Below are 112,804 nucleotides of genomic sequence, written 5' to 3'. Positions count from 1 at the left end.
CCCGAACTGACGAGATCGCCGGCGGTGCACTTCTCGTGACGACACGCCGGGCAGTGGCACGAGAAGCGCACACTCACCGGGATGTTCGGGTCGACGGTGGCTACCTGGCACGATCGCCTATCACCGATTCTCGGAGTTCGATCCGAGAATCGGCACCACCAGGACGTCCGTGGTGGCATGTCGCAGCACGTGCCGGGCGACGCTGCCGAGCACTGCGTACTCGAGCGGAACGCTCCCGGTCCCGACGACGATCAGCTCGGCGATCCTCGATGCCGATCTCCGGGATCATCGAGGCGGCGTCGTCGGCCCCGTGCAGTCGCATGAGCTGTTCGCCCATCACCACGGACACGTGCACGAGAACGTGGTCGGCCTCGGGGGTCCACGCTGCGGCGGTGCGAGCGGCCGAGGTGGATGCACGAGAGGTGTCCACGGCCAGGAGGACGGTCCGGTAGGGGCCGTCGGGTGGATTCTTGACCACCAGCACGGGGGGCGCTGGTTCCGACGAGACGTTCGGCGTTGCTGCCCAGCGACATTCCGGCGAGCCGGCGGGCTCCGTGCGCGCCGATGACCAGCAGGTCGGCGTCGCGTTCACGGTCGTAGCGCCGGCGTCAGGAAGGGAGGGCGCAATCGGCGACGGAACGGATCGTCACGTTCCGCAGCCGGGTCGAAGACCCGGACCGGCAAGTCACGGGTTTCGGCGGTACGGTTTTCGAACTCGGTCTGCGCGCGGCGCGGGCCCCGGCGAATCCCGAGACGTCGGTAAGGTGGCGTCCTATCGCAGGGCGCGGATTCGACGTTGCCGACTCGGCGGACCTGACCGGTGACGGCCCGCGCACCTGGGCGATGGTTCGGACCGAGGAAAGCCGACGTCCGTCGGCAGCGGCGCGCGCCGGTTCTTCCCGGGTGGCACGCCGAGCACGCCACGTGAGCAGCAGTGCGACGGCGAGGAGCAGTTCGGCGATGTCCCCGCCGCAGTACATGAGCTCGCCGGCTCCCCGCAGCTGTTCCCCGGGAACTGGTACCTGGACGAGCAGGCCCGCGTACATCAGCTGGGAGATGGCGGCGTGGGCAGTGCTCGCGATACCGAGCACCACAAACCGCACCGGGACGTTGCCGATTGGGAAGTTCGTCGAAATGACTCAACGCCTCGTTCAGAGCGCTTTCGGAGGCGTCCCGGTCGAACCCTCGGCGATCTCCCGGCCCCGCTGCTCCGGCGAGGCATACCTCGGGGTCTGCACCCCCGACGCCGCCCAGTCCAGCAGCCGGCGCAACGCGGCCGCGTTGTAGCCGGTGTGCGCGAGCAGATGCGCCCGCGACCACCCAGCCAACGCCGTCGGCTGAGGCATAGCGGGGCTTCCGATGGAGTTTGTGATTGGGGACCGGGGACGCGGGGTAGCCACGGTATACGCCCCGCGCGCACCGACGCGTCATAGTTCCACATGCTCCCGACGCCCGACGCAGTGCGTGGCGACGACACACAGCAAGTGGGTGCGATCATGAAAATCACGAAAACCAAAACCAAAGTCGAGATTGCCGCAGCGGTCGGCGCCGGATACCTGCTGGGGCGCACACACCAGTTGAAGATGGCCGTGAAGATCGCCAGGGCGGGCGGGCGGTCCCCCAGTGGGCCTCAGGATCTGCTCGCACAGGGATCCGAGTTCCTCGCCTCGTCACCGGAGATCGCCGAACTCGGCGACTCGGTTCGGGACGAGTTACTCGACACGGCGGCCGCCACGGTCGAGGCCACCAGCGAGCACGTCGATTCGTTCCGCGACCGCCTCCGGTCGCGCGGCGCGAACGTCGTCGCCGGCGGCGGGCACCTGGTCGCAGGGGTGAAGAGGATCGGCCGTCGCGGGCACGCCCACCCGCGGGACGCCGAGGACTCCACCGTCGACGAGGAACTGGACCACGGAAAAGACGAGGACGGACAGTTCGACGCCCCGACGAGCGTCGAACCCGCCCCCCCGGGGCGGCGGGCGACCCAGGGACGATCGAGCACGGGAACAACTTCGTCTCACTCGGTCCAAGAAGAACAACAGCCGAAGCCGCGCAGACGGCGCAAACCACGGATCACGGCGCCCAGCGACTCGACGGGGGAGTCCCAGGACGAATCCGCATCGGAAGCACGACCGGACACAGCCGCACGCAGGAAGGGAACGGTCAAGGCGCCCAAGCCTCCGACGGACGTACGAGACGAGGAGATACCGCACGACGCGAATAAGGGCGAGGACGAAAAACAACCACAGCCGTCCAAGGGCCGGGCAGGTTTGCGGCGGATCACGCCCACGCGCTGGACGATGCGTAAACAGTCACCGCCGACCGAAACCACGCCGAAAGGTGGTCGGTAGCGGAAACGGGTTGTCGAGGCGAAGGATTTCAACTCGATCGGCGCAGACACCCGCTACTTGCCGGCAATGAAGGCCATCCAGTAGCTGGCCACGGCGATGTCGACGACTGACCGGAGGGCACCCGCCGGGTGGGCATCCCCGCCACCGGGACGACGTCAGGCGTGAGGTGCAGGGGTGCCTCTCTGTTTGTCAAGCCGCCCTGGCAGATTGATTGCCTGCCACTCGGAGACGAGGTCTTCCATCGGAAAGCATGATGCGCCAGACGTGATCGGAAAGGTGACGTTTGGGGCGCGCCGGGCCCGCACGCGATGACCACTGCCCACGATATCGATCACCGCCAGCTGGTCGAAGGCCGACTCACCAGCGCCAGTCCCGACCTGCTGCGCGAGCGGCTGACGATGTTCGTCCACGCCCTGAGGGGCGCCGAGGCCGACGCACTGTGCGGCGCCGGCTACGGACAACGCTCGGACGAACGCGTCAACGTCCGCAATGGTTACCGGCACCGGGACTTCGATACCCGCGTCGGCACGCTCGACGTGGCGATCCCCGAGTTGCGGCAAGGGTCCAAGTTTTCGGACTCCTCTGCGAGGTCGGCGTGTCAGGTACCCCCGACGAAGCCTCTCCCCAGCGAGGCGAACAGCCCAGAACCCTTCGTCAGGATGTCCTGACGGCCCGGAATATGAGGCGCACACTCTCCGTAGCCCTCACCGGTGGTGACGGCCCACCTCCGACGACCTCGATGCGGAAACCGCCGTCGAGATCCCCCGCATCGAGGAACGACACCCACGTGATGTTCGACGTATCGAGGATCGAATGAAGATGGGTCGCCGCCCCTGCCCTCCGTACCGGCCGACGAACCAGAGTAGCGAAGGAACCCGGGACCGCAGACCCGGCCACAGACTAGGAGCGACGGTCGGCCACATGCTCGATCGACCCCGGCGGTACTGCAGGCCAGACAACGAGCAGGGCGCATTGCGGCAGCCGGGTAAGCGCCGACGCATCAGTCGGACGGAACTTGATGCCGGGACAGCTGCCGTCGTATCGGCTGCCCCGGCTTCGGGTTGCCGACACCGACACCACTGTTATCCGCGCCGATGAACCGGGCGCATCGGTGCTGATAAGCCCGGACGCCAGCGAGTTCAGGCGCAGAGGGATCGCGCAAAGACCCACGCCCGAATCCTGGAACGTGTGGCGGGCACTGGGCACCTCGTTCTGGCCATAGGGACGAAACGCTCACACCCGCCGGCGCGTCTCGCGAGGACCCGTTTCATGCTCAGTGCGCTGTTCGTGTGAAGCGCCCCCGTCAGATGAGATGCACACCCTGCCGATATCGATCGCCGAGTTCAACTGTTCGGGTGCGGCTCGCCCGTCGTCCAGACCTTCGATGTCGGAAAGAGGACACGTCCCCTGGCCATCCGGCACCATCGCGATCGCCGCCCCAAGCGTCTGGGGCGGTTTCTCCTCATCCTGTGTGGAATCTGTCCAGTTGCCGAAGGCCGAGCCCGGCAGACAGGGACGTGGCGTCAGGTTCGGTGGACGAACGGGTTCAGCTCCAGTCGATCTGGATGTCCTCCATGGCCTCGACGTGGAATCCGAACTCATCGCTGTAGACGTCGAAGCCTTTGTTCTCCGGGTACTCCCGGTGTGGCATGACGCTCGAGGATTGCCACCACCGGCCGTGCGCGTTGTTCGCCAGCGCCGCCGCCTGTGCCTGCGATTCCTCCACGGTGAACGAGACATCGGAGTTGGCAAAGTCCAACGTGCGGGTGCGGAAGTCGTAGCCGGCGTCGGAACCGTTACGCACCCCAGGACCGGCAGGAAAGGCACCATGCCCGCGCATGATCCTGTCCGAGACTGCTCACGCGGTACCCACCACTCCCTGGGCGGCAGCCAACCAGGACTGCACCATGCGCGACGTGCCAATCCCCTCGCACCGCACGCGGTGGCCGCCCCGCGGTTGTTCGCCGCGCCGTGCGAGGACCTGGAGCATGCGCCGCCGGCCCCGGACACACTGCGCAGAGCCGGCACCGCCCACCATCCATCAGACCATGCCGCGCATCGACCACCGCAGCTCGAGGTCTGCAACCATCCCCGGCGCAGAACCTGCCCCGCCCAGCTCGCCCCCTAGCGGGAACCGGCGATCAAGCACGTGCCCGCACCACGCCCCGCGACCCGCTTCTCGTCCGCGTCCGCACTTGCGGCCCGCGGCCGCCGACTCACCGACGAGACCAACCGTGATGCAAGCGTACGCCGTTCGGGTGGATGAGCCGCCACATCGGTGGCGCGGTGCAGCTGGACTACTCCACCGGCCAGGACAAGATGTCTGCGCGTGCCGTAGGTGGCCCGGTTGAGTTGATGCCCTTTCAACCTGATCCCCAAGATCGGCGAACAGAAAATGGCGCTCTCCCCGTCGATGTCATGGAGTTCGACGAGGCCGGCAAGGTCAGCATGCACGCCTGCCGAGGCCGGGACGATCTGAAGTTCGTCTGATTTTCAGGGTCCTGTCTCGCCCGTGGGTGTTGAATCGGTAGTGGGGGTACCGGGAACAGGAGACACTCATGAAGCGCGCAGCGTTGCTCCTCGTGACATTGATGACTGCAGCTTTTGTCCTGACAGCATGCGGGTCCGACACCGAGTCACCCACCGTCACCGCATCACCGGGTGCGGGAAACGGGAGCGCCGAGGCCGTGACGATCGTCATCAAGGATTACAAGTACGAGATGCCGGGCTCGGTCGGGCCGGGCACGACGGTCACCGTTCGAAACGACGACCAGGTCGAACACAGCGTCACCGCCCGCGACGAGACCTTCGACGTCGAGGTCGAGGCCGGCGAGACAGTCACGTTCACCGCGCCGCCGGACGCGCGCACCTACGACATCTACTGCACCTACCATCCCGAAATGACCGGCCAGCTCACCGTCGCCTGACCGCGCCCGCGTCAATCGACACGGGTTTCGGAACATACGGCGCTGCTGGTCAGCTCCGAGAGCCTCATTCTCCCGAACCTGTCGGAATCCTCAAGCCACCGCGCCGCGCCTTCTCTGCTCGAGCGGAGCGATACGGGGGCGACCGGCCGATGTCTAGCCGTCGGGCGTCCGAACCCGGGACGTCGGTGCGGCAAGCTCGGCCAGGTGGTGCAGCGAGTTGGTGAGATGCTCAGGACCGAACGGTGGGAACCGGATGTACTCCCGGATGCTCTGCGGCACCGCCGACCAGTCGTAGGTGAGCGTGACCTCGGTCTCGGACGGACCAAGCGGTACCAGGTCGTAACGCCAGATCCAGCCGCCGAACTCCAGATGACCGTCGTCCTTCTCCTGCCCCGTCCGCCAGCCGATGGCGCGCGGCGGGTCGAACACATGGACCTGGTTGGCCACCTGGTAGTCACCGTTGGGATGGTTGGGGTGATACATATCCATCCGGAAGATCTGCTCCACCTCGGTCAGCGGCGCCCGGTCGGCAGCTTCCTGCACCCAGCCGGTGCCGTCGATCGCAGAATGAGTCGTCGGGTCGGCCAGCACCCCGAACACCCCCGCGGCGGGCCCGGCGACAGTCAGGGTAGCCCTCACGTTCTCTTGGTCCACGGTGTGCACGCTCCTTGTCACCTCGTCCCGGGCCTCCCGCAGGTGCGGAAAGGGACATACATGTAGACGGCATGGCGAGGCGGAATTCATCGGTCGCGTGGGCGGAACCTGCACCGGTCTTCACGAATCGGCGGCAGCAGAGTCTCCGGGCTGGGCGCGGTAGAGGGTGCGGGGGTCGGGCCGTCCGGGCGGCGATTTCCCCGGCAGTGTCGATGGTGGTCGCGGCGAGCCATCCGGACGACACCGGCGGCGAAGTCCGCCCACCAGCCGATCGAGCTCCAACCGACTCTCGTAGAGCACAAGGTCACGATGGGTGGCGGATCAGAACATCCCCGCCTAATGCCGCCGACAGCGATGACTCCGCACCCGCCGAATCGGCAGACCCTCGAATCAATCGACGCGGATCCGCGCGGCGATCGTCGTCGCGACAAGAGAGCCGGTGGCCTACACGTAGCTGACCTCGATCTCGCTGGTCCAGACACTTCCCAGAGTCCCCCTACTCTTACCAAAATTGAGGTGACCAGGTTTCGGTGACGGACGCATCACGTGAGCTCACCGGGTGTGCCGATGGAGCTGGCGGGAGCCGTGGCAGGGCTATGCGCTGTCGGGGACCGGTTCGAGGGTGACGCGGTAGCCAAGGAACTCGAGCTGGCCGATTGCTCGTGCCTTCTTGACCTCGTCGGTGGCCAGGTCCGTGGTGCCCCTGCCGGGCCTACCGTGGAGGTACACGGCTAGGGATCCGACAGGAGGCCGAGATGCGGTTGGTGACGATGGTGACCGAAGTGGCGAAGGGCCTTGGCTCGCTGGTAGGAATTCGCAACGGCACCGAAGAGTCTCGCCATGACGTCCAGGAGAAGACCCATGGCCTCGAGATCCGCCGGTATGCTCCGCGTATCGCCGCCGAGACTACGGTTTCCGGGGACGAGGAGTGCGCCCGAAGCTCAGGATTTCGCCGCCTGGCCGGCTACATCTTCGGCGCCAACGTGAGTAAGTCGAAGATTGCGATGACCGCGCCGGTATCCCAGGCAAGCGGTCCGGGCAACTCATGGGTCATCCGGTTCTACATGCCGTCGAAATGGACAATGGACACTCTGCCCGCCCCCCAGGACCAGAACGTGGAACTCGTGGAGATCCATGACGAGACGGTGGCGGCGCTGCGCTTCACCGGCGACCGCAGCCACGGGGCAGTCGCCGCGCGTACCGCCGAGCTGCTGCGCGCGCTGGAGAACACCGCGTGGATCCCGAAGGGCGAACCCGTCGCCTGGTTTTACGATCCGCCCTGGACCATCCCGTTCCTCCGCCGCAACGAGGTGGTGGTCCCTGTAGAGGCTCGCTGACCCGAGCCCGAGTTCCGGCGCTAATCGGGTTACCGGGACATACCGGGAGGCAAGCGTGCAGGTCAGCGGCCTGCGAGATGGTGACACCGCCGGAATGTCCTAGTGACACGAATCTGCTGCTGGGGACGCTGCACGGTGCCCTCCGGGCCTTGAGCGGCGTCAAACCCGCCCGATGCCCGGACCCGGTCCCCGCCGGCCCCGAACTCCCGGATACACCATCGCCGGCCAAGACGAGGTGAACGGTCTTGTTTTCGGATACCCGATGACCACCCTCGACGACCCGTTCCGTGCCGAATCCTGGAGACAGAAGAGGACCCCTCGTACCAGTCCCAGCTCTGCGGTGCAGCCAACACACCGACGTCGCCGCCGCGCGGCCAACAGTCGCTGAGCGTCCGCTGGGAAGGCGGCGCGTCCCCATATCGGGCAAAGATCAACCGGGCTGACAACCGGCCGATAGCCGACCTTCCGCGCGCGGTCGACGCCGCCGCGACGCGGACGCGTAGGTCGGCGAGCCGGGTCCTGCTGCCGGACAACGGTCCTCGGGGAACATCCGACCCCAGGCGTGAGTGCCCGCCGACAATACCCGCTCCCTCGATGGACAGGCCGCTGGTCATCAGTTCGACGATCGCCCCGCCTCCGATCCCACAGGGATATGATCAGGGCATTCGACCAACCCCGGCTATGAGTGAGGCAGCCGATGGCCGAGATCGATCCGCTGGCGACGCAGCGGGAGACCCCGCCACGCATCGTGGCCGAACTGATCGCGGCCGGGTTCGAGGACGTGCACGAAATCGGTCGCGGCGGCTTCGGCGTCGTCTACCGGTGTCGACAGCCCGCCCTCGACCGCACCGTGGCGATCAAGGTGCTGACCTCGGAGCCGGACCCCGACAACCTCGAACGCTTTCTGCGTGAGCAGCGCGCGATGGGTCGGCTGTCCGGACACCCGAATATCGTCACCGTCCACGAGGTCGGTGCCACCGCATCCGGTCAGCCGTACATCGTGATGGAGTACCACCGCCGCAACTCGCTCGAGGCCCAAATCCGGGAGCAGGGCCCCCTGCGGTGGGAGGACGCACTCGGGATAGGTGTCAAGATCGCCGGCGCGTTGGAGACCGCGCACCGAATGGGCATGCTGCACCGGGACGTGAAACCGGCGAACATCCTGCTCACCGACTACGGTGAGCCGCAGCTGACCGACTTCGGAATCGCGCGGGTCGCCGGGGCTTTCGAGACCGCCGCCGGCGCGGTAACGGGATCTCCGGCGTTCACCGCCCCGGAGGTGCTCGCCGGACAATCCCCCTCCCGCTCGGCCGACGTGTACGGGCTCGGCGCGACTCTGTTCTGTGCAATCACCGGGCACGCGGCGTACGAGCGGCGGCGCGGCGAATCGGTGGTCGCGCAGTTCCTACGGATCACCCGCGGGCCGGCGCCGGACCTGCACGGCGGCACCGGCATCCCGGATGATGTCGGCGAGGTGATCGAGCGCGCGATGGACCGGGATCCGACGTCACGCACCGGCACCGCCGCCGAATTCGGCGAGCAGTTGCGTGCGGTCGAGGAACACCACGGGCTACCGGTGGACGAGCTGCCGGTGCCCGATACCAGCGAGCCCACCGACCTCGGCACCGCGCACCCCCGCGCCACGACCGGCACCGGCCGCCGGCGGCGGACCGGATCCGGCCGGCTGACCCCACCGGTGCCTGCCACGCGGCTGCGCCCACCGATGGCGACCCGCCCGCTGGTGGTCCGCGAGCGCCTGCTGCGAGTGCTGCGTGCGGGTGGGTGGCGCACCCTGACGGCCATCACCGCCCCGCCGGGCTTCGGCAAGACCACCCTGGCCGCACAGTGGTCGCGCGAGTTGGCCGGCAACGACGTCCAGGTGGCCTGGCTGTCCGTCGACAGTGACGACAACGAGGCCGTGCGGCTTCTGGCGCATCTGGTCGAATCCCTCCGACAGGTGCGGCCGGCCCTGGCCCAGGACCTCGGCGCGGTCCTCGAGGAGTACGGCGACGACGCCACGCAGTATGTGCTCACCGCGTTGATCAACGAAATCCAGGAGTCCGAGGAGCACGTCGCCCTGATCATCGACGACTGGCACCGAGTCTCCGACTCCGCGACCATCGCTGCGATGGCGTTCCTGTTGGACAACGCCGACCCCAATCACCTGCAGGTCATCGTGACCAGCCAGGCGCGCACCGGACTGCCGCTGAGCCGCATGCGGCTCCGCGACGAGCTGATCGAGGTGGACGCGGCCACCCTGCGGTTCGACCCACCGGAGGTACGACAGCTGCTGGTCGATCTGGCCGGACTACGCCTGACCGACGACGACGTCGACGCCCTGACCCGCGCCACCGGCGGCTGGGTGGCCGCGCTGCAGCTGGCCTCGCTGCAGCTGCGCGACAGCGACGATCCGGCAGGGTTGATCCGCGGAATCACCGGCCGACACCATGTCATCGGGGAATACCTCGCCGAGAACGTCCTCGACACCATCGAACCCCGAATTCTCGAGTTCCTGCTCGCCACCTGCATCTGCGAATACGTCTCTGCAGAGCTGGCAACCGTGCTCACCGGAATGACTCGATGCCAGTCGTTGCTCGAGGAGATCGAGGACCGGGGCCTGTTCCTGCGCCGGATGGACGAGGACCGCACCTGGTTTCGCTACCACCACCTGTTCCGGGAGTTCCTGCAGCGCCGAATCGAACGCGAGACCCCCGAACGCGTGACGCAGCTGCACCGCACCGCGGCCCAATGGTTCGCCGAGCACGCGGTCATCCGCGACGCGGTGACCCACGCCCAGGCCGCGGGAGATCAGGAGATGGCCGTCGACCTGGTCGAACGGCACGGCGCGAGCCTACTCGAGCACTCCCAGGTGGCGTCCGCGATGGCGCTGCTCGACAAGCTACCCCCGGCGGTGCTCGCCACCCGCCCCCGGCTGCAACTCATGGTGGCATGGACCACCATCCTGTTGAACCGCGTTCGCCCTGCCGAGCAGGCCCTCGATGCCGTCGAATCCCTCCTCGCCGCCGACCCCTTCACCGCCGACGAGACCGAGGACCTGCGAGCCGAAGTCGGGGTGGTGCGCGCCCTCGTAGCGGCCCGGTGCGACCGCTTCGACACCATCGACGAGCTGGTCCGCCCCAGCCTGGCCCGGGCCGACTCGCTCGCGCCCTGGGTGGTGTCCGCGGCCGCGAACCTCGCCAGCATGGCCGCGATCTACCGGTTCGATTTCGACGCGACGGAGCGGCTCCAGGAGTGGGCCGCGCCCTACCACGCCCGCAACCTCGGGCCGTACGCCCACATGCACAGCTACTGCTGCCTCGGCCTCGCCGCGCACGAACGACTCGACATCTCCACCGCCGAGGAACGGTTCCGGCAAGGTCTGCGGGTAGCCCGCAGCCGAGGCGACGGGCACTCCCTCGCGGCCCGACTCGCGGCGTCACTGCTCGGCGAGCTGCTGTACGAGCAGGACCGCCTCGACGAGGCGGAACGACTCCTCGACGAGGCGTACCTGCTCGGCTACGAGGGCGGTGCCGTGGACTTCAAGGTGGCCCGGTACGCGGTCGGCGCCCGGATCAAGGCGGTGCGCGGCGATCGCGCGGCGGCTGCGCAGCGCCTGGATGCAGGCGCTCGGGCCGCGCACACGCTGACGTTGCCCCGGCTGCGGGCCCGGATCGAGGAGGAACGCGTACGGTTGCGGTTGCCCCCGACCGCCGGCATTCCCCCGCGCCCCCCGATCGCCTATCCGGAGCGGCACCGGCCGGTGCACGGGGTCGACGCGATCATCGCCCAACTCGACGAGACCGTCGCCATCTGGACACTGCTCGACGACGACACACCCGGGTCGACGGAGTTGGCCTGCACCTGGGCGCAGGAATGGGTTGACATGCTCGCAGACGCCGACCGGCCGCGGGCGCTACTGCAGGCGCGAGGGCTGCTGGTCGACAGTCTGGCCGCGGCCGGCCGCACCGACGAGGCCAAGGAGTTGCTCGCGACGATCACCGCGCAATGCGCCACGCTCGGCATCGTGCGCTACCTGCTCGACGGCGGGCCGCACCTGGTGGCGCTGCTCGCGGATCTGCGCGCGGACTGGGAGGCCGGGCGGTGGCGAGACGAGTGGCCCGCGGTGCCCGACCAATTCTGGGACGCGGTCCCCCCGACAGAACCGTGATGCCCGGCGCGGACGGGTCACCATGAACGCTGCGAGCACGGCTCCGACACTGAGCCGATCGCCCGCAGAGTCTCAGTCCTTATAGAGAAAGGCCTTATAAGGACTGATAAAGCCTGATGGATGGACCCACTCGACGCCACCTGGCGCGGCATCGACCGCTGCACCGTGCCGAGCTCCACCACCTCCGGGCCGGTCACCACCTCCATCGCCGACTGCCCGGACCGGCACGGCGTCGAGCTGATCACCATCGCCGGCGCCGGACACCAGTGGCCCGGCGCCACCGCGCACTCGGACCTGGGCGGGCCCGTCCACCCCGACCCGCCATCCCAGGACCTCGATGCCACCTCAGTGATCTGGCAGTTCTTCGCCGCCCACCCGAAATGACGCGGGCTCGGCGGGCCCGGCGCCATCAGGGGTCGTCGATGACCATGCGCAGGGCCAATCCGCCACTACCGCGGCAACAAATCGTGCCGATTCTCTTGGGCGCAGTCGGATTCGACGGAGGCAGCGCCAGTGGCGTCTGAGTTCGCCTGGCCGTTGGCAGTACCGCCTCTACAGTGATCGCGCCGCGATGTTCCTCGAGGAGGTGGCCGAACGATTCGATGTGCACTGGCGGATACCGGTGCAGACACTGGCCCGTATGGTTGCCACCGCAATAGACGGCACGATGCTTGCATGGCTCACCGACCGGGACACCGCTTTGGCTACCGAATCCCTGCAGGCGTTGGCGGAGGCAGTGCTCTGCCTGGCGGTCGAGAACAGCGATCCGGCGATGTCGTCACCTCACCCATCCAGAGGATTGTGAGGCACCCTGCGGTCCCTGAGGTTCCCCGCCTGTGGGTACTGCAGCGCACGATCGTCGAAACTGAACTGCTCGGCCAGCACGTCCATGAAGTCGATGTGGCGCGGTACTCGGCGTAGCCCTCCGCGGCGAGTTTCGGGATCAGTGTCAGGCAGGTCGTACACCTTGGCGACTTCGGCTTGGCCATTCTCCGATGAGTTTGTCCGACCCGTGGAGTCTCAACCTCTGCAAGCGGCGCGATGCAAGGACGTCCGGCTCGGCGGCGGGTCACCTTGCTCAACTGAATGAAGGGGGACTGACCGTGAACAACCTGCAGTCTGGGGTACCGCCAACGTACGACGGCCTCGCCGACCTGCTCGCCTCCGCGCCCGCCGAGACCTGGGACACCCCGTCGCTCTGCGAGAACTGGCAGGTCCGCCACGTGATCGCGCACGTAACAATGCCGGCGCGGCTCACACCCGAGCAGTTCGGAGCCGAGATGGCGGCGGCAGGCGGCGACTTCACGCTGCTGTCCAACACCGTGGCCGCCCGCGACGCCTCCCTGCCGGTCGCCGACCACCTGGCCCACCTCCGGTCGCCGCTGCTGCACCAGTGGCAGCCGCCGGGTGGCGGGGCGGCCGGTGCGCTCAGCCATGCAGTGATCCACTCCCTCGACGTCACGGTCGCGCTCGACCGGCCGACGGTTGCGCCGGTCGAGGCCGTGGTAGCCGTCCTCGACCAGCTCACCGCCGCGAACGGCGCATTGTTCGGCGTCGACCTGACCGACGTCCGGCTCGAGGCTGCCGACACCGACTGGAGCTGGGGAAGTGGCAAGGTCGTGCGGGCCGACAGCGGACGCCTGGTGGCGCTTCTGAGCGGCCGAACCCTGCCCGATGGCCGCGTCTTACGCCGCGGCTGACCCGCCCAGGCGGACGAGGACCGGCGGCGGCGATCGTCAGGCACGAAGACGGTGCCGGAGGGCGGCGTACTACCAGGTCTCGGGGGTAGCGACGACGCCCACTTCCCTTCACGAAGGCACAGCCCGGCTCTCGTCTCCGCCAGCTTGCACCTCGGCCATGCCACCCCCACCACAAACCCGACGCCTCAGGCCATGCCGTCAGCTCCAGGTGGACGCGAGGGTGTACGCCGCCCCCCACCGGCCGTCGCGGGCGGTGTAGTGGATCTCGAGCTGCAGCGGCCAGGTGCCGTGTCCGCCCCAGATGGTGGCCTCCGTCCGGGTCCGCGCGGTGAGGACCGGCGTCTCCCCGCCGAGGTCGACCGTGACCGCGACGTCCTGCATCGCGTGGTAACGCATCCGGCCGGACGCGACATCGGCCAGCCATTCTGCCTTCGACTGCTCGTACCCGGTCATGTGCGTGAGCGTGAGATCTTCATCGAGCATTTCGCCGAGCGCGACCGCGTCACCGGCGACCATCGCGTCGCGCTGCTGTTCGTAGTCGGCGCGCACCGCCGCCTCGACGTCGTTCCCCGACTTCATCAGCCGTTGTACTCCTCGCCGGTGACGTGCTCGAGCCACGTCGTGGTCGTCGCCGGGTCGTCGGCGTTGTCGAGCATCGCCAGATGCTCCATGAACGAGTCGGCGGCCGCACCGTGCCAATGCTCCTCGCCGGGCGGGCAGTAGATCGTCTGGCCGGGGTACGCCTCGATCTTTTCCCCGCCACGGGACTGCACCCACGCCACGCCCTGGGTGACGTGCAGCGTCTGGCCGCGGGTGTGGGAGTGCCAGGCGGTGCGGGCGCCGGGCGCGAACCGGACTTTCGCGACGATCATCCGCTGACCGTCCTCGCGGGGGAAGGCAATCGGGTCCAGCCACACGTCGCCGTGGAACTGTGCGGGCGGGTTCTTCGTGGTGGGGGTACGCGGGTCGATCCGCATCTTCCGTTCCCTTCGATCCGGCTCGCCCTGCGAGCGGTGATGTGACAGCCGCGGGTGCGACAGGCAGTCAGAGCAGGCCGGTGCGATGCAGCCAGGAGTCGACTGCATCGCCGGCATCGTGGACCTCCTCGCCCCGAACGGCCAGACCCTCACCGAAAATCGCTCCTCAACAAGCCTTTTCGTGATCATCCGGGACGCTCCCGAGCCCGCTCACGGCGTGGGTGGTGATCGGGTGGAACCTCGTGCCGGCGAAGTCGAGCCCCTCGGCGAAGGTCCACATGATCATCGGCGCGCTGCTGTTCCACACCGGGCTCGCCAGCAGGACAACATCGTAACCGGCGAGCGAGCGCAACCGGTTCGCGATCGCAGGACGTGCGCCCTCGCGTTGCTCACGCCGATTGAGCTCGACGGTCTGCTCATAGTCGTGCGGATGCGGATCGACCGGTTCAATGCGGTGCACGTCGCACTCGATCCGGTCCGCGACCATTCCGGCCAACACCTCGGTGTTACCGACGTCGAGATCCATGCGGCCGCCGTAGAAGTAGTTCTCCCCGGGGCGCGAGAAGTACGCCAGCAGCACCGACCTCGTACCGGCCGGCGCCACACAGCCGCGCAACACTGCTCGTCGCGCAAGGCCGGGACGGTCTTCCACGTGCATCAACTCCTCGCCGGTGCTGACAACGGTGCCGGTCAGTCGGCCAGACGGACATTGCCGAGCCGGCTGACGATCTCGGGGTCGCGGTGATCGAAGAACAAACTGGCGCCGGTGTCCATCGCGGCGATACTCGCCATCTGTTCGTCGGTGAGCTCGAAGTCGAAGACGTCGAAGTTCTCCGCCATCCGGTCGGCCCGCACCGACTTGGGGATCACCACCACGCCACGCTGAATGAGCCAGCGCAACACGACCTGGGCGACAGACTTGCCGTGCGTTGCGCCGATCTCGGTCAGCACCGGATCGGCGAACAGGTTGTTGCGACCCTCGGCGAACGGACCCCACGACTCGATCTGGACACCACGCTCACGCATCAAAGCCTGGTCGGCGGTGCGCTGGAAGACCGGATGCGTCTCGATCTGATTCACCGCCGGAGTGATCTCGTTGTGCTCGATCAGATCCACCAATCGATCCGGGTAGAAATTCGAGACCCCGATGGCCTTGACACCGCCCTCACCGAGAAGGTGCTCCATGGCGCGCCAGGAACCGTAGACGTCACCGAAGGGCTGGTGGATCAGATACAGGTCGAGGTAGTCGAGGCCGAGCCGCTGCAGCGACTTGCCGAAGGCCCGTTCGGTGTTCTGCTCGCCGGCGTCCTGGATCCACAACTTGGTAGTGACGAACAGTTCCTCCCGCGCAATGCCACTGTTTCCGATTGCGCGGCCGACGGCTTCTTCGTTCCCGTAGGCAGCTGCGGTGTCGAGGAGCCGGTAACCGGCGGCGAGGGCGTCGGTGACGGCTTGCTCGGTCTGCTCGGGCGGGATCTGGTAGACGCCGAACCCCAGGACCGGCATCACCACGCCGTTGTTGAGAGTGACGGTCTGCATCTGTCTTCCCTTCTTCGAAAATCCTGGGTCGGTACGAAACGTTCGGCCGCAGATCGTGTCCTCGGTGACCGATGCAGTCCGCGCCGCGGTGCCACCCAGGGACGACTCCGCACAGGTCCTCGGTCGAGATCACCTCGATGATCCGTTACGGACGGACCAGGACTTTGAGGGCCTCACGCTCGTCCATGGCACGGTACCCGTCAGGCACCTCATCGAGACCGATGGTGCGGTCGAAAACCTTGCCCGGCTCGATCTTTCCCTCGAGAACGTCGGGCAACAGTTCCTCGATGTAGGCGCGCACCGGGGCCGGTCCGCCGGTGAGAGTGATGTTCGGCCCGAACAGGCTGCCGAACCCGATCGGGGCCATCTCGTACTGGGGTACGCCGACACGGCTGATCACACCGCCGGGGCGGACCACGCCGAGGGCCTGCTCGTAGGCGGGCATGTGACCGACGGCTTCGAGCACCGTGTGCGTGCCGTCGCCGCCGGTGAGCTCACGCACCCGGGCAATGCCTTCCTGTCCGCGCTCGGCGACGACGTCGGTGGCACCGAACTCGAGACCGAGATCGGTGCGAGCCTTGTGTCGGCCCATGAGGATGATGCGCTCGGCGCCGAGGCGCTTGGCCGACAACACCGCCATCAGGCCCACGGCGCCGTCCCCGATCACGGTCACCGTGGTGCGCGCGTTCACGCCGGCCTTGACAGCGGCGTGGTAGCCGGTGCCGAGCACGTCGGACAGCGTCAGCAACGACGGCAGCAGCGACGAGTCCTCATCGACCGGCGCCTTGACCAGGGTGCCGTCGGCCAGGGGGACACGCACCGCCTCGGCCTGGCCGCCGCCGATGCCGTTCGCGGCCCAGAACCCGCCGTGGCGGCAGGAGGTGTGCAGGCCCTCGCGGCAGAACTCGCAGGTGCCGTCCGACCAGGCGAAGGGGGCGATGACGAAGTCACCCTTGCGCAGCGTCACCACCTCGGCGCCGACCTCCTCGACGACGCCGACGAACTCATGGCCCATCGGCGTTCCCGCCGGGGTCGCCGGCAGGTTGTGGTAGGGGTGCAGGTCCGATCCGCAGATGCACGAACGCACGATGCGCACGATTGCATCGGTGGGTTGCTGCAGCACCGGGTCCGGGATGGTCTCGATCCGGACGTCACCGGCGCCGTACATGAACGTTGCTCGCACGAAATTGCTCCAGTTCTCGTATTTCTCGGGGTCTCGCAGGGGCGCTGTACGGTCACAGCGGGAACGCATCACGTCGCCTCTGTTCTCCAGGAAACTTCGGTATGCCGATCACACGTGTCCGTCACCGCCTGCCGATCGCAACTCGCGGTTCCTCCCGGTCGTCACGACGACACGTCGGGCTCAGGCTGTGAGCTCCCGCGCTCCTCCCGCAGTGAGGTCGCAGCCCAGCTCGCGAGCAGGTCGAGCGACTCCTGCGTCGCGCTGTCGGGCTCGGCGGTGTAGACGAGCAACGTCAGCCCCGGACTCGACGTGAGGTCGAGCGCCTCGTAGGTGAGGTCGAGGTCGCCGACGACGGGGTGGTGCAAGGATTTGCGACCGGTGCGGTGGAACAGCACATTGTGGGCGGCCCATCGGGTGCGGAACTCCTGACTACGCGTCGACAGCTCACCGATCAGGGCGGTCAGCTCCCGGTCGTTGGGAGTGCGCCCGGCTTCGGCGCGCAGGACCGCCACCATGTCACTGGCGGTGCGTTCCCAGTCACCGTAGAAGTCGACCGCACGCGGATCGAGGAACGTAAACCGCGCCGTGTTCGGTCGTTTCGTCGACCCGTCGAACAGCGGCCAGTACAGGGCCCGGCCCAAGGTGTTGGTTGCCACGACGTCGGCCCGGCCGTTGCGCACCCACGCCGGCGCCATGACGACATCGAGGACGCGCCGCACCGACGGGCTGACCCGACGGGGAGCACTGCGGCGCCGGCGGGGATCCCGGCTTTCCATCGCCCGCGCCAGATCGTACAGGTGAGCCCGCTCGGCCTCGTCGAGCTGGAGAGCACCGGCGAGAGCGTCCAGGACACTGTCGGAAGCGCCGCCGAGGTCACCTCGTTCGAGCCTGGTGTAGTAGTCGACGCTCACCCCGGCGAGCATGGCGACCTCCTCGCGACGCAGGCCCGGGACGCGCCGCTTGCCGCCGAAGGCCGGAAGCCCCGCCTGCTGCGGGGTGATCCGGGCGCGACGGGTGGCCAGGAACTCTCGGATCTCACTGCGGTTGTCCACGCAAAAAGCCTAAGAACATCCGGCAGCAGGTGGGAGGCCCTACCAGTACCTGCTTCGACAGGGCCTGCCTCGCCGGCCGGGACGGTGCTGTAGTGGGTGAGGGAACAAGAGACCGCACATCGAGTCCTCGGCCGACATCAGCCCTCCGCCCACCCGCACCCCGTCACCTCGAAGAAGGCAACGTGACCGACACCGCAACGGATCCCGCTACAGCACAGCGACCTCGGCCGACCGCCATCCTCACGATTATCCTCGTCAGCTACTTCATGATCCTGCTCGACAACTCGATCATCTTTACCGGACTGCCGACGATCGGGCACGAACTGGACCTGTCCCCCACCGGCTTGTCCTGGGTCCAGGACGCCTACACGCTCGTATTCGGGGGCCTCCTGCTGCTCGGGGCCCGACTCGGCGACATCCTCGGCCGCCGACGTGTGTTCGTCGCCGGCCTGACCGTCTTCACCGTCGCATCCTTCCTCGTCGCCGCCGCTCCCACCGGCACGTTGCTCATCGCGGCCCGCGCCCTCCAAGGCGTCGGCGCCGCGATCGTCGCACCGTCGTCGCTGTCGCTGTTGGCAGCGAGTTTCCCGGAAGGCCGCGAACGTACCCGCGCCCTCGCTTGGTACGCCGCCACCGCCGGTCTCGGCGCCAGCCTCGGCCTCGTCCTCGGGGGTGCCCTCACCAGCGCCATCTCGTGGCGGGCCGGCTTCTTCGTCAACGTGCCGATCGGCATCGCGATGATCGCCCTCGCCCCGCGCTATCTTCCGCAGACGCAAGGCGCGAGCGGCCGGTTCGACGTCGTCGGTGCGCTGGCGGCGACCCTCGGCATGGGCGCACTGGTGCTCGCCGTCGTCGAATCGGCCGAGGTCGGCTGGGCCGCGACGAGCACCCTCGCGGCGCTCGGGGCGGGCGTGCTGCTGCTCGCCGTGCTCGTGTTCAACGAGTCCCGCGTGGCCCAGCCGATCATGCCGCTGCACCTGTTTGCCAGCCGTATCCGCACCGGCGCCTACCTGGCTCGGATGCTCTACCTCGGCGCGATGATCGGCTTCTTCTTCTTCACCACTCAGTTCCTGCAGGGCGTGCTCGGCTACAACGCGCTGCAGGCCGGCGTCGCCTTCCTCCCGATGACGGTCGTCAATTTCGTTGTCGCCATGACCATCCCACGCCTGGCCCGTCGTGTCGGCAACGCCTCCCTCCTCACCGTCGGGGTCCTGCTCACCCTGATCGGGATGGTCTGGCTCAGCCGGGTCGACGCCGGCAGCGTCTACCTCACGGCGATCGCCCTGCCGATGGTGCTCATCGGCGCCGGTCAGGGCCTTGCCTTCGCCCCGCTGACGGCTGCCGGGATCAGCGGAGTCCACCCCGCGGATGCCGGTGCGGCGTCCGGACTGGTCAACACGGCCCACCAGCTCGGGAGCGCCCTCGGCCTCGGCATTCTCGTCGCCGTCTCGACCACCGTGTCGACCTCCACGGACACCGTCGACGGACTGGCCGAGCACGTGTCCACCGCGCTCACCGCCGGCGCCGCACTGCTGGCCCTCGCCCTGGTCGCGACCGTGACGCTGCTCCTGCCCTCGGCGATCATCGAACGTCGCCCGGCGCGCCGGGCCCGCGATACCACTGTCCGGCGCACCCAGGAGCCCGACCGGTCGACCGCGACCCCGGCCGTCTGTACTCGCTGACGGCGCCCCGGCTCACCTGTCCATCTCTGCAACTTCGTCCTTTCCACTCGGGCGGACGGAAAGATCTCTCCCGTCTCCTCGACGAAGCAACAGACCGAACAAAGGAGAACTCGTGAACTCGTGGCAACCCCAGGACGCCCGCGCCGTCACCGCACCCGAGGAGGTGCAGGTCCTCACCCGCCGCCGCGACGGCAACCTGCGCCGCCCCACGACGATCTGGATCGTGCGCGATGGTGACCGCGTCTTCGTCCGGTCCACCAACGGACGCACCGCCGGCTGGTTCCGCGGCGCCCTGGCCACCGGCGCCGGACAGATCATCGCCCGCGGCACCGCATACGACGTCACGTTCACCGAGGCCGACGACCTCGACCTGACCCGCGTCGACGCGGCGTACCGCGCGAAGTACGGCCGGTACGCCTCGATCGTCGACCACCTCGAGGAGGACGGCCCCCGGGCCGCCACCCTCGAGGCCCACCCCGCCTGACCACCACCGCCCGAAGGAGACCGCTCATGCGCGGCACGATCATCCACGCCCCCGGCGACATCCGCTTCGAAGAGCGCCCCGACCCGACAATCCTCGCACCCACCGACGCCGTCATCCGCACCGTCGCCACCTGCGTCTGCGGCTCGGACCTGTGGCGCTACCGCGGCATCAGCGACGTGCCGAAGCCGGTGCCGATCGGACACGAGTACGTCGGCATCGTCGAAGCGGGCGGCGACGACATGCGGACCATCAGGCCGGGACAGTTCGTCGTCGGCGGGTTCCTCGCCAGTGACAACACCTGTCCGCTCTGCCGTGCCGGCGCCCACGCCAACTGCCTGAACGTCAGCGGCTACGACGGCTGCCAGTCCGAGGCGATCCGCATCCCGCACGCTGACGGCACCCTGCTGGCCACCCCCGAACTACCCGACCCGGCGATGATCCCGAGCCTGCTCGCCCTCTCGGACGTGATGTGCACCGGCTGGCACGCCGCGGTCTGCGCCGAGGTGCGCCCCGGCAGCACGGTGGTCGTCGTCGGTGACGGAGCTGTCGGGCTCTCCGGTGTCCTCGCTGCGTCCCAACTCGGCGCCGAACGCGTCATCGCGATGAGCCGCCACGCCGACCGACAGGCCATCGCCCGGGGCTTCGGTGCCACGGACGTCGTCGCCGAGCGCGGCGACGACGGTGTCGAGCGGGTGCTCGAACTGACCGGCGGCATCGGCGCGGACGCGGTCCTCGAGTGCGTCGGAACCGAGGATTCGGTTCTGCAAGCGCTGCGCTCGGCCCGGCCGGGGGCCATGGTGGGCTGGGTCGGTGTCCCCCACGTCACCGACCTACCGCAACAGCACATGTTCTGGAAGAACGTCGGGCTGCGCGGCGGACCCGCCCCGGTGCGCGCCTACCTCCCCGACCTACTCGACCGGGTCTGGAACGGACGCATCGAGCCCGGCAAGGTCTTCGACCTCACCATGCCCCTCGCGCAGGTCGCCGAGGCATATGCCGCCATGGACGAGCGGCGCGCCACCAAGGTCCTACTGCGCCCCTGACCGGATTCCGGCACCCCTGCGACCGGTCCAGCCGTGACGACACCGCCCGCGACGGTTCAGCGCGTACCGCCGCTCACATTCTCGTGTGCGCCCGTGTAGTGCATCGGGCTGTCCAGCAGATGCGCGGGCGGCAGGTTGCGGTCGGGCGTGTGCACGACGGGCGCGTCCGCCGGGATACGGCCCGATGCGCGGTCCCAGCCGGCCCGGGCCCGCGGGTGGTAGCGATAACGACGCGGAATCAGCTTCGCCCCCAATCCGATCGCGCGTCCGACGAGCCGGTGCAGTCGCTGTTCGCGTGGGGAAAAGGTGTAGCCCATGAGTTCACGCACCGGCGGGTCGTACAGCCCGATCGTGAGCCACACGAACCCGCGCGTCATCGGCGGCCGCAGCACCGTCCACACGCTCGCGGGCACCCACCGCAGGAACGGCGGCCGGTCGAGGTGCGAGAGGTCCAGCACGTCGCGGGTCGCCTTGTTGTCCTCGAGCACCTCCCGGCACATGCGGTCCCAGTAGGCGAGGAAGTCCTCCCAGCTCTCGGGGACGGGCCGCATCGACACCCCGTAGAGCCGGAACCACTGGACGTGCTCGTCGAACAGCCTGTGCTTGTCGGCGAGGGACAGCGGGCCGTCGAACCATTCGATCGAGACGACGAGGCTGTAGAAGAACGTCGCGTGCGCCCAGTAGAACGTGTCGGGGTCGAGGGCGTGGTAGCGCCGGCCCTTCTTGTCGATCCCCTTGATCGTGTCGTGGTAGCCACGCACCTGGGCGGCGGTCTCCGCGGCGCGCGGGCCGTCGAAGACGACGCCGTAGATGGGGTACAGCGACCGGTACAGGCGTTCCCAGCGCTCGTCGAAGAACTGCGAGTGCTCCTCCACGGCCGCGCCGAGGCCCGGGTGCATGTTCTGCATCGATCCGGCCCAGGGGCCGAACAACATTCCGCGCCAGCCGCCGAAGTACTTCCACGTCAGGCTGTCGGGGCCGAGCGGCACGAGCTCGCTTTGACTACGCACGTTGTCAGTTTGGGGTGTGGCCCCGGCGCATGTCAAGGACGCACGGATTTGCTCGCACCTTCGGGATCTGCCCACGGCGTGCACCGCGCAACCTCCGGAAACACGCACGAATCTGTGATGGGGCGGGTACGCGCCACCACCTCGGGGAATCAACCGTCTGTGCCCGCTTCCACAGTCCTCTCACGGCCACTCGTGCGTGTGACGGTTCGCGGGGCGCACCGGTACGCGCCGGCGGACGCGGCACGGCACCTCACCGGCCGGGTGCAGCAGCAGATCGGTGGCGAGCGCCACCGAGCCCGAAAGGGAACAGAACTCGAACTCACGCACCAGGATCGCCAGGGCTACCGCCGCCTCCAGCATCGCGAAGCGCTGACCGATACAGCCACGGGGGCCGTGACCGAACGGGAACCACGCATACTTGTGACGCTCCCTCTCGCTGTCCGGGGTGAAACGCTCCGGGTCGAACCGGAACGGCTCCGGCCACAGATCGGCACGATGGTGCACCACCCACGGCGCCAGGTTGACGTCCGCACCGGCAGGGATCCGATACCCGCACACCGCCCTCTCCTCGACGGCCCGCCGCGCCAGGTACGGCGAGGGTGGGTACATCCGCGCGGCCTCCTTGAGCACCATCGTCGTATACGTCAGCGCGTGGGCATCGGCGGCCGTCGGTGTTCCGCCGACCAGCACCTGTTCGGCTTCGTCCCGAACTCGATTCTGCACACCCGCGTCCTTGCCGAGCAGGTGGAGTGCGAACGTCAACATGGTGGCCGTCGTGTCGTGTCCGGCCAGCAGGAACACCTTGACCTGGTCGCGAATCTCAGCAGTGGACAACGCGTCACCGCCTTCCTGGGCCGCCACCAGGCGCCCGATCAGGTCGATCCCCGGCTCAGCGGCGGCGCGACGGCGCTCGATAATCGCGTCACACAGCCCGTCGAGACGGGATTCCGCGCGCGCGATTCTCCGATTCCCGGGCGTCGGCCACGCAGAGGGAAACCGAACCGCGGACACACCCCGCTGCAGGACGGCACGTCCGAGGACGGGCAACGTCGTGCGCAGCACCGGCAGCATCTGGGGCGCCTGCACGCCGAACAGGATGCGAGCGGCGACACCGAGCGTCAGCGTCGTCATCTCCGCACCGAGGTCGACGAGGCGACTCGGACAGTTGTGCCACCGGATGGCCACACGCTCGGCTCCGTCGACCATCGTCGTCACGTAGCCGTCCACGCTCTGCGGGGTGAACAGGGGCTGGATGAATCGACGCTGACGCAACCATGTCTCGTCCTGACTCGTGACCAGGCCGTTCCCGTACAGGTCGCGCATCGCGCGGTAGAACTCCGAGTCCTTCCGGTAGTTGAGGTGGTTCGGAGCGTTCAGCAGTTCCCCCACCCCGTCCGGGTGGTTGACCGTGAAGAACTCGCGGCGCCGGCCCGGCAGCCCGACGGCGTAGCGCACGACGTCGCCTCCCTCGGCGTACCCGCGCAGACCGAGTTCGAGGGGATCGCGAAGCAGCTCCCTCGTGGAGCCCAGCAGCCACGTTCCCCGGACGGTCGGTGGCTCCCGTGACGATGTGCACGGCGCGGGCGTTCGGCCCGGCTGCCGCGGTGACACTGGGCCGCGGATGCTATTGCATGACATGGCTGTCCTTGTCGTTCGGGTGGTCCGGCAGGACCGAGCAGTACTGTGACGCAGTGGTGACCGCCCCGGGCGGGGCCGAATCTCCGGACCGCATACTCAGCATCGGACGCCCGCCGCCGCGGGACGCGAGTAGCGCGCTACCCCAGTCCGGCCCTCGCGCCGAGCCGGGGTACGCATGGGGCACGAGGCGGACGTACCGGTCCCGCCGGAACGGATCCGAATGGAGTACCTCCCTACGCGTGCCGCCCCCGTACCGCGGCGCAACCCTCGATGCATGAACGAGAACTTCGAGACCTGGGACGCGATGTCGAAGGAGCTGCCGAAGCCGTACGCGGCAGCGCTGCGGATGCGGGCAGGGGCTGCCGGTGACGGACCGCTCGCCGGGTACGTGGACCCGGACGCGCCGGAGGGATCCGCGCGCATCGCCGACGCCGAACCTGATGCCCTGCGGGTGTGGCCCAACGGTGGAGCACCGCTGCTGTGGTGACCTAGAATTCGCATGTGATCAGCGCGTGGCCGCTGACCGGCCGGGGGGACGAACTGCGAATCGTCCGCACAGTGATCGCCGGGGACAGCTCCTGCGCCGGCATCGTCATCGCCGGAGCACCTGGCGTCGGCAAGACCCGGCTCGCGCGCGAGGCCCTGGAGCAGGCGCGCACCCGCCGATGCCGTACCTACTGGACGGCAGGAACGGAGTCGTCCCGAAGCGTCCCGCTGGGTGCGTTCACCGACGTCGTCACCGACTTCGGTGCCGACCCGCTCATGCGAGTTCATGACGTTCTCACCGGGCTGGTCGGTGGACCCGACCGGCCGCATCCGGTGGTCGGTGTCGACGATGCACACCTGCTCGACGACATGTCGGCATTCGTGGTCCACCGGCTCGTGCTCCACGGACTGGCGACAGTGGTTCTGACCATCCGCGCCGGCGAACGCTGGCCGGATGCGCTCGCCCGGTGCTGCAAGGATGGACCGCTGCGCAGACTCGACCTGCGTCCGCTGTCCCGGGACGACACACGCACGCTCGTCGAGACGGTGCTCGAAGCACCGATGGAGGCGTCCAGCGCCGAGCGACTCTGGGCCTGCACGCAGGGGAATGTGCTCTATCTGCGCCACCTCCTGGAAGACGAATATGCAAGCGGTCGGCTGACGCAGTCGTCGGGCGTCTGGCTGTGGCCAGGTCCGTCGGGCCTGTCACCGACACTTCTCGGTCTGGTGGAAGCGAGCATCGGCCGGCAGTCGGCGTCGGTCTGCGAGGTGCTCGACGTCCTGTCCACCTGCGAGCCCCTCGACCTCGCGGTGTTGCGAACAGTGGTCGATCCCGCCGCACTCGACGCAGCCGAAGCGAGCAGGCTCGTCGTGGTGGAGACCGACAGCCGCGCACCGACCGTACGGCTGGCTCACCCGCTGATCGGAGAGGTCCGCCGTGCCGAAGCCGGCACCCTCCGGCTTCGGACCATCCGCGGACGCGTCGCCGCCGCGCTCACCGCCACCGGCGACACCGATCCCCGGACGACCGTGCGGCGGACCCTCCTGACCATGAACTCCGACTGTCAGGCCACACCGGCAACCCTCCTCGAGGCGGCATCGGCAGCGATGCAACTGCTCGACGCGCACCTTTCCGACCAGTTCGCCCGCGCAGCCGTAGCCGCGGGGGGTGGTGCCGCGGCCCACCTGACGCGCGCCTTCACTCTCGGATTGCTCGAGCGGGGGCAGGAGGCCGATCATCTCCTCTCCGAACTGGCGAGCACGGTCCCCGACGGTGCGCTTCGATTGCGAATCGCACTCATCCGAGCGGGCAACTCGACCTGGGTCGAGCGAGCACCGTGCAAGGCCGAAGAAATTCTGACTGCCACCGGAGAGCTGGCCGCGAGCCTCGACCGGCGCAGCGCACACCGGGCACTGCGCTCGGCCGCCGCCGCGGCGGGCGGGCACTGCCGCACCGCCGTCAACCTCGCACGCGACGCTCTTCACGACGGCGGGATCGACGACTACGAGACGATAATGGCGATCTGGAGCCTCGTCATCGGTCTCGGCGACCTCGGCGACGTCGATGCCGTTTCTGACGTCGCGGCGACCGGCTACGCCCTCGCCGAGGGCTCGTTCGAGGCCGCGCACCTGCGCTTCGGACTCGGTTTGCTGGAGCTGACCGCGTATCTGCTGGCAGGACGGCTCGCCGACGCCGACGCCGTCACCCACCGCCTGTACGAACATGGCCTTGACATGCCTCACGCGGTCGGCGTCAACTTCATGCTCGGGATGTGCGAGGCCGCGCACGGCCGTCTCGCGACAGCTCAACGCCATCTCCGGGAGGCCGTTGCGCAATCCACCGGATCCGCCGACAACACCACGCCCGGCCTTCTCTCCGCCACGCTGCTCGTTGCCACACTGTCGATGTCCGGCAAGCCCAGTGAGGCCGAACGCATTCTCGCCGGAGTCGATGTCCGCATCGGACCCGGCTTCGCGATGTGGGACCCGGATATCGCCGCCGCCGAGGGATGGGTGAGGGCCGCGGCCGGCGCGCTCAGCGAGGCGATCACCACCGTGCGCAGAGCGGCCGACGTGGCCGCAGACCAGGGCCGACCCGCCCGCGAAGTGCAATGCCTGCAAATCGCCACCCAGTTCGGTGACGCGACGACGGCGCGTCGGCTACTGCAGTTGTCGGCCGTCGTCTCGGGTCCACGGGTGGCTGCCGCCGCTGCCCACGCGACCGCGCTGGCCGGACGGGACGGCGACGCACTGCTCGAAGCGTCCCGTGCGTACGAGGTGTTCGGAGATCTCGTCGCGGCTGCGGACGCCGCGGCCCACGCCGCCGCGACCTTCCGGCGGGCCGGCCGCCGCGGGCCCGCGCTGACTGCGTGTGCCGTCGCACGACGATTGGCTGATGCGTGCGAGGGAGCGAGCACCCCCGCGTTGCGGGCCTATCTGGAGCCGGTTCCGTTGACCGGACGCCAACGAGAGATCGTGGAGCTCGTGCAACGGGGCTTGTCCAATCGGGAGATCGCGGAACGACTGGTGGTTTCCGTGCGCACCGTGGAGGGTCATCTGTACCGCGCCTGCCGGAGGACCGGGGTCTGCAGCCGGGACGAGCTCGGAAAACTCCTGGGCACCCTCCCCAATCGATGACATCGATCTCCCGTTTCGGTTGTGCGTCAACGGCACTGCTCGCGCAGCAGAGCCGCGAGCTCGTGCCGGTTGCGGGTTCCGGTCTTCTTCTGTGCCCGATACAGATGACCTTCGACCGTTCGTACCGACATCGTCAGCGCTTCGGCAATCTGACGGTTCGTCAGCCCCCGCGTCACCATCGAAATGATCTCGCGCTCACGGGGTGTCAGGGGGAGGTCGCGATCCGCCGTCTCGCGGAGGGCGGGGGTGGTCAGCCCTCCGCATTCCCGGGCAAGGCGTTGCGCGCGGGCGCCCAGTGTCAACGACGACCCGCGCAGATTCGCGCGAGCGAACGCGAGGGCGGCACGCGCAGCGGCATCGGCGGCTGCAGCCGTATCCCCCATATCCTCGAATTGCGTTGCAACCGAGGATAACGCCTCTCCGTCGTGGTCGGACGCAGCGGAGGCGAACGCGGCCGCGATGCACGCGCGACGACTTGTCGTGCTCTCCGCAAGATGCGCCAGCCGCCTTCTTCCCGTCGCGTCACCTAGGTGAACTGCGACCTGTAGGCACATCACTTCCCGGGCATGTTGCCGATGCGCAGCGGCGTACTCCGCGGCCCGGAGCGCGACCGCCGCCGCTGTGCTGACCGCCCCCAGCGCCGCATGGCCCCAGGCGTGGGCGAGCAACCGCTCCGAGTCGACGAAGTCGAAGGCCGGGTGCCGGTTCTGGTCGACGCTGGAGAGCAGCGCCGTCGCCGCAGTACCGCGGCCTGCCATCGCCAGTGCCTGAGCGAGAAGTACGCCGTACCGATACATCAGGACCGGGTAGTCGAGCGACGTGAACTCTGCAAAGGCCCGATCGAGGCGTTCGAGGGCGAGTGCCAGTCGCCCTTGCCCGAGGGCGGCCATGCCCGCGATCGCCGTTCCCACCGCGCTCGTCACACCGGGGAGCCGGATACACTCGCGATAGGTGCGAGCGGCAACGGCTTCGGCTTCGGCCACCTCGCCGGCGAGGAGCAAGGCACCAACATGGAACTCGACGAGGCCGACACGCTGGTACGAGGCCTCCTGACAGGATGCCGCCAGCCTGTAGCCCTTCGATGCCGCATCCGAGGCCAGTTTCGACTCGCCCACATCCCCTGCCGCGATGACAGTTCCCCAGATCGCGCACATCGCCGACAACGCGGGCACCCGCGTCGTGTCGACATCCCGGCCGAGTTCGAGTGCGGCCAGGGGGTCACCCGCGACGGCTCTCTGCACGGCCCGAACGGCGCGCAACGACTCCACCACGGCCGGCGAGACGTCGCCGAGCGCATCGTCGAGAATCCGTTTCGACTCCTCCGGGCGCGCCAGGATCCACAGCATGTTCGTGGCCCGGAGCGTCAGCAGACGGGCGAGTCGATCGTCCGTCAGGCTTTCGAGTGGCATGGCGGCGAGCACATTCTCGGCCTCGGTTCCCCGGTTCAACAGGAGGAGGGCGTGAGCACGACAGAGGTCGGCTTCAGCCCCGCCTCCGGCGAGGGAACTCGCATGAGCCAGCCGCTCGCTGAGCGACAGATCCAGCAGTGCCATCGCGCCTCGGGCGGCGCGCAGGAACAGGTCGGGGTCGACCGGAAGATCCGATTCGGCGTGCAGGACCGCCCGCCGTACGACGTCCTCGGGTCCGGACGGCGGACGAGCCGCCAGCGCCGACACGACGCGCCCTCGCAGGCGCCGCAGTCGCGTGTCCCCGGCCCGTGCTCGCCGAACCTCTCCATACAACGGGTGAGCCATTCGCGCAGCTCTCGGCCGACTTACTGCGTCTATTCGGATCAGTCCGCGGTTCTCCGCCTCTTCCACCGCATCGATGTCGGACAGCTCCGACAGCACCGCGACGGGCAGCGGTTCCGCCACCGCGACCATGTCCAGGACTGTGCGCACCGCCTCCGGGAGCCGACGGATCTGTTCGCCGAGCAGATCCGCGATACTGTCCGAGACGGTAAATTCTTCCTGCCAGCACCATGACCCGCCGCATTCTCGCAGCCGGCCGCCGCTCACCTCCTGCGAGACGAGATGGCGCAGGTACAAGGCGTTGCCCCGCGTCAGATTCCACATTCGCGACGCCGACTTCTCTTCGACGGGACTGCCGAGCACACTGGCGAGCAGTGCGTCGGAGTCCGATCGCGACAAGGGCTGAAGGTCGAGCCGGCGCAGCATGCCGTCCTTCCACAGGGCGGTGACGGCATCGGGTGCCGGCTCTCCGGACCGCACCGTGACGATCAGCCGGGCAGTCCCCCGCAATGCCACATGGTGGATCACGAATGCCGACAGTTCGTCGAGCAGATGTGCATCGTCCACCGACAACACCTCGTCCGAACCCTCAGAGGTGGACGACTGCACGAGCTGGTCGATCAGCTGAAGCGGATTGGAGGTGGGGTGGTCACACCATCCGGCCAGGGCTCCCAGCGGCACCGTCCGCGCCGATGCCGTCCCTACCGCCGACCGCACGGAAAGACCGACCGACGACGCTCTGAGCATCAACTCGTGCGCCAGTCGGCTCTTGCCGACCCCGGCCTGGCCCGCGATGACACAACCGCGGTAACCGTCGGTGCCGTTGAGCGCCTCCTCGAGCAGACGCAATTCTTCGGTGCGTCCGATCAGCGGCCCTTCCCCCGCCATAACGGCATGGTAGGGACGTGCCTCCCGCTGTGTCCACCAGCGCTCGGCGTCCGCGAGTGCGGGCCCGATCCTCTGTGGACGGCAACGGCGAGCGGTCAGGACTCAGCCGAAGGAGAAGTGGTGGCTGCCGACGAACCGTGTCTGCGCCGGGCCGGGGATCGAGACGTCGATCGAACCGACGCTCCGGTACACGTGGTCGTCGTCCTGGCAGTCCGCGTCGACCGTGTAGTCGCCGTCGGGCACGTTGTCGAACTTCACGGTTTCGTAGTCGGCGTAGTAGATCTCGGCCACTCGCACGTCGGGGATTCCGTTGATCACCGCGTTGCAGTAGTGCGGGTAGTCCGCCTCGGGGGCGCGGTAGTAGATGAACTTGACCGTGACCGTGTGCTCCCGCACGCTCACGCTCCAGCTGCCGTACGGGTAGGGATCCACTGCCGATGCCGTGGGCGCGAGGCCCGTCATCAATGCGAGCGGCGCCGCGAGGGCGACCGCTGCGCGTCCGAGCTTCGAGCCCTTCATGGGCGTTCCTTTCGACCGTTGACCAGCCCCGACCGGTTCAATGGTCGACCCAGGTACGGGTACAGGAACTGCAAAGCGCCGCAGTCGAACACAACCCGTGATCAACATCGATCGGCTGTCATCCGGCCGTGACCCAGCGTGTCACGGAACAGTCACACCGCGTGTCCGTAACACCGACGATGCAGGGCACGCACCTCGTCGAGGAGTTCCGGTACCGGCCCCTCGACGGTCACCCCGGGCGCAACCTCCTGGATCGGCAGGGCCCGGACGGGCGCCGGCGGCACGCCCAGCTCCACCAGCCAGCCGACCAGTTGCGCCGAGGACGCCACGTACACGACGCGGCCCAGCCCCACCCATCCGTGCGCGGCCGCGCACATCGGGCAGTGCTCGCCGGACGTGAACACCGTCGCGCCGGCGCGCTCGGCCTCGCCCATGTGCGCGGCGGCCCAGCGGGCCAGTTCGAACTCGGGGTGCCGGGTCCGGTCCCCGCCCGCGACGCGATTGCGGTCCTCGGCGAGGCTCGTGCCGTCGGCCGACACCAGCACCGAGCCGAACGGCTCGTCGCCGGCGTCCAGCGCCTCCCGCGCCAGTTCCACACACCGCCGCAGGTGCGTCATCTCCGATTCGTCGATCACGAGGTCCTCCCGGTGCCGCGGTCGTCGACCGCATCATGCCACCGCGGTCGTCGACCGCATCATGTCACCACGAGCGGCCGGCGGCCGTCAGCCGGCGCAGGTGTTCTCGTCGGGCGCCCCCGCGAACCGCCGGTCCATCCAGTCCAGGCCTTCCACGGCGGCGGGGATCAGGCCGATCCCGTGACCCGCACCCGTCCCGGTGAGCACCGGCGGGATGACGTAGCGGCGATAGATGACGGATGTGCCTCCCGCGCACCACTTCCCGACCATGGTGTCGACTCCGCTCACCTGGACGAAGTCGTCGGTCGTGTTCTGCGCGACGAACGTCGGGATGGCGGGGGCGATGTTGCCGAGTTGCTGCTCGTGCACCAGCGACGCCCACGGTTCGGCGGCCAGGTGGTCGGCGATGGGCCGGCCGTCGACCGTGTACCAGGTCGTCGGGAAGAACGGATTCATCCGCGGCGCGTCGTAGATGCAGTACGTCTCGGCGCGCGCGAGGATGTCGCGTCCGGCGGGATTGAACACACTCAGCAGTTCCTCTCGCAACTGCGGATAGGCGGCGGCGAATCCGTTGACCACCCAGCCGATTCCGCCGGAGAGCAGCGAGCCGTCGCCGGCGACGGCGAGATCGGCGAGCGACGCCGGCGGTGATCCCGCGACCGCAGCGACGACGGGCAGCTCGGGCGCGTAGGTGTCCGTCAGCTCCGCGGCCGCGGCCGACGACATGCCGCCCTGCGAGTAGCCCCAGAAGCCGATGCGGGTGTCCTCGTCGATGCCGCGGTCGGTCAGCCGCAGGGCGGCACGGGCCATGTCGAGCATGGCGTGCCCCTGCGAGACGCGGTTCAGGTAGGGATGCACACCGGGCGTGCCGAGGCCCTCGTAGTCGGTCATCGCGACGGCGTAGCCCCGCGCGAGCAGCGGCACGATGTGCAGGTATTCGTACTCCTGGGCGTGGTTGGTCAACTTCGACGGCGCGCACTGGTCGCCCATGCCCTGCGTGCCCGGGCCGAGGACGATCGTCGGGCGCGGGCCGTCACCGGCCCAGGGTTGCGACGGCACGAACACCGTGCCGGTGACCGCGATCGGGCCGCCCGTGGCGTTCTCGCTGCGGTACATCACGCGGGTGACGGTGGCGTCGAGCGCCGGCGCGACGGCCGGTTCGGCGCGCAGGACGTCGCCGGGCCCGCCGCCGGGCAGCGGATCGGGCGGGAGGTAGAACTCGTCGTAGCCCGTGCCCGACGCGGACCCCGTCGGAGCGGCGGCCGCGACGGGACCTGCGACGAGAGGCACCAGCAGCATCGTCAGGGCCGCGGTGAGCAGTCGGGCGGTGCGCATCGGCATGCCGAGCATTCTGCACACGTGTGTACCGCCACGGAAGATGTTGCGCCGATATTCCTGCAACAAGTTCTATGACAGGATGGCGCCACAGTCCGATCACCGGGACGACCGATGCCGAGAGGAGCCCACCGGCGCTACGGTCCGGTCGCCGCAGTATCCGCAGGACGGAAGTAGGACGCCATGACCGTCGAAGAGCGACTGGCCCGCCTCGAAGCGCTCGAGGAGATCCGGATGCTCAAGCACCGGTACTTCCGCGCGTGCGACGCCAAGGACCCGAAGGCCATGCGCGACTGTTTCGTCGCGACGGGCGCCGACATCTATTACGGCCCGGCCCTGGGAAGCTTCGACGACGCCGACGCTCTCGTCGACGTCTACGCCCGGATCGCCCTCGAACGCGTCGACGACCGGTACATCGTGCTCGACATGCACCACGGCCTGCACCCCAGCATCGAACTCACCGGCGACGGCGCCGCCACCGGCGCCTGGACGCTGCGGTTCCGGCAGGTCGACCTGCGTGCCCGCACGGAGCGGGTGAGCGCACTCGACTACGACGACGACTATGTGGTCGAAGACGGCAGGTGGAAGATCGCCCGGTGCCACGTGCGCGTCCACTGGTCCATCGAGCGAGCCCTGACCGACGACGTGAAAGTGGTGTTCTGACATGACCGAACGCAGGGTCGCCCTCGTCACCGGCGCGAGCCGCAGCGTCGGCAAGGGCATCGCATGCGCCCTCGGCTCCGACGGCTGGACCGTCTACGTCACCGCGCGGGGCCCGGTCGGCACCGACAGCCCCCTGGACCGGACCGCCGCGGACGTCACCGAACGCGGCGGGCTCGGCATCGCGGTGCAATGCGACCACACCGACGACGAGCAGATCCGGGCACTGTTTCGGCGCATCGCCGAAGAGCAGGGCGGCCGGCTGGACCTGCTGGTGAACAACGTGTGGGCGAGCCCGCCCGGGTTCGCGGGCTTCTCCGAGCCGTTCTGGAAGCGCCCGATCAGCGATTGGGACAGTCTCGTCGACGTCGGACTGCGCGCCCACTACGTGGCCTCCGTCGACGCCGCGCAGCTGATGGTGCCGCGCGGCAGCGGGATGATCGTCAACATCTCGTCGTTCGGCACCCGCGGCTACCTGCACTCGGTGCTGTACGGCATCTCGAAGGCCGGCCTCGACAAGATGGCCGCCGACATGGCCGTCGACCTCGCCGGCACCGGCGTCACCGCCCTGTCACTGTGGCCGGGGCTGGTGAAGAACGAGGCGATGCTCGCCCGCGGCATCGACAACTTCGAGGGCTTCTCCCTCGCCAACGCCGAGACCCCGGAGTTCGTCGGCCGCGTGATCGTCGCACTGGCGAACGATCCGAAGGTGAACGAGCGCAGCGGGCACACCCTGATCACCGCCGAGACCGCCCTCGACTACGGGGTCGTCGACGTCGAAGGCAATCAACCGGATTCGCATCGGGCCGCGTTCGGCGGCGGCCCGCTGTACTGATCCGCGGCCCGGCGGCCGGCGTCCATGATGCGCGACCCGATTGTGATCACTGGTTCCCGGGTGTGGCTTCGAGGATGGTCTTCAGGCGAGCGAGGTCCTTGTTGTTCGCTCGACGCATAGCGCGGGCCAACAGCGGGGCGCCAAGTCGCGAGAATCCTGACGGTTCACCACGGTTGCGCAGCGTCATCCTTGTGGTGCCGCTCGATGTAGACCTCCACTCGTAGGTGGTTTCCATCGGGAACGGGCCTTCGGCAGTGCGCATTACGAAACGCTCGTCCGGAACCAGTTCTACGACCTCGTAGGTGTAGGTCAGACGCCGACCGAGGAACTCGGCGATGAAAACGATTCGGGAGCCAGCTTTCGCTGGTCTCGAGGACTTCCACTGCACCTCTTTGATATTTGTGTACCACGCTGTCGCGTGGTCGGGGTTCGACGAATAGTCGGCGACCTCGTTCCGTGGCCGCGCAATGGTGATCTCGGTCTCGACGTCCACTGCTGTCATGACACGACCTCCGTGTGCGGGCCCGCCCGGCGGGTTGGTTGACGGCGTCCACGCTCTGGACGCGGCCCGTCGGCCCCCCAACTGTAACTGGCGGGTGGTGCTGGGCCGTGGTAGCCGACGAAGGGTGACGGGCACCATTCGTTGATGTCTCGGCACAACTTGTCCGGTACGGGAACACCCGGACGTTCTCGGGGGGTTCCCCCAGCGTGCATCTATCCGAGGTAGGCGACCACGACGCGCAGGCACGCGGATTCCGGCAGTATGTCGAGCCCGAGATCGAGGTGCTGTTGCGGGTAGCGCTGACGCTCACCGGACCGGCGGATGCGGAGGACCTGGTGCAGGAGACCCTGGTCCGCGCCTGGCGCAGTGTCGACCGTTTCGATGGCCGCCATCCGCGGGCGTGGCTGCTGACGATCTTGAGGAACACGAACATGAACATGCATCGACGTCAGCGCCCGGACAGTGTCGACGATGTTGCCGCCTACGCCGGCGCCAGGCCCGCCTTCGGAATCGATCCGCCCAGCACCGAGGATCGCGTCCTGGAATCGATCCTGCCCGAGGATCTCGAACGGGCGGTGCAGGCACTGGACTCGAAGTTCCGGACCGTGCTGTTCCTGATCGACGTCGATCAACTGACCTACAGCGAAGCCGCCGATGTCCTCGGCGTTCCGGTGGGGACGGTGATGTCGAGGCTCAGCCGTGCACGCGACCGCGTGCGCAAGTACCTGCGACCCAACTTCGCCCCCACCACGAGAGGGAACCGATGATCAAGACTGTGCGCATGATGCTGACGTGCCACTGGTCGCGGCGTCGAATCCAGCGGTACCTGGACGCCGACCCCGCGGCGCTGCTCGACCCGAACGAGATCCGCCGGTTGGAGGCACACCTGGCCGAATGCGACAAGTGCAGTGCCGCCGCAGCCGAGTACCGACAGATCAACACCGCCCTCTCCCGGTGGGCTGCACGACGGATGGTCGACCCCACCAGCGTCACGCACATGCACCAGGTCGTCGACCGCATCGTTCGCGGTGAACTGCAGTGACCCGGGCCGGGCACACCACTGCCGGGGCCGTGCCCGCGTCGCGGTTACCCCGCGCCGCGGATCTGGTGGTAATCGGCGGAGGAACGGCAGGCATCGTCGCGGCGACAACCGCGGCCGGATTCGGCGCCAGGGTCCTGCTGATCGAACGTGACCGCACCGGCGGCGACTGTCTGTGGACCGGATGTGTGCCGTCGAAATCACTGCTCGCCGCGGCCACGGCGGCCGCGGCATCCGGTTCGACCGAGTGCTCGTCGCCGTCGGTCGCATCCCACGAACCGAGTCGATCGGACTCGACACGGCCGGTGTCACCGTCGATCGCCGCGGTTACGTCACCGTCGATGATCATCTGCGCACCTCCAACCCGAGGATCTGGGCGGCCGGTGACCTCACCGGTCACCCGCAGTTCACCCACACCGCGGGAATGCACGGCAGCATCGCCGCCGCCAACGCGATCCTGGGGCTGTGCCGCACCATCGACCGGACCGGCACGCCGCGCGTGACGGTCACCGACCCCGAGATCGCCGTCGCCGGAATCGACACGCAGACCGCCGGACGCATTCCCGGACTGCAGGTACGACCCTCGCCCACCGCCACCTCGATCGTCCGATCACCGAGGGCGCGACGCGCGGGTTCACCCGACTCGTCCTCGACCGCAAACACCACATCGTGGGGGCGACGATCGTCGGCCCGCGGGCGGGCGAGACGATCGGCGAACTGGTTCTGGCCGTCAAGCACGGCCTGCGCACACGGGACCTGGCCGGCGCCACCCACCCGTACCCGACGTACAACGACGGACCGTGGAACGCCTCGATCGCCGACGTTCGGGCCCAACTGGCCCGGCCCGCGGTCTCCCGTCCGCTCGCGGCGCTCGCCCGTGCCCGCAACCGGTGGCTTCGGATGCGGACCGGGTAGTTCCGAAAGACACCGGGTAGCTCCGAAAAACCTTGTCCGGCAGGGAAGCAGTGGCCGCGCTCAGCGGGTTTCCACACTGAGGAGGACGTCAGATTCCCTCCGATCCGAGTCCACCCACAAGGGAGCCGAGCCATGTCTTCGAACACCGCCCACATCACAACCGCACACGCCGGGACCACGACCGGATTCGGTCGTACCGTCGCGGGCGGCGCCGTCGCCGGACTGATTGCGTCGCTGGTCATGGCGATGTACGCCATGATCGCCGCCGTCACCTATCAGAACTCGGGATTCTTCACCCCGCTCTATCACATCGGATCGGTGTTCGTTGATCCGTCGACGATGATGACATCGATGCAACAGGCCATGGCCGGCTCGGACTTCTACTTCGCGTTCGGGCCCGCGGTCGTCGGTGCCGTCGTACACATGATGGTCGGGGTCATGTACGGCATCGTCTTCGCGCTCATCGCGCGGGTGGCGAAACTGCACGGAATCACCCTGATCATCGGCGGAATGATCTACGGCGTACTCGTTTTCGCGGTCAGCGCCTGGATCGGTCTCCCGCTCGCCGCCGCGATCTTCTCGAGTGGTGACCAGATCACCGACATGGCCTCGATGGTCGGATACGGCACCTTCCTCGTCGAGCACCTGATGTTCGGTGTCGCGGCGGCGCTGGTCCTGTTGCCGTCGACGCGGCGCTGACCCAGCGCTCGGGCACACGAGGACGCCATGACCACCGCCACCGCCCGCGTGGGAGACACGCTGATCGCGACCACCGACGACCCGATCGTCGTCGAAGGGAACGTCTATTTCCCCGAACACGACATCGTCGACGGGGTGCTGCGCGCGAACAAGGCCAAGAGCCTGTGCTTCTGGAAAGGCGTCGCCAGCTACTACGACGTGACCGCCGGAGGAGTCACCCTACCCAGCGCCGCCTTCACCTACCACCACCCCTCACCACTGGCACGGCGGATCAAAGGACGCATCGCCTTCTGGAACGGCGTGGACGTCAGCGCCACCGGCACCCGCACGTAGCGGCCCGTTTCCACTTCGCACCGACAGAACGAGAACGACATGAAACAGCTCACCGGCATCGGCGACCGCATCGGCCCGATCACCCTCTACGACGTCGACGGCGGGCGGGTCGAACTCGACGCGCTCCTCGACACACCGGTCGTGGTGCCCCTGGTCCGGTACTACGGCTGTATGCCCTGCAAGGCGTTCCTCCAGGAACTCGAGGACCTCCGAGAGGACTTCGAGGGCGCAGGGGTCCACGTCGCGGCCGTCGGCGGCGCCGCCGACTACCAGGCCCTTCACCTGATGGACCACGGCATCGGGTACCCGCTGCTCCTGGGCCCCGACCACACCCTGTATCAGGCGTTGGATGTGCACCGAATCCGCTGGTGGATGATGCTCAACCCACGTACCTGGTGGAAGTATCTGCCGGCAGCGCGCCGCGCCCGGCAGGGCCGCGTCACCGACCACCCCCTGCAAGCCCCCGGATTGGCGATCATCGATGCCGACCGCACGGTGCGCCTGCTTCACCGTGGTCGCACCCTCGGGGACTACCCGCCTGCGGCGCACGTCCTCGAGGAGGCTCGGCGTCTGGTCCGCAGCCGCACCTGACCCGCTCGGCCGGCCGGAGCGCATGCCGGTGCCGCGGTACCCGGCCGACGGTGTGCCGGTGAGCCGATCCGGGGTGATCGGCGAGACGCCGTGATCACCCCTGCGGGTGCGGATCTTCCGCGGTTCTCACCGGGTCCCCCGAGGACGAGATAGCCTCGGGCGACAGGGCGAGAGGGAGCGGCACCATGCACAGCGAGAAACTCCACTTCGCCGGCTCCGGCGCTACGGAACTGGCGGGCCGGCTGGACCTGCCGGAGCACACGCCGCGCGCGTTCGCACTGTTCGCGCACTGCTTCCCCTCCAGCGAGGACGTACCGGCGGCGGCGCGGATCTCGGAGGTCCTCACCGAGCACGGCATCGCCGTCCTGCGCTTCGACTTCACCGGTCTCGGCGGGTCCGGCGGGGACTGTGCCGGCACCACCTCCGGTTCCGATGCCGCCGACCTCGTGCACGCGGCAGGTTACCTGCGCGCCCACCACGCCGCTCCCAGCATCCTGATCGGCCACTCCCACTGCGGCGCGGCCGTCCTCGCGGCGAGCGAGTACGTGCCCGAGACGCGGGCCGTGATCACGATCGGCGCCCCGGCCGGGACCGAGCGGATCCCCAGGCTCGGCACCGCACTGCTGGTGATGCACTCCCCCACCGACGACACGGTCGGCATCGACAACGCCCGACAGATCTTCGATGCCGCCCGCCACCCCAAGTCCTTCCTCTCCCTCGACGGCGCCGACCACCTGCTCACCCGGCAGTCCGACGCCCGGTTCGTCGCCTCGATGCTGGCGACATGGGCGAGTAGGTACCTCGACGAGAACACTCCGGCGCAGGCGCCCACCGCGCCGGGCTCGGCCGAAGGCGTCGTCGAGGTCTCCGGGAACGGAGCCACCCGGTTCGGGCAGCGCATCACCCTGGGCCGGCACCTGATCACCGCCGATGAGCCCACACCGGTGGGCGACGACACCGGACCTTCGCCGTACGACCTGCTGCTCGCCTCCCTCGGCGCCTGTACGTCGATGACGCTGCGCATGTACGCCGACCGCAAGCAATGGCCCCTCGAGAACGTGACGGTTTCCCTGCGTCACAGCCGGATCCACGCCGCGGACTGCGCGGACTGCGAGACCCGGACCGGGCGGCTCGACAAGATCGAACGCGTGATCCACCTCGCCGGTGATCTCGACGAGCAACAGCGGCAGCGTCTGCTCGACATCGCCGACCGCTGTCCGGTGCACCGGACCCTGCACTCGGAGATCGTCGTGGACACCACCCTCGCAGCCGGTGACCCCGCCGACCAGGAGACCCGTGACGCACCGACGGCAACGACCGGGCCGGCACCGGCATGACCTCGCTGCCCATCGGCGACTACGCACTGCTCTCGGATCGGCACTCGGCCGCACTGGTGTCGTCCGACGGTTCGATCGACTGGCTGTGTATGCCCCGCTTCGACAGCCCCTCGATCTTCGCCTCGATCCTCGACGACAACGCCGGGCACTGGTCGATCCGGCCGGTCGGCGAATTCCGGGTTCAGCGCGAGTACGTCGAGGGCAGCATGGTTCTTCGCACGCTCTTCCACACCGGCGGGGGGATCCTCGAGCTGCGCGATGCCCTGATCCTCGGGGATGCGCAGGACCCCCATCGCCTGGGGGAGCATGCGCCGCACATGCTGGCCCGGACCGTCACCTGCACCCGCGGCAGCGTCAGCGCGGAGCTGCTGTTCCGGCCTCGTCCGGAGTACGGTCTCGTCGCGCCGGTGCTGACCGCCGTCGAAGGCGGGATCACGGCCGCCGGTGGGGCGAGCCGATTGACCCTGTCGAGCACGGTCCCCCTCGAGGTCTGCGGCGGCGCAGCCCGGGCCCAGTTCGACCTGCACGCCGGTGAGAGCGCGTACTTCGCTCTGCAGCACGCGGCACTCGGCGCACCCGTCCCGCCGGTGCGTCCCGGAGCCGCCGTCAGGGCAGCGGTCGACGACACGACGACCGGCTGGCAGGACTGGTCGGCGCAGCACCAGGCCTATCAGGGCCGCGCGCGCGATCTGGTCCACCACTCGGGACGGGTGCTGCAGGCATTGAGCTACCAGCCCACCGGCGCGATCGTGGCGGCAGTCACCACCTCGCTTCCCGAACAGGTCGGCGGTGCGCGCAACTGGGACTATCGCTACTCCTGGGTGCGCGACGCCAGCATGACCATGCAAGCGTTGTGGGTCGCTGCCTGTCCGGACGAGGCACACGAGTTCTTCGACTTCATGGCCACCGCCGCTGCCTGTTCCTACACCGACCACCCTCTTCAGATCATGTTCGGCATCGGCGGGGAGCACGACCTGTCGGAGCGGACCCTCCCCCACCTCTCCGGCTGGCGCGACAGCAAGCCCGTCCGGGTGGGGAACGGTGCCTGGACCCAGCCCCAGCTCGACACCTACGGCGAGTTGCTCGACGCCGCCGCCCAGCTCCGCGACCAGGTCGGCGCGCTCGACAGACCGACTCGCAACTTCCTGGTGGGCCTCGCCGACGCCGCCGCGGCCCGCTGGCGCCAACCCGACAACGGCATCTGGGAGGTCCGCGGCGAGCCGCGGCACTTCGTGCACTCCAAGGTCATGTGCTGGGTGGCCCTCGACCGTGCTGTCGCCCTGGCCGACTGGCTACACGCCGACGGCCATGTCGAGACATGGACGGCCGCTGCCCAGGAGATCCGAGATGCGGTGCTCACGCAGGGGTGGAACGAGGCCCTCGGTTCGTTCACGCAGTCCTTCGGCGCATCGAACCTCGACGCCACCGCCTTGCTGCTGCCGATCGTGGGTTTCCTTCCCCCGGACGACCCGCGGGTGCTGTCCACCATCGACGCCGTCCGCGAGCGGCTCACCGACGCACGCGGCCTGGTCCACCGCTACCACACCGGGGCGGGGGTGGACGGCCTCGAAGGCCAGGAGGGAACCTTCCTGCTGTGCACCTTCTGGCTCGCCCAGGCCCTCGCCATGGCCGGTCGCACCGACGAAGGTGCCGAGTTCTTCGAACGCGCGGTGGGCTACGTCAACGACGTGGGATTGCTCGCCGAGGAGATCGACTCCGCCACCGGGGAACAGCTGGGCAATTTCCCCCAGGCGTTCAGCCACATCGGACTGGTCAACGCCGCCTGGGCCCTGCACCAGGCAGAGCACGTCGGCACGTTCCGATGAACCGGCCGGATCGAGTGGAGGACGAGAGCTCCCGGGGTTCGCCGGCCGCGTGATCGTCGCACCGGCGAACGCGTCACGCCCGGTGACAGGCCACCTGCCCGCCACCGGGCACCTCGGTGGTCTCCGGTCGGCGTTCCCGGCACACCGGCATCACCTGCGGACAGCGGGAGCTGAACGCACACCCGGCCGGGGGATTCGCCGGGTCGGGCAGCTCGCCGTCGAGCCGGATCCGTGCGCGGTTGCGTTGCCGCGCGGGGTCCGGGACGGGCACCGCGGACAGCAGCGCCTGCGTGTACGGATGCGCGGGCTCGGTGAACAGCCGCTCCGACGGCCCCCACTCCACGATCCGGCCCAGATACATCACCGCCGTGGTGTGGGCGATGTGCCGGACCACCGCCAGGTCGTGCGCGATGAACAGATACGCGATGCCCAGCTCCGCGGACAACTCCTCGAGGAGCGCGATCACCTGGTTCTGGGTGGACACGTCGAGCGCACTGACCGCCTCGTCGGCGATCACCAGCTTCGGCTCCACGGCGATGGCCCGCGCGATGGCAATGCGCTGACGCTGGCCGCCGGAGAACTCGTACGGGTAGCGCTCGGCATGCTCGGCCCGCAGTCCCACCTGTTCGAGCAGCTGCCCGACCTTCCGGCGGCGGGCCACCGCATCGAGATCGGTGTGCACCTCGAGCGGTTCGGCGACGGCGTCCCCGACCGTGCGCGACGGATCCAGCGAGGAGTACGGGTCCTGGAACACCATCTGCATGTTGCGCCGGGCACCCCGCAGTTCCGACCGGTTCAGCGCGGTGAGGTCGACGCCGTCGAGAACCACCGAGCCGGCGGCGACGTCGACCAGCCGCAGGATGCCGCGGGCGGTGGTGGATTTTCCGGATCCGGATTCCCCGACCAGGGCGAAGGTCTCGCCGGACCGGATGTCGAAGCCGACCTCGTCCACCGCGCGGATCGTCCGCTTCTTACGTGACATCCGGCCCCGGACGGGGAACTCGACCCGCAGGCCCCGCACGCTGAGCAACGGTGCGCTCGCGTCCGATTCGACGACGTCCACAGTCATGAGGTTCCCTCCAGGATCAGATCGGTCACCCGCGCGCAGCGCGATACGCGGTCGTCGCCGGCCGGCCGCAGCGGCACGTCGACGGCGCACTCGTCGGCCCGGTGCGCGCAGCGCGGCGCGAACCGGCAGCCGCCGGGGATCGAGCCGGGCGGCGGTGGTGAGCCGGGGATGGTGTGCAGGTCCGTCCGGCCGCCGATGTCGGGCACCGATCGCAGCAGGCCCTCGGTGTACGGATGCCGGGGCGCCGCGTAGAGCGCCTCGGTGCGGGCCCGTTCGATCACCTGTCCCGCATACATCACCACCACCTCCGTGCACAGGTCGGCGACCACGCCGAGGTCGTGGGTCACGAACAGCACCCCCATGCCGAATCGTCCGGCCATCTCGCGGATCAGATCGAGCACCTGCGCCTGGATGGTGACGTCGAGTGCGGTGGTGGGTTCGTCGGCGACGAGCAGTTTCGGCTCGCACGCCAGGGCCATCGCGATCATCACCCGCTGCCGCATGCCCCCGGAGAACTCGTGCGGATACTGCCGGACCCGGCGTGCGGCATTCGGGATTCCGACGAGGTCGAGTACCTCCACGGCCCGGGCCGTGGCGTCCTTCCGGCTCACGCGGCGGTGCCGGCGCACCACCTCGGTGATCTGGTCACCGACCGTGAACACCGGGTTCAGGCTGGTCATCGGCTCCTGAAAGATCATGGCGATGTCGTTGCCGCGCACGGATTCCAGTTCCCGAGCAGGCATGGTCAGCAGGTCCCGTCCCTGGAACCGGATGCTGCCGGCGACCGTGCGGGACTGCCGGGGCGGCAGCAGCCGCAGCACCGAGGAGCACGTGACGGACTTGCCGGAGCCCGACTCCCCGACCAGCCCGACCAGTTCGCCGGCCGCGACGTCGAAGGACACGTCCTGCAGGACCGGCGTCCAGCCGGACGCGGTGGCGAATTCGACGCCGAGGCCGTCGACGCTCAGCAGTGGTTCGGTCATCGTTCGCTCCGGTTCTCGCGGCCCACCGAATCGCGGATGCCGTCACCGAGGGTGTTGCAGGCCAGCACGGCAAGGATGATGGCGACGGCGGGAATCAGGACGGGCCAGGCGGTGTAGTTCCATGCCTCGCGTCCCTCGGCGAGCATCCGCCCCCAACTCGGGTCGGGCGGCTGGACCCCGAGGCCGAGGAAGCTCAGCGAGGATTCGGCGAGCATAGCGAAGCCGCAGGCGAGACTGACCTGCACGATCAGCGGGGACAGGGTATGCGGGAGGATGTGCTTGCGCACGATCCACGCGGTCGGGGTGCCGATGCTGCGGGACGCCTCGATGAAGGTGTTCTCCCGCACCGCGATCACCGCGCCGCGCACGACGCGGAAGAACCTGGGCCCGAAGACGATTCCGATGGCGATCATCGCGTTGGTGAGATTCGGTCCCATGACGCCGACGATCGCCATCGCCAGCAGCAGCGGCGGGAAGCTGAGGAAGGCGTCGGCGATCCGGGACAGCAGCGCGTCCCAGCGGCCGCCGAGAAACCCCGCCGTCAGCGCGGGGATCACGCCGAAAGCCAGCCCCACCGACACCGAGATCGCCGCAGCCGAGACGGCGACCCGTGCGCCGTAGAGCAACCGCGACAGCGTGTCCCGGCCGAGGTTGTCCGTGCCGAGCAGATAGCCCTCGCTCAGCGGCGGCAGCCGGCGGGCCGTCAGTTCCTGCACCAGCGGATCGTGCGGCGCGATCAGCGGCGCGGCGAGACCCAGCACCGTGATCAGCGTCAGGAACACGGCCGCCGCGACGGCTGCGCGGCGGCCACGGAACCGGCGCAGGAACCGGCGGCGCGGGGATTCGACGACAACCGGGGACGCATCCTCGACGGTCTTCGTCGGCGTGATGGTTTCGCTCATGCGGCGCTCCTGGTCCGGGGGTTGAGGTAGCCGTACGAGATGTCGACGAGCAGGCTCATCACGACCGTCGCGAAGACACCGAAGATCACCACGCCCTGGATAGCGGGCAGGTCGCCGGACAGCACCGCCTGCACGGCGAAGTCCCCGAGTCCCTTGAGCCCGAACACCGACTCGATGACCGCCGTGCCGCCGAGCAGGAAAGCGATTTGCATGCCGAGCACCGTCGCGGTGGGGATGAACGCATTCTTGAGGGCGTGCTTCCACAGGACGGCACGTCGCCCGAGCCCCTTGGCCGTGGCGGTGCGGACGTAGTCCTGCTGCATCACGTCGATCATGGAACTGCGCAACTGGCGGGCGATCTCGGCCGCGGCAGCCAGTCCCAGCGCGATCGCCGGGAGCAGCAGGTGGCTGAGCCACGGCCACAGCCCCTTTGCGAGCGGTGTGTACCCGGTCGCGGGGAGTGCCTTCAACTGCAGGGAGAACACCAGCACCAGGATGAGACCGAGCACGAAGTTCGGTGTCGCGACGCCCAGCGTGGACCCCAGGCTGGTGGTCCGGTCCTGCCAGCTGCCGGGGCGGCTGCCGCCGATGATGCCGGCCGGAATGCCCACGGCCAGCGCGACCAGCACCGACACGAGGGTCAGCGACACGGTCACCGGCAGCCGGTCGACGATCATCTCGAGCACGGGGGCCTGATAGGTGAAGCTCGTCCCCAGGTCACCTCGCGCCAGACCGCCGAGGAAGTCGAGATACTGCACGACGACGGGCTGGTCGAGGCCGAGATCCACGCGCACCGCCTCGATCTGCTGCGGTGTCGCGCTCTCCCCGGCGATCCGATGGGCGGGATCGCCCGGGATCAGGAATATCAGGCCGAACGTGATGGCGGTGGCGATCAGCAGCAGCGGTAGCACCGCGAGCAGCCGTTGCCCGATCAATCGAAGCATCCTGCCGGTCCTTTACATCTCTCGAGGTATCGCTCGGGCGCTGCCGCAGCGGTCATTCGGCGGCCGTGAGGCCGATCCCTCCCCATTCGTCCAATGCGCGGTACGGCTGGTATCCGACGACCCGGTCGGTGAGGGTGGCGCCGAGGTCGGAGAAGGCCAGGGGGATCATCAGTGCCTGGTCCACGACCGTGGCGGAGACGTCGCCGATGAGCCGTCCCCGGGTCTGCTGGTCCGGTTCGGCGTTCGCGGCGGCCAGGGCCTCCGCGAAGCCGGGAGTGACGTCGTGCGACGGGTTCTGCGGCGAATCCGGGGCGAAGTAGGTGGCCAGCAGCAGCGACGGATCGGCGCGTCCGGAGAAGGTGGTGAGCACGGCGTCGAGCTCCCCCCGGTTGAAGACCGGTGACATCTCGGCCGGGCTGAGCAGGCGGATCTGCATGGTGACCCCGATCGCGTCGAGCTGCTGCTGGACGATCTGGGCGATCCGCTCGTTCTCGGGCAGGTTCATCACGCCGGCAGTGAACGTGAAGCCGTCCGGCAGGCCGGCGGCCGCGAGCGTCTCGCGGGCGGCCCGCTCCTCGTAGGCGTAGCGGTCGGCCAGTTCCGGGTTGTAGGCGAAGTAGCCCTGCGGGAAGTTCTGGCTGGCCGCCTCGCCGTGACCTTCGAGGGCGGAGTCGACAAGAGCCTGCCGGTCGATCGCGGTGCTCAGCGCCCGGCGCACGTCGACGTTGCCGAATTCGCTTCGGGTGCGGTTGAAGTGCAGGACGTAGTGGTTCAGGCTGGTCTGCACCTGCGAGTCCAGGCCCTGTGCGGCAGCGGGGTCGATCGAGAGCGGCGTGGCCATCGCGATGTCGAGTTCGCCCGACGCCATCGCGTTGATGCGGGTCTGCGGGTCGGTGACGACCTCCCACTCGAAGCGCTCGGCGGTCACCGACTCCGGATCCCAGTAGCCGTCCCAGGCCACGAAGTCGTACGACGCGCCGGGCTGGGCGTCGGCGACGGTGTACCGTCCCGCGCCGACCGGCCGCAGCACCAGGGCGGCGTCCTTCTCCGGCGTGCCGAACGCATTCGGGCTGACCATCATTCCGGGCAGATCGGACAGGGTCAGGACGAGTTGCGTGCCGGGTCCGGTCAACCGCAGCACCACCGTGGTGGGGTCGGGGGTCTCGATCGCCTCGACCGGGGCGAGCATCGTCGTGGTGATCGAGTCCGGCTCCTGGGCGCGTTCGAGGTTGGCCCGGACCGCCTGCGCGTCCAGCGGGGTGCCGTCCTGGAACTGCAGGCCCTCCCGCAGGTGGAAGGTGAGGGTGCGGCCGTCGTCGGAGAACTCCCACGACTCGGCCAGTCCCGGAATCGGGTTCGCGTCCCGGTCGCGGTGCACCAGCCGGTCGTACACCTGGGTCAGCATGATGTTGTCCTGCGCGACCCGGGTCTTGTGCGGATCGAAGGACGACGCCCCGTAGGTGGTGGCGTACCGCAGCGTCGCCTGCGGGTCGATGGTGGTCGACGCGGCGTCGGTGGTGTCCGGGGAGCCGCAGCCGGCGAGGAGCACGGCGGCCAGCGCGGCGCCCAGGGCGAGTCTCGAGCGACGATCCATGATGTTCTCCGTTCTCGCAGTGGTGGCGACGGACGCCGGGGTCGGCAGTGGTGGCGACGGACGCCGGGGTCGGCTAGGGCGCGGCGACACCGACTCCGCGCCACTCGTCGAGCACCCGGCTCGGCTCGTAACCGACGATGGTGCCGGACGTGATTGCACCCAGGTCGGCGAACGCGACGGGCAACATCGCGGCGTGATCCATCACCACCGCATTCACCTCCCCGAGCAGGGCGGCACGTTCGTCGGGATCGGTGGCCCGGTTGGCTGCTTCCATCGCCGCCCGGAAGCCAGGAATATCGTCGTGCGACGGGTTCTGCGGCGAGTCCTGCCCGTAGTACGAGGTCAGCAGCAGCGACGGTTCGGCGCGACCGGTCAGGGTGGTGAGGATGGCGTCGAGTTCGCCGCGGTTGAATGCGGGATTGAGGTCGGTCGGCGTCATCGACCGGATCTCCATCGTGATGCCCACCCGCGCCAGCTGTTCCTGCATGATCTGCGCGATGAGCTGGTTCTCCGGCAGGTTCGACGCGCCGGCGACGAACGAGAATCCGTTCGGCACACCGGCCTGTGCGAGCAGGGCCTTCGCGCGTTCGGGATCGAACGCGTACTGGCCGTCGAGGGCGGCGTTGTGCGCGAAGTACCCGGAGGGGAAGTTCTGGCTGGCGGCCTCGCCGTGTCCTTCGAGTGCGGTCTCGACGACGGCCTCCCGGTCGACGGCGTGGGCGAGCGCCTGCCGCACTTCGAGGTTCCCGAACTCGCTGCGGGTCCGGTTGAGGTTGAGCACGTAGTTGTTGAGGGTGGTCTGCACGTGCGACTCGAGACCCTGCTGCTCGGCCGGGTCGACGGACAGCGGGGTGGCGATCGCGGCGTCGAGCTGACCGGAGGCCACCGCGCTCACCCGGGTCTGCGGATCGGTCATCACGATCCACTCGAAGGCGCGGGCCTGCACCGCCTCCGGATCCCAGTAGCCGTCCCGGGCGACGAACTCGTACTGCGCACCGGGCTGTGCCTGCGCGACGGTGTAGCGGCCGGTGCCGGCGGGGGTCAGCACCAGGGCGGCGTCCTTGTCGGGGGTGCCGAACGCGTTGGGGTTGACCATCATTCCGGGCAGGTCGGAGAGGGTGAGCACGAGCTGCCCGCCCGGCCCGTCGAGCCGCAGCACCACGGTCTGCGGGTCGGGGGCCTCGACGGCGGCGACGCCGGTGAGCATGGCGGCGGTGATCGAGTCGGGCTGCATCGCCCGTTCGAGGTTGGCCACCACCGCGGCGGCGTCGAACGGGGTGCCGTCGGAGAATGTCACGGCCTGCCGCAGGCGCAGCGTCAGCGTGGATCCGTCGTCGGCGAACTCCCACGATTCGGCCAGGCCGGGAATCGGATTCGCGTCCCGATCACGGTGCACCAACCGGTCGTAGACCAGATTGAGCATGATCGAGTCGCTGGTGATCCTCGTCTTGTGCGGGTCGAACGACGACGCACCGTAGGTGGTGGCATAGCGCAACGTCGCGTTCGGGTCGACGGTCTGCGCGGCGTCCGTCGCCGCGGAACTGCCGCACCCGGCCACCGCGACGGCGACGGCGAGCACGGACAGGGCGGCCTTCATTGATCTACGAAACATCAGATTCCTCGGGGGGTTTCGGGTCGTCGAGGGGTTCACGGGGCGGCGACGCCGACGCCGCGCCACTCGTCGACGAGCAGGGTGGGTTCGTAGCCCACGACCTGATCGGTCAGGGTGGAGCCGAGCTCGAAGAACACCAACGGGATCGCGAGCGCGTTGTCGCTGACCAGATTCGACACGTCGCCGAGCTTGCCGGCACGCGCCTGCGGATCGGACTCGCGGTTGGCCGCATCCAGGGCCTCCTGGAATCCGGGGGCCGTGCTGCGGGACGGGTTCTGCGGCGAGTTTTCGCCGTACAGCGAGGAGAACAGCAGGGCGGGATCGGACCGGCCGGTGAAAGTGGTGACGACGGCGTCGGCGTCCCCGCGGTTGAACGTCGGGGAGGCTTCGGACGGCGGCATCGGCTTCAACTGCATGTCGATGCCGACCTCGGCGAGCTGTTGCTGCACGATCTGCGCCACCTGCACGTTCTCGGGCAGGTTGAGCAGGATCGCAGTGAAGGAGAACCCGTTCGGCAGTCCCGCCTGTACCAGGAGCTCCCGTGCCTTGTCGGGGTCGTACGGGTAGGCTCCGGCCAGGTCGGGCTCGTAGGCGAAGTAGTCCTTCGGGAAGTTCTGGGTCGCGGCCTCGGCGTGGCCTTCCATCGCGGTGTCGGCGATGGCCTGCCGGTCGATCGCATGCGCCAGCGCCTGGCGTACCTCGAGCTTGCCGAACTCCCCGCGCGACCGGTTGAGGTTGATGGCCATGTGGTCGAGCCGCAGCGCCGTCTCGACCCGAAGGCCCTGCTGCTCGGCGGCATCGATGGTCAGGGGCGTGGTGATGGCGGCGTCCAGGTCTCCGGAGGACACGGCGTTGAGCCGGGCCTGCGGATCGGTCATCACGGTCCACACCACGCTGTCTGCGCGAACCGCGTCGGAATCCCAGTAGCCGGGCCGCGCGGTGAACTCGTACTCGGCGCCCGGCTGCGCGCGGGTGACCGTGTAGCGGCCGGCACCGGCCGGGGTGAGCGCCAGCGCGGCGTTCTTCTCCGGAGTTCCGAATGCATCGGGGTCGACGATCATCCCGGCCAGGTCGGACAGCGCGAGGACGAGCTGTGCGCCGGGCCGGTCCAGCGCGAGCACGACGGTGCGATCGTCGGGGGTCGTGATGCCGGTGACCCCGGCGAGCATCGGTGCGGTCACCGAGTCCGGTTCGAGTGCGCGGTTCAGGTTGGCCCGGACGGCGGCCGCGTCCACGGGGGAACCGTCGGCGAAACTCACCCCCTCGCGCAGATGCAGGGTGAGGGACTCGTCCGTCAGCTCCCACGATTCGGCCAGGCCGGGGACGGGTTGCGCGTCGACGTCGCGGTGCACGAGCCGGTCGTAGACCAGGTTGAGCATCGTGGCGTCACTGGTGATCTTGGTCTTGTGCGGGTCGAACGAGGACGCGCCGAACACCGTCGCATAGCGCAGGGGGATCGCCGGGTCGGTGACGCCCGAGTTCTCGGACGCCTCGGAGCCGCACGCGGCCACCAGCACCGCGCACGTCCCGAGGGCGGCCGTCCACCGCCGGATGGAAAACCTGCCCGTTGCGACCGGCATCTCGCCCCTTCCTCGAAGCGCTCGCGCGCACAGTCGATTTCAGGACGGACGCCGATGCGCACGGCCTGTTGCCGACCGAACGTAAGGGCTTGTGACATGCCGCACATCGCCGTTCCCACTGAACGAGACCGTTAGGAATCGACGGTCAGCCGAGCCCCCCGAGCAGCACGGCGTTCACCTCCGCCGCCGGGACCATGGGCATCGTGTGGTGCGTTGCTCCCTCAACGATCACCGGCCGCAGCCGCGAGCTCGCCGCCGCGACCGCGGCCGCCACCCGCGCGCTGTCGTGGACCTTGCTGCCGGCCGCGAGAACCACCCTCGTGTCGACCCCGAGCCCGGCGAGGGCGGGACGTGCGGGCCGCTTCGGGACGACGAGCTTGGCCGTCGGGAAGTGCTCGGCACCCAGGGCGGCGAGGTTCAGCCAGTCCTCGTCGAGGGGCCGGCCGCCGGTCTCCCACTCGAGGAATCTGCGCTGGCGGTGTCCACTCGGCCGGAGCAGGAGCGGGACCGCCCGGACGAGGTACTGTGCGCGCATCCCGGCGAAGCACGAATTCGGATCGAGCAACACCATGTTCGAGATCCGCTCGGGGCGTTCGAGCGCGTAGGCGAGCGCGATCATCGCCCCGTACGAGTGGCCGACCAGCCGGAACGAGGACAGGCCGAGCGTCGCCGCGATGCCGTCGAGCCACGACAGCAGATCGTTCACGCTGCGCATCGGCTTTCCGTGCGCGAGACTCCGTCCCACGTCACCGATCGGATCCACCGCCAGGACCCGGTACCGGGCGGCGAGCGCGGCGGCGTTGGCGAACCACACCGTCGACGTCGCTCCCCCTCCGGGCAGCAGGAGGACCGGCGGCGCGTCCTCGCGGCCGCAGACGTTGATATGCGTTGTGCCGAATTCCGATTCGACCGTCACTGCGCCGACGTCTGCCGGCCACTTCGCGAGCACGGCATCGTAGGCGCGGTGGAACTGCCTCCCCGCAGTGGTGGCTGCGAAATCTGTTGTCGACGCACGCGGCATCGCCTTCCCCCCTTCGTCCGGATCAGCCGGTCGGTCCGGCCATCCCGTAGAACCGTTCGACCCGCACCGTCAGCACGAGCCGGCGGTCGGTGACCATCGCCTCCCGGAACTCGTCCCAGTCCGGGTGTTCGCCCTGCACCGCCCGGTACAGGGCGACGAGTTCCTCGACGGTGTCGTCGTGCGGGTCCTTCGCGACGGGCGAGAGTTCGGCGGTGCCCTCCGCGACCGCGTACGCCCAGCCGTCGGCGGCGCTGACGTACAGGCTCACGCGCGGGTCGCGGCGCATGTTCGCGGTCTTGGCCCGCCCGTCGGTGATGGAGACCGAGAAGGTCCGGGCGCCCGGGTCGTAGTGGTAGACGATGTTGGAGAGCTGTGGCCGCCCGTCCCGCTTCAGCGTGACGAGGGCCCCGATCTTCGTTGTAGCGAAGAGTGATTCGATACTGTCTGCGGCCGCCGTCATGGCATCACCATCTCTTTCCGTGGGACCGGTAGCGCTTGACGTACTCCACCCAGTTCCAGGTCGACAGGAACCCCTGCGCCGCCTCGTACCCCTTGGCGAACTGCGCCTCGATCTCGGACTTGTCGAGGCGGAAGTCGAGGACCCCCACGTCGGTCGAGTCGACCCGGATCGTGCGGGCGCTGACCCACGGCTGGTTGAGGTGGGCCTGGTCGCGGCCGACGAGCACGGTGGTGACGATGCCCTCGATCAGCTCCGGGGAGTCGCCGAGGGCCGAGAACGGACGCAGCAGCCGCAGCGGTGGGAGGACCTTGTCGTTGTCGGCGGGCAGGTTCGGCAGCACGGTGACGCCGAAGGTGGGCCAGCGGGGCTGCTCGGTGTCGATCCGGTCGAGCGAGTCGATCGGGAAGTTCGACAGCAGCCCGCCGTCGACCAGTGTCGACGTCAACCCGGACGTGGCGGTGAGCGTCGCGGGCCGGAAGTAGAACGGGATCGACATGGACGCGCGCACCGCGTCGGCCACCGACTGCTCGTCGGGATCGAGGCCGTAGACCGAGCGGTAGTCCCACGGCAGCCGGACCAGCAGGCCCCGCGTGATGTCCGTGACGGTGACCACCAGCCGGTACCGTCGCTCCTCGGGGATGTCGTCGTCCTCCATCCGCAGATCCCCGAAGGTGCTGACGCCCAGGTCCTTCAGCGTGTCCCGGATCCAGGCGTGCGCGTAGTCGCCCTGGTAGATCCCCGACCCCCGGAGCACCCCGAATGCGGGACCCAGCAGGGGAATCCGTTCGACGGGCCCCGGGTCCAGGAACTTGCGGTACTTGATCCCGAAGACGGCGTCGCGCATCTGCTCGCCCGTCCATCCGGCCTTCGATCCGGCCGCGACGATGGCGCCGACCACCGCCCCCGCGGACGTGCCCGACACCCGGTTGAGCCGGTATCCGGCGTCGGCCAGAGCCACGACGGCACCGGCGAGGCCGATGCCCTTCACCCCGCCGCCGGCGAGGACGAGGTCGGCGACGTCCGGGTGCGGGGCAGCGGTCATCGCACACCCCCGAGGTCGCGTCCGCCACCCGGGACGATCCGTTCGCACCCGTACATGGCCGCCTCCTCCTGCACCGCAGTGCCGCATCGACGAACTGTTCGCGGGACGGACCCACCCGGTTCCCCTGTCCCGTTCACACTATGCCGGGCACCGTGGGAACGCTGGCAGGAAATCGCGGTCCGGACTGCGATGTGGCGGCTGAGCGGGAGGATCTCGTTCTCGAGGGGGCGGTTGTTGCGGCGAACGCCGAGAGGCCCGCGCAGCAACCGCCCCCTCGACGCGACAACCGCCCGGTCAGCTCGGGCGGGCGTCGGGGTGTTCGCGCACGAAGTTGAGATACGCCTTCGACGGCGTCGGGCCGCGCTGGCCCTGGTACTTCGACCCGACGGCGGCGCTGCCGTAGGGGTGCTCGGCCGGGCTGGTCAGCCGGAACAGGCACAACTGCCCGATCTTCATCCCCGGCCACAGCGTGATCGGCAGGTTGGCGACGTTGGAGAGCTCGAGGGTGATGTGCCCGCTGAAGCCCGGGTCGATGAACCCCGCCGTGGAGTGGGTCAGCAACCCGAGGCGGCCGAGCGACGACTTGCCCTCGAGACGGCCGGCGAGGTCGTCGGGCAGGCTGCACGTCTCCATCGTCGAGCCGAGCACGAACTCGCCCGGGTGCAGCACGAACGGCTCCCCGGGCGGGGCCTGCACGAGCGAGGTGAGCTCGTCCTGGCGCTGCGCGGGGTCGATGTGCGTGTAGCGGGTGTTGTTGAAGACGCGGAACAGGCTGTCGAGCCGTACGTCCACACTCGACGGCTGCACCATCGCCGCATCGAAGGGGTCGATGCCGAGACGCCCGGAGGCGACCTCGGCGCGGATGTCGCGATCGGAGAGCAGCACGAGGTAGAGGTTAACAACCGCGCCGCTTGACCTCGAGTCGGCTCGAGGTTGTTCGCTGGGTTCCGTACTCGCGGACAGCCAGGAGGAGCCATGCGCGCCGTCGTCCGACGCCGATTCGGCAGCCCCGACGTTCTCGTCGTCGAACACGTCGAGGTGGCCCGGTGACCACCGTCGCGGACCAACCCCTGTGGTCCGCGCGGGACCGGGTCACCACGACCGGGGTCTTCGCACTCGCGTTCCTCGTCGCGTTCGAGTCGTTCGCCGTCGCGACCGTGATGCCGCTCGTCGGCCACGAGTTCGGCGACTACGGCTCCTACGCGCTGGCGTTCGCGGCACCGACCGCGGTGTCGGTCTTCGGGATCCGGCTCGCCGGGCCGTGGATCGACCGGGCCGGCCCCGGCCCGGCGCTGTATACCGGGGTGGCGGTGTTCGCCGGTGGTGTGGTCGGCGCGGCGGCGGCGACGGACATGACGGTGTTCCTCGCCGCCCGCGCCGTGCAGGGCCTGGGCGCGGGACTGGTCGGAGTGAGCCTCTACGTGGTGGTGGCCGCCGCCTACCCGGAGCAGCTGCGGGCCCGGGTGTTCACCGTTCTGACGAGCGCCTGGTTGCTGCCGGCGCTGCTGGGTCCACCGCTGGCGGGCGCGCTGGCCGACGGGTTCGGGTGGCGCTGGGTGTTCGCCGTCGCGCCCGTTCCCGCGGTGGTCGCGGTCGCGGCGCTGATCCCGGCGCTGCGCGGCACGAACGCCCGCGGCGCCGGGGATCAACCGTGGTCGCTCGGCCGCGGCGCCGTTGCGGCGGTCGCCGTGATGGGACTCGGCGTCGCCGGGCAGCGGTCCGTGACGGGATGGCCGGTGGTGCTGCTGGTTTCGCTGGTGGCCGTGGCGTGGGCGGTGCCGCGACTGCTTCCGCGGGGAACGTGGCGGTTCGACCCGGGCCTGCCCGCGCTGCTGGCGGCGCGGACCCTGGCCGGCGCGGCGTTCTTCGGCGTCGAGGTCTACGTGCCGCTGGCCCTGGTGCAGTTCCGGGGCTACTCCCCTGCGGCGGCCGGCGGCTTCCTCACGCTGTCGGCGGTGGCCTGGTTCGCGGGATCGTGGCTCGCGGCGCACGCGCGGATGCTCGCGGATCCGGTGCGCCGGATCCGGATCGGCGTGGTCGCGCTGGTGGCGGCGATCCCGGCGACGGCGACGGTCGCCGCGCCCGCGGTCCGGTCGATCGTTCCGTTGCTCGGCTGGGGCCTGGCGGGCCTGGGGATCGGGCTGGCGTTCGTGTCGGCGTCGGTGCTGCTGCTCGACTGGTCGCCGCCCGAGCACACCGGCGCGAACACGGCGGCCATGCAGGTCAACGATGCCGTCGGCCAGTCGCTCTGGCTGTCCGTCGGCGCGGTGGTGTTCGGGTTGTCGCACGCGGCGGGGTGGGGGTTCGCGGCGGTGTTCGCCGGCGCCGCGGTGGTCGCGGCCGCGGCGGGGGTGGCGAGCGGGCGCCTGCGCGTCAGCGGGCCTGCGACGACATCGTGAGCAGGAAATCGGTGCAGGCCTCGATCACCTCGTCCTGGCTCAGCGGGCTGTCGCCCTCGAGCCACGCCGTGAGCACCTGCGCGAGGCCTCCGACGACGAAGTGCGCCGCGAGGTCGAGCCGGGGCGTCGAGCTCACCTCGAAGAAGTCCACCGCCTGCGCCGTCACCAGCCCGGCGAACATGCGCGACGACTCGAGTCGCCGGCTCACCAGCTGGGGATTGGCCTGGCTGACGGAGAAGATCAGCCGGCCCATGCGCGGGTCCTCGGCGACCTCGCGGACGATGTTCTCCACGCCGGCACGGACCACCGACCGTTCGTCGCGCGGCGCCTCCGTGACCGCGCGCAGAGTGCTCTCGGCGATGCGCTGGATCACGTGGTCGTACACGGCGACGGTGAGTTCGTCGCGGTCGGGGAAGTTCTCGTAGAAGTAGCGCGAGGCCAGGCCGGTGCGCTTGCACACGCCGCGGACGGACAGGGTGTGATCGCCGTCGGGTCCGCCGAGGATGTCGAGCCCGGCCTCGATGAGCTGCGCCCGCCGTTCCGCCTGCCGCTGTTCTCCCCCGCGTCCCCCGTAGAGCCGTCCTGTCACCATTCGTCCATCTTCTCAGGAGAGCCCTTTACCCCGATCATATATGTGACTACATTCGTGTTCACATATAGGACGGACGAAGGGATCGACCTCGTGACCACCCTCGAGAAGCCTGCCGAGTTCGACGACGTCATGGACGGCCTCGGCCTCATGGCCGGCGCGGCGAACGTCATCATGCAGCTGTCCCACCCCGGCGTCGGCTACGGCGTCGTCGAGAGCCGCGTCGCCTCCGGCCGGCTGTTCGACCATCCGATCAAGCGCACCCGCACCACCCTCACCTACCTGGCCGTCGCGGCCACCGGCACCGACGAGGAGAAGCAGCACTTCCGGCGCGCCGTCAACACCGCCCACCGCCACGTCCGCTCCACCGAGGCGAGCCCGGTCGAATACAACGCCTTCGACCCCGAACTGCAGCTGTGGGTGGCCGCGTGCATCTACCGCGGCTTCGAGGACGTGCACAACGCGCTCTACGGACCGATCCCGGCCGAGGCCGTCGAGTGGTACTACCGCAAGGGCGCCGCATTCGGCACCACCCTGCAGGTCAAGCCCGACATGTGGCCGGCCGACCGCGAGGCGTTCGAGGAGTACTGGAACGAAGCGCTCGCCAAGGTCGACATCGACGACGTCGTGCGTGAACACCTCTACGCCATCGCCACCATGCGGTTCCTGCCCCGCCCGGTCTCGCTGCTGTTCGGCCGGCTCAACCTGTTCCTCACCACCGGCTTCCTGCCCCCGATGTTCCGCGACCGGATGCGGCTGCCGTGGAGCCCGCGCGACCAGCGCCGCTTCGACCGGCTCATGCGCACCCTCGGTGCGATCAACTCGCGGATCCCGGTGGTGCTGCGCGAAGCCCCCTACCGGCTGCTCATGGCCGATCTGCGCTGGCGGATCCGGACGGGCCGTCCGCTGGTCTAGGCCCTTCGGGGCCGGTGCGCAGCCACATCAGCAGCTGCCGGTAGACCTCGTCGTCGTTGAGCAGCGTCAGATGGTGCGCCGGCGCCCGGTGCATACCGTCCTCCATGCGGAAGCCGATGCGCCGGGTCCGGCCGTGCCCCGACGCGCTCGGCACGAGGACGAGTCCGTCCCCGAGCAACCGCCCCAGCGGATGAGCCGGGCTGCGCGTCAGGGTCGCCGACACGAAGCAGTGCATCGCCCCGTCGAGCAGGGGCACCTCCCGGCACACGGCGCGGCGCAGGTCGTCGATGCCGCGGCCGGCCCAGTCCTCGTCCACGACGGCGCCCTGGTTCAGGTCGCGGATGCCGGCGCTGCGCCGTCGCAGCAGCGTCCCGAACGGCCGCAACTCCGGGACCGCGACGAGCGCGGCGCTCGCGTAGTGCACCACCTGCTCGAGCGGCGCCCCCAGGTGCGGGGATCCGAGCGAAACGACATGGCGCACCGGACGAGTCCACGTCGCATCGGTCTCGGTGCCGTAGAAGCAGGCGCTGCGCGCGACGAGCCCACCCATGGAGTGGCCGATCAGCGCGAGCTGCTCGACCCTGCGCGGCCACGCCCGCACGAGCGCGTCGAGCAGCGCCGACAGGTCCCGGCCGTTCGCCGAGATGCGCCGGCCCGTGTTGTAGCGGACGAACACGGACGTGCAGCCGAGATCGTCGACGAGTCGTTCGCCGTAGGTGCGGCGGCCACCGAACCGCCACGTCGTCTCGGTCTCCATCAGACCGTGGACGAACACCACCACGCGGCCCGTCGCGTGCGGGAACGCGCGGGCGAGGCCCTCGGCCGTGAGCGGCACGGCCCGGCCGTCCACCCGCACCGACATCGGCAGCGCCAGCGGTGAGCCCTCGGCCTCGAGGACGTCGCCGATGAGGCCCTCGACCGCGGCGATCGCCATCGCCCCGCGGACGCTCTCCGATGGCAACCGGTCGCCGGTGGACTCCGCGAGCCCGAGCACGGCCAGCTTCCCCGTCGCCGCGGCGGCACCCTTGATCGCGGAATAGACTCCGTCGGCGATCGCGTCGTGCGCGGCCTTCACCGCGAGCGCCGGCGTCCCGACACCCAGTGCGACCGCCCCGAACACCCGGTCGGAGATGCTGCGGTGCATCGCCTGGACGCCCCCGGTCGCCGCGCCCACCTCGTCCAGCAGCAGCCGAGCCAGCTCGGACGCCTCGGACCGCTCCCCCGTGGCCTTCATGTTCCCAGTGTGCGGGTGCGACGCGCCGCTGTCGCGGCGGGTGCGAGCGGGAGGTTCCGGCGACGAGGGGGCGGTTCCGGAGGCATCCACTCGGCGTTTGCCGCCACAACCTCCCCCTCGAAACGGAACGCTCCGGGGTGGATGTGACGGCGGCCGCGCGGAGTCTGCTACAGTGTGCGACGAGCTTGGACGGAGCCGAGAAATCGGCAAAAGCCCAGCGTGCCGATGTAGTTCAATGGTAGAACATCAGCTTCCCAAGCTGAATACGCGGGTTCGATTCCCGTCATCGGCTCTCCTGAAGGCCCTGGTCGGCGCACCGCGCAGCCGGGGCCTTCGTCGTTGACGGGTTGGCCCCCACATACCAGCTAGCCGACCAGCAGCACCCCGGTGAGCGCGGTCGCGGCGACGATGATCGTCGATGCGGCGGCGAGAGCGAAGGGCCGCCACCCGACACCGCGCAACACGGACAGCCGGACCCCGGTGCCGAGCGCGAACATCGCGGCGGTGAGCAGCGCGGTCTGGGTCAGTCGCGCGGCGTCGAGCCACGCCGGTCCGAGAACACCGGTGGCCCGCAGCGCCACGCAGGCGAGGAACCCGACCAGGAACAGCGGCACCAAGGGCGGTCGCCGCGTCTGCATGGGCGTGGCGGTGCGGCGTCGTGACGCCACCCCGATCCACGCGACCACCGGCGCCAGCAGCGCCACCCGGGCCAGCTTGACCGTCACCGCAATGGCCAGGGCTCCTCCGCCCACCGCCGCGGCCGACGACCCCGCGTCGAGCGCGCCGCCGGCCGCGACCACCTGCGCCACCTCGTGAATCGCGGCGCCGGCCCACATTCCCGCCTGAGTCGAATCCAGACCCAGGGCAGACGCAGCCGCGGGAAGAGCCGGGATCATCACGGTGCCGAAGACGACGACCAGCGCGATGGTGGTCACCAGTTCCCGCTTGCGTGCGTTCACCACGCCGTCGACCGCGGCCGCGGCCGCGGCACCGCAGATCGAGAAACTGCACGCGATCAGCAGCCGTTGCGTCCAGCCGATCCCGAGCAACTTTCCGAGCGCCATCGACCCGGCGATGCCCAGGCCGACCACTGCTGCGACCACCGCGAGCGTCCCCCACCCCAGTGCCAGCACGTTCGGCAGCAGCAGTTGCAGACCCAGCAGCGCGACTCCGATTCGGAGCAGCCGCCGCGACGCGACGGTCACACCCGGTTCGAAAACCGCCGGCAGCGTTCCCAGATTCGCGACCACCGCGCCGAGCAGGATCGCGATCAGCAGAGGGCTGATCCCACCCAGCAGGGGTGCCGCGACAACTGCCACCGCCGCCGCCGCGGCAGACAACACCAATCCGGGCAGCGATGCGCGCGCCCGTTCGAGCGCGACCGTCCCGTTGAGCCAGGTGCCGCGGCCGCCGCTGCGCCCTTCCCCGCCCCGGTCGCCCGACTCGGCCTGGCCGGTCACCACGCCCGCGGCCGGCCGCGTATCCGCTCCGACCGACGTGTCGTGGTCGGGATCTCTGCGGTCGGACTCCGCGGCCGCGGTAGCATCCAGCACGCTGCACACTCTCTTTCTTCGTCATGTAGGCCCGGGCAACCCGGCCCGGCCGAGGTATTCGACGTAGGGTCGGGTCCGTCACTCCCGGTGGGTGACCGAGATCTGTTCCATGCGGGTGTATTACGGACACTTTGCGGTGACCGGCTCGCTGGGGTGAACGTCGCCGCGATCGAGCGGGCCGCGGTCACCCCCGACCCGGCCGGGGATCTCCCTGCAGGGCCCGAAATGCGACGCACCTCACGGTATCCGGATCCGGCACGGGATACTGTCCCTATCGGGACACGGTGTATTCGATATGGGACACCGTGTTCGTGCGGATGTCGAAACCGACCTCCGAACCACATCGATCGACGACGCGGCACACCAGCGGAGTCGGCGTGGTGGCACGCCCCGGCTCGTGCCGGCAACTCGCCGGATACCCATCCACCGACTGTCGGACCCCCGAGGTCGCCGCCGGCACTCCGGCGGCTCGCAGCACGGTGTCACACCAGCGCGGTCCCGGCCCGCACGCCGGCGTCCGTCCAATGTTTGGCGCGCCACTGCCTCGGGCTGCACTCGAATTCGTTGCTGAACCAGCGGGAGAAGTTGCTTGCCGAGGAGAAACCGAGCAGGTCGGCGACCTCGGTGAGCGAGTAGCGGCGGCCGGCGACGAGGTGTTCGGCCAGGTCCACGCGGGTGGCGGTGAGCACCGCGGTGTAGTTCTGCCCCGCCTCGGCGAGATGGCGGTGTACGGTGCGCCGGTCGACCCCGAGACTGCGGGCGACCTGTTCGACCGAGCATCGCCCGGTGGGCAGCAGCAGTTCGATCAGCTCGCGGACCCGGGCGACGGGCGTCGCCTCGGGCCGGGTGTCGATGGTGTCGAGGAATTGGCGTGCATACGGGCCGATCGAGGGGCCCGACATGGCGTTGGGTGCGTCGAGATCGCTTGTGTAGAGGACGATTCCGGAGAACTCCTGGTCGAACTTGACCATCGGGCCGAACGCCTCGAGGTGGGCGCTGATGTCCTCGGGGGCGAAGTGGGTGAAGCAGACCGCCAGGGGCTGCCAGCGGCCGCCGCGGAAATCGCGTAACAGCCCATGCAGTACCCCCATCGCCAGTTCCGTGGCCTGCCGGGTGTCGGCGGGTTCGCCCAACTCGAGCGCCACCCGGATCGTCGCCACGTCCTCTGCCTCGACCAACCGCAGTCGCAGGGCCTCGTTGTACATGTGCTGATAGCGCATCAGGAACTTCAGTGCGCTGCGGACGTCGGGTTCCTCCCGGATGACCAGGCTCACCGGGCCGAGGCTGGCGAAGCGCCGCCGCTCGACGAGCCGCAGTGCGAAGTCGGGGCGGCGGGTCGCGGCGGCCGAGCGTTCCAGCAGGCGGGCGATCGCGACGGCGGGGACCCACCGGTCCGGCAGCCCCAACCCGGCGGGATCGAGCCCGACGCTGCGCAGCAGCGGCGTCGGATCCGTGCCCAGCGACGCGCACAGGTCGGCGTACCCCGTGATCGCGGCGTAGCGGGCCAACGGCTTCATGTCCGGCCCCACCTCTCGACCCAGAGAGAACACCTATGTCACCTCAAGATACGCTCGATCAGGCGGTGAGACACGCCCCGGCAGGTGGCGATTTCGACGGCTGCTCCGCAGCGCCGGGGCGAGGACGGTCCCCCACGCCGGCGGCCGCGGCGACTGCATGCGTCGACGGTCGTGGCTGATCGTCATCGTCGCTGTTCGGGTTCGTGGAGGAAGGCGTCGATCACCGGGGCGAGTCTGCCGGCGTTGGTGATCGGTTCGATGTGTCCGCCGTCGTGCAGGTGCAGGGTGGCGTGGGGCAGTAGCCGGTGCAGGATGTGGGCATTGATGATCGGGACGATGGGGTCGTCGGTGCCGGCGACGATCAGCGTGGGTTGGCGGATGGCGGGAAGCATCGGCAGGCTGGTCCACACGGCACCGGCGAGCAGCTGGTGCAGGTAACCGATCGTCGATCCGGCGTGGGTCTGGGCGTCGAAGAGGGCGGCGATGTCGTTGCCGCGGCTTCTCGCGGTGCCGCCGTAGATCTGGCCGGCGATCGCTGCGGCGTGGTCGGGGTCGGTGAACCGGCGACCGGTGAGCATCTTGGCGAGCACCCGGGGATGTCCGGGCACCATGAGCGCCCCGGTGGCGGTGGCGACGAGCACGAGTCGCCGGCACCGGCGCGGGTTCTGGAAGGCGAACTGCTGGGCCAGCGCGCCGCCCCAGGACAGGCCGAGTACGTCCACCACGCCGATACCGAGCCGGTCGAGGACCCGCCCCAGCAGCCGCGCGAGGTAACCGAATCCGTAGGGCGCGAACGAGGTCGGCGACCCGCCGGCGCCGGGTACGTCGAACCGGACGATCGTGGTGGCCGGGTCGAGGGCGGCGACGAACGGGTCGAGCACCTCGAGCCCGGCGCCGATCCCGTTGCACAGCACCAGCGGCACCCCGGACCCGCGCCGGATGCGGACCCGGATGCGTTGCCGGCCCACGATGATGGTGCGCTGCGTGGTGTGAGCGTCGCCGGTCATCGGTAGACGACGACGACCTCGGCGACGCACACCGGCCGCGCCCCGCCCTGGATCTCGTAGGTGAGGGTGAACACGGCCTCGATGCCGGCGGGTTTCTCCACTGCGGCGGTGAGGGTGACGGTGGCGCGCAGTTCGGCTCCGACCGGGACCGGCGCGGGGAAGCGGACCTTGTTCACCCCGTAGTTCACTGCCATCCCGAGGTGGTCGATGGCGAGTACCTCGGCGAGCACGATCGGCGTCAGCGACAGGGTGAGGTAGCCGTGGGCGATGGTGGTGCCGAACGGTCCGGCCATGGCCCGGTCGGGGTCGGTGTGGATCCACTGGTGGTCGCCGGTGGCGTCGGCGAACCGGTTCACCTGCTCCTGGGTGATCTCGCGCCAGTCGGTGCGGCCGACTTCGCGCCCGACCAGGTCGAGCAGTGCTTTCGGGTTGTCGAGTGTGGTGGTCATGATGTCGCTTCCTGGGGTCGTGGTGGGTCAGGTGTGGTGTACGTAGGTGCCGGGTGCGGGGTCGAGCGGGGAGTGGTCGGCGCCGCCGAGCGTGGTGGGTGCGGCGACGATGGCGCCGCTGCGCGCGGCGAGCCAGGTGGTGTAGTCGGGCCACCAGGAGTCGCGGGTGACCGCCGCGCGGTCGAGCCACTGCTGCGGGGTGTCCGCGTCGACGGGCCCGATCCGGAAGGACGCCTTGGGGTTTCCGGGTGGGTTGACCAGCGCGGCGACGTGCCCGCTGGTGGAGAGCACGAACCGGGTGTCGGCGCCGCCGAGCAGGGCGGCGCTGCGGTGGCAGGCCTGCCACGGCGAGATGTGGTCGGCGATGCCGCCGATCACGTACGCGTCGGCGGTGACCGCGCCGAGGTCGATCGGGGTGCCCAACAGGTCGATCGTGCCGGCGGTGGCCAGCGCGTTGGTGGCGCCGATGCGGACCAGGTCGCGGTGCAGGCCGGCGGCCATGCGAGTGGTGTCGGCGTTCCAATGCAGCACATCGAACGGCGCGGGCGGGCGGCCCTGCAGGTAGTTGTTGACCCAGTAGCGCCACACCAGGTCGGTCGGGCGCAGCCAGGCGAACACCTCGGTCAGCTCGTCCCCGTCCAGGTAGCCCCTGGACTGCGAGCGTTCGATCGCGGTCTCGGCGGTGCGTTCGTCGAGGGCGGCGGCGGCGAACCCGGCCTGGGCCTGGTCGAGCACGGTCACCGCCAGGGTGAGCCCGGCAACCCGGTCGCCGTGGCCGGTGGCGGCCAGGTACGCGGCGGTCGTCGCGGCCAGGATCCCGCCCGAGCAGCTGCCCTGCAGGTGCGTGCGGTCGGTGCCGGTAATCCCCTGGACGGCGTCCATCGCCTCGAGGATCGCCGCGCCGTAGGTGTCGAGGTCCCAGCCCCGATGCTCGGCGTGGGGGTTGCGCCAGGAGATGGTGAACACCTGCTGGCCCTGGGCGACGAAGTACTCGATCATGCTGCGGCCGGGGGCGATGTCGGTGATGTAGTACTTGTTGATCACCGGCGGCACCATCAGCAGCGGCACCTCGCGCACGGTCGCGGATTGCGGCGCGTACTGGATCAGCTCGAACACCGGGGTGCGCAACACCACTGCCCCGGGTGTGACCGCGACGGTCTCGCCGAGGGTGTAGGCGCCGGCTTCGATCATCGCCGGCACCCGCGGCTTGGTGGCCATGTCGCGGGCGAACGCGCGAGCCCCGCGCAGCGCGGACAGGCCGCCGGTGTCGATGAGCGCCTTCCACCCGAGCGGGTTGAGCAGCGGATTGTTGCTCGGCGCGAGGCCCTCGACGAGGTTGTCGAGCACGAACCGCATCCGTTCGGCGTCGCGCCAGTCCAAGCCGGCGTCGGCGAGCAGGTTGTAGGCGGTGTCGGCGGTGGCGAGGTAGGCCTGCATGGTGCGGTGCAACCAGGGGTTGCTCTGCCACGCCGGGTCTGCGAATCGTTTGTCGCCCTTGCCGGGTGCGCGGTCGGCGCGGCCGGCGGCGACGGCGGCGAGTTCCTTGGCCAGGGTGCCGCCGCGGTGCGCGAGCGTGCCCGGACGGGTGGCCAGCCCGCCCGCGAGCCGGGCCCAGGATCGGTTGGGCAGCATCCGGCCGGCCACGCCGCGGGCCGAGCCGGCCAGCAGCAGGTCCAGCGGCGCGGCGAGCTCGTCGGGGCGGTGTGCCGGATTGGTGGTGGTGGTCATGGTCGGTTGCTGCTGCTTTCGAACGTCGGGATGGTGATGTCGCGGCGCAGGATCTTGCCGGTCGGCCCCTGCGGCAGGGTGTCGAGGATCCAGATGTGACGCGGGTACTTGTAGGCGGCGACCCGCTGCTTGACGAACGCGACGATCTCGGCGGGGTCGGCGCTCACGCCGGGTTTGAGGGTGACCGCGGCACCGATCTCCTCGCCGAGGCTGTCGTGCGGGACGCCGACCACTGCGGCCTCCGCCACGGCGGGGTGCTCGTAGACGACCTCCTCGACCTCGCGGGGGTAGACGTTGAACCCGCCGCGGATGATCAGGTCCTTCTTGCGGTCCACGATGTAGAAGTAGCCGTCGGTGTCGACGCGGCCGATGTCACCGGTGGCGAACCAGCCGGCCGCGTCGATCGCGGCCGCGGTCGCCTCGGGCAGGTTCCAGTAGCCCTTCATCACGTTCGGTCCCGCGATCTGGATCTCGCCGGGCTGGTCGGCCGGTACCTCGACACCGGCGTCGTCCACGACCCGCATCCGCACGCCCTCGATCGGGGTGCCGATCGAGCCGGTCTTGCGGACGCGGTCCGGGTGGTTGAACGAGGCGACCGGCGAGGTTTCCGACAGCCCGTACCCTTCCAGGATCACCGCGTCGAAGGTCCGCTCGAAGTCGGTGAGCACCGCCACCGGCAGCGACGCGCCGCCGGAGACGCACACTCGCAGGCTCGCCGTCGCCGCCGCGTCGAGTTCCCCTGCGACACCGAGCATCGCGGCGTACATGGTCGGCACGCCCTCGAACACGGTGACCCGGTCGCGGGCGATCACCTCGAGCGCGATCCGCGGGTCGAACCGCGGCACCAGTGTCAGCGTGGCACCCACGAGGACCGAGGCGTTGAGCCCACAGGTGAGCCCGAAGACGTGGAACAGCGGCAGTGCGCCCATCACCACGTCGTCGGGTCCGATCTGGATCAGGGTGCGGGCGGTCACCTCTGCGTTGCCGGCCAGTCCGGCGTGGGTAAGTTCGGCGCCCTTGGGCTTGCCGGTGGTGCCCGAGGTGTGCAGGATCACCGCGGTGTCCTCACCGGCCCGCGCCACCGGCGCGGCCTGCGCCGGCAGGTCGGCGATCAGCCGGGCGAGGTCGTCGTCGTCCACCAGCCACAACCGGGCGTCGGCCGCATCGGCCGCGGCATGGGCCTGCTCGGCGAACACCGGGGTCGCGAACAGCGCCGACGCGGCGGTGTTGGTCAGGAAGAACTCGATTTCGCGGGCCTTCAGCAGCGGGTTCATCGGCACCGCGACCGCGCCGCGCCGCAGGATGCCGTAGAACACGATCGCGAACGCAGCGGTGTTGGGCAGCATCACCGCGACCCGGTCACCGGGTGCGATCCCGGCCCGCTCGAGCAGGGTGGCCACCCGCGCCGCGGCCGCGTCGAACTCGGCGAACGACAGCGTGTCCTCGCCGCACCGCAACGCGGTCTTGTCGGGGTAGTTGCGCGCCGACACAACGAGATTGGTACTGAGGTTGGTCATGTGGTGGGTCTCCGGTGTGGTTCGAGAAAGGGGTCGTGGTCAGTGGTCGTATACGAACCGGGACGGGGCCGAGGGGGCACGCACAGCGCCGGAGCCCAGCGCATGGAGCCGAGCACCCAGCTCAGCCACGCGATGCGTGCGCCGGCGCCGGACCGGGTGGGCGTCAGCCGGGCGAGCCACTCGGTGGGTTCGCTCGCGTGAGTGGCCGGCGCGGTGATGCTCACAGTCCGAGGTCCCGTCCGATGATCTCCTTCATGATCTCGTTGGACCCGGCCCAGATCTTGGTCACCCGGGCGTCCTTCCACGCCCGCGCGACCCGGTATTCGTTCATGAACCCGTAGCCGCCGTGCAGCTGCACGCAACTGTCGAGGATCTGGTTCTGCACCTGCGAGCTCCACCACTTGGCCTTCGCGGCGTCCACCGCGCTGAGCCGCCCCTCGGTGTGCGCCTGCACGCACCGATCGACGAACGCCTGCGCCACCTCGAGTGTGGTGACCAGTTCGGCGAAGAGGAACTTGTTGTACTGGAACGAGCCGATCGCCTGGCCGAACGCCTTGCGCTCCCGGGCATAGTCGAGGGTCTCGGCGAGGATCGCCTCGGCGTGCGCGAGATTCGACACCGCCGCGCAGATCCGTTCCTGCGGCAGCATTTGCATCATGTGCGCGAACCCACCGTCGACCTCGCCGATCACGTTCGCCGCGGGGACCCGGACGTCGGTGAAGAACAACTCGGCGGTGTCGGACTCGGGTTGGCCGACCTTGTCCAGCTTGCGGCCCCGTTCGAAGCCCGCCGTGCCGGTCTCGACCGCGAACAGGGTGATGCCCTTGGCCTTCTTCTCCGGACTGGTCTTCGCCGCCACGATCACCAGGTCGGCGTGGTAGCCGTTGGTGATGAACGTCTTGGACCCGTTGAGGATCCAGTCCTCCCCGTCGCGTCGGGCGGTGGTCTTCAACCCGGCCAGGTCCGACCCCGCGGCCGGTTCGGTCATCGCGATCGCGGCGACCAGTTCGCCGGTGCAGAATCCCGGCAGCCACCGCTGCTTCTGCTCCTCGGTGGTCAGCTCCACCAGATACGGCGCCACGATGTCGTAGTGGATGCCGAAACTCGACGCGATCGCCGCGCTCACCCGCGAGAGCTCCTCCCCCACAACCGCGTTGAACCGATAGTCCCCCGCCGCGCTGCCGCCGTACTGCTCGGGCACCTCCAGCCCGAGCAGGCCGAGCTTGCCCGCCTCGATCCAGATCTCGCGGTCGATGAACCGCTGCTCGATGATCCGCTCGTGCTCCGGAATCAGGTGGCGCTGCGTGAAATCACGCACCGTGTCACGAAAAGCGAGGTGGTCGGCGGCATAGATGGTCCTGGTCATCGATCTTCCTGGTGGGGTGGCGGCGGGTGCGTTCGAGCACGTCGGGCAGGTGGCCACGTCGGCCGGCTGCCTCGACGATCCCGGTAGTGGTGACGTGGCCCGCAGAGTGCGGGACTCGATCGAGAACCCATGCGGGTCTTCGGCTTGCCACTCCACGGTAGCCGAACCGCACCCACCGTACTTATCTCATCGGGTCAGCAGACTATTCGTATCGGGACAGCGTCGGTGGCGCACAGACGACACCGCCTGCGTTCCACGCGAATCCGATGAACACCCTCGTCGCACACCACCACGCACCCCCACCGCCACCGCACCCGGGATGCAGCCGGCTCCAACCCGGCGGGATCCATGTCCCGGGCCGGCGAGACCGCTGGAACGCAGGAGCGTCTCGAAGTGAATATTTGGAGTCCCGCCAGGATAAGTATCAACGGGATGGTCCGACTAAAGTTGGGTTCATCACAGCACGGGCCACCCGGTGACCGACCTCACAAGCCGAACCGGCACACCCGAGCGAATCCAAAAGTTGTTCCACAGCATAACGTTTCGGATCTTCGAGTCGTCACGACGCGAGCGCCCGGGACCGAGAAGGAGAATACAGTGGCGAAGGTCGTTCGTTTCTACGAGACCGGTGGACCGGAGGTCCTGCGGTGGGAGAACGCCGAGGTCGGGGAGCCCGGCCCGGGCGAGGTCCGGATCCGCCACGGTGCGGTCGGCCTCAACTTCGCCGACACCTACTTCCGGACCGGGCTCTACCCGGCCGCGTTGCCGGCCGGCATGGGCGTCGAGGCCGCGGGTGTGGTCGAGGCCGTCGGCGCCGGTGTGTCGCACGTGCGGGAAGGTGACCGGGTCACCTACACCGGCAGCCCACTGGGCGCCTACAGCACCGAGCGGGTGATGCCGGCCGAGCACCTGATCACGCTCCCGGACGGGATCGCGTTCGAGACCGCGGCGTCGATGACCATGCGCGGGCTCACCAGTGCGTATCTGCTGCGGCGCATCGCCGCGCTGGGCGCCGGGGACACGGTGCTGCTGCACGCCGCCGCGGGCGGGGTCGGCTCCATCGTCACCCAGTGGGCGAATCTCCTGGGCATCAACGTGATCGGCACCGTGTCCAGCGACGCGAAGGCCGAGATCGCCCGCGCCAACGGCTGTGCGCACGTGATCGTCTACACCCGTGAGAACGTCCCCGCCCGGGTCCGCGAGATCACCGACGGGGTCGGAGTGCCGGTGGTGTTCGACAGCATCGGCGCCTCCACCTTCGCGACCTCGCTCGACTCGCTGGCCCGCCGCGGCCTGCTGGTGTGCTTCGGCACCGCTTCCGGACCGATCCCGCCGATCGACGCGATGTCGCTGGCGGTCAAGGGCTCGCTGTTCGTGACCCGTCCCGCGCTCGCGGACTACATCGCCGACCCGGCCGAGCGGGCCGAACTGGCCGGCGAGGTGTTCGGCCACGTCGCCGCCGGCCGGATCCGCATCGACATCAACCAGCGCTACGAGCTGGCCGACGCGGTGGCCGCACACCGCGATCTCGAGGCCGGCGCCAGCATCGGCACCTCGGTGTTCACCCTCTGAACCGGCGAATACCCGACACCGGAACCGAACCCCACTTCTTTTAGGAGACAATGCAATGTCTGTCACGATCGAGACGCCCCGGCGGACACGGACGGTGACCCCGTTCCGGGTCGAGCCGTTGACCGCCACGATCGGTGCGGAGCTGTTCGACGTGGACCTGGGCGAGGTGTCGCGCGACGACGCCCTGTTCGCCGAGCTGCGCGCACTGCTGCTGCGTCACAAGGTGCTGTTCCTGCGCGATCAGGACTTCACCCGCGCCGAGCACGTGGCGCTGGCGGAGCGGTTCGGTCCGCTCGAGGATCACCCGGTGGCCGGCAGCGACCCCGACCATCCCGGGCTGGTGCGGATCTACAAGGACCTCGACAGCGCGCCCGAGCACTACGAGAACGCCTACCACTGCGACGCCACGTGGCGGCAGAACCCCCCGATGGGTTCGGTGCTGCGGGCCGTGGAGATCCCACCGGTCGGCGGCGACACCATCTGGGTGAACATGGCGCAGGCCTACACGCGGCTGCCGCAATCGGTGAAGGACCGGATCGACGGGCTGCGCGCCCGGCACAGCATCGAGGCCAGCTTCGGTGCGAACATGCCCATCGAGGCCCGCCACGCGCTGCACGAGCGGTTCCCCGACGCCGAGCACCCGGTGGTGCGCACCCACCCCGAGACCGGGGAGAAGATCCTGTTCGTCAACGCCTTTGCCACGCACTTGGTCAACTACCACACCCCCGACAATGTCCGGTTCGGGATCGACTACGCCCCCGGCGCCGGCAATCTGCTGCAGTACCTGATCAGCCAGGCCGCGATCCCCGAGTACCAGGTGCGCTGGCGGTGGACGCGCAACAGCGTCGCCATCTGGGACAACCGTTCCACGCAACACTATGCGGTGCAGGACTATTGGCCCGCCGTGCGCAAGATGGAGCGCGCCGGCATCGTCGGCGACCGCCCCTTCTGACTCATCCCCCTTCCCAGTCACCAACCACACAACAACTCTGATCGGAGCACCACCATGCACTTCCACGACGACGCCCTGTTCCCGGAGAACCAGGAGAAGCTGGTCATCACCGTCGCCCCCTACGGCCCGGAGTGGGACATCGACGACTTCGCCGAGGACCTGCCGCTGACCATGGACGAGCACGTGCAGAAGGCGGTGGACTGCTACGAGGCCGGCGCCACCGTGCTGCACATCCACGTGCGCGAACTCGACGGCAAGGGCTCCAAGCGGCTCTCGAAGTTCAACGAGCTGCTCGGCCGGCTGCGCGAGGCGGTGCCCGAGATGATCCTGCAGGTCGGCGGCTCGATCTCGTTCGCACCCGAGGGCGAGGGCGCGGACGCGAAGTGGCTCTCCGACGACACCCGCCACCTGCTCGCCGAACTCGACCCCAAGCCCGACCAGGTCACCATCGCCATCAACACCAACCAGATGAACATCGTCGAGCTGATGACCGCCGACGACATCGCCGGCACCTCCTTCCAGCGCCCCGAGGTCTACGACGCCTACCGCGAGATGACCGTCCCGGCCGGGCCGGGCTGGGTCGAGGAGCACCTGCGCCGGCTGCAGGCCAACGGCATCCAGCCGCACTTCCAGCTCGCCAACATCGCCCAGCTCGAGACCGTGGAGCGGTTGATCCGTCGCGGCGTCTACACCGGCCCGCTGATGGTGACCTGGGTCGGCATCGGCGGCGGCTTCGACGGCCCCAACCCGTACAACCTGATGGAGTTCATCCGCCGCACCCCCGACGGGGCGGTGCTCACCCTGGAAACCCTGATGCGCAGCGTGCTGCCGGTCAACACCATGGCCATCGCGATGGGCCTGCACGCCCGCTGCGGCACCGAGGACACCCTGTGGGGCCGCAAGGGCGAGAAGATGACCTCCGTGGCGCAGGTCGAACAGCTCGTCCGCATCGCCAACGAGCTCGGCCGCGAGGTCGCCACCGGCAAGGAGGCCCGCGAGATCTACAAGCTCGACGAGCACTACACCGACGCCGACGAGACCCTCGCCAAGATCGGCTTCGCACCCAACCGCCGCCCCGGCCAGCGCGGCTTCACCCAGCACGCCTGACGGAGCATCCGCGTGACCCGCGGGGCGTGACACCACGCCCGGTGCCGCGCCCCGCCCCGGGCACGCGAAACCCCTTCTCCCACCAGCCGTCAGCACCACAAGTTCCACCCCAGCCATCGCGCTTCTCCCCCACCCCACCCGAGGTTTAGGAAGATCATGTCCTCTCTCACCACCACCGCGCCGGAGCGGGCCGCGACCGTGTCGGCGCCGTCTCGCCGCAGCGGGCGATCCCGGTTCTACCCGTGGCTCGTGTTCGCACTCACCTTCGGGCTGCTGCTGTCGGACTACATGTCCCGGCAGGTCCTCAGTGCGGTGTTCCCGTTCCTGAAAGCCGAATGGTCGCTGTCGGATTCGCACCTCGCATCGCTGAACAGCGTGGTCGCGTTGATGGTCGGGTTGCTCACCCTGCCGCTGTCGATGCTCGCCGACCGGTGGGGCCGGGTGCGCAGCCTCGTCGTGATGGCCGCGTTGTGGAGCGTGGCGACCCTGTTGTGCGCGGTGGCGGGCTCCTACGAGCAGATGCTCGGCGCCCGGTTCCTGGTCGGGGTCGGTGAGGCCGCCTACGGCAGCGTCGGTATCGCGGTCGTGCTCAGCGTGTTCGCGCCGCGGCTGCGGGCCTCGCTCTCGGGTGCGTTCATGGCCGGCGGTTCGTTCGGGTCGGTGATCGGCGTCGCATTCGGCGGGGTCATCGCCGTGCAGCTGTCCTGGCGCTGGTCCTTCGCGTCGATGGCGGTCTTCGGGCTGGTCCTGGTCGCGCTGTTCTGGGCCCTGGTCAGCGAGCGCAAGCTCGCCCGCCACGCCATCGACGACGACGCGAACACCACCCACACCGCTGCGCCGGGCACGGTTGCGCGCGCCCCGATCTCGAGCCTGTTCACCAACCCCGCGGTGCTGTGCGCCTACATCGGCGGCGGGCTGCAGATGTTCACCGCCGCCGCGCTGATGGCGTGGCTGCCCAGCTTCTTCGGCCGCTCCTACGGGCTGGCCGCGGACAAGGCCGCCGCGATGGCCGCGGTCTTCGTGCTGCTCATCGGCGCCGGCATGATCGTGTGGGGCATCGTCGCCGACCGGGCCGCCCGCATCGACCCGGCCCGCAAGTGGACGGTCGCGATCGCGATCAGCCTCGCCGCCGGTGTACTGCTGATCGTCGGGTTCCAGCTGCCGGTCGGCACCGCGCAGCTGGTGCTGCTCGGACTGGGCGCGTTCTTCTCCGCCGGCTCCACCGGCGCGGTCACCGCGATGGTCGCCAACCTGACCCACCCCACCGTGCGGGCGTCGGCGTTCGGCACCACCACCCTGGCCAACAGCCTGCTCGGGCTGGCCGCGGGCCCGTTCGTCGTCGGCGTCCTCGCGGACAAGATCAGCCTCGCCAATGCTCTGCAACTCGCGCCGCTCGTCTACCTGGGCGCGGTCGCGGTGCTGCTGGTCGGCAAGCGCGTCTACCCCGCCAGCGTCCGCAAGCTCGCCACCCTGTCCGCCGCCCCCGCGCAGCAGACCGGAGCCGACAAGTGAGCACCCTCGACACCACGACCGTGGTGATCGTGCCGGGCCTGCGCGGCCACGTCGCCGAGCACTGGCAGACCCTGCTCGCCGCGCGGCTGCCGAAGGTGGCCACGGTCGAGCCGCTGCACCGCGACAAGTTCAGTCTCGCCGCCCGCGTCGCCGCCCTCGACGAGGTCGTCGCCGGCACGACCGGCCCGGTGCTGCTGGTCGCGCACAGCGCCGGTGTGATGATCACCGTCGCGTGGGCCCAGCGCCACCACCACCCCATCGTGGGCGCGTTGTTGGCCACCCCACCCGACCTCACCGTCGCGCTGCCCGCCGGCTACCCCACCCCCGAGCAGCTACGCGACAACGGCTGGTATCCCACCCCGCGCACACCGCTGCGGTTTCCCAGCATCGTCGCCGCCAGCAGCAACGACCCGCTCTGTGGGTTCGACCGGGCCGCCACTCTCGCGCGGCACTGGGGCAGCAGACTCGTCGACGTCGGACCGGTCGGGCACCTCAACCCCGCCGCCGGCTACGGCCCCTGGCCCGCCGCCGAGGACCTCGTCCGCGAGCTTGCCGAGGCACCGCCGCCCCGACCGGTCCCCGTCCGGGCCTGAGCCCCGGACCGTGGCGGCGAACCCTGCGATACCGACGCCGAGGTTCGCCGCCACACTCCACAGCCCATCGTCGATCCTGCTGACACGGGTGAGGACCGCCGTGTGTGCGGATACCGTGGATCCGACACGGACAGGTCAGGAGAGCGCCGAATGATCACACGGACCAGGTTCTTCTCCGTTCACCTCTCACGGTCGGCGCGATCGGGGCCTCCCCCGGACCCGCCGCCCCCGCCGGCGCCGTCCTCGGGCCTGTGGTGGCAACTGGTCGCGGTCGCGGTCCTGCTCGGCGGCCTGGTGGTCGCCCTGGCCCTGCAGACCCCGACGTCGAGCACCCTGTCCTACAGCGACTTCGTGGACCGGGTCGACGCGGGCACCGTGGAGCAGGTGACGATCGACGACAAGGGATCGGTATCCGGAACCCTTTCCGACGGCACCGAATTCGTCACCCAGCTGCCCACCGCGCTGGACCTCGCCGGGCTCGACAACAAGCTGCAGGCGAAGCAGGTCCGGGTCAGCGCGGAACAGACCGACGACAGCCCGTGGGGGGCGATTCTGTTCAGCATGCTGCCCTTCGTGGTGTTCGCGGGACTGCTGCTGTGGCTCGGCCGCCGGGCGCAGCGCGCATTCAGCGGAGGCGCCGGCGGTATCGGGGGCATCGGAACGTTCGGCCGCTCGAAGGCCCGGGTGATCGAGGCGAACCGGCCGACCACCCGATTCGCCGACGTCGCCGGATACGACGGCGTCAAGCAGGAGATCAGCGAGGTCGTCGACTTCCTGCGGGATCCGGAGAAATACGCGGCCGCCGGCGCGAAGGGTCCCCGCGGGGTCCTGATGATCGGCCCGCCGGGCACCGGCAAGACGCTGCTGGCCCGCGCGGTGGCGGGTGAGGCAGAGGTGCGCTTCCTGTCCGTCACGGGCTCGGAGTTCGTGGAGATGTTCGTCGGCGTCGGCGCCTCCCGCGTGCGGGACCTGTTCGAGCAGGCCCGCAAGACCCCCCCGTCGATCATCTTCATCGACGAGATCGACGCCATCGGCAGCAAACGCGGCGTCGGGACCTACGCCGGAAACGACGAGCGGGAGCAGACGCTCAATCAGTTGCTGGCCGAGATGGACGGCTTCGATCAGAGCGTCGGCATCGTGGTGCTGGCAGCGACGAACCGCCCGGAGGCGCTCGATCCGGCACTGCTGCGGCCGGGCCGGTTCGACCGCACGGTCGTCATCCCCCTGCCCACCCAGTCGGAACGGGCCGCGATCCTCTCGGTGCACCTGCAGGGCAAACACCTCGGGCCCGACGTCGATCTGAGCGTGCTCGCGCGGGCCACCCCGGGGTTTTCGGGTGCGGATCTGGCGAACCTGGTCAACGAGGCCGCCATCAACGCCGTCCGCGACGACCGCACCGTCATCTGCGCCGACGACTTGTCGTCCGCGCGCGACCGCCTGCTGCTCGGCCGCCGCGAGAGCGCCAACGCCCTGCTCCCCGAGGAACGGACCTCGGTGGCGGTGCACGAATCGGGTCACGCGCTGCTCGCGGCCCTGTGCCCGCACGCCGACCCGGTGGCGAAGGTGACGATCCTGCCCGCGGGCATGGCGCTGGGATCGACCCAGCAGCTCCCCGAGGTCGAACGCCACCTCTACAGCGAGGGGTATCTCAACGATCTGCTCACCGTGCGAGTGGGTGGGCGGGCCGCGGAGATCGTCGTGTTCGGGGAGGGCTCGACCGGCGCCGCCGACGATCTGAGCGGCGCGACCCGGATCGCCGTGCGCATGGTGCGGGAATTCGGGCTGTCCGAAGCGTTCGGCCCGGTGGGGTACGGCTCCGGCGATCCCAACTACCTCCATGCCGACACCAGTGAGCGGAGCCTCGTGCGGCCCTACTCGGAACACACCCAGCAGCTCGTGGACCGCGAGGTCGCCCGGCTGCTGCGGGCCGCCGAGGAACGGGCGGTCGCGCTCCTGACGCAGCATCGGGCGGCGCTGGACCGGCTGGCCGCGATCCTCGTCGAGGAGGAGACCGTCGACGGCGACGTCGTCCTCGATGTGCTTCGGGCGGAAGCGGACACGGCCCGGCCGCAGCGCCTCGGCAGCACCTGAGGGACGCGCCCGACATGATTCGCCGCGCCGCGGGGAACCCGGTCCCCATGGCACCTCTCCCCGACCCCACGACGGCACGGCACTACCGCATCCACGAGACTCCCGACGGTCACCGTTGGGTGATCTGCACCCACGACCCGTCGCTGGGCATCGATTTCGGCCCGGGACCGGAGGCCGAGACCTGGGCGCGGGAAGCCTGGGCCGACCTGGAATCCCCGCCGGCGCAGAACCAGTACAACTGGCGGCCGGCCCCGCCGGGCCTCGCGGGCCCGCGATTCGGCCCCGACAGGCGGATCCCCGGACCGAGAAGGTGACGGCCGGCGGGCGCCTACCGTGGGGACGTGGACGCACGCGCTCTCGTCACCGCCGCCCGCGTCGCACGGCTCGCCACCGCCGGGCCGGACGGGCGCCCGCACCTCGTCCCGATCGTGTTCGTGCTCGCCGGCGACGTCCTCTACACCTGCGTCGACGACAAACCGAAGACGACGCGCCGGCTGCGGCGCCTGCGCAACATCGAGGGCAACCCGCACGTCACCGTGCTCGTCGACCACTACGAGGAGGACTGGACGCACCTGTGGTGGGTCCGCCTCGACGGCACCGCCACCGTCCACGACCCGCGCTCCGCGGTCGGCACGGCCGGTCTCGATGCGCTCGCCGTCAAGTACGCGCAGTACCGCGCCGCCCGCCCGGCGGGGCCGGTGCTCCGGATCGCCGATCTGCGCTGGCGGTCCTGGTCCGCCTGACGCGCACGGCCCGCGGCGCAGCGCGGGCCGTGCGATCAGTTGATCGGACGACGCCACGGCCCGGTGATGGCAAGGACCAGCCCGGGCGACTGGATGTTGACGAACAGGGTCCTGCCGTCGGCACTGAACGCCGGTCCGCAGAACTCGCTGTCGTTGAGTTCGTTGCGGGCGATGGCGAACGGCTGTCCCTCGGCGGTGACGCCGATGAGGTGGCTGATGCCGTCGCCGTCCTCGGCGAGGATCACGCCGCCGTACGGCGAGACGGTGATGTTGTCGGGACCGTCGTAGTTGCCGGTGTCGACGGACGGGTCGGGGTTGACCCCGAACAGCGTCTTCAGCGTGACCGTCTGCGAGGCCGGATCGTAGAACCACACCTGGCCGTCGTGCTCGGCGACGCTGCCGTCGCTGGTGCGGGCGTAGCTGGCGACGAAGTAGGCGCCGCCGTCGCCCCACCACTGGCCCTCGAGCTTGCGGCTGCGGGTGACCTCGTCGGCGGCGAACTGTGCGCGCACCGGCGTGGTGGCGGCGTCGCGGTCGGGGACGTCGACCCACTCCACCGCGTAGCGCACGCCCGGCTCGGTGGCCTGCGACAGGTCGGGCACGTGCGTGCCGCCGTCGAGGCACTTCATCGCCTGCAGGCTGCCCGCCGTGTCGCCGCCCGGCGACACGGCGAGTTCGCGCAGGGCGCCCGGCCCGCCGCGGAAACCCTGCGGCGGCGTCCACCGGAAGAACAGGCCGTTGGGCTCGTCGGCGTCTTCGGTGAGGTAGATCGCGCTCGTTGCCGGGTCCACGGCGACCGCCTCGTGCGCGTACCGGCCGAGGAACTTCAGCGGCACCGGGCTCTTGTCGCGGTTGGCTTCCTGGCTCGCGGGGTCGACCTCGAAGACGTAACCGTGGTCGAGTGTGAATCCCTTGGAGCCGGCGCGTGCCTCGGTTTCCTCGCACGTCAGCCACGTGCCCCACGGGGTGATTCCACCGGCGCAGTTGTTCACGGTGCCGGCCAGGCTGACGTACTGGCCCGTGCGCTGCCCGTTCGGCCCCACCGTGACGGTGGTGGTGCCGCCTCGGGCGCCGGGGTCGTAGGTCAGGCCGTCGACGACGGGCACGCCGAACGGCTCGTCCTTGCCGATCTCGTGGTTGGTCACGATCGTGGAACCGTTGCCGTGCGCGAACACGCCGTTGGCGTCGGGATCGCTGGGGACGGGCGTGCCGTCGTCGAGGGTCGTCTCCCCGGAGCGCGACACCACGGTGTACGAAAAGCCCATGGGCAGGGCGAGAATGCGGTTGGGATCCGGGACGAGCGGGCCGTAGCCGATCGCCGTGCCGGGCACGGCGGACGCGAGTCCGGGGCGGACGAGCGCCTCGACGCTGCCGGCGAGGGCCACGCCGAGGCCGGCCAGCGCGGTGCGTCCGAGGAACCCGCGGCGATTCAGTGGTGCCGTCGTCACTGTTTCCGATACCTCCATCGATCCGGTCGAGTCCTTCGGACCGTAGGTACCGGAAAGCCCGGTTCGGTGGACGGCGCGTGACCCGGAACTGAACCGGACGCGAACGTCGCTGAGGCGGTCAGGCGACGTCGGAGTCGACGGGCAGCCCGGCGAGTCTCCACTCGAGCACACCGTCGGCGGCGCGCCGGGCGGGCACGCCGTGGGTACGCAGCAGCCGGACGGCGTCGTGGGCGAGCACGCAGTACCGGCCGCGGCAGTAGGCGACGATCTCGCGGCCCGCCGGCAGGTCCGCGAGCCGCTCGCTCAGCTCGTCGAGTGGCACGTGCAGCGCGCCGGGCAGGTGCCCGGCGGCGTACTCGGCCTCGGGGCGCACGTCGAGCAGGACCACCTCGCCGGTCTCGAGGCGGTGCAGCAGTTCCTCGGTGTCGACGGCCGTGGTGTCGTCCGGGCCGAGATAGGCGCGACGGGCGAGTTCGGTGTGCGGGCGGTGCCGCTGGGCGACGCGGCGCAGGGTGTCCCACAGGACGGCCACGTCGTCCCCGGCGAGCGAGTAGAAGATCCGCTTGCCGTCCCGGCGGGACTGCACCAGCCCGGCCGCGCGCAGCGTCTGCAGGTGCGCCGAGCAGGTGCTCACCCCGAGCCCGGCGGCGGCGGCGAGCTCGTCCACGCTGCGCGGGCCCTGCGCGAGCAGGTCGAGCAGTTCCAGGCGCGCGGGGTTGCCGAGCACCTTGCCGACGGCGGCGAACTCCCCGAAGAGGGCGTCCTTGGCGGCTCGGTCAGCCATGGGCGGGGTCCTCCTGTGCGACGCGGGCAGGTCGGGGGTGGGTCTCGTACATGCGCACCGCGACGATCAGCCCGGACAGGGCGGTCAGCGCGGCCACGACCCACACGGCGGCGTGGACGCCGAACGCGTCGGCGACGATACCGGCCAGCAGGGCGCCGGCGGCGAATCCGCCGTCGCGCCAGAGCCGGTACACGCCCACGGACCGGGCCCGCCAGGCGGGGTGGGCGACGTCGCCGATCGAGGCGAGCAGGGTCGGGTAGACCAGCGCGGTGCCGGCGCCGAGCGCCGCCGCGGCGATCGCCCACGGCAGGAACGCATCCGAGACGGCGATCACGGCCAGGGCCAGGGCCTGCAGCCACATGCCGGCGACGATCATCCACTTGCGGCCCCACCGGTCCGACAACGCGCCGGTGACCAGCTGGCCGACTCCCCACACGGCCGGGTACAGCGCGGCGAGCACACCGATCTTCCCTACGGACAGACCGGCGGCGGCGAACAGGATCGGGAACAGGCCCCAGGCGAGGCCGTCGTTGAGGTTGTTGACCAGGCCGGCCTGGCTGGCGGACGACAGCGCCGGTTCCTTGAAGCTGGTCTGGACGAACACCTGCCCGTCGGTGAGCTTGTCGTGCAGGTGGTCGTGGCGTCCGTCGGCACGGGCCACATGGCCGACGGCCTCGAGGCGCGCGTATTCCCGGGTCTCCTTCACGGCGAGCGTGGACAGTCCCAGGCCGAGGGCCGCGAAGGCGATGCCGAGCAGGAACGGTGCCGGCCGCAGACCGTAGGCCTCGGCCAGGTAGCCGGTGGCCAGCGCGGTCGCGGCGACGGCGGCATACCCCGCGGCCTCGTTCAGTCCCATCGCGAGACCCCGACGGGCCGGGCCGACCAGGTCGATCTTCATCACCACCGTGGTGGACCAGGTCAGTCCCTGGCTGATGCCGAGCAGCACGTTGGCGAAGATCACCCAGCCCCACGACGGAGCCCAGATGAGCAGCAGCGGCACCGGGAGCGCGACCAGCCAGCCGGCCACGAGCACCGGCTTGCGCCCGTACCGGTCGGAGAAGGTGCCCGCGAAGTAGTTGGTGAGCGCCTTCGACAGGCCGAAGACGAGAATGAACGACAGGCCGGCGGTGTAGGCGCGGATGCCGAACTCCTCCTCGGCGAGCAGCGGCAGCACGGTGCGTTCCTGGCCGAGCATGCCGCCGACGAGGGCGTTGACCACCACCAGCAGCGTGAACTGGGCGGCGTTGCGGCGCAGGCCGAGTCCGATCCGTTCGCCGAACGGGGTGGTGGGGCGCGTGGGGGTGTTCATGAGCCGCCCTCCGGGGGACGTGTGGGATCGGGGTCGCCGCGCGCCGGGCCTTCCCGGCGGGAGACGCGAACGACGTCGCTACGACATTCTATGGAATTATGGAATGAGACGCCACCGACGGCGGACCAGGCGTGCCCTCGCGGCGATCAGTGCAGGTTCTCGGCGTGCCGGACCGCCGTCTCCAGATGCTTGTCGACGCTGCGCAGATCCAGGCGCGCGTCGGCGAGGAGGTCGAGGATCTCGAGGAGCGCGGCCTCGGCGGAGTCTCCGTGGGAATGGCGATCGATCCGCCCGAACTCATCGCTCAGTTCCTTGATACGCCGATCGAACACGTGCAGATCGGCCCGCAACCGCGAGGCGTGCCGGGCCAGCTCGGGGGTGCTCATTGCGGGACCGTCCTTCGATTCGACGTACGGTGTGTGAAGTCATCGTGGCCGACGGGGTGCCCCGGCGCCACGCCCGGCATCCGGTCGGTCCGCTCGGCGGATTCGCCGCAACCGGCCTTCTCGTCCGGCCGCACAGGTGGAAGAATCACCGGAAAGATCCCGCACCGGATACGACGCACGCAACGAAAGGTCCGGGAATGTGCCGCGGGGAGGCGGTGACGCGATGGATCCTGTCCGGCTGAACAGCGGTGTGCACCGGTGGTCCACCGAGCATCTCGTTCGGCTCGTGGACCAGAGCACGACGCACGATGCCGCCGTGGGGTGCGGACCTGTCGAGGCGGCCCGGATCGAATTGGCCCGCAGACGCGCCGGCGGAACGTTCGACTGGATGTGCCTGGTCGAGGATCCGGCCGACCCGGACCACCCCGCGCAGAGCCTGATCCTGTCCCTGCCGACGGGAGTGACCGAGGAGCAGGTGCGGTCGGAGGCACTGGCCCGTGCGCGCGCACGGTACGGTCCGCGGGTGGTCGTGCGGCACGTCCGCGCGTACGACTGACGAGGTACGAGCGGACGATCACGGTCCGGTGTCTCCGCTGAATCCCAGCTCGGACAGCGACGTCCGGAAGCGGTCGGGCCCGGCCGCCGCGAGTTCCGTGATCCAGACGAGCACCTCCGACATCGGTGCCGCCGTCGCCGCCACCGGTATGCGGGTCACGCCGGAGACGAGGACAGCGCCGCCGATCGTCTGCGACGCGTGGTGCGGACCGCCCCCGCGGGGCGCGGTTCGGATCTCGACACGCGAACCGGCACTGAGACTGTCGATCCGGACCTCGCTGAGCCGGACCGGCCGCGCGAAGGCGATCGTCAGGCCCACGCCGCTCCGCCCGGCCGGGACCTGCCGGGGATACAGGTCGGTGCTCCAGGCCGTGTTCGGGTTGGCGTCCGCCGCAAGGTCCGCCGTCACCGCATTGTCGGAAGTCGCGTCCCGCGACTGGGCGCGCACGGACAGCGGAACGAGGGGGACGCCGGACGATGCCGCCCGGGCACCGACCGGCGGCGCCGCGACGGCGACTGCGGGCAGCGTCGGTGCCGTCACCGCGGTGTCGCCACCCGGGCCGCTCACAGCGGTGCCGGCGACCCAGCCGACCGCGGCGAGGCACGCCACCAGAACCATTGCAGCCGAGGCGGACACGACCCCGACGCCGCGCGAGGCGGTCTCGGACGGCCGATCCACGGCGAGCCGGTCCGACACCGGCGAAGGGGTTACGTCACGTACAGCCTCGGCCCCGTGTTCCGCGCCCCGGATCGGAACGTCGTCGCGGGGGAGCATCCGGACCAAACGTTCGACGAAATCGATTGCGGTGCACACTCGCCCGTCTACGGCATCGTCTGCGAGCGTCCCCAGCGGGCGTGGGCCGGGACGCTCGCCGCCGCCGAGCAGGCAGCGCAGGACCGCGCCGAGCCCGGCGACGTCGGTCGCCTCGCCCGCCCCGGGCAGGATCGCAGGGAACGCGAGGACGGCGGTACCGCACTCGCCGACGCGGACGCGGACCGTATCGTCCAGGCACAGGACCGTGGACTGCCGGTGCGCGGCACGCACCGTCTCGGCCAGGCGAAGGGTCATCCGCGCGGCCGCGGCCGGGTCCGGACGGTCGCCGGCCACGTCGCGCAGCGACCGGCCCCGCGTCCACGCGGCCACCACCACGCAGTGGTCGGTGTCGTCGACGACGTCGAAGACGCGGGCCGCGGCCCCCACCCGATCGAAGGCCGCCGAGGCGGTCCGCACGCACAGCTCCGGGAAGAACCCGGCATCCGGAGCGGGCCGGGGCACGAGGGTCAGCGCCACGGTCCGGTTCATGGCCGTGTCGCGCCCCCGCCAGCATTGCAGGCCGCCCACGGTGCCGTGCCGCTCCACCAGCCGGTAGCGGCCGCCCCCGACGTGCGCCCCGGCCTCCGGGAACACCTGTCGATGCGTCCCGTCCGGACCCGAGCCGTCGTTCCCGGTCATCGACGTCGCCTCCCCCTGAGCCGGATCCTCGAGCCTCATTGTCCGCCGGAGCGCACGCGGACGGGCCCGGATCCGCACTCGGAAATCCCCGCCTGCGTGATTGGAGCGGAACATTTCCGGTTACCCCCCGGTAGCGGACAACCCCGCACAGACGTTCCCTACCACCGAGGAGCACGACGTCATGGACGAAAAAGGCACGTCCGCGGAGGCTCGCGAGGGCTTGCTGGACTCGATCAAGGGCAAGGCGAAGGAAGTCGCGGGCGCGGTGACCGGCAACGACTCGCTCACCGCCGAAGGGCAGCTACAGCAGGCCGAGGCCCACGAGCGCAAGGAGGCGAACACCGCCGAAGCCGTCGCGCGGGCCGAGACCGAGGAGGCCGCGGAGGAACTCGGCCGGGTCCGCGAGCAGGGCGCGCAGGAGCGGGACACGGTCCGGCAGGAGGCCGCGGCCGCCGAGCAGGACGTGCGCCGCCGGCAGCAGACCGAGCACGTGGCCGCCGAACAGCAGGCGCAGCACCGGGCCGCGGCCGGGCAGCTCGAGGCCGAACGCGACGCCCGCGCCGAGACGGCGCGCGCGGAAGCCGCCGAGCGCGCTCGGGTGGCCGGGGCCACCGCCGACGCGATCAACGCCACCGAGGACCACCGCGAGGCGATGGACGAGGCCGCCGAGGCGCGTGCCGAGGCCGCGCGCGCTCGGCACAAGGCCGAGAGCCTCGGCGACGACGCCGAAACGCCCTGACCTCTCATACCCGACGAAGCGGAGACGACATGAACATCACCACTGTGCCCCTGGCCGTGCTGCGCCTGCAGTACCAGATCTTCCGATTCCCGCTGCAGGTGATCGAGCAGCAGGTGTTCTCGCGATTCCCGCCCGATGCACCCCCACGACTGATGTACGAGCGGGGCCTCGGCATGCTCGACGGGACCGTGGGAACCGTCCTCGGCGCGCGCGACGTGCAGCAGCGCGGAGCCGCGATGACCGAGCGCACCGACGCGCTCGCCCGGGCGAGCGTCCTCGAGGAGGAGGCCGCCCGCAAGGAGCAGGAGGCCGACGCCGCGCTACGCGCCGAGCGCGAGCAGGCGCGGGCGCAGCAGTCGGAGGCCCACGAGGCGAAGCGGCGTGAGGTGGCGCAGGCCCGGGCGCGTGAGGAGGAGCGCAAACGCACCGCCGCACGGGAGGCCGAGCAACGCGCCGAGGCGGCGAAACGGCAGGCCGACGCCGAGGCGGCACAGCGCACGCAGGCGGTCGAATCGGCCCGGCGGAAGGAACAGGAGCAGATCAGGGCGGCCGAGCAGGCCGCCGCCGCCCCGGCCGAGGCGCAGCTGAAGGACGCCGCCGGCAAGCAGAGCGAGGCCGCCGACAAGCGCGCCCGCGCCGAGCGGATGGAGGAGCTGGCCGGCAAGGAAAAGGCCGAGCGGAACGGACAGACCCCGGGCGGACCGGCCTGACGAGGCGACAGGTGGGGCGCCGGGGGTCTCACCGCACCGGCCGCTCCGGGATCGCGCGGATGCGGTCGAGAAGGTCCGCGAATTCGTCGTCGTCGGCCGGATCCTCGGGCGGGTCGATCGACAGCCCGTCGCACGTGCCGCCGTACCAGGATTCGAGGACGGCCGGCAGCTGAGCGTAGGTGCCCTGCGGGACGAGGGTGCGCAGCGCGTCGTCGGTCACCGTCTGCGGCATCTCGTTCCAATGCTGCTCCCGCGCCATCCTGGTCAGCCGGTCGCCGAGGTCGGCGAGACCGAGCGTCTCCAGCGTTCGGCGGTAGGCGGGCGTCGAGTACAGGAACGCGAATTCGGAGCGGGCCCTCTCGCGGGCGGCGGCGACGGTCCGGTCGTCGCCGCCGGTGATCGCTTTGGGAACCACCACGACGCGGGGACCGCCGTCGCGCCGGCCGCGGCGGTCGGCGCCCTCGCGCAGCGCGGGCAGGACACGTTCGCGCAGGAACGTGGGGTGCGAGTTCGTCGGGTGGGTGACGAATCCGTCGGAGCGCTCACCGGCGAGCACACACATCCGCCGGTTGACGCCACCGGTCCACAACTGCGGCGCCGGGACGTCGACGGGGCCCGGTCGGAAGTACGGCTGCAATCGGTCGAATGTGTAGTGCGGTCCGCTGTGCGACAGAGGCTCTCCCGTGGCGAACGATCCGAAGATCGCTCGCAGGGAGTCGAGGTAGTCGCGCAGCTGTGCGGCGGGGTCGCTCCACGGCATCGAGAACCGGCCGACGATGTTGCCGCGGACCTGCGTCGCGAGACCGAGCTGGAAGCGGCCCCCGGAGAAGCGGGCGAGCTCCCACGCGGAATACGCGGTCACCATCGGGCTTCGGGCGAACGCCACGACCATGCTGGTGCGCACCGTCAGCCGCGAGGTGTGTTCCAGCGCCAGTGCGCACACGGCGAACGGGTCCCGCACCGTCTCCGACACGTGCACGGTGTCGTACCCCAGCGCTTCGATCCGGCGTACCCGCTCGGCCACCCGGCTCAGCTGTGTGTCCGCCGGCAGCGACGCCACCCTCTCCATGTCGTGACCTCTCGTCGTCGGTCAGAAAACGACGATTCCGCGCAGGTTCCTGCCCTCGTGCATGTCGGTGAAGCCCTGGGCGATGTCGTCGAGCTTGTAAGTGGACGTGACCAGTTCGTCGAGCATCAGTTTGCCGGACGTGTACAACTCGATCATCCAGGGGATGTCGGCCGTCGGGGCGGAGGCACCGAACAGCGAGCCCTGCAGCCGCTTCTGGTACAGCACCAGTTCCAGGGCGCTGATCGGTATTCCGAAGTCCGTCATCTTGCCGAGACCGGTGACCACGCACGTGCCGGCCTTGCGGATCGCCGAGAACGCTTGTGCGATGTGCTCGCCGGTCGTGACGCCGACGGTGACGATCGCCGCGTCGGCGCCCTGCCCGTCGGTGTGGGAGCGCGCGATCTCCGTCGCCTCCGCCATGTCCGCGACCGCGTGCGTCGCCCCGAACCGCAGTGCGCTCTCGCGCTTGAACGGCACCGGATCGACGGCGATGATCTGCGCCGCCCCAGCGTGCGCGGCACCCTGGACGGCGTTGATGCCGATTCCGCCGATGCCCTGCACGATGACGGTCTGCCCGGGATACACCTCGGCGGAGTTCACCGCCGCACCCCATCCCGTGCCGACGCCGCACCCCAGCAGGCACAGCGTGTCGAGGGGCAGGTCCTTGGCGACCTTGACCGCCGAATCGACGCTGACCGTGGTGTATTCGCTGAACGTGGACAGTCCGCACGTCTGCGCGACGGGCACTCCGTCGAGGCTCATCCGGAAACTCGTCGGATCGTCGGGGCGGCTGCCGGTCATGATGGCGGCACCGCGGTCGCACAGGTTCTGCAGGCCCTTGGCGCACCACCGGCACCGCCCGCACGCGGCGAGGAACGAGAACACCACGTGGTCGCCCTCGCTCCAGCCGGCTGTCTCGGGGCCGACCTGCACGACGACGCCGGCGCCCTCGTGGCCGCCGCAGATCGGGTAGCTGCCCACCGCGTGGTCGCCGGTGGCGATGTGGTCGTCGGAGTGGCACAGTCCCGACGCCACCATCCTCACCGTCAGTTCGCCGCGCCGCGGCTCGTCCAGCTCGAGGTCGGCGATCTCGTATGCGCCGGGTGCCTGACGGATGATCGCGCCGCGGGTTCTCATCGGGTTCCTCCGGGATTCGTAGGGGGTGGTCGTTGCGGGCGGCCGGAATCAGGGACACACCTGAGCGGCCATCGTGGCGCGGTAGCCGTCGCCGTAGGGCGGTAGCATCCCCCATTCGCGCCGCGGGTCCTGTTCCGGGGCGACGAACACGGTTCGGGCGTGGCTGAATTCGAGGAAGCCCTCGCGGCCGTTGTAGTGCCCCGTGCCGGACGCTCCGATTCCGCCGAACGGCGCGTCGAGCATGCCCGGGTGCATCATCACATCGTTGATCGTGACGCCGCCGGACGTGGTGGAGTCGACGACGGTGCGCTGCTCCTCCACATCCCGGCCGAAGTAGTACAGCGCCAGCGGTTTCGGTCCGGCGTTGATCCGCGCGAGGACCTGCCCGACGTCGTCGTAGGTCCGCACCACCATGGCGGGCCCGAAGATCTCCTCCTGCGAGATCGCGGCCGACTCGGGCGGGTCGACGACCATGCGCAGCGGGCGGCGCCGCTCGGTGGTGCTGATCGGTTCCGGCGGGACGGTCTCGATGCGCACCCCCAGCTGCGCGGCGTCGCGGATGTAGCCGTCGATGCGGGCGGCGTGCCGATCGGCGACGACGGCGGTGACGTCGGGATTGCCGGCGGCCGTGGGCAGCAGCTCGGTGTAGGACTCGCGGACCGCGGCGACGAACGCCTCGAGGCTCCCGGCCGGGACGTACACGGTGTCCGGGTTGACGCAGAGCTGACCGGCGTTGGTGGCTTTTCCGACCGCGATCCGGAACGCGGCCGCCGCGAGGTCGGCCGAACGTCCGACGATCGTCGGGGACTTGCCGCCGAGTTCGAGGGTGACCGGCACGAGGTTGCGGGCGGCGTTCTCCATCACCGAGCGCCCGGCGGCCTGGCTGCCGGTGAACACGATGTGGTCGAACGGCAGGGACGTCAGGGCCTGCGCGGCGTCGGGTCCGCCGGTGACGACCGCGATCTCGGCGGGATCGAGGAATTCCGCGGCCGCGGCGGCCAGCACCTGTGCGGTGCGCGGCACGAGTTCGGACGGCTTGAGCACGGCCCGGTTGCCGGCGGCCAGCACCCCGGCGAGCGGGCTCAGGAGCGTGAAGACGGGGGCGTTCCAGGTTCCGATGATCGCCACCGACCCCTTGGGCTGGTAGTGCACCGAGGCGGTGGCACCGAGCTGGTCGTAAGGGGAGAAGACCGCGCGTTCCTCGGGCCGCATCCACTCCTCGAGGTGGTCGCGCGAGTACTTCAGCGCCGTCAGGGACCCGAGCACGTCGTTGAGGGTCGAGTATCCCGGGTGACGCCCGCCGAAGTCGGCGTCGATCGCCTCCACGATCTCGTCGCGGCGGGCGACGAGCAGGTCGATCACCCGCTGGATCCGGGCACGGCGGCCCGCCGCGGAACTCGTCCGCCGCGAGCGTGATTCCTGCTGCTGGCGTTCGAGCAGCGCGTGCACGTCGGAGGCGGCGCCGGTGGTTGCGGTCATGGCGCGGATGCTATGAGCGCACCCGGCCCGCCCCAGGCGAGATCCCGCTCAGCGAGACCCCCGCGAACGGCGTACCCGCCGGGTCATCGGGTCGCGACGAAGCGGCACCCCTCCCCCGTCCCCGCGCCCAGCGCGCGACGGTCGCGGCGGGTCCACAGCACGCCGTCGCCGGGGGTCGGGCCCTGCTGCGCCAGTTCGCGTTTGAGGATCTTGTTCGTGGCGGTGCTGGGCAGGTCCGCGGCGATCCGCACGTACCGCGGCCACGCCTTCGGCGACAGGTCGGGCTGGGCGGCGAGGAACTCCTCGAACATCTCGGGGGTGAGTTCGGCGTCGTCCTGCAGCACCATCGCAGCCATCACCTGGTCGCCGACGTGCTCGTCCGGCACCGCGTAGACGGCGACGCGGTTCAGGGCGGGCAGGCGCTGCAGGATCCGTTCGATGGGGGCGGTGGCGAGGTTCTCGCCGTCGACCCGCATCCAGTCCGCGGTGCGGCCGGCCAGGTAGATCCATCCGTCGGCGTCCTTGTACGCGAGGTCGCCGGACCAGAACATGCCGTGCCGGAGCCGTTCGTCGGTGGCCTCCTGGTCGTTGTAGTACCCGGAGAAGAACCCCGCGCCGTGGGTGTTGACCAGTTCGCCGATCGCCTCGTCCGCGTTGATCAGGGCGCCGATGGCGTCGAACTCCGCGGCGGGGCATTCGGTGACGGTGGCGGGGTTGTAGACGGCGACGCCGTCGAGTCCCTTGCCGATCGACCCGCGCGGCGTACCCGGTTCGCGGGTGACGATGACGGCGTTCTCGGTGGAGCCGAAGCCGTCCCACACCGTGCAGTCGAACCGGCGCGCGAACTCCTCGATGTCGCGGTCGGTGGCCTCGTTGCCGAACGCCACACGCAGCGGGTTGTCCCGGTCGTCGGGGCGTTCGGGGGTCGCGAGCACGTAGGCGAGAGGCTTGCCGACGTAATTCATGTACGTGGCGCCGCAGCGGCGGATGTCGTCGAGGAACCGGGACGCCGAGAAGGCGGCCGGGGACATGGCCGCGCCGCTGCCGATGCCCACGCTCCAACCGGCGAGGACGGCGTTGGAATGGAACAGCGGCATCGACAGATAGCAGACGTCGGCGCCGGTGATGCCGAACCGGCCGATGAGGTTCTGTCCCGCGAACAGCACCATCAGGTGTGCGACGCGGACCGGTTTCGGATCGCCGCTCGTGCCCGACGTGAAGATCATCATGAGGGTGTCCATGGCCCCGACCTCGCGGTATGGCCGGAGGGCACCGGCGCCGGCGAGCAGATCGGCCCACTCCCGCGACGACGTGTCGAGGATCCGCACCCCCGGCAGCTCGAGCCCGTCCAGCAGCGGCCGGTGTTCCGGGTCGGTGACGACGATCTGGCAGTCGGCGCGCCGGATGTCGCGGGCCAGGCCGTCGCCGCGGCGGGTGGTGTTGATGCCGCACAGGACGTATCCGCCGAGTCCGGCCGCCGCCATGGCTTCGAGCATGTCGGGGGTGTTGCCGAGCAGGGTGCCCACGTGCATCGGGCGGTCCGGGTCCGCCACGCCCAGCAGGGCCGCGGCCTGGGCGGACGCGCGGCCGAGGTGCTCGCGCCACGTCCACGTGTGGTCGCCGTACACGACCGCGGTGGTGTCCTGGTCGCATCGCTCGCGCAGGGCTTGCTGGACGGTCTCTGCCATGGTCTACCTCGTCGTCGTGGGGGCGGCATCGTCGGGCCGGGGAATCCCGGCGGCCGGACTCCCGGCACCGAGATGCCGGGACAGGAACGAGATCTGATGGGCGACCGCGGCATCGAACCACTCGTGCCCCGGCCAGACGTCGAAGTGGTCGCACGGATAGTGGCGGACCTCGGCCCGCCCCCGAGCGGCGGCGACCGCGGCGGCGTGCGGCGGTGCGCTGCGGTCGAAGTCCGCGATCTGGACGAGTAGCGGGCACCGCAGTCCGGCGGCGTCCTTGCCCGGACGGTAGGTGCCGAGCTCGAGCGCGACGCTCGCGTCGATCTCGTTGCGCCACGTCGGGCCGGCGAGGATCGTGTAGTCCTCGAAATACCCGTCCAGGGTCAGTGCCGCGGTCTCGCCGGGACGGCCCACGATCGGAATCGTCACGGGTGGGCGGCCCCGCAGGACCGCGACACGGCTGCGGGTTCCGGTTGCCGTGGACCGCAGCATCGACAGCGTCGAATGGTGCCGGGCCGCCAGCAGGCCCGCGGCGGGACCGTCGACCAACGGTGTGAGGGCGACGACGGCGGCGACGTCCGGGCGGCGCGCCCCCACCGAGAGCACGTGTCCTCCCGACAGCGACACACCCCACAGGATCAGACGATTCGGGTCGGCGCCGTCGAGCCGGGCGGCGGCGCACAGGGCGGCCCGGTAGTCGTCTGCCTGGCCGCGCAGGTCGACCCGCTGACGCGGCGCACCACCGGATTCGCCGAATCCCCGGTAGTCGAAGGCGAGGACGTCGAGACCGGCCGCGGCGAGCCGCTCCGCGAACGCCTGCAGGCCGGAGTCCTTGGTGCCGCCGAGGCCGTGCGCCATCACGACGACCGGGCGGCCGTCGTCGCCGGCGAACGCCTCGCCCCGGCCGGGGAAGTGCCAGGCGTCGCAGCGGTCGTCGCCGGATCGGAAGGTGTGGTGTCGGTATGTCATTCGGGTACCTTCTCGGGGAGGGCGGTCGGACGAACGCGACTACCGGTGCGTGAGGGCACGTTTCCTGCCCGCAGGCAGTTCGTGCACCCGCAGGTCGTGTTCGTAGAGGAAGTAGTCGACCTGCTGGGTGTGCCGGGGCCGGTCGAGCATGTGCCCGGTGTACTTGCGCTGATCGGCCTCGATCACCCGCTCCATCTCGTCGACCGGCGGCGGCCGGTACCGGCCGATCACGTGGGCCGCGACGAGCCGGGCCTGGCATTCGACGAACGGGAACAGGGTGGGCGTGGCCTGTGCGAACCCGACGAAGGCGAGGTTGTCGAGGCCGGGCTTGAAGATCCGCTTGTAGAGCGGGATGTGGTTGCCGGGCGCGCTGACGAAGTCCTCGTCGAAGAACGGAAAGGTGATGTTGTAGCCGGTGGCGTAGACGACGACGTCGAACTCCGACGAGGTGCCGTCCTCGAAGTGCACCGTCGCGCCGTCGAGCAGGCGGATGTCGGGCTTGGCGACGACGTCGCCGGAACCGAGGCGCAGTGGCAGTTCCACCGACTGGGTGGGGTGGGCCTCGAAGAACTTGTGGTTGGGCGTGGGCAGGCCGTACCGCTCGGGACGCCCGGCGATGACGGGCTGACCGAGCTGGGCGAGCTTGCGCTGCCAGGAGAGCGGAAGGTGGGGGCTGGTCCGGTAGTACTTGTCGGCCGGACGGCCCGCGATGTACTTCGGCACGATCCAGGCGCTCGAGCGGGTGGACAGGGTGACCTCGTTGCCGAGTGCCTTCGACGACAGCTCCACCGCGATGTCGGCGGCACTGTTGCCGATCCCGACGACGAGAATGCGCTTGTCCGAGAAGTCGATCGGCGTGCGCGGATCGATGTACTGGTGCGAGTGGAGGGACGTGCCGGTGAACTCGCCCGGAAAGTCCGGGATCCGTGGATCCCAGTGGTGGCCGTTCGCCACGACGAGGAAGTCGAAGTACCGGGTACGCCCGTCCTCGGTGTCGAGTTCCCACCGGCCGTCCGCGTTCCGGCGGGCATGCACGACACCGTTGCGGAACTCGATCCGCGACTCGAGGTCGAAGGCCGCGGCGTATCCGTCGAGGTACTGCTTGATCTGGGTGTGATGCGGGAAGTCGGGGAAGGACTCCGGCATCGGGAAGTCCTTGAACGAGAGCTGATGCTTCGACGTGTCGATGTGCAGCGAGCGGTAGGCGCTGCTGTGCCCGTTGGGGTTGCCGAACGCCCAGTTGCCGCCGATCCGGTCCGACGACTCGAAGCACGTGTAGGGCACGCCGTAGTCCCCGAGCATCTTGCCTGCGGTCAGACCGCTGATTCCCGCGCCGATGACGGCGGTGGTCGGTGCCGGCATGTCGCAGCTCCTCGTGTGCAGGTTCCGGCCACCCGGTGAGCCGGTCCGATCTCCGGCGCGAGCGCGTCCGGTGACGACGACCACAATGTAGAACATGTTCACCGCGGGTGTATACACATTCCGGAAAGTGTCTACTCCGCGTAGGGTCGGCTCGCGGGCCGCGCGGTCCGCGAGCCGAGAGGAACAGCGCGTGCCCACCGAGACCAAACCCGGAAGCGTCCGCGAGCGGCTGCTCGCCGCGACCGAAGAATCGTTGCGCGCCAAGGGAATCCGGGCAACCACGATGGCCGAGGTGGCAGAGGAGGCCGGTGTGTCCCGGGCCTGGCTGTACCGGCACTTCCCGGACAAGGCGAGCCTGGTCGGCAGCGTGATCGTCCGGCTCGACGACGCGTACTGGACCGCCGCCCGAGCGGCGCTCGCCGGGTACGGCTCCGTCGCCGAGCAGCTCGCGGCCGGCGTCCGGATCGGCCGGGCCACCTACGACGATCCGGGAGCGCTCCCCCTCCGGCTGCGCGCCGCCGAGCCCGAGGAGTTCGAGGCGTGCGCCGGCGCAGGGGTGCGCGAACTCGTTCCCGACCTCGCGGCGTTCTGGCTCGAGTTCGTCGTCGCGGCGATCGAACGCGGGGAGGTCCGCGACGACGTCGATCCCGTCGAGGCCGCCGAGTGGGTGGCGCGCTCGCTCATCAGCCTCGCCACGGTGCCCGGCAACACCCTCGACCCCGACAACGACGACGCCGTGCTGCGCTACGTGCGGCGCTACGTGCTCGCGGGCCTGTCACCCCACGCGCCGCGCTGATCGGCGCCCGTCAGCCCTCGCGTTCGAAGGTGACGAGCAATCCCTCGACCCCGCCCGGGCCGACGCGGCCCTTGATCTCGGCGGAGGTGATCGCCTTCAGGCGCCACCCCTGCCGGGCGTGCTCGTTGAGCAGATCCTCGAGCTTGTCACCGGACATCTTCCCGCCGAGCATCTTCTCGCGGACCTCGACAACCTTGTACGAGTACATCGCATCCCTCATGTCGTGGCGATCGGGAATCGGCGGGAGCGCCGACCTTTCGCATCCTACCCGCGCCCGCCCGGCGCGAGCCGGGCTCGACGACCGAAGGACGGATCCACCCGCGCCCGGCTGCCAGCAAGTCCCCAGCATCCGTCCGGTGTTTCCCAAGCTTCCCTTCGTAGCGTGAAACTCACCGAACCGAGCCGAGAGGACACCGCAATGAGTTCACGCCGGGCGCGTCGCGTTCCCACCGACCCCGAACTCCACGAGCACGACCTGGGCCTGGCCCACGACATGAGGACGATGCTGTCGCGCCGGCAGATGCTGGCCGTCTTCGGCGCGGCCGGCACCGCGGCCCTCGCTGCGTGCTCGACGGGCGGGTCGACGTCCACCTCGGCGTCCGCGTCGGCCACCACCACCGCCGCTTCGACGACCTCCGCGACCGCCGCGGGCGAGTGCGTCGCCGCCGCACCACAGGAGACGGCCGGCCCGTACCCCGGCGACGGATCGAACGGCCCCAATGTCCTGATCGAGTCGGGAATCGTCCGCAAGGACATCACCATCAGCTTCGGTGACTACACCGGCACCGCCGAGGGCGTGCCGACCACCATCACCTTGCACCTGCAGGATCTCGCCGCCGGCTGCAGCCCCGGCCAGGGCATGGCCGTCTACCTGTGGCACTGCGACCGCGACGGGCAGTACTCCCTCTACAGCGACGGTCTGACGGACCAGAACTACCTGCGCGGCGTGCAGGTCGCCGACGCCGACGGCACCGTCTCGTTCACCTCGATCTTCCCGGCCTGCTACTCGGGGCGCTGGCCGCACATCCACTTCGAGGTGTACGACTCCCTCGAGGTCGCCGTCGCCGGCGACAACGCGCGGCTGACCTCGCAGATCGCCCTCCCCCAGGACGTGTGCGAGACGGTGTACGCCGGCGTCGACGGATACGCGCAGAGCACCCGCAACCTGGCGCAGATCAGCCTCGACTCCGACAACGTCTTCGGCGACGGCTGGGACGCCGAACTCGCGACCGTCACCGGCAGCATCGACAGCGGCTACGCCGTCGACATCACGGTCGGTGTCGCCGAGAAGTCCGCAAACATCCAGTCCGATGCGCCGCCGCAGGGCGGGATGGGGGGCGGCCCCGCGGGCGGCCGACCGGCAGGTCCGCCGCCCGGGCAGTGACGGTCGCTCACTCCACCTTCGTCAGCGACCGCACTGCACCCTCGGGCGCACGGCAGTCTTGCCGTCGACGCGCTCGGCTACTTCTTCCCCCCGGGGTTTCTCACGAGCTTCTTGTTGGCAAACTCGTTGAAGCCGAACCGGGCCAGCTCGCGGCCGACGCCGGAACGCTTGACGCCGCCGAACGGCAGGTCCGGCGAACTCTTGCTGGTGCTGTTGATCCACACCATGCCGGTCTCGAGCTCCTCGGCCACGCGGTCGGCCTTCTGCGGGTCCGACGTGAACACGCTGGACGAGAGACCGAAGGGTGAATCGTTGGCCGCCTCGATCGCCTCGTCGAGAGAACCGACGCGGTGAACGACCGCCACCGGGCCGAAGAGCTCCTCGTGGTAGGCGCGCATCTCGGGAGTGACGCCGACCAGGACGGTGGGCGGATAGTAGGCACCCTTCTCGTCCGGCCGGTCCCCACCGGTCAGAACCTCGGCGCCGTGGGAGACGGCATCTTGCACCAGCTCGTCCAGTTCGTCGACTGCCGAGTGTGAAGACAACGGTCCGAGCTTCGTCTCGGGGCTGGCCGGGTCGCTGGGCTGCCAGGCGGTCATTCCGTCGAGGAATTTCCGAACGAACTCGTCGTACACGGGTTCCTCCACGAGGAAGCGCTTCGACGCCGTGCAGGCCTGCCCGCCGTTACCGAGCCGGCCGACGACGGCGGCAGAGGCCGCCGCGTCGACATCGGCGTCGCCGAGCACGATGAACGGGTCGGAGCCGCCGAGTTCCAGCACACACTTCTTCATGTGCCGGCCGGCGACCTCACCGACGGCGGAACCGGCCTTCTCGGATCCGGTGAGCGAAACACCCTGGATACGCGGATCCGCAATGGCCGCCGCGACCTGGGCGGAGGAAATGAACGCGTTGAGGTACACACCGTCAGGCAACCCGGCCTCGGTCAGGACCCGCTCGATCGCGAGCGCGGACTGCGGGCAGTTCCGCGCGTGCTTGAGGATGATCGTGTTGCCCAGGGCGATGTTGGGGGCAGCGAAGCGGGCCACCTGGTAGTAGGGGTAGTTCCACGGCATGACCCCTACGAGCGGGCCGATCGCCTCGGTGCGCACGACCGCGGTACCTGATCCGGCGATGTCGAGGGGCTCATCCGCCATGAACTCCTCCGCGTGGTCCGCGTAGTACTGGTAGATCGAGGCCACCAGTGCCACCTCGCCCTTGGCCTGGGTGATCGGCTTGCCCATTTCCAGGGTGAGGAGCGCGGCCAGCTCGTCGGCCTGCTCCCGGTGGATCTCGGCGGCCCGGGCGAGAACCGCCCGTCGCTGCTCCAACGGCGTGGTGCGCCAGGAACGATAAGCTGCAGCGCTGCGTCCGATGAGCTCGTCCAACTGGGCGTCCGAGATCTCCGGGTACTGCGCGACCTCTTCCCCAGTGGCCGGATCGGTGGTGGTGTACACACCCATGGGGTTCTCCTGTCAGATTGTGAAAAGGGCGGCCGGGGATGAGCGTCAGACCGTGACCATCTCGGCGGACTTCACGTCGAAGCCCCGGTATCCGGCGTCCGTGACATCGGCCAGGACGGCACGGTAGTTGCGCAGGCCGCCCAGATAGAACAGTACGCTCGGCTTCTTGCCCGGGATGTTCGCGCCGAAGATCCACGAATCGCCCTTGGTGAACAGCGTGGCGTTCGCGATCTCGGTGCAGGTCTCGGTCCATTCGGCCTCGGCCTCCGGCGTGGGCTCGATCGCCCGCACCCCGTTGCGCTCGGCGTACGCGACCGTGTCGCTGATCCACTCGACCTGCGTCTCGATGGTCGGCGGCAGGTTCGTGAACGGACCGTTGGGGCCCAGCACCATGAACCAGTTGGGGAAGTTCGCCGTGGAGACGCCCAGGTAGCTGGTCGGCTGGCCGTCCCAGTGGTCGTTGATGTGCAGGCCGTCCCGGCCGCGGATCTCCATGCGACGGTAGTTGCCGTCCACCGCGTCGAAGCCGGTGGCGAAGACGAGCACGTCCAGCTCGTGCAGGACGCCGTCCTCGGTCACCACACCCTTGGCGGTGACCTCACGGATGGGGTTCTCCTTGATGGCGACGGCCTCCACGTTCGGCCGGTTGTACACCTCGTAGTAGCCGCTGTCGCACAGCGGACGCTTGGCGAACAGACCCGTGGGCATCAGCTTGCGAGCGGTCTCCGGGTCCTCGATGATCTCGGCGACCTTGGCGCGGATGAACGACGCAGCGGCTTCGTTGGCGGCCTCGTCGGTGGCGATGTCACCGAAAGTGCCGAACATGAAGCGGAAGCCGCCGCCGTGGTCCCAGGCCTCCTGGAAGATCCGGTTGCGCTCCTCCTCCGAGACGGACATGGCCGGCAGGGTGGACTCCTCGAAGCCGAAGGCCACCGCGGAGTTCTTGGCACGCTCCCAGATCCGGTCGTAGTCGGCCTTGATCTCGGCGATCTGCTCCGTGGTGACGGGGCGGTTGCCGACCGGCACCGAGTACTGCGGGGTCCGGACGAACACGGTGAGGTGCTCGACCTCCGGCGCCAGCGACGTGATGACCTGCTGGCCGGTGGAACCGGTACCGATGACACCGACACGGCGGCCGGCGAGGCTCTTGCCCTCGGGCCAGGCGGCGGTGTGGATGGTTTCGCCCTCGAACGTGTCCAGGCCGGGCAGGTTCGGGAAGTTGATGGCGGAGAGCAGACCCACGGCGTTGACGACGTACTTGGCGCGGTAGACCTCGCCGTGATCGGTAGTGACCTCCCACAGGTTCTCGTCGTCCAGGTAGAGCGCCGAGGTGACCTCGGTACCGAACTTGAAGTGGCGGCGCAGATCGAACCGGTCGACGACGTCCTCCAGATACTCGAGGATCTCGGGCTGAGTGATGTACGTGGTCTTCCAGGTGCTCTCCTGCAGCAGGTCGCGATCGAAGGAGAAGCGGTAGAGGTGGCTCTCCGTGTCGGAGAGGGCACCCGGGTAGCGGTTCCAGTACCAGGTGCCGCCGGGGCCGTCTGCCTTGTCGAAACCGACGGTGGTCAGGCCGAGTTCGTGGTGCAGCTTGTGGACGGCGTAGATGCCGCCGAATCCGGCGCCGATGACGACGGCGTCGACGGTGTGGATGGTCTGTGCGGTCATGGTGAATCCTCAGGCATTCAGTTCGGAGAGAGAAAGTTTGGGGTTACTTCTGGTACCAGGCGGCAAGCTTCGCGAACTCGTCGTCGACGAGGGCGGAGCGCCCGGCCAGGAACGGGTACACATGCTGCTGGCCCTCACCGATGGACAAGGTGACGTCGACACCGGCCGACGCGGCGAGCTTCTCCAAGCGGGTGGCGTTGTCGAGGAGCGACTCGACGCTGCCGGCCGTGATGTACAGCCGGGGGAACCCGGTGAAGTCCGCGTACAGCGGGTTCGCCAGTGGAGTCTTCGGGTCGATCGTGTCCCCGAGGACGCCGGCGATCATGCCTTCGAGCAGTTCCGGGGTGATGAGGGCATCGGTGTCGTTGTTGGTGGCGAGGGTCTCGCCCTTGTTCTCCATGTCGAGCCACGGCGAGAAGGCGATGACAGTGCCCGGACCCTGCTTGCCCTGCTCCCGGAGCGCCAGCGCGATGGCGATGGCGAGGTTTCCGCCGGCGGAATCACCGACGGTGGTGATGTCCTGCGGGGCGATGCCGGATGCGACGAGCGCGTCGAAGGCGGCCACACCGTCCTCGATCTGGGCGGGGTGCTGGAACTCGGGGGCGCGGCGGTAGTCCAGCACGAAGCTGACGGCGCCGAGGGCCTTGGCGACGTGGCCGGCGAGCTTGCGGTGGCTGGCGGCCGAGCCGACGGCGAATCCGCCGCCGTGCGTGTACAGAAGCACCTTGGACTTGTCCGCCCCCTCCGGCAGGCACCAGATGCCCGGGACTCCGCCTACGGTGTCCTCGCGGTAGGTCACGCCCTCCGGCTCGACGGTCGGCTGATGCCACTCGTCGAACATGGAACGGAACAGGCGCATGGACAGGTCCGGTGTCGCTGCCATGATCTCGGACCAGTCGGCGTAGAGGTCGCGCAGCACATCCGGGCTCGCGGCGCCGCCAGGAGCGGTGCTGGGAGTTTCGGAGATGTTGGTCATGGGTCGTCCTTCGGTGATGTCGAGCCTGTTCCGGGTGGGATGAGTGGGTGCCGCGTCCGGGTTGTGTTCCCTCCGGCTGCGACCACTCGATGTGATGATCGCCACGGCGCCTGAATTCAAAGGTAGAGTGGTGTTCCAGCCCACAGCTGTTCCAATGTGAAACAGTCGGCGTCGTGGCGCATTGATACTCCGATGCCACCTAATCAGCACCGGATTTGGTATTGGATGCTTCACACCGAGTTGGACATGATGAAGGGATACCTGATCGCCTCAGACTTTCGAACGGAGCGCTCTCCCGATGCGTGTATTCGCCGTCCAGCCCGATGACACCACCATCCACGACCTGGAAGTTCCGACCCCGAGCCCCGAGGGCCGGCAAGTGCTGCTGAAGGTCGTGCGGGCCGGTGTCTGCCACACCGATACCCACCTGCGTGCTGGCGGGTACGACCTGGGCAGCCGCGGAATGATGAGCATGAAAGCCCGCGGTATCGAATACCCGATGGTGCTCGGCCACGAAGTGGTCGGGGTCGTGGAGAAGGTGGGCGACGGCGTCGAGTCGGTTCGGGTGGGCGACGTGCGGCTGATCTACCCGTGGATCGGGTGCGGCGAATGTCGCCAGTGTCGTGAAGGCCACGACAACCGTTGTGCCGCCGGAAAGAATCTGGGCGTGGCCCGCCACGGCGGCTACGCCGAATACATCCTCGTGCCCGACGAGAAGTACCTCGTGGACATCGACGGCCTCGACCCGAGCTGGGCCGCCACCCTGGCCTGCTCCGGCCTCACCGCATACAGCGCCGTGGACAAGGTCCTCCCCCTCGAGCCGGACGAGCCCGTCGTCGTCTTCGGCGCAGGAGGACTCGGCCTCACCGCAATCGCGATCCTCCGTTCGCGGGGCCACCGCAACATCTGTGCCGTCGATGTTGCCGAACGGAACCTCACCCTGGCGCAGGACATGGGCGCCTCGAGCACAGTCCTCTCCGGGCCCGGCAGCGGGGCCGACGACATCCGCCGCACGGCCGGTGGGCCGGCCAGCGCCGTGATCGACTTCGTCAACAACGGCGTCACGGCCGCGGTGGCTTTCGAGGTACTGGCCAAGGCGGGGATCATGATCCAGGTCGGCCTCTTCGGCGGCGAAGTCACCATCCCGACCGCACTGCTGGCTCTGCGCATGATCCGCATCGAGGGCAGCTTCGTGGGAACCCTCGCCCAGATGCAGGAGCTGGTGCGGTTGGCGCAACGCGGGGAACTGCCCCACATCCCTGTTGTGGAACGGCCGCTGTCGGCGGCCGCGGTATCCCAGGCCTTGGATGACCTGACCGCCGGTGGCGTTGCTGGACGTATCGTCTTGACGGCTTGACAATGGGGTGATGCCGGTGGATGGACCACATCGCGAGGACGAGGTGCGGAGCGCCCGCGCACGGCTGGTCGAGCAGGGCCTGGTTCGGGCTTCCGTGCCCGCCTCCCTCGTCGCGAAGGAGATCGAGCAGAGCTGGCGCCGCTCGGTCTCCCACCGCGTCGACCCTGGGGCCGAACCCCACATTCTGGGCGAGATCGACCCGGACACCGCCATCCTGCGTGCTGCGGGTCGGATCCTCGACCAGTGGCAGACCAACCTCACGGACTCGCGGATGACTCTCTTCCTGGCCGACGAGGACGGCCGCATCGTGTCCCGCCGCATCGTCGACGCCCAGGACGGGCGGCTGCTGGACCGGGCCAACGCAGCGGAGGGGTTCGACTTCTCCGAACGCACCCTGGGCACGAACGGACTCGGCACTCCCATCGAGGCGCGCGACGTCGTATTCGTCCGCGGCAACGAACATTTCAACGACGCCCTCGCCCGGCTGGCATGCGCGGGCGCTCCTATCAAGCACCCCATCACCGGCCGGATCGTCGGTTCGCTCTCCCTCGCCTCGCACATCGACGTCGCCAGCCCGTTGATGGTCGCCATGGTCCGGCAGGCCGGGCACCAGATCGCCGAGGCGCTCGAGCACATGGCCGATTCCCGGGACCTCGAATTGGCGCGCGCCTACCGTTGTTTCCGCTCCTCCCGGCGTCCGGTCCTGGTCATGAACTCGGAAACTGTCATGACGGATCTGCCCTCCCTCGCCCACCTCGACGCAGAGTCCCACGCCGTCCTGTGGGAGAAGCTGCGCCTCCACCACTGGGACGACGATTCACTGAAGCTCGAGTTGCCCATGCTCGGCACCGAGGCCATGGTGCGGCGCCTCGGCCGCGGCGGTCAGGACGCCATCTTCGCGCTGGAGTTCCTGACGCCGGCCGGTGCCGCGTCATCCGAGCAGGATGCCGTGGTCTCCGAATCGGGCAGTGGGACCGTGCCTCTCCTCCGGGCCGGCGCGGCCTCTCCTCGGCCTCAGCAGTCGCCGTACGAGGTTGTCCAACGGCAGTTCACCACTGCCGCCGCCGCGAACGGACTCGTGCGCGTGGCCGGAGCCCCCGGCGTCGGCAAGCGCCACCAGGCCTCGAAGTGGCTGCGACAACGCACCGGACAGGAGCCCGAGCTCTTCACCGTCCGCGACCTTGCCCCGGACGGCACGTTCTGGGCCGACGGTGACGCCGCGTTGCGCGAGGGGCGCGGGATCGTCGTCGCCGGAGACGGAAGCCTCTCCGACGAGCTGCGCAGGCGCCTCGGGGACTTCGCGCGGCTTCCGCGCCCCGGTGTCGATCGGGGTGCCCGGGTCGTTCTCACCGAATGCACCGACGACACGGGCAGCCCCCCAGACGGTGCCGACGCCGCCTCGGCAGCGGTACGCATCCCCTCGCTCGCGGAGCTTCGCGGCGAGCTACCGGCTGTCGTGCGCGAGGTCGCTGCCGGGCTCTACCCGGGCGCGCCGGCACCGCGGTTCTCCCCCGCCGCGCTCCAATGCCTGTTGGCCTGGCCTTGGCCGGGCAACGTAGCCGAGCTGACCCGGCTCCTCACCGACCTGCCACAGGTGGCCCGCGGCGGCCTGATCCAGACCCAGGACTTGCCGATCGCGATGCGCCAGACGCGCAGGCCCTCCCTGAGCCGCTACGAGCAGGCCGAGCGCGATGCGATCGACGGCGCGCTGCGGGAAGCCGGGGGAAACAGGTCCCGCGCTGCGGAGATCCTGGGAATCGGCCGCACGACGCTCTACCGCAAGATGCGGTCCCTGAAGATCGATGCCGACGAACGAATGATCGCTCCCGGTCCATGACCTCCGGCAGCCGTTCTCCGACCGAATTAATCTGCAGCGCAACGATTCCCCTTCAAACTCACCCGTGTTCGGAATCGGAGCCCAACAGCGCACGCGCCTGCAGGATCGCCTGCTCGACGTCGTCGTCGAGATCTGCGGCGGGTAGTGAACCGAGTTCGCTGCGGAGCAGACCCACGTCCTTCAGCAGCAGGTCGTACTGAACGTCGATGAGGTTGTCACCCATCCAGCTCTGTCCGGTCGACACGCCGATCACCTCGAAGAGGTCCTTGGCCGGCACGCCGTGTTCGGCTGCGAGGTTGAGCATCCGTGCGGTGGCGGCCAGGTTGTAGGTGGCCAGGGCGTTGTTGAGGAGTTTCACGAGAGCCGGCTGTCCGTAGGACTCCATCTGGAAGACACGGCCCGAGATGTCGGCCAGCAGCGCGCTTTCGGCGTCGGTGGGGGCGGGTCCGGCGAGGAAGACGGTCATCGTGCCGTGGCGTGCCCCCTGGGGGCCGCCCGACACGGGGGCCTCGAAGACGCGCCAGCCGGCCGGGGCCGAGGACAGGATCTTCCGTGCGTCCGCAGGCGCGAGCGTGGTGTGGACGAAGACGGTCAGCGGCTGCGCGGTGTGGGCCGCCAAGGCCTCGAACACCGACGAGACCTGGTCGGCCAGCCGCACCGCGATGTGGACACCGTCGATGGACGGCCAATCGACAGCCGCCAGGTCGCTGCCGGCCGGCGACGCGGTCTCCTCCGACCACTCGCGGAGGCGATCCTGGTTGAAGTCGTAGCCGTACACCTTCCGGCCCAGATCGGCGAGATGTGCGCCGATGTTTCCCCCGATGGGTCCGAGTCCGATTACCAAATGCATGAGCGTTCCTCGAGTGCGAGAGAGAAGGTTGTGAGAGAGAAGGTGATGAGAGGGGATGCCAGCGGGGCACCGGACGTCACGAGGACGTCGGGGTAGGAAGATCGTCCGATTCCGTGGGGGACTTCAGGTCAAGACCCCGTTCCGCCATGACCTCCTTGAGGAGGGTCAGGCCGTTGAGCACGCGCGGGAACCCGATGTAGGGGATGCACTGGATCAGGGCCCCGACGATCTTCTCCTTGGTCAGGCCCACGTTGAAGCCGACATTGATGTGCAGCTTCAACTGGGGCTCGGTGCCCAGGGCGACCAGCGTGGAGATGGTCACGAGCGTCTGCTCCTGCTGGGTCAGGCTGGTTCGGGAGTAGATGTCTCCGAAGGCGAAGGAGACGATGTAGTCGGACAGGTCCGCGTCCAGAGTCTTGTACGACTCCACGAGCTTGACGTGGTCGAAGGTGCCGGAGTGCTCGGTGGAGACAAGCTCCATCATGCGGTCGAGTCCGCGCTGGTAGCGATCTGTGGCCATGGGGGCCTCCTCTTGAGACGGTCGAAGGTGAAGTCCATCCATGGCCTGTATCCCTTCGATGGTGCGAACGCGCATGTGGCGTGGTGCGGTACTGAACACAATGGTGATACAAGCGACTGCCATGCGAGCGTTCCAATCTGGAACACTTCCCAAATCGGCGATACCACCAGTGTAAAGCGGCAAGATGGCCGAGACGGTTCGCGAACGCTTCACCACCGGGAACAAGGTCATCGGTGCCACGGGCTTGCCCACCGCGACCTACAGCGCAGCCTTCGCGCCCCTCAGCAGCACCCCGGACAACGTGACAGTGCCCTCCGAGGTGCTGCTGGAACGACATTTCCGGGATAACCGAGCTACGCCGGTTGTGGCGGTCTGGCCAGCAGGACCGAGCATTCCGGATGCCGCCGTATCACTTGTTCGGCGACCGTGGACCCACGGTGATGCTGATAACCGAGGACGATGATGTCCGCCGGTAGTTCGTGCGCTCGCTGCAGAATGATGTCCGGGATGTCGTGTTCCGTGGCGTTGATGAGTTCTCCGTGCACGGTGACTCCCGCTGCGGCGAGTAGGTCGACAGCGTCTTGCACTACTCTCTGTTCCTCAGTGGGAACGTCGTCCTCGCCCTCGAGTACACCGAGCCCAGAGCCGGCGTTGATGTCGTAGGCGACCACGTGACCGCGCGCGAAGTGCAACAGGTGGACGGTCCCACCGGTCATCTTCGCGAACTGGATCGTTCGTTGCAGAGAATCGTCGGGAGAGTCCGGCGCTGCATCAATGGCTACCAGTATTCGTTCGTACATCGCCGTCTCCACGCTTTCCAAGGTTGCCGACTCGAACTATTGCATCGCATTCCCAAGGCCGGTACTACGTAGTCGGGGAAACTGCCGTCGCCCCGGCCCCGAGCGGCACCGCCGGTTCGACGGGTGTCGAGTGAACGTCCGTCGCGCGACGAACTCGCGGGACCGCCAACGTCAGAACGACACCCAGAAGGGCGAAGCCGGCCAGGACATAGAAGACTGCGTTCACGCCGAGTCCGGCGGCCAGGAACAGACCGCCCAGCAGCGGGCCGCTGACGCCGCCCAACCGGCCGAAGCCCGCGGCCCACGCGACCGCCGCACCCCGCATCTTGGTGGGGAAGTAGTTCGCGACCAACCCGTAGATCAGGATCGACGTTCCCGTGGTGCCGAAGCCGACGATGGCAACGAAAAGCAGGCGCACCGGCAGCGGTACGTCCAATGTCAGCAATGCAATGAACGATGCACCGATCAGGAAGCCCATAGCCACAACCGGTTTGGGTCCGAACCGGTCGGCGAACCGGGAGCCGCCCAGCGCTCCGAGAATTGCGCCCCCGCTCAACACGAGAAGGAAGGCGAGCGAGCCTTTGGTATTGAACCCCACTTGTTCCATCAGCACCGGCAACCAGGTGTTGAGGTAGTAGTTGAGGAACTGGGCGAGGGCGCTCATCAATCCCACCAGCACCGTCGAAAGCAGGAAACCGCGGCTGATCAGGCCGGCGAAACCCACCCGTTCGGCCTTCTCCGATTCCGGGGCGCTGTCGGGCATCGGCACACCGGTGCGCTCGGAGATTGCCCGGGCCTTGTCGATCTGGCCCCGGGCGACCAACCACGGCACCGACTCGGGCATCTTCAGAAACGCCAACGGCAACAGCGTCAAGATCGGCAACGCCCCGATCATGAACAGTCCGCGCCAACCGAGGGACTCCAACAGGAGGATGGCAAGCAGGGCACCCAGCAGGCTCCCCAGCGGCACGCCGGAGTAGCTGATGGCACTGCAGAGGTTCTTCTTTCCCGGCGGGGCGAATTCGGTGACCAGGGTGCCGGTGGTGGCGATCAGCGCGCCGATACCGAGGCCGGTGAGGAACCGCATGATGCCGAACGTCGTGGTACTGCTCATCAGCGCGGTGACGAACATGCCGATGGAGAACCACGCGTAGGAGAGGAGCATGACCTTGCGGCGGCCGAGGATGTCACCGAAGGCTCCGGCGAGCAGGGCACCGAACATCATTCCCAGCAGGGCGTAGCTGCCCAGGGTCCCCGCGACCGCGGGCGTGACCTCCCCGAGATGGCTCGGGTCGTTCAGGAAGGTCGACAGCACCGCGCCGTATACAACGAGGTCGTAACCATCGAAGATCATGCCGACGGTGGCGAGGGATACGACCCACATCACCGTTCGTTTGCGTCGTGCCTCTTGGTCGGTCGTTATGGTTGAAGTCATCTCAGATCTCTCCTTCGAGCTGCGTGCCGGAGGCACGATGCAACAGCTCCGTTTCGTGGCGGGACCGGTATGCGGCGAGCGCACCTGCGAGCGCCTGCTTCACCTCGGCGGCCGGCATGGCGGCGAACTTGCGCACTGCCTTCGGTCGCCGGGCGACGGTTGCGTACCTTGTCATCGCATATTTCATTGTGGTGCTTCAGCTTTGCGTGGCGGTACGAACCGGCCGGGACGGCCGCCTGACGTGGGCCGCCCCGAGTGGGAGCGGAGGGGACTTGGTGACGAAGCTGGGGTATCCGGCCGCCACCTCGGCCGCCACGATCTTGCGGTACTCGCCCAGGCCCCCGAGGTAGAACAGCACGCTTCGTTTCTTGCCGGGGATGTTCGCACCGAAGATCCACGAGTCGACCCTGCCGAACACCGTCGCGGCGGCGACCTCGCGGCAGGTCTCGGTCCAGTCCGACTCCGCCTCGGGCCTGAGGTCGATCCTGCCGGTCTCGGTGGCCGCGACCTTCCGGATGGTGTCGGTGATGAACTCCACCTGGGCCTCGATCGTGGGTGGCAGGTTGGTGAACGGGCCGTTGGGGCCGAGGATCATGAACATGTTGGGGAACCCACTGGTGGCCACCCCGAGGTAGCTGGTCGGCCCGTCGTTCCAGTGCTGACTGATCAGTTTCCCGTCCCGGCCCTTCAGGTCCACCCGCATGTAGTTGCCGTCGACCGCGTCGAAACCGGTGGCGAACACCAGCACGTCGAGCTCGTGCTCGGTGCCGTCCTCCGTGACGATGCCCTTGCGCGTCATCCGGACGATCGGGTTCTCCTTGACATTGACCAGGCTGACGTTGGGCCGGTTGAACGCCTCGTAGAACCCGGAGTCACACAACGGCCGGCGCGCATACATGTCGGTCGGGGTGAGCTTGCGGGCGGTCTCGGGATCCTGCACGATCTCGCCGATCTTGCGACGGATGAACTTCGCCGCCTCCTCGTTGGCCGCCTCGTCGGTGGCGATGTCGCAGAAGGTCCCGAACATGAACTGGAACCCCCCGCCCGCGTCCCAGGCCTCCTGGAAGATGCGTTCACGCTCCTCCGCGGACACACTGAAGGTCTCGATGGTGCTCTCCTCGAAACCCATGGCCACACTGGAATTGCGCACCTGCTCCCAGGTGGCGTCGAAGTTCTCGTGGTCGGCCCGCAACTGCTCGGGACCCACCTCACGATTGCCGACCGGCACGCTGTACTGGGGGGAACGCTGGAACGAGATCAGATGCCCGGCGATCGGGGCCGTGGCCGTGATGATCTGGTTGCCGGTCGAGCCGTTACCGATCACCCCGACCCGCTTGCCCGTCAGGTCCAACTCCTCCGGCCAGGCCCCGCTGTGCACGACCCGACCCTCGAAATGCTCGATGCCGTGGATCTCGGGGGTGTTCGTCGCCGACAGAATGCCCAGACCAGTGACCAGGAAACGGGCCCGGTAGGTGATGCCGCGGTCGGTGCGCACGGTCCAGGTCCCGGACAGCTCGTCCCAGACGGCCTCGGTCATGCCGGTCTCGAGGTGGATGTGCTCACGCAGCCCGAAGCGGTCCACCACCTTGTTGAGATAGGCCAGCACTTCCGGCCCCTTGATGAACCGGTGGGTCCACGTGTTGTCCGTGTACAGGTCGCGGTCGAACGAGTACTGGTAGACGAAGGACTGGGAATCCGACAACGCACCGGGGTACTTGTTCCAGTACCAGGTACCCCCCACCCCGCCCGCCTTGTCGATGGCGACGACGTCGAGTCCCTGCTCGTTGCGCAGCTTGTGCAGCGTGTAGATTCCGCCGAATCCGGCTCCCACGACAAGAACGTCGAGATCGCGGATCTGGTCGTGGATGAGTCCATCCATGGCCTGTACCCCTTCGATGGTGCGAACCCGCATGTGGCGTGGTTCATGTTCCGACCACAATGGTGAGATGCGCGACTACCGTCCGAGCGTTCCAATATGAAACACTCCGGGAAATCGGGGCTCGACACGCTCCCGAAACGGGCGAATCGACGGCATGGGAGCGGCAGGAAACCCGGGGCGGTTCACGGGACCGAGATTCCGGACGGCCCGTCGGCGTCGGTAGGGAAGGCGCGGTCGACGGGGACAGCCCGTGAACACCCCGCTTCGAGCGGCATGAGTCGGCCCGGCGCAGTGCTCTGCTGCCGGGCCGGCGACGACCCGTCACGGACGGGTCTCTCGATCGAGAAGTGTTCTGATGGAAGATTTTTCGTGCACGCCGGTTCGATCTCGAGCGCCTCGGCGGCTCGTAAGCGTGCGGTTCAGCCCGCAGGTCGTCAGGCGCGAGTCGCGGGGCCGACCTCGGCGGCTCGGGCGTGCGCGACGATCTCGTCGATCAGCTGCGGCCACAGGGGCTGGGGCAGGTTGTGGCCCATGCCCGGAACCACGACCAGACGGGCGCCCGGAACCGCGTCGGCCGTCGCCAGACCACCTTCCACCTGAACCAGGGGATCGTCCTCGCCGTGGATCACCAGCGTCGGGATCGTCAACCCGCGTAGTCCCGGCGTGCGGTCCGGGGAGACCACAATCGCCGCGTACTGCCGCGCCACGCCGGCTGGGTTGTTGCCTCGCGCGAAGGCGCGTCGCGCGACCTCGGCGACGCGAGGCTCGTCGAGCGGGTACCCGGGTGAGCCGATCACCCGATACACCGTCAGGGAGCGTTCGGCGGCGGTGTCCGGGTCGGTCGGCGGCGGCAGGAACAACACCGCCTGCGCCTCCGGCCGCGCCTGTCCCACCTGGCGCGAGGGAGTGGACATGATGGAGGTCAGACTCCGGACCCGGTGTCCGTGGTGGATCGCGAGCTGCTGCGCGATCATGCCGCCCATCGAGGCGCCGACGATGTGCGCGGATTCGAGACCCAGCGCGTCGAGCAGCCCAGCGATGTCCTCGGCCATGTCCACCAGCGTGTACGGCGGCGCCGCCGCGGCCTCCCCGCGAAGCAGGGCCCCCAGGTTCGGAATACCGCCCTCGTGGAGGTGGGTGGACAACCCGATGTCGCGGTTGTCGAACCGGATCACATGGAAGCCGTGGTCGGCGAGTTGGTCGCAGAACCGTTCGTCCCAGCCGAGCATCTGGGTGGCGAGCCCCGCGATGAGCAGCAGGGGTGGGTTGCCGGCGTCTCCGAAGGCCTCGTAGGCCAGTTCCAGCTCGCCGACGGCCACCCGTTGGGTCCGATCAGCCATGGGTGTTCCTCACCGGGTCGGTACGACGGCCGGGCCGGTCACGCCGGCGGCTGTTCGAGAAGGTGGGCGGGGATGCCGATTTCGCGTTTGAGGATCTTGCCGGTGGCACCCTTGGGCAGCTTGTCGGCAAGCCAGACGTGGCGTGGGTACTTGTACGCGGCGACCCGGCTCTTGACGTATTGGCGAAGCTCCTCGGGAGTTGCCTCCGCACCGGGTCGCAAGGTGATCGCGGCTGCAACCTCCTCGCCGTAGGTGGGATGAGGCACTCCGATGACTGCGACTTCGCGCACTGCGGGATGTTCGTAGAGCACTTCTTCGATTTCGCGGGGGTAGACGTTGTAGCCGCCCCGGATGATGATGTCCTTCTTGCGGTCGACGATGAAGTAGAAGCCGTCCTCGTCGCGAGTGCCCATGTCTCCCGTATGGAACCAGCCGTCGACTATCGCGGCGGCGGTCGCGTCGGGCCGCTTCCAGTAGCCCTTCATCACGTTGTGGCCGCGAATGACGATTTCACCCACCTCGCCGGGTGGGGTGTCGGTGCCGTCCCGAGCGACCAGCTTCAACTCGACACCGTCGATCGGCAGTCCGATCGATCCCGGCTTGGATTTCCCGATCCGGTTGAACGTGGCGGTCGGTGATGTCTCGGACAGGCCGTAACCCTCGAGAATCGGTGCGCCGAAGGCTCCCTGGAATCCGTTCAGGACTTCGATCGGTAACGCCGCGCCACCCGAGACGCAGATCCGCAGGCTGGAGGTGTCCGCCTCCGACAAATCGGTGTGGAGCAGGGAAACGTACATCGTGGGGACGCCCTCGAAGACTGTCACCCGGTGACGTTCGATGAGCCGCACCACCGCTTCGGCTTCGAATCGCGGCACCAGCGACACACACGCGCCGACCGCGAGGGAGGCGTTCAGCGCGTTGCTCTGCCCGAACGCGTGGAAGAACGGGAGGCAACCCAGCACCACATCCTCCCTACGGATGTCGAGCATGTCGACGAAGGTGGTGGCGTTGCGGTACATGTTCGAGTGGGTGAGCTGTGCGCCCTTCGGCGCGCCGGTCGTGCCCGAGGTGTAGAGGAGGACCGCTGTGTCGTCGTCGGCCCGGGCGGCCACCTCCGGCAGGCGCGGCCACTGGGCAGCGCCGGCGAGGGTGTCGTCGTCGATGACCACGATGTCGGTGCCGGTCGCTGCGGCCGCGGCCTGCGCCTCGGCTGCGATAGTGGTCCCGACCAGCGCCAGAGCGGCACCGGAATCGCGGAGGGCGTGCTCGATCTCGCGGGCCTTGAGCAGCGGATTCATCGGCACGACCGTCGCGCCGGCGCGCAACACACCGTAATAGAGAACGGGGAACGCCACGATGTTCGGCAGGGCGATCCCGACCCGGTCGCCCGGTCGGATTCCGCGGGCCTGCAACCACCCTGCTGCCCGGGCGGTCAGATCGTCGAGTTCGGCGTAGGTGATGACGAGGTCGTCGAGACGGATTGCCGGCCGGTCGGGATGACGGCGCGCGGACTCGGTCAGGATATGGGCGAGGTTGGTCATGATCGGCTTTCGGGTGCTGGGTAGGCCATTCGGAGGAGAGCGGGCGGTTGGAACGGGGTCCATCGGTCCGGGGGCTGGGCGAGCCGGTCCGCGACCGCCCAGAGTGTCGCCGGGTTACCGGTGATGCCGAAGTGACTGGCAAGCACGGCGATGTTCTCGGCGCGTGGCGAGGGCTCGTCCAGGCACGCCCGCCAGGCGAGGATCCCGTCGAGCTTGGAGTAGATCGACGTCGCGGGCACCGGAAGAGGGCCTGCGCCGCGTTCGAGCGGCAGATCCAACGGCTCGATGTGCTCATGGGAGTTGCGATGGAACAGGCGGTTGGCGCGGCTCTGTTCGTGCCGGGCGAGCCGGATCGGGCTGCCCAGGGTGATGACCTGTCGAACCGCCGACGGGGTGCGGCGGGCGAGTTTGCGCGCGAAGATGCCGCCGAGACTCCACCCGATGAGCGTGACCGGCTGCTGGTAGCGGTTGGTCAAGTAGTCGAGCCGCGCCTGCGTGCCGTGCACCGCCTTGCTCGTGGGGCCGATGTTGCGGCCGAGCTGCCACCCGTACGTCTTGTATCCGAGCCCTTTGAGCACGGTCCGCAGGGTGTAGGTCGAGGCATCGCTCGTGTTCAGTCCGGGGAGCACGAGGACGGGGTGTTTGTCGCCGCGAGGAAGTGCGGCCAGCAGCGGTGCAGAGTAGGCCAGGAGCGCATAGTCGACGGCCGCGCGCGCGGGGTCGGTGAAATAGAGCAGGCGGCCCGGCGCCGTGTGGCCTCGTTGCGTCGTTCCGGTCACGGGGTGTTGTCCTCCAGGCCGAGTTCGGCACTGACCCCGATGGTGTCGATGGACGACCAGGTGGCGTCGACGAAGTGGGCGAGCATGACCAGATCGCGCAGGTTGCCCTCGCGGTCGCGGATGTGGTCGCGCAGCAGCGCCTCGCCGGTGAAGCCGAGCGAACCGAACATCGCCACCGAGTGCTCCTGGTCTGCGGCGAGCTCGACGACGACTTTGCGGCGGCCTGCGCGGATCGCGTCGGCGAGTGCGTGGCGGGCCAGCGCGCGGCCGATGCCGAGGCGTCGATGCGCCGAGTCGACGACGAGTCGCAGTTCGCCGACGTGGTCGGACCAGCTGGGCAGCGGGCGCACCGCGGCGAATCCCACGACCGCGTCGCCGTCGAGCGCGACCCAGTGGGCCGGGCGGTCCGCCCAGCCGCGTACCGTGTCCGGCTCGGTGACATCCTCCCGCATCAGGGTCAGGTCCTCGGCGGGCAACCGGGCGAAGAACTCGATCAGGGCGTCGGTGTGGTCCCGGCCCAATGCGACGATGTTCATTCCTGTATCTCACTTCGCTGGATGAGGAATTCGATGATCGTGGGGATGGTGGTCTTGGCGGCGGTGCGGCCGACGAGCAGCCCGACGTGCCCACCCTCGAGGCGCAGCTCGTGTTTGTCGGACGAGCCGATCATGTCGATCAGCGGGCCCGCGGACGATTCCGGCACGATGTGGTCGCGGGTGCCCAGCACGGTCAGGAACGGCACCGTGATGTCGGCGAGGTGAACGCGGTCGCCACCGACAACCAGGGTGTCGTTGACGATGGCGTTGTCTCGGGTCATCTCCGCGAGTTGCCGGGCGACACCGCCGGGCAACGGAATGTGGTCGGTTGCCCACCCGATCATCGCCTGGTGCGCCGCGACGTAATCGTCGCTCCACATCCGTTCCCACAGGTCGACGTACTGGGTGATCTGCGCGGTCGGTTTCAGGACTTGGAAGCCCTGGTAGACGACCTGCGGCGGCACATTACCGTTCTCGTCGAGCACGTTCTCGATATTCAGTCCGCCGCCGCCGATCACGCTGGTCAGCGGTCCCAGTTGCTGCAGGTCGACCGGTGTCGTCATGACGGTCAGGCTGCGCAACGGCGCGTCGAGATGGTGGGCCGCGTACAGCAGTGCCAGGACGCTGCCGAAACAATAGCCGAGCATATTGATCTGGTCGGTGCCGGCGATCTGCCGCACGCGGTCGACCGCGGCGGGCAGATAGTCGTCGACATAGTCGTCCAACCGGTTGGCTGCGTCGCGTTCGTCGGGAACTCCCCAATCCAGCAGATAGACGTCGAATCCCGCTGCGAGGAGCCGTTCCACGAAGCTGTTGCCCGGTTGCAGATCCAAGATGTAGCTGCGGGAGAACAGGCTGAACACGATCAACAGTGGCGGCGACACTCGCACATCGTCGTTGCGGTAGTGCCACAACTCGCACCGGCCGTGGCGCCACACCACGTCCTTCGGGGTCTTACCGACCTCCGGCCGTGAGACGCCCGCTGCCATCCGAATTCCGTTGCGCGCCCGGAGCGCAGTGCGTTCCACCTCTCGGCGCACCCGGTCGACGATGTTCTCCGAAGCTGGTGTGGTCGTCACCGTCGATCACTCTCCGAGGGGTTGTCTTTGCGCTGTTCGAGCTGCAGCGACAGTCGCCGGACATCCCGGTCCAGCGCCCCGATCTGTTGGCGAAGCCGCTGCAGATCTGTGCCCGCCGGCAGATTCACCAGGTGCCACACGCGTGCCGCAACGCCGTTCACACCGTTGCCCACGGCGCGACGGACACCGAAGATCGTGGCGGTCACCGTCGCGAACACATCGCTGTGCACCAGAGCCTCGGCCCGCGGCGCCACCACACGGTCTGCGGCGTCGATGGGCTTTCGCCATACCGGTTTGCCTGTCATCGGTCCAGCCTGCTGCGCATGAGAGTTCCTCTTTCCGGCCATCTCGACAGCACCGATCGACGCGACGAGGATCCAGCTTGTTCGAGTGGGAGAATTCCACGTTCAATATTATGTGCGTCACATCGCACAAGGTGTTCCGATTCGGCACACGGTGAATACCTGCATCCCGGCGTGCCGAATGCTGCTGCAAGTGTTCGACCGGCGCTGCGACGCCGGTCGAAACCCTCACTTCGTCGTCGCCCGGGGGCGGACGGCAACCGTCTACATGTAGCGGCCGCCGGTCACTTCGGCGACGGTACCGGTCATGTACGACGACAGGTCCGAGGCGTAGAAGAGTGCGACGGAGGCGATCTCCTCCGGCTCCCCGGCTCGCTGCATGGGGATCTCGGACATCTTCTGATCCCATGCCTTCTGCGGCATCGCCTCGGTCATGGCCGTGCGGATGAGGCCGGGCTGGATGACATTCACCCGCACACCCAGGTGAGCCACTTCCTTGGCGGCCGCCTTGGACAGCCCCACGATGCCGGCCTTGGCCGCGGAATAGTTTGTCTGGCCGACGAATCCGACCTTGCCGGAGATCGAGGACAGGTTGATGATCGACCCGCCGCCCGACTCCCGCATGATGCCGGCGGCCTGGCGGGTACCGTTCCAGCACCCCCGCAGGTGAACCTGGATGACGTCGTCGAACTGCTGCTCGGTCATCTTCCGCATGGTCGCATCCCGGGTGATGCCGGCGTTGTTGACCATGACGTCGAGGGACCCGAACGAGTCCACCGCGGCGTCGAGGAGGCGCGCCACGTCCTCGGACGAGGTGACGTTGCACCGGACACCGAGCGCGTCGGTGCTCAGCGAGGCCGCAGCGTCCTTCGCCTTCGCCTCGTCGAGATCGCCGAGGACGACTCGGGCCCCGTGGTCGGCGAAGGTGCGGGCGATCGCCAGCCCGATGCCCTGGGCGCCTCCGGTGATCACGGCGGTGCGTCCTGTCAGCATGATGGTCCTTTCCTGGTGGCCCGAGGTGGTCGAGCCGTACGTGCTATCGGGTGGGGGCGGGGTGGAAGTGTTCGGCCTGCAGGGCGATGCCCCCGGCGATCGTGGCGTCGGCGGTCTCGGCGTCCATTCCGGATTCCACGAGCAGCGCGTGGGTGTGCTGGCCGAGCGCCGGAACGTCACCCATGCGTGCTTCGACGTCTGCGAACGTGACCGGGGGGAGCAGAGCCTCGACCGGCGCGTGTTCGGTGCCGATGGTGCGCCAGCGGTTGCGGGCCCGCAGCTGCGGATGCGCGACGACCTGATCGAGTTGCTTGACCTGCGCCGCGGGGATGCCGGCGGCGGCGAGCCTCGCGTCCAGTTCCGCGGTCGACCAGCGGACGGTGCGCGCCGCGACGAGCGCGTCGCATTCGGATCTGTTCCGCACGCGCTGGACGTTGGTGGCGAAGCGGGGGTCGTCGGCCAGCTCGGGCACCTCGAGGACATCGGTGACCAGGGCGCGCCATCCGCTGTCGCTCTGCACGCCGATCAGCACCTCGCCGTCACGGGTGGGGAACGCGTCGTAGGGGGCGATGGAGGTGTGGCTCACCCCCATTCGCGGGGGCTGGCTGCCGGTGTGCATCTGCGTGTACATCGCATGGCCCATCCACTCGACGGTGGACTCGAGCATGGACACGTCGATCACGGCTCCCTCACCGGTGTGTCCGCGGCGCAGCAGGGCGGCCAGGACCGCCTGGGCGCAGTACATGCCCGAGGCGATGTCCGCGGTCGGGATGCCGGTCTTCACGGCCGTCTCGGGAGTTCCCGTGATCGAGATCAATCCCGCCTCGGCCTGGATGAGCATGTCGTACGCCTTGCGCTGCTCCATCGGACCGCCGGTGCCGAACCCGGAGAGGTTCACCACGATCAGCTCGGGATGGTTTGCCCGCAACTGCTGGGCACCGAGTCCGAGCCGCTCTGCGGCCCCGGGTGCGAGGTTCTGGACGAACACGTCGGCGCGATCGATCAGACGGCGGACCGCAGCGCACCCCTCGGCGCTCTTGAGGTCGACCGCGATCGACTCCTTGCCCCGGTTGAGCCACACGAAATGCGCTCCGGTGCCGTGCACGACGTGGTCGTAACCGCGGGCGAGGTCACCGCCGTCCGTGCGCTCGACCTTGATCACGCGGGCGCCCAGGTCGGCGAGATTCCGGGTGGCCAAGGGCGCGGCCACGGCCTGTTCGAGAGAGACGACGGTGACTCCGTCGAGCGGAAGAGTCATCACGCCTGCCTTTGTGCCTGCTTGACCAGTCCGCCGCCGATGATCAGGCGCTGGATCTCGCTGGTGCCCTCGTACAGGCGCAGCAGCCGCACGTCCCGGTAGATCCGCTCGACCGGCACCTCCCGCATGTACCCGGTGCCGCCGTGGA

The 112,804-nt window shown here is 69.2% G+C and carries 109 protein-coding genes, 1 tRNA gene and 5 pseudogenes (1 of these 115 cut by a window edge); 45 read left to right on the top strand and 70 right to left on the bottom strand.

Annotated elements, in window-relative coordinates; all coding sequences use genetic code 11:
- Window positions 1-10, top strand: partial view of an ERCC4 domain-containing protein gene (locus ACWPOB_RS16570; RefSeq protein ID WP_455401494.1) — the end only. The gene continues 938 nt to the left of window position 1, outside the view; the window shows 10 of its 948 coding nt (coding positions 939-948); its start codon lies off the left edge, out of view; the stop codon is at window positions 8-10.
- Window positions 11-120: 110 nt separating this feature from the next.
- On the opposite strand, the gene ACWPOB_RS16565 is transcribed toward ACWPOB_RS16570, so the two are convergent.
- The 3 genes and pseudogenes from ACWPOB_RS16565 to ACWPOB_RS16555 form a co-directional block, all read right to left on the bottom strand.
- Complete coding sequence (locus ACWPOB_RS16565) at window positions 121-213, bottom strand: hypothetical protein (protein WP_455401493.1); 93 nt, start codon at window positions 211-213, stop codon at window positions 121-123.
- Window positions 214-251: 38 nt separating this feature from the next.
- Complete coding sequence (locus tag ACWPOB_RS16560; RefSeq protein WP_455401536.1) at window positions 252-566, bottom strand: hypothetical protein; 315 nt, start codon at window positions 564-566, stop codon at window positions 252-254.
- A 600-nt stretch (window positions 567-1,166) separates the two neighbouring features.
- A pseudogene (locus ACWPOB_RS16555) lies at window positions 1,167-1,337 on the bottom strand (maleylpyruvate isomerase N-terminal domain-containing protein); the annotation flags it as partial.
- 147 nt (window positions 1,338-1,484) lie between these two features.
- Between ACWPOB_RS16555 and ACWPOB_RS16550 the strand changes: the two are divergent.
- Window positions 1,485-2,348: a hypothetical protein gene (locus ACWPOB_RS16550; RefSeq protein ID WP_455401492.1), complete on the top strand. Its 864-nt coding sequence runs from the start codon at window positions 1,485-1,487 to the stop codon at window positions 2,346-2,348.
- Window positions 2,349-2,656: 308 nt separating this feature from the next.
- Window positions 2,657-2,926: pseudogene (locus tag ACWPOB_RS16545) on the top strand (transposase); the annotation flags it as partial.
- A gap of 968 nt (window positions 2,927-3,894) precedes the next feature.
- On the opposite strand, the pseudogene ACWPOB_RS16540 reads toward ACWPOB_RS16545, so the two are convergent.
- A pseudogene (locus tag ACWPOB_RS16540) lies at window positions 3,895-4,161 on the bottom strand (hypothetical protein); the annotation flags it as partial.
- A gap of 449 nt (window positions 4,162-4,610) precedes the next feature.
- On the opposite strand from ACWPOB_RS16540, the gene ACWPOB_RS16535 reads away from it, so the two are divergent.
- Window positions 4,611-4,838, top strand: a complete 228-nt coding sequence (locus ACWPOB_RS16535; RefSeq protein WP_455401491.1) for a hypothetical protein — start codon at window positions 4,611-4,613, stop codon at window positions 4,836-4,838.
- 68 nt (window positions 4,839-4,906) lie between these two features.
- Complete coding sequence (locus ACWPOB_RS16530) at window positions 4,907-5,275, top strand: cupredoxin domain-containing protein (protein WP_100054752.1); 369 nt, start codon at window positions 4,907-4,909, stop codon at window positions 5,273-5,275.
- Window positions 5,276-5,428: 153 nt separating this feature from the next.
- Here the strand turns inward: ACWPOB_RS16530 and ACWPOB_RS16525 are convergent, their stop codons facing one another.
- Both ACWPOB_RS16525 and ACWPOB_RS16520 read right to left on the bottom strand, forming a co-directional pair.
- Entirely contained in the window at window positions 5,429-5,929 is a 501-nt protein-coding gene (locus ACWPOB_RS16525; RefSeq protein ID WP_455401535.1) for a polyketide cyclase, read from the bottom strand.
- A 594-nt stretch (window positions 5,930-6,523) separates the two neighbouring features.
- Entirely contained in the window at window positions 6,524-6,658 is a 135-nt protein-coding gene (locus ACWPOB_RS16520) for a hypothetical protein (protein ID WP_455401490.1), read from the bottom strand.
- Between the two features lie 26 nt (window positions 6,659-6,684).
- Here ACWPOB_RS16520 and ACWPOB_RS16515 point away from each other — a divergent pair, with 26 nt between their 5' ends.
- From ACWPOB_RS16515 to ACWPOB_RS16495, 5 genes are all read left to right on the top strand, one after another.
- Window positions 6,685-7,266 carry an SOUL family heme-binding protein gene (locus ACWPOB_RS16515; protein WP_100054754.1) on the top strand — a complete coding sequence of 194 codons (582 nt, stop codon included), beginning with the start codon at window positions 6,685-6,687 and terminating at the stop codon, window positions 7,264-7,266.
- A 697-nt stretch (window positions 7,267-7,963) separates the two neighbouring features.
- Window positions 7,964-11,434 (top strand): protein kinase domain-containing protein, encoded by a 3,471-nt coding sequence (locus tag ACWPOB_RS16510; protein WP_455401489.1) that lies wholly within the window; start codon window positions 7,964-7,966, stop codon window positions 11,432-11,434.
- A gap of 120 nt (window positions 11,435-11,554) precedes the next feature.
- Entirely contained in the window at window positions 11,555-11,818 is a 264-nt protein-coding gene (locus ACWPOB_RS16505; RefSeq protein WP_100054756.1) for a hypothetical protein, read from the top strand.
- A gap of 187 nt (window positions 11,819-12,005) precedes the next feature.
- Window positions 12,006-12,239 (top strand): hypothetical protein, encoded by a 234-nt coding sequence (locus tag ACWPOB_RS16500; protein ID WP_455401488.1) that lies wholly within the window; start codon window positions 12,006-12,008, stop codon window positions 12,237-12,239.
- A 298-nt stretch (window positions 12,240-12,537) separates the two neighbouring features.
- Window positions 12,538-13,134: a maleylpyruvate isomerase family mycothiol-dependent enzyme gene (locus tag ACWPOB_RS16495; protein WP_455401487.1), complete on the top strand. Its 597-nt coding sequence runs from the start codon at window positions 12,538-12,540 to the stop codon at window positions 13,132-13,134.
- 198 nt (window positions 13,135-13,332) lie between these two features.
- Here the strand turns inward: ACWPOB_RS16495 and ACWPOB_RS16490 are convergent, their stop codons facing one another.
- The 6 genes from ACWPOB_RS16490 to ACWPOB_RS16465 form a co-directional block, all read right to left on the bottom strand.
- Window positions 13,333-13,713 (bottom strand): nuclear transport factor 2 family protein, encoded by a 381-nt coding sequence (locus tag ACWPOB_RS16490; protein WP_455401486.1) that lies wholly within the window; start codon window positions 13,711-13,713, stop codon window positions 13,333-13,335.
- Entirely contained in the window at window positions 13,713-14,111 is a 399-nt protein-coding gene (locus ACWPOB_RS16485; RefSeq protein WP_455401485.1) for a (R)-mandelonitrile lyase, read from the bottom strand. The genes ACWPOB_RS16490 and ACWPOB_RS16485 overlap by 1 nt, the downstream gene beginning before the upstream one ends.
- Window positions 14,112-14,277: 166 nt before the next feature.
- On the bottom strand, window positions 14,278-14,691 hold the full coding sequence (locus ACWPOB_RS16480; protein WP_455401484.1) for a flavodoxin: 414 nt from the start codon (window positions 14,689-14,691) through the stop codon (window positions 14,278-14,280).
- Between the two features lie 110 nt (window positions 14,692-14,801).
- Entirely contained in the window at window positions 14,802-15,650 is an 849-nt protein-coding gene (locus tag ACWPOB_RS16475) for an aldo/keto reductase (protein WP_455401483.1), read from the bottom strand.
- 145 nt (window positions 15,651-15,795) lie between these two features.
- A complete protein-coding gene (locus ACWPOB_RS16470; RefSeq protein ID WP_455401482.1) occupies window positions 15,796-16,833 on the bottom strand; it encodes a zinc-binding dehydrogenase in 1,038 nt (345 codons plus the stop codon).
- A gap of 161 nt (window positions 16,834-16,994) precedes the next feature.
- Window positions 16,995-17,885, bottom strand: a complete 891-nt coding sequence (locus ACWPOB_RS16465; protein WP_455401481.1) for a helix-turn-helix transcriptional regulator — start codon at window positions 17,883-17,885, stop codon at window positions 16,995-16,997.
- Between the two features lie 182 nt (window positions 17,886-18,067).
- Here ACWPOB_RS16465 and ACWPOB_RS16460 point away from each other — a divergent pair, with 182 nt between their 5' ends.
- The 3 genes from ACWPOB_RS16460 (at window position 18,068) to ACWPOB_RS16450 (ending at window position 21,094) form a co-directional block, all read left to right on the top strand.
- A complete protein-coding gene (locus tag ACWPOB_RS16460) occupies window positions 18,068-19,567 on the top strand; it encodes an MFS transporter (RefSeq protein WP_455401480.1) in 1,500 nt (499 codons plus the stop codon).
- A 112-nt stretch (window positions 19,568-19,679) separates the two neighbouring features.
- Window positions 19,680-20,051 (top strand): DUF2255 family protein, encoded by a 372-nt coding sequence (locus tag ACWPOB_RS16455; protein ID WP_455401479.1) that lies wholly within the window; start codon window positions 19,680-19,682, stop codon window positions 20,049-20,051.
- Between the two features lie 26 nt (window positions 20,052-20,077).
- Window positions 20,078-21,094: a zinc-dependent alcohol dehydrogenase family protein gene (locus tag ACWPOB_RS16450; protein ID WP_455401478.1), complete on the top strand. Its 1,017-nt coding sequence runs from the start codon at window positions 20,078-20,080 to the stop codon at window positions 21,092-21,094.
- A 56-nt stretch (window positions 21,095-21,150) separates the two neighbouring features.
- Here the strand turns inward: ACWPOB_RS16450 and ACWPOB_RS16445 are convergent, their stop codons facing one another.
- Together ACWPOB_RS16445 and ACWPOB_RS16440 are read right to left on the bottom strand one after the other, a co-directional pair.
- The gene (locus ACWPOB_RS16445; protein WP_455401477.1) at window positions 21,151-22,104 is read right to left on the bottom strand and encodes an oxygenase MpaB family protein; all 954 of its coding nucleotides are present in this window, start codon (window positions 22,102-22,104) and stop codon (window positions 21,151-21,153) included.
- Window positions 22,105-22,284: 180 nt separating this feature from the next.
- A complete protein-coding gene (locus tag ACWPOB_RS16440; RefSeq protein WP_455401476.1) occupies window positions 22,285-23,559 on the bottom strand; it encodes a cytochrome P450 in 1,275 nt (424 codons plus the stop codon).
- A 457-nt stretch (window positions 23,560-24,016) separates the two neighbouring features.
- Between ACWPOB_RS16440 and ACWPOB_RS16435 the strand changes: the two genes are divergently transcribed.
- Both ACWPOB_RS16435 and ACWPOB_RS16430 read left to right on the top strand, forming a co-directional pair.
- Window positions 24,017-24,229 (top strand): hypothetical protein, encoded by a 213-nt coding sequence (locus ACWPOB_RS16435; RefSeq protein ID WP_455401475.1) that lies wholly within the window; start codon window positions 24,017-24,019, stop codon window positions 24,227-24,229.
- 14 nt (window positions 24,230-24,243) lie between these two features.
- A complete protein-coding gene (locus tag ACWPOB_RS16430; RefSeq protein ID WP_455401474.1) occupies window positions 24,244-26,865 on the top strand; it encodes a LuxR C-terminal-related transcriptional regulator in 2,622 nt (873 codons plus the stop codon).
- Window positions 26,866-26,891: 26 nt separating this feature from the next.
- On the opposite strand, the gene ACWPOB_RS16425 is transcribed toward ACWPOB_RS16430, so the two are convergent.
- The 4 genes from ACWPOB_RS16425 to ACWPOB_RS16410 form a co-directional block, all read right to left on the bottom strand.
- A complete protein-coding gene (locus ACWPOB_RS16425) occupies window positions 26,892-29,504 on the bottom strand; it encodes a LuxR C-terminal-related transcriptional regulator (RefSeq protein ID WP_455401473.1) in 2,613 nt (870 codons plus the stop codon).
- Window positions 29,505-29,606: 102 nt separating this feature from the next.
- On the bottom strand, window positions 29,607-30,023 hold the full coding sequence (locus ACWPOB_RS16420; protein WP_072636062.1) for a hypothetical protein: 417 nt from the start codon (window positions 30,021-30,023) through the stop codon (window positions 29,607-29,609).
- Between the two features lie 152 nt (window positions 30,024-30,175).
- A complete protein-coding gene (locus ACWPOB_RS16415; protein WP_455401472.1) occupies window positions 30,176-30,658 on the bottom strand; it encodes a nucleoside deaminase in 483 nt (160 codons plus the stop codon).
- Between the two features lie 87 nt (window positions 30,659-30,745).
- Entirely contained in the window at window positions 30,746-32,008 is a 1,263-nt protein-coding gene (locus ACWPOB_RS16410; RefSeq protein ID WP_455401471.1) for a lipase family protein, read from the bottom strand.
- Window positions 32,009-32,176: 168 nt separating this feature from the next.
- Between ACWPOB_RS16410 and ACWPOB_RS16405 the strand changes: the two genes are divergently transcribed.
- Both ACWPOB_RS16405 and ACWPOB_RS16400 read left to right on the top strand, forming a co-directional pair.
- Window positions 32,177-32,656 carry a nuclear transport factor 2 family protein gene (locus ACWPOB_RS16405; protein ID WP_100055600.1) on the top strand — a complete coding sequence of 160 codons (480 nt, stop codon included), beginning with the start codon at window positions 32,177-32,179 and terminating at the stop codon, window positions 32,654-32,656.
- A gap of 1 nt (window position 32,657) precedes the next feature.
- Window positions 32,658-33,488, top strand: a complete 831-nt coding sequence (locus ACWPOB_RS16400) for an SDR family NAD(P)-dependent oxidoreductase (protein ID WP_455401470.1) — start codon at window positions 32,658-32,660, stop codon at window positions 33,486-33,488.
- 46 nt (window positions 33,489-33,534) lie between these two features.
- On the opposite strand, the gene ACWPOB_RS16395 is transcribed toward ACWPOB_RS16400, so the two are convergent.
- On the bottom strand, window positions 33,535-33,990 hold the full coding sequence (locus tag ACWPOB_RS16395; protein ID WP_100055601.1) for an SRPBCC family protein: 456 nt from the start codon (window positions 33,988-33,990) through the stop codon (window positions 33,535-33,537).
- A gap of 206 nt (window positions 33,991-34,196) precedes the next feature.
- On the opposite strand from ACWPOB_RS16395, the gene ACWPOB_RS16390 reads away from it, so the two are divergent.
- The 4 genes and pseudogenes from ACWPOB_RS16390 to ACWPOB_RS16375 all read left to right on the top strand — a co-directional run.
- Complete coding sequence (locus ACWPOB_RS16390; protein ID WP_100055602.1) at window positions 34,197-34,757, top strand: RNA polymerase sigma factor; 561 nt, start codon at window positions 34,197-34,199, stop codon at window positions 34,755-34,757.
- Window positions 34,754-35,032: an anti-sigma factor family protein gene (locus ACWPOB_RS16385; protein WP_100055603.1), complete on the top strand. Its 279-nt coding sequence runs from the start codon at window positions 34,754-34,756 to the stop codon at window positions 35,030-35,032. The genes ACWPOB_RS16390 and ACWPOB_RS16385 overlap by 4 nt, the downstream gene beginning before the upstream one ends.
- Window positions 35,029-35,199, top strand: a pseudogene (locus ACWPOB_RS16380) (FAD-dependent oxidoreductase); the annotation flags it as partial. The gene ACWPOB_RS16385 and the pseudogene ACWPOB_RS16380, both read left to right, overlap by 4 nt.
- 14 nt (window positions 35,200-35,213) lie before the next feature.
- A pseudogene (locus ACWPOB_RS16375) lies at window positions 35,214-35,402 on the top strand (FAD-dependent oxidoreductase); the annotation flags it as partial.
- 23 nt (window positions 35,403-35,425) lie between these two features.
- On the opposite strand, the gene ACWPOB_RS16370 reads toward ACWPOB_RS16375, so the two are convergent.
- Complete coding sequence (locus tag ACWPOB_RS16370; RefSeq protein WP_455401537.1) at window positions 35,426-35,692, bottom strand: hypothetical protein; 267 nt, start codon at window positions 35,690-35,692, stop codon at window positions 35,426-35,428.
- Here ACWPOB_RS16370 and ACWPOB_RS16365 point away from each other — a divergent pair.
- The 6 genes from ACWPOB_RS16365 (at window position 35,639) to ACWPOB_RS16340 (ending at window position 40,730) form a co-directional block, all read left to right on the top strand.
- Window positions 35,639-35,944, top strand: coding sequence for a hypothetical protein (locus ACWPOB_RS16365; RefSeq protein ID WP_455401534.1), 306 nt, complete (start codon window positions 35,639-35,641; stop codon window positions 35,942-35,944). The genes ACWPOB_RS16370 and ACWPOB_RS16365 overlap by 54 nt on opposite strands.
- A 132-nt stretch (window positions 35,945-36,076) precedes the next feature.
- The gene (locus tag ACWPOB_RS16360) at window positions 36,077-36,643 is read left to right on the top strand and encodes a hypothetical protein (protein ID WP_455401469.1); all 567 of its coding nucleotides are present in this window, start codon (window positions 36,077-36,079) and stop codon (window positions 36,641-36,643) included.
- Window positions 36,644-36,670: 27 nt separating this feature from the next.
- The gene (locus ACWPOB_RS16355) at window positions 36,671-36,976 is read left to right on the top strand and encodes a DUF427 domain-containing protein (RefSeq protein WP_100055604.1); all 306 of its coding nucleotides are present in this window, start codon (window positions 36,671-36,673) and stop codon (window positions 36,974-36,976) included.
- Between the two features lie 39 nt (window positions 36,977-37,015).
- Window positions 37,016-37,567 (top strand): redoxin domain-containing protein, encoded by a 552-nt coding sequence (locus ACWPOB_RS16350; protein WP_455401468.1) that lies wholly within the window; start codon window positions 37,016-37,018, stop codon window positions 37,565-37,567.
- Window positions 37,568-37,752: 185 nt separating this feature from the next.
- A complete protein-coding gene (locus tag ACWPOB_RS16345) occupies window positions 37,753-38,904 on the top strand; it encodes a bifunctional alpha/beta hydrolase/OsmC family protein (RefSeq protein WP_455401467.1) in 1,152 nt (383 codons plus the stop codon).
- The gene (locus ACWPOB_RS16340) at window positions 38,901-40,730 is read left to right on the top strand and encodes a glycoside hydrolase family 15 protein (protein WP_455401466.1); all 1,830 of its coding nucleotides are present in this window, start codon (window positions 38,901-38,903) and stop codon (window positions 40,728-40,730) included. The genes ACWPOB_RS16345 and ACWPOB_RS16340 overlap by 4 nt, the downstream gene beginning before the upstream one ends.
- 73 nt (window positions 40,731-40,803) lie before the next feature.
- Here ACWPOB_RS16340 and ACWPOB_RS16335 read toward each other — a convergent pair whose 3' ends face one another.
- The 11 genes from ACWPOB_RS16335 to dcd all read right to left on the bottom strand — a co-directional run bounded on the left by ACWPOB_RS16335 (window position 40,804) and on the right by dcd (window position 52,822).
- The gene (locus ACWPOB_RS16335; protein WP_100055607.1) at window positions 40,804-41,793 is read right to left on the bottom strand and encodes an ABC transporter ATP-binding protein; all 990 of its coding nucleotides are present in this window, start codon (window positions 41,791-41,793) and stop codon (window positions 40,804-40,806) included.
- 2 nt (window positions 41,794-41,795) lie between these two features.
- Window positions 41,796-42,782 (bottom strand): ABC transporter ATP-binding protein, encoded by a 987-nt coding sequence (locus ACWPOB_RS16330; protein WP_455401465.1) that lies wholly within the window; start codon window positions 42,780-42,782, stop codon window positions 41,796-41,798.
- Window positions 42,779-43,684 carry an ABC transporter permease gene (locus ACWPOB_RS16325; RefSeq protein WP_100057020.1) on the bottom strand — a complete coding sequence of 302 codons (906 nt, stop codon included), beginning with the start codon at window positions 43,682-43,684 and terminating at the stop codon, window positions 42,779-42,781. Before ACWPOB_RS16325 ends, ACWPOB_RS16330 begins: the two co-directional genes overlap by 4 nt.
- Window positions 43,681-44,628 carry an ABC transporter permease gene (locus ACWPOB_RS16320; protein WP_006945898.1) on the bottom strand — a complete coding sequence of 316 codons (948 nt, stop codon included), beginning with the start codon at window positions 44,626-44,628 and terminating at the stop codon, window positions 43,681-43,683. Before ACWPOB_RS16320 ends, ACWPOB_RS16325 begins: the two co-directional genes overlap by 4 nt.
- Before the next feature lie 52 nt (window positions 44,629-44,680).
- Window positions 44,681-46,222: an ABC transporter substrate-binding protein gene (locus tag ACWPOB_RS16315; RefSeq protein ID WP_455401464.1), complete on the bottom strand. Its 1,542-nt coding sequence runs from the start codon at window positions 46,220-46,222 to the stop codon at window positions 44,681-44,683.
- Between the two features lie 73 nt (window positions 46,223-46,295).
- A complete protein-coding gene (locus tag ACWPOB_RS16310; RefSeq protein ID WP_455401533.1) occupies window positions 46,296-47,819 on the bottom strand; it encodes an ABC transporter substrate-binding protein in 1,524 nt (507 codons plus the stop codon).
- 50 nt (window positions 47,820-47,869) lie between these two features.
- Window positions 47,870-49,414, bottom strand: coding sequence for an ABC transporter substrate-binding protein (locus ACWPOB_RS16305; protein ID WP_455401463.1), 1,545 nt, complete (start codon window positions 49,412-49,414; stop codon window positions 47,870-47,872).
- A 145-nt stretch (window positions 49,415-49,559) separates the two neighbouring features.
- Window positions 49,560-50,435, bottom strand: coding sequence for an alpha/beta hydrolase (locus ACWPOB_RS16300; protein WP_100057021.1), 876 nt, complete (start codon window positions 50,433-50,435; stop codon window positions 49,560-49,562).
- A 22-nt stretch (window positions 50,436-50,457) separates the two neighbouring features.
- Window positions 50,458-50,895, bottom strand: a complete 438-nt coding sequence (locus ACWPOB_RS16295; protein ID WP_100057022.1) for a PPOX class F420-dependent oxidoreductase — start codon at window positions 50,893-50,895, stop codon at window positions 50,458-50,460.
- A gap of 4 nt (window positions 50,896-50,899) precedes the next feature.
- Window positions 50,900-51,937: a patatin-like phospholipase family protein gene (locus ACWPOB_RS16290; RefSeq protein ID WP_455401462.1), complete on the bottom strand. Its 1,038-nt coding sequence runs from the start codon at window positions 51,935-51,937 to the stop codon at window positions 50,900-50,902.
- Window positions 51,938-52,231: 294 nt separating this feature from the next.
- Entirely contained in the window at window positions 52,232-52,822 is a 591-nt protein-coding gene (dcd, locus tag ACWPOB_RS16285) for a dCTP deaminase (protein ID WP_006947585.1), read from the bottom strand.
- Between the two features lie 161 nt (window positions 52,823-52,983).
- Here dcd and ACWPOB_RS16280 point away from each other — a divergent pair, with 161 nt between their 5' ends.
- Entirely contained in the window at window positions 52,984-54,336 is a 1,353-nt protein-coding gene (locus ACWPOB_RS16280; protein ID WP_455401461.1) for an MFS transporter, read from the top strand.
- Here ACWPOB_RS16280 and ACWPOB_RS16275 read toward each other — a convergent pair.
- Window positions 54,311-54,928 carry a TetR/AcrR family transcriptional regulator gene (locus ACWPOB_RS16275; RefSeq protein ID WP_006947584.1) on the bottom strand — a complete coding sequence of 206 codons (618 nt, stop codon included), beginning with the start codon at window positions 54,926-54,928 and terminating at the stop codon, window positions 54,311-54,313. The two genes, ACWPOB_RS16280 and ACWPOB_RS16275, sit on opposite strands and share 26 nt — an antisense overlap.
- Window positions 54,929-55,018: 90 nt before the next feature.
- Here ACWPOB_RS16275 and ACWPOB_RS16270 point away from each other — a divergent pair, with 90 nt between their 5' ends.
- The gene (locus tag ACWPOB_RS16270; RefSeq protein WP_100057256.1) at window positions 55,019-55,840 is read left to right on the top strand and encodes an oxygenase MpaB family protein; all 822 of its coding nucleotides are present in this window, start codon (window positions 55,019-55,021) and stop codon (window positions 55,838-55,840) included.
- On the opposite strand, the gene ACWPOB_RS16265 is transcribed toward ACWPOB_RS16270, so the two are convergent.
- Window positions 55,791-57,074: an esterase/lipase family protein gene (locus tag ACWPOB_RS16265; RefSeq protein ID WP_455401460.1), complete on the bottom strand. Its 1,284-nt coding sequence runs from the start codon at window positions 57,072-57,074 to the stop codon at window positions 55,791-55,793. The genes ACWPOB_RS16270 and ACWPOB_RS16265 overlap by 50 nt on opposite strands.
- Window positions 57,075-57,295: 221 nt before the next feature.
- Between ACWPOB_RS16265 and ACWPOB_RS16260 the strand changes: the two genes are divergently transcribed.
- Window positions 57,296-57,366 (top strand) — tRNA-Gly (locus ACWPOB_RS16260).
- 73 nt (window positions 57,367-57,439) lie between these two features.
- Here ACWPOB_RS16260 and ACWPOB_RS16255 read toward each other — a convergent pair.
- The 7 genes from ACWPOB_RS16255 to ACWPOB_RS16225 all read right to left on the bottom strand — a co-directional run bounded on the left by ACWPOB_RS16255 (window position 57,440) and on the right by ACWPOB_RS16225 (window position 66,211).
- Complete coding sequence (locus ACWPOB_RS16255; protein ID WP_455401459.1) at window positions 57,440-58,636, bottom strand: YeiH family protein; 1,197 nt, start codon at window positions 58,634-58,636, stop codon at window positions 57,440-57,442.
- 473 nt (window positions 58,637-59,109) lie between these two features.
- On the bottom strand, window positions 59,110-60,144 hold the full coding sequence (locus tag ACWPOB_RS16250) for an AraC family transcriptional regulator (protein ID WP_455401458.1): 1,035 nt from the start codon (window positions 60,142-60,144) through the stop codon (window positions 59,110-59,112).
- 182 nt (window positions 60,145-60,326) lie between these two features.
- On the bottom strand, window positions 60,327-61,151 hold the full coding sequence (gene phaZ, locus ACWPOB_RS16245; protein ID WP_455401457.1) for a poly(3-hydroxyalkanoate) depolymerase: 825 nt from the start codon (window positions 61,149-61,151) through the stop codon (window positions 60,327-60,329).
- Window positions 61,148-61,600 carry a MaoC family dehydratase gene (locus ACWPOB_RS16240; RefSeq protein ID WP_455401456.1) on the bottom strand — a complete coding sequence of 151 codons (453 nt, stop codon included), beginning with the start codon at window positions 61,598-61,600 and terminating at the stop codon, window positions 61,148-61,150. Before ACWPOB_RS16240 ends, phaZ begins: the two co-directional genes overlap by 4 nt.
- Window positions 61,601-61,627: 27 nt before the next feature.
- The gene (locus tag ACWPOB_RS16235) at window positions 61,628-63,328 is read right to left on the bottom strand and encodes a PHA/PHB synthase family protein (RefSeq protein ID WP_455401455.1); all 1,701 of its coding nucleotides are present in this window, start codon (window positions 63,326-63,328) and stop codon (window positions 61,628-61,630) included.
- On the bottom strand, window positions 63,325-64,845 hold the full coding sequence (locus ACWPOB_RS16230) for a long-chain-fatty-acid--CoA ligase (RefSeq protein ID WP_455401454.1): 1,521 nt from the start codon (window positions 64,843-64,845) through the stop codon (window positions 63,325-63,327). Before ACWPOB_RS16230 ends, ACWPOB_RS16235 begins: the two co-directional genes overlap by 4 nt.
- Before the next feature lie 220 nt (window positions 64,846-65,065).
- The gene (locus tag ACWPOB_RS16225) at window positions 65,066-66,211 is read right to left on the bottom strand and encodes an acyl-CoA dehydrogenase family protein (RefSeq protein WP_100058152.1); all 1,146 of its coding nucleotides are present in this window, start codon (window positions 66,209-66,211) and stop codon (window positions 65,066-65,068) included.
- A gap of 597 nt (window positions 66,212-66,808) precedes the next feature.
- On the opposite strand from ACWPOB_RS16225, the gene ACWPOB_RS16220 reads away from it, so the two are divergent.
- From ACWPOB_RS16220 to ACWPOB_RS16185, 8 genes are all read left to right on the top strand, one after another.
- Window positions 66,809-67,783 (top strand): quinone oxidoreductase family protein, encoded by a 975-nt coding sequence (locus ACWPOB_RS16220; protein ID WP_100058153.1) that lies wholly within the window; start codon window positions 66,809-66,811, stop codon window positions 67,781-67,783.
- Window positions 67,784-67,838: 55 nt separating this feature from the next.
- A complete protein-coding gene (locus ACWPOB_RS16215; protein WP_455401453.1) occupies window positions 67,839-68,735 on the top strand; it encodes a TauD/TfdA dioxygenase family protein in 897 nt (298 codons plus the stop codon).
- Between the two features lie 54 nt (window positions 68,736-68,789).
- Window positions 68,790-69,842: a 3-keto-5-aminohexanoate cleavage protein gene (locus ACWPOB_RS16210; protein ID WP_455401452.1), complete on the top strand. Its 1,053-nt coding sequence runs from the start codon at window positions 68,790-68,792 to the stop codon at window positions 69,840-69,842.
- A gap of 156 nt (window positions 69,843-69,998) precedes the next feature.
- Entirely contained in the window at window positions 69,999-71,354 is a 1,356-nt protein-coding gene (locus tag ACWPOB_RS16205) for an MFS transporter (protein WP_100057118.1), read from the top strand.
- Window positions 71,351-71,947, top strand: a complete 597-nt coding sequence (locus ACWPOB_RS16200; RefSeq protein WP_455401451.1) for an RBBP9/YdeN family alpha/beta hydrolase — start codon at window positions 71,351-71,353, stop codon at window positions 71,945-71,947. The genes ACWPOB_RS16205 and ACWPOB_RS16200 overlap by 4 nt, the downstream gene beginning before the upstream one ends.
- Window positions 71,948-72,097: 150 nt before the next feature.
- Window positions 72,098-74,038, top strand: a complete 1,941-nt coding sequence (ftsH, locus tag ACWPOB_RS16195; protein WP_455401450.1) for an ATP-dependent zinc metalloprotease FtsH — start codon at window positions 72,098-72,100, stop codon at window positions 74,036-74,038.
- A gap of 47 nt (window positions 74,039-74,085) precedes the next feature.
- The gene (locus ACWPOB_RS16190; RefSeq protein ID WP_100057120.1) at window positions 74,086-74,352 is read left to right on the top strand and encodes a hypothetical protein; all 267 of its coding nucleotides are present in this window, start codon (window positions 74,086-74,088) and stop codon (window positions 74,350-74,352) included.
- A 27-nt stretch (window positions 74,353-74,379) separates the two neighbouring features.
- Window positions 74,380-74,781 carry a TIGR03668 family PPOX class F420-dependent oxidoreductase gene (locus ACWPOB_RS16185; RefSeq protein ID WP_100057121.1) on the top strand — a complete coding sequence of 134 codons (402 nt, stop codon included), beginning with the start codon at window positions 74,380-74,382 and terminating at the stop codon, window positions 74,779-74,781.
- A gap of 35 nt (window positions 74,782-74,816) precedes the next feature.
- Here the strand turns inward: ACWPOB_RS16185 and ACWPOB_RS16180 are convergent, their stop codons facing one another.
- The 4 genes from ACWPOB_RS16180 to ACWPOB_RS16165 all read right to left on the bottom strand — a co-directional run bounded on the left by ACWPOB_RS16180 (window position 74,817) and on the right by ACWPOB_RS16165 (window position 78,708).
- Window positions 74,817-76,229 carry an alkaline phosphatase PhoX gene (locus ACWPOB_RS16180; RefSeq protein WP_455401449.1) on the bottom strand — a complete coding sequence of 471 codons (1,413 nt, stop codon included), beginning with the start codon at window positions 76,227-76,229 and terminating at the stop codon, window positions 74,817-74,819.
- A gap of 118 nt (window positions 76,230-76,347) precedes the next feature.
- The gene (locus ACWPOB_RS16175) at window positions 76,348-77,013 is read right to left on the bottom strand and encodes an ArsR/SmtB family transcription factor (RefSeq protein WP_100057123.1); all 666 of its coding nucleotides are present in this window, start codon (window positions 77,011-77,013) and stop codon (window positions 76,348-76,350) included.
- Entirely contained in the window at window positions 77,006-78,322 is a 1,317-nt protein-coding gene (locus ACWPOB_RS16170) for an MFS transporter (RefSeq protein WP_455401448.1), read from the bottom strand. Before ACWPOB_RS16170 ends, ACWPOB_RS16175 begins: the two co-directional genes overlap by 8 nt.
- 146 nt (window positions 78,323-78,468) lie before the next feature.
- Complete coding sequence (locus tag ACWPOB_RS16165) at window positions 78,469-78,708, bottom strand: hypothetical protein (RefSeq protein ID WP_165038283.1); 240 nt, start codon at window positions 78,706-78,708, stop codon at window positions 78,469-78,471.
- 286 nt (window positions 78,709-78,994) lie between these two features.
- On the opposite strand from ACWPOB_RS16165, the gene ACWPOB_RS16160 reads away from it, so the two are divergent.
- Entirely contained in the window at window positions 78,995-79,264 is a 270-nt protein-coding gene (locus ACWPOB_RS16160; protein ID WP_455401447.1) for a hypothetical protein, read from the top strand.
- Between the two features lie 18 nt (window positions 79,265-79,282).
- Here the strand turns inward: ACWPOB_RS16160 and ACWPOB_RS16155 are convergent, their stop codons facing one another.
- The gene (locus ACWPOB_RS16155; protein WP_455401446.1) at window positions 79,283-80,716 is read right to left on the bottom strand and encodes a hypothetical protein; all 1,434 of its coding nucleotides are present in this window, start codon (window positions 80,714-80,716) and stop codon (window positions 79,283-79,285) included.
- Window positions 80,717-80,897: 181 nt separating this feature from the next.
- Between ACWPOB_RS16155 and ACWPOB_RS16150 the strand changes: the two genes are divergently transcribed.
- Window positions 80,898-81,455, top strand: a complete 558-nt coding sequence (locus ACWPOB_RS16150; protein ID WP_455401445.1) for a CsbD family protein — start codon at window positions 80,898-80,900, stop codon at window positions 81,453-81,455.
- A gap of 29 nt (window positions 81,456-81,484) precedes the next feature.
- Window positions 81,485-82,165: an IF2 family translation initiation factor gene (locus ACWPOB_RS16145; RefSeq protein WP_455401444.1), complete on the top strand. Its 681-nt coding sequence runs from the start codon at window positions 81,485-81,487 to the stop codon at window positions 82,163-82,165.
- Between the two features lie 28 nt (window positions 82,166-82,193).
- Here the strand turns inward: ACWPOB_RS16145 and ACWPOB_RS16140 are convergent, their stop codons facing one another.
- The 6 genes from ACWPOB_RS16140 to ACWPOB_RS16115 all read right to left on the bottom strand — a co-directional run bounded on the left by ACWPOB_RS16140 (window position 82,194) and on the right by ACWPOB_RS16115 (window position 89,866).
- Window positions 82,194-83,234 carry a TIGR03617 family F420-dependent LLM class oxidoreductase gene (locus ACWPOB_RS16140; protein ID WP_455401443.1) on the bottom strand — a complete coding sequence of 347 codons (1,041 nt, stop codon included), beginning with the start codon at window positions 83,232-83,234 and terminating at the stop codon, window positions 82,194-82,196.
- Between the two features lie 21 nt (window positions 83,235-83,255).
- A complete protein-coding gene (locus tag ACWPOB_RS16135; RefSeq protein WP_455401442.1) occupies window positions 83,256-84,371 on the bottom strand; it encodes an NDMA-dependent alcohol dehydrogenase in 1,116 nt (371 codons plus the stop codon).
- Window positions 84,372-84,419: 48 nt separating this feature from the next.
- Window positions 84,420-85,850, bottom strand: coding sequence for an aldehyde dehydrogenase family protein (locus tag ACWPOB_RS16130; protein WP_455401441.1), 1,431 nt, complete (start codon window positions 85,848-85,850; stop codon window positions 84,420-84,422).
- Window positions 85,851-85,933: 83 nt separating this feature from the next.
- Window positions 85,934-87,538, bottom strand: a complete 1,605-nt coding sequence (gene fadD1, locus ACWPOB_RS16125) for a fatty-acid--CoA ligase FadD1 (protein WP_455401440.1) — start codon at window positions 87,536-87,538, stop codon at window positions 85,934-85,936.
- A 3-nt stretch (window positions 87,539-87,541) separates the two neighbouring features.
- The gene (locus ACWPOB_RS16120; RefSeq protein ID WP_455401439.1) at window positions 87,542-88,504 is read right to left on the bottom strand and encodes an alpha/beta hydrolase; all 963 of its coding nucleotides are present in this window, start codon (window positions 88,502-88,504) and stop codon (window positions 87,542-87,544) included.
- 39 nt (window positions 88,505-88,543) lie between these two features.
- Window positions 88,544-89,866, bottom strand: a complete 1,323-nt coding sequence (locus ACWPOB_RS16115; RefSeq protein ID WP_100055614.1) for a flavin-containing monooxygenase — start codon at window positions 89,864-89,866, stop codon at window positions 88,544-88,546.
- A gap of 190 nt (window positions 89,867-90,056) precedes the next feature.
- On the opposite strand from ACWPOB_RS16115, the gene ACWPOB_RS16110 reads away from it, so the two are divergent.
- Complete coding sequence (locus ACWPOB_RS16110; protein ID WP_100055615.1) at window positions 90,057-90,662, top strand: TetR/AcrR family transcriptional regulator; 606 nt, start codon at window positions 90,057-90,059, stop codon at window positions 90,660-90,662.
- Window positions 90,663-90,672: 10 nt separating this feature from the next.
- On the opposite strand, the gene ACWPOB_RS16105 is transcribed toward ACWPOB_RS16110, so the two are convergent.
- Entirely contained in the window at window positions 90,673-90,870 is a 198-nt protein-coding gene (locus tag ACWPOB_RS16105; RefSeq protein ID WP_006935226.1) for a DUF4177 domain-containing protein, read from the bottom strand.
- A 210-nt stretch (window positions 90,871-91,080) separates the two neighbouring features.
- On the opposite strand from ACWPOB_RS16105, the gene ACWPOB_RS16100 reads away from it, so the two are divergent.
- Window positions 91,081-92,046 carry an intradiol ring-cleavage dioxygenase gene (locus ACWPOB_RS16100; protein WP_455401438.1) on the top strand — a complete coding sequence of 322 codons (966 nt, stop codon included), beginning with the start codon at window positions 91,081-91,083 and terminating at the stop codon, window positions 92,044-92,046.
- A gap of 77 nt (window positions 92,047-92,123) precedes the next feature.
- Here ACWPOB_RS16100 and ACWPOB_RS16095 read toward each other — a convergent pair whose 3' ends face one another.
- The 3 genes from ACWPOB_RS16095 to ACWPOB_RS16085 are packed head-to-tail and all read right to left on the bottom strand — an operon-like array spanning window position 92,124 to window position 96,150.
- Window positions 92,124-93,506 carry an NAD-dependent succinate-semialdehyde dehydrogenase gene (locus ACWPOB_RS16095; RefSeq protein WP_455401437.1) on the bottom strand — a complete coding sequence of 461 codons (1,383 nt, stop codon included), beginning with the start codon at window positions 93,504-93,506 and terminating at the stop codon, window positions 92,124-92,126.
- A gap of 45 nt (window positions 93,507-93,551) precedes the next feature.
- A complete protein-coding gene (locus tag ACWPOB_RS16090) occupies window positions 93,552-95,174 on the bottom strand; it encodes a flavin-containing monooxygenase (RefSeq protein ID WP_100055616.1) in 1,623 nt (540 codons plus the stop codon).
- 43 nt (window positions 95,175-95,217) lie between these two features.
- Window positions 95,218-96,150, bottom strand: a complete 933-nt coding sequence (locus ACWPOB_RS16085) for an alpha/beta hydrolase (protein WP_455401436.1) — start codon at window positions 96,148-96,150, stop codon at window positions 95,218-95,220.
- A 298-nt stretch (window positions 96,151-96,448) separates the two neighbouring features.
- Here ACWPOB_RS16085 and ACWPOB_RS16080 point away from each other — a divergent pair, with 298 nt between their 5' ends.
- Both ACWPOB_RS16080 and ACWPOB_RS16075 read left to right on the top strand, forming a co-directional pair.
- On the top strand, window positions 96,449-97,507 hold the full coding sequence (locus ACWPOB_RS16080) for an alcohol dehydrogenase (RefSeq protein WP_100055618.1): 1,059 nt from the start codon (window positions 96,449-96,451) through the stop codon (window positions 97,505-97,507).
- Window positions 97,508-97,517: 10 nt separating this feature from the next.
- Entirely contained in the window at window positions 97,518-99,344 is a 1,827-nt protein-coding gene (locus tag ACWPOB_RS16075; protein WP_455401435.1) for a sigma-54-dependent Fis family transcriptional regulator, read from the top strand.
- Between the two features lie 58 nt (window positions 99,345-99,402).
- On the opposite strand, the gene ACWPOB_RS16070 is transcribed toward ACWPOB_RS16075, so the two are convergent.
- The 15 genes from ACWPOB_RS16070 to ACWPOB_RS16000 all read right to left on the bottom strand — a co-directional run.
- Complete coding sequence (locus ACWPOB_RS16070; RefSeq protein WP_455401434.1) at window positions 99,403-100,194, bottom strand: NAD(P)-dependent oxidoreductase; 792 nt, start codon at window positions 100,192-100,194, stop codon at window positions 99,403-99,405.
- A 76-nt stretch (window positions 100,195-100,270) separates the two neighbouring features.
- A complete protein-coding gene (locus ACWPOB_RS16065; RefSeq protein ID WP_455401433.1) occupies window positions 100,271-100,714 on the bottom strand; it encodes a carboxymuconolactone decarboxylase family protein in 444 nt (147 codons plus the stop codon).
- A gap of 353 nt (window positions 100,715-101,067) precedes the next feature.
- Window positions 101,068-101,526, bottom strand: coding sequence for a universal stress protein (locus tag ACWPOB_RS16060; protein ID WP_455401432.1), 459 nt, complete (start codon window positions 101,524-101,526; stop codon window positions 101,068-101,070).
- Window positions 101,527-101,578: 52 nt separating this feature from the next.
- A complete protein-coding gene (locus ACWPOB_RS16055) occupies window positions 101,579-102,949 on the bottom strand; it encodes an MFS transporter (RefSeq protein WP_455401532.1) in 1,371 nt (456 codons plus the stop codon).
- Window position 102,950: 1 nt separating this feature from the next.
- A complete protein-coding gene (locus ACWPOB_RS16050) occupies window positions 102,951-103,124 on the bottom strand; it encodes a hypothetical protein (protein ID WP_455401431.1) in 174 nt (57 codons plus the stop codon).
- A 21-nt stretch (window positions 103,125-103,145) separates the two neighbouring features.
- Complete coding sequence (locus tag ACWPOB_RS16045) at window positions 103,146-104,828, bottom strand: flavin-containing monooxygenase (RefSeq protein ID WP_455401430.1); 1,683 nt, start codon at window positions 104,826-104,828, stop codon at window positions 103,146-103,148.
- A gap of 434 nt (window positions 104,829-105,262) precedes the next feature.
- Window positions 105,263-106,168, bottom strand: a complete 906-nt coding sequence (locus ACWPOB_RS16040; protein WP_455401429.1) for an alpha/beta fold hydrolase — start codon at window positions 106,166-106,168, stop codon at window positions 105,263-105,265.
- 38 nt (window positions 106,169-106,206) lie between these two features.
- Window positions 106,207-107,709 (bottom strand): long-chain-fatty-acid--CoA ligase, encoded by a 1,503-nt coding sequence (locus tag ACWPOB_RS16035; RefSeq protein ID WP_455401428.1) that lies wholly within the window; start codon window positions 107,707-107,709, stop codon window positions 106,207-106,209.
- Window positions 107,706-108,488, bottom strand: a complete 783-nt coding sequence (locus ACWPOB_RS16030; RefSeq protein ID WP_455401427.1) for an alpha/beta hydrolase — start codon at window positions 108,486-108,488, stop codon at window positions 107,706-107,708. The genes ACWPOB_RS16035 and ACWPOB_RS16030 overlap by 4 nt, the downstream gene beginning before the upstream one ends.
- On the bottom strand, window positions 108,485-109,024 hold the full coding sequence (locus ACWPOB_RS16025) for a GNAT family N-acetyltransferase (RefSeq protein WP_100055627.1): 540 nt from the start codon (window positions 109,022-109,024) through the stop codon (window positions 108,485-108,487). The genes ACWPOB_RS16030 and ACWPOB_RS16025 overlap by 4 nt, the downstream gene beginning before the upstream one ends.
- A complete protein-coding gene (locus tag ACWPOB_RS16020) occupies window positions 109,021-110,103 on the bottom strand; it encodes an alpha/beta fold hydrolase (RefSeq protein ID WP_455401426.1) in 1,083 nt (360 codons plus the stop codon). Before ACWPOB_RS16020 ends, ACWPOB_RS16025 begins: the two co-directional genes overlap by 4 nt.
- The gene (locus ACWPOB_RS16015; RefSeq protein ID WP_455401425.1) at window positions 110,100-110,450 is read right to left on the bottom strand and encodes a hypothetical protein; all 351 of its coding nucleotides are present in this window, start codon (window positions 110,448-110,450) and stop codon (window positions 110,100-110,102) included. The genes ACWPOB_RS16020 and ACWPOB_RS16015 overlap by 4 nt, the downstream gene beginning before the upstream one ends.
- Before the next feature lie 219 nt (window positions 110,451-110,669).
- Window positions 110,670-111,398, bottom strand: coding sequence for a 3-oxoacyl-ACP reductase FabG (gene fabG / locus ACWPOB_RS16010; RefSeq protein ID WP_455401424.1), 729 nt, complete (start codon window positions 111,396-111,398; stop codon window positions 110,670-110,672).
- A gap of 43 nt (window positions 111,399-111,441) precedes the next feature.
- A complete protein-coding gene (locus tag ACWPOB_RS16005) occupies window positions 111,442-112,656 on the bottom strand; it encodes a CaiB/BaiF CoA transferase family protein (protein WP_455401423.1) in 1,215 nt (404 codons plus the stop codon).
- Window positions 112,656-112,804 (bottom strand): acyl-CoA dehydrogenase family protein (locus ACWPOB_RS16000; RefSeq protein ID WP_455401531.1); only part of this gene is annotated, 149 nt, incomplete at its 5' end. The genes ACWPOB_RS16005 and ACWPOB_RS16000, both read right to left, overlap by 1 nt.

It is taken from the genome of Rhodococcus sp. 2H158 (assembly GCF_053764755.1).
This window is presented reverse-complemented; position numbering and strand designations above follow the sequence as displayed.

Excerpts from the sequence above, each read along its gene's own strand:
- ACWPOB_RS16230 (WP_455401454.1), bottom strand. The coding sequence starts at position 64,845 with ATGACCAACCTCAGTACCAATCTCGTTGTGTCGGCGCGCAACTACCCC.
- ACWPOB_RS16215 (WP_455401453.1), top strand. The coding sequence starts at position 67,839 with ATGTCTGTCACGATCGAGACGCCCCGGCGGACACGGACGGTGACCCCG.
- ACWPOB_RS16325 (WP_100057020.1), bottom strand. The coding sequence starts at position 43,684 with ATGAGCGAAACCATCACGCCGACGAAGACCGTCGAGGATGCGTCCCCG.
- ACWPOB_RS16305 (WP_455401463.1), bottom strand. The coding sequence starts at position 49,414 with ATGCCGGTCGCAACGGGCAGGTTTTCCATCCGGCGGTGGACGGCCGCC.
- ACWPOB_RS16500 (WP_455401488.1), top strand. The coding sequence starts at position 12,006 with ATGTTCCTCGAGGAGGTGGCCGAACGATTCGATGTGCACTGGCGGATA.
- ACWPOB_RS16150 (WP_455401445.1), top strand. The coding sequence starts at position 80,898 with ATGGACGAAAAAGGCACGTCCGCGGAGGCTCGCGAGGGCTTGCTGGAC.
- ACWPOB_RS16175 (WP_100057123.1), bottom strand. The coding sequence starts at position 77,013 with ATGGCTGACCGAGCCGCCAAGGACGCCCTCTTCGGGGAGTTCGCCGCC.
- ACWPOB_RS16040 (WP_455401429.1), bottom strand. The coding sequence starts at position 106,168 with ATGGCTGATCGGACCCAACGGGTGGCCGTCGGCGAGCTGGAACTGGCC.
- ACWPOB_RS16005 (WP_455401423.1), bottom strand. The coding sequence starts at position 112,656 with ATGACTCTTCCGCTCGACGGAGTCACCGTCGTCTCTCTCGAACAGGCC.
- ACWPOB_RS16145 (WP_455401444.1), top strand. The coding sequence starts at position 81,485 with ATGAACATCACCACTGTGCCCCTGGCCGTGCTGCGCCTGCAGTACCAG.
- ACWPOB_RS16140 (WP_455401443.1), bottom strand. The coding sequence starts at position 83,234 with ATGGAGAGGGTGGCGTCGCTGCCGGCGGACACACAGCTGAGCCGGGTG.
- ACWPOB_RS16435 (WP_455401475.1), top strand. The coding sequence starts at position 24,017 with ATGAACGAGAACTTCGAGACCTGGGACGCGATGTCGAAGGAGCTGCCG.
- ACWPOB_RS16050 (WP_455401431.1), bottom strand. The coding sequence starts at position 103,124 with ATGACAAGGTACGCAACCGTCGCCCGGCGACCGAAGGCAGTGCGCAAG.
- ACWPOB_RS16490 (WP_455401486.1), bottom strand. The coding sequence starts at position 13,713 with ATGAAGTCGGGGAACGACGTCGAGGCGGCGGTGCGCGCCGACTACGAA.
- ACWPOB_RS16015 (WP_455401425.1), bottom strand. The coding sequence starts at position 110,450 with ATGGCCGGAAAGAGGAACTCTCATGCGCAGCAGGCTGGACCGATGACA.
- ACWPOB_RS16240 (WP_455401456.1), bottom strand. The coding sequence starts at position 61,600 with ATGACCACCACACTCGACAACCCGAAAGCACTGCTCGACCTGGTCGGG.
- ACWPOB_RS16320 (WP_006945898.1), bottom strand. The coding sequence starts at position 44,628 with ATGCTTCGATTGATCGGGCAACGGCTGCTCGCGGTGCTACCGCTGCTG.
- ACWPOB_RS16235 (WP_455401455.1), bottom strand. The coding sequence starts at position 63,328 with ATGACCACCACCACCAATCCGGCACACCGCCCCGACGAGCTCGCCGCG.
- ACWPOB_RS16485 (WP_455401485.1), bottom strand. The coding sequence starts at position 14,111 with ATGCGGATCGACCCGCGTACCCCCACCACGAAGAACCCGCCCGCACAG.
- fabG (WP_455401424.1), bottom strand. The coding sequence starts at position 111,398 with ATGCTGACAGGACGCACCGCCGTGATCACCGGAGGCGCCCAGGGCATC.
- ACWPOB_RS16155 (WP_455401446.1), bottom strand. The coding sequence starts at position 80,716 with ATGACCGGGAACGACGGCTCGGGTCCGGACGGGACGCATCGACAGGTG.
- ACWPOB_RS16330 (WP_455401465.1), bottom strand. The coding sequence starts at position 42,782 with ATGACCGAACCACTGCTGAGCGTCGACGGCCTCGGCGTCGAATTCGCC.
- ACWPOB_RS16165 (WP_165038283.1), bottom strand. The coding sequence starts at position 78,708 with ATGAGCACCCCCGAGCTGGCCCGGCACGCCTCGCGGTTGCGGGCCGAT.
- ACWPOB_RS16250 (WP_455401458.1), bottom strand. The coding sequence starts at position 60,144 with ATGAAGCCGTTGGCCCGCTACGCCGCGATCACGGGGTACGCCGACCTG.
- ACWPOB_RS16100 (WP_455401438.1), top strand. The coding sequence starts at position 91,081 with ATGAGTTCACGCCGGGCGCGTCGCGTTCCCACCGACCCCGAACTCCAC.
- ACWPOB_RS16310 (WP_455401533.1), bottom strand. The coding sequence starts at position 47,819 with ATGAAGGCCGCCCTGTCCGTGCTCGCCGTCGCCGTCGCGGTGGCCGGG.
- ACWPOB_RS16025 (WP_100055627.1), bottom strand. The coding sequence starts at position 109,024 with ATGAACATCGTCGCATTGGGCCGGGACCACACCGACGCCCTGATCGAG.
- ACWPOB_RS16475 (WP_455401483.1), bottom strand. The coding sequence starts at position 15,650 with ATGCAGACCGTCACTCTCAACAACGGCGTGGTGATGCCGGTCCTGGGG.
- ACWPOB_RS16055 (WP_455401532.1), bottom strand. The coding sequence starts at position 102,949 with ATGACTTCAACCATAACGACCGACCAAGAGGCACGACGCAAACGAACG.
- ACWPOB_RS16295 (WP_100057022.1), bottom strand. The coding sequence starts at position 50,895 with ATGACGGCGGCCGCAGACAGTATCGAATCACTCTTCGCTACAACGAAG.
- ACWPOB_RS16275 (WP_006947584.1), bottom strand. The coding sequence starts at position 54,928 with ATGGTGACAGGACGGCTCTACGGGGGACGCGGGGGAGAACAGCGGCAG.
- ACWPOB_RS16400 (WP_455401470.1), top strand. The coding sequence starts at position 32,658 with ATGACCGAACGCAGGGTCGCCCTCGTCACCGGCGCGAGCCGCAGCGTC.
- ACWPOB_RS16265 (WP_455401460.1), bottom strand. The coding sequence starts at position 57,074 with ATGAAGGCCACGGGGGAGCGGTCCGAGGCGTCCGAGCTGGCTCGGCTG.
- ACWPOB_RS16080 (WP_100055618.1), top strand. The coding sequence starts at position 96,449 with ATGCGTGTATTCGCCGTCCAGCCCGATGACACCACCATCCACGACCTG.
- ftsH (WP_455401450.1), top strand. The coding sequence starts at position 72,098 with ATGATCACACGGACCAGGTTCTTCTCCGTTCACCTCTCACGGTCGGCG.
- ACWPOB_RS16315 (WP_455401464.1), bottom strand. The coding sequence starts at position 46,222 with ATGGATCGTCGCTCGAGACTCGCCCTGGGCGCCGCGCTGGCCGCCGTG.
- ACWPOB_RS16290 (WP_455401462.1), bottom strand. The coding sequence starts at position 51,937 with ATGACCGCTGCCCCGCACCCGGACGTCGCCGACCTCGTCCTCGCCGGC.
- ACWPOB_RS16065 (WP_455401433.1), bottom strand. The coding sequence starts at position 100,714 with ATGGCCACAGATCGCTACCAGCGCGGACTCGACCGCATGATGGAGCTT.
- ACWPOB_RS16225 (WP_100058152.1), bottom strand. The coding sequence starts at position 66,211 with ATGACCAGGACCATCTATGCCGCCGACCACCTCGCTTTTCGTGACACG.
- ACWPOB_RS16530 (WP_100054752.1), top strand. The coding sequence starts at position 4,907 with ATGAAGCGCGCAGCGTTGCTCCTCGTGACATTGATGACTGCAGCTTTT.
- ACWPOB_RS16070 (WP_455401434.1), bottom strand. The coding sequence starts at position 100,194 with ATGCATTTGGTAATCGGACTCGGACCCATCGGGGGAAACATCGGCGCA.
- ACWPOB_RS16360 (WP_455401469.1), top strand. The coding sequence starts at position 36,077 with ATGTCTTCGAACACCGCCCACATCACAACCGCACACGCCGGGACCACG.
- ACWPOB_RS16210 (WP_455401452.1), top strand. The coding sequence starts at position 68,790 with ATGCACTTCCACGACGACGCCCTGTTCCCGGAGAACCAGGAGAAGCTG.
- ACWPOB_RS16035 (WP_455401428.1), bottom strand. The coding sequence starts at position 107,709 with ATGACCAACCTCGCCCATATCCTGACCGAGTCCGCGCGCCGTCATCCC.
- ACWPOB_RS16170 (WP_455401448.1), bottom strand. The coding sequence starts at position 78,322 with ATGAACACCCCCACGCGCCCCACCACCCCGTTCGGCGAACGGATCGGA.
- ACWPOB_RS16395 (WP_100055601.1), bottom strand. The coding sequence starts at position 33,990 with ATGACAGCAGTGGACGTCGAGACCGAGATCACCATTGCGCGGCCACGG.
- ACWPOB_RS16090 (WP_100055616.1), bottom strand. The coding sequence starts at position 95,174 with ATGACCGCACAGACCATCCACACCGTCGACGCCGTCGTCATCGGCGCC.
- ACWPOB_RS16425 (WP_455401473.1), bottom strand. The coding sequence starts at position 29,504 with ATGGCGGGGGAAGGGCCGCTGATCGGACGCACCGAAGAATTGCGTCTG.
- ACWPOB_RS16135 (WP_455401442.1), bottom strand. The coding sequence starts at position 84,371 with ATGAGAACCCGCGGCGCGATCATCCGTCAGGCACCCGGCGCATACGAG.
- ACWPOB_RS16045 (WP_455401430.1), bottom strand. The coding sequence starts at position 104,828 with ATGGATGGACTCATCCACGACCAGATCCGCGATCTCGACGTTCTTGTC.
- ACWPOB_RS16105 (WP_006935226.1), bottom strand. The coding sequence starts at position 90,870 with ATGTACTCGTACAAGGTTGTCGAGGTCCGCGAGAAGATGCTCGGCGGG.
- ACWPOB_RS16405 (WP_100055600.1), top strand. The coding sequence starts at position 32,177 with ATGACCGTCGAAGAGCGACTGGCCCGCCTCGAAGCGCTCGAGGAGATC.
- ACWPOB_RS16350 (WP_455401468.1), top strand. The coding sequence starts at position 37,016 with ATGAAACAGCTCACCGGCATCGGCGACCGCATCGGCCCGATCACCCTC.
- ACWPOB_RS16345 (WP_455401467.1), top strand. The coding sequence starts at position 37,753 with ATGCACAGCGAGAAACTCCACTTCGCCGGCTCCGGCGCTACGGAACTG.
- ACWPOB_RS16385 (WP_100055603.1), top strand. The coding sequence starts at position 34,754 with ATGATCAAGACTGTGCGCATGATGCTGACGTGCCACTGGTCGCGGCGT.
- fadD1 (WP_455401440.1), bottom strand. The coding sequence starts at position 87,538 with ATGGCAGAGACCGTCCAGCAAGCCCTGCGCGAGCGATGCGACCAGGAC.
- ACWPOB_RS16120 (WP_455401439.1), bottom strand. The coding sequence starts at position 88,504 with ATGACATACCGACACCACACCTTCCGATCCGGCGACGACCGCTGCGAC.
- ACWPOB_RS16410 (WP_455401471.1), bottom strand. The coding sequence starts at position 32,008 with ATGCTCGGCATGCCGATGCGCACCGCCCGACTGCTCACCGCGGCCCTG.
- ACWPOB_RS16130 (WP_455401441.1), bottom strand. The coding sequence starts at position 85,850 with ATGACCGCAACCACCGGCGCCGCCTCCGACGTGCACGCGCTGCTCGAA.
- ACWPOB_RS16205 (WP_100057118.1), top strand. The coding sequence starts at position 69,999 with ATGTCCTCTCTCACCACCACCGCGCCGGAGCGGGCCGCGACCGTGTCG.
- phaZ (WP_455401457.1), bottom strand. The coding sequence starts at position 61,151 with ATGACCGGCGACGCTCACACCACGCAGCGCACCATCATCGTGGGCCGG.
- ACWPOB_RS16355 (WP_100055604.1), top strand. The coding sequence starts at position 36,671 with ATGACCACCGCCACCGCCCGCGTGGGAGACACGCTGATCGCGACCACC.
- ACWPOB_RS16190 (WP_100057120.1), top strand. The coding sequence starts at position 74,086 with ATGGCACCTCTCCCCGACCCCACGACGGCACGGCACTACCGCATCCAC.
- ACWPOB_RS16505 (WP_100054756.1), top strand. The coding sequence starts at position 11,555 with ATGGACCCACTCGACGCCACCTGGCGCGGCATCGACCGCTGCACCGTG.
- ACWPOB_RS16085 (WP_455401436.1), bottom strand. The coding sequence starts at position 96,150 with ATGACCAACATCTCCGAAACTCCCAGCACCGCTCCTGGCGGCGCCGCG.
- ACWPOB_RS16300 (WP_100057021.1), bottom strand. The coding sequence starts at position 50,435 with ATGCCGCGTGCGTCGACAACAGATTTCGCAGCCACCACTGCGGGGAGG.
- ACWPOB_RS16450 (WP_455401478.1), top strand. The coding sequence starts at position 20,078 with ATGCGCGGCACGATCATCCACGCCCCCGGCGACATCCGCTTCGAAGAG.
- ACWPOB_RS16535 (WP_455401491.1), top strand. The coding sequence starts at position 4,611 with ATGAGCCGCCACATCGGTGGCGCGGTGCAGCTGGACTACTCCACCGGC.
- ACWPOB_RS16515 (WP_100054754.1), top strand. The coding sequence starts at position 6,685 with ATGCGGTTGGTGACGATGGTGACCGAAGTGGCGAAGGGCCTTGGCTCG.
- ACWPOB_RS16340 (WP_455401466.1), top strand. The coding sequence starts at position 38,901 with ATGACCTCGCTGCCCATCGGCGACTACGCACTGCTCTCGGATCGGCAC.
- ACWPOB_RS16095 (WP_455401437.1), bottom strand. The coding sequence starts at position 93,506 with ATGGGTGTGTACACCACCACCGATCCGGCCACTGGGGAAGAGGTCGCG.
- ACWPOB_RS16420 (WP_072636062.1), bottom strand. The coding sequence starts at position 30,023 with ATGAAGGGCTCGAAGCTCGGACGCGCAGCGGTCGCCCTCGCGGCGCCG.
- ACWPOB_RS16075 (WP_455401435.1), top strand. The coding sequence starts at position 97,518 with ATGCCGGTGGATGGACCACATCGCGAGGACGAGGTGCGGAGCGCCCGC.
- ACWPOB_RS16510 (WP_455401489.1), top strand. The coding sequence starts at position 7,964 with ATGGCCGAGATCGATCCGCTGGCGACGCAGCGGGAGACCCCGCCACGC.
- ACWPOB_RS16115 (WP_100055614.1), bottom strand. The coding sequence starts at position 89,866 with ATGCCGGCACCGACCACCGCCGTCATCGGCGCGGGAATCAGCGGTCTG.